The sequence below is a fragment of the Streptomyces sp. NPDC050617 genome (genome assembly GCF_040654795.1).
Lineage (GTDB): Bacteria > Actinomycetota > Actinomycetes > Streptomycetales > Streptomycetaceae > Streptomyces.
On the sequence record NZ_JBFAIS010000002.1, the window covers coordinates 1 to 114,359 of the forward strand.

General features: G+C 72.3%; 95 protein-coding genes, 1 tRNA gene and 3 pseudogenes (1 of these 99 running past the window's edge). 58 read left to right on the forward strand and 41 right to left on the reverse strand.

Annotated features, from left to right (window positions below; all coding sequences use genetic code 11):
- Positions 1-91: 91 nt before the first annotated feature.
- Positions 92-3,446: pseudogene (locus AB0I49_RS02675) on the reverse strand (hypothetical protein).
- A gap of 298 nt (positions 3,447-3,744) precedes the next feature.
- On the opposite strand from AB0I49_RS02675, the gene AB0I49_RS02680 reads away from it, so the two are divergent.
- The 7 genes and pseudogenes from AB0I49_RS02680 to AB0I49_RS02710 all read left to right on the forward strand — a co-directional run bounded on the left by AB0I49_RS02680 (position 3,745) and on the right by AB0I49_RS02710 (position 10,176).
- Entirely contained in the window at positions 3,745-4,446 is a 702-nt protein-coding gene (locus AB0I49_RS02680; protein ID WP_363224973.1) for a glycosyltransferase family 39 protein, read from the forward strand.
- A gap of 75 nt (positions 4,447-4,521) precedes the next feature.
- A complete protein-coding gene (locus AB0I49_RS02685; protein ID WP_363224974.1) occupies positions 4,522-5,124 on the forward strand; it encodes a hypothetical protein in 603 nt (200 codons plus the stop codon).
- A 200-nt stretch (positions 5,125-5,324) separates the two neighbouring features.
- Positions 5,325-6,284, forward strand: a complete 960-nt coding sequence (locus AB0I49_RS02690; RefSeq protein WP_363224975.1) for a hypothetical protein — start codon at positions 5,325-5,327, stop codon at positions 6,282-6,284.
- Positions 6,285-6,476: 192 nt separating this feature from the next.
- Positions 6,477-6,692 (forward strand): type II toxin-antitoxin system VapB family antitoxin, encoded by a 216-nt coding sequence (locus AB0I49_RS02695; protein ID WP_363224976.1) that lies wholly within the window; start codon positions 6,477-6,479, stop codon positions 6,690-6,692.
- Positions 6,689-7,111 (forward strand): annotated as a pseudogene (locus tag AB0I49_RS02700) (PIN domain nuclease). Before AB0I49_RS02695 ends, AB0I49_RS02700 begins: the two are co-directional and overlap by 4 nt.
- A gap of 91 nt (positions 7,112-7,202) precedes the next feature.
- Positions 7,203-7,520, forward strand: coding sequence for a hypothetical protein (locus AB0I49_RS02705; protein ID WP_363224977.1), 318 nt, complete (start codon positions 7,203-7,205; stop codon positions 7,518-7,520).
- Between the two features lie 232 nt (positions 7,521-7,752).
- Positions 7,753-10,176 (forward strand): helicase-associated domain-containing protein, encoded by a 2,424-nt coding sequence (locus tag AB0I49_RS02710; RefSeq protein ID WP_363224979.1) that lies wholly within the window; start codon positions 7,753-7,755, stop codon positions 10,174-10,176.
- Positions 10,177-10,224: 48 nt separating this feature from the next.
- Here AB0I49_RS02710 and AB0I49_RS02715 read toward each other — a convergent pair whose 3' ends face one another.
- Positions 10,225-11,271 carry a cytochrome P450 gene (locus tag AB0I49_RS02715; RefSeq protein ID WP_363224980.1) on the reverse strand — a complete coding sequence of 349 codons (1,047 nt, stop codon included), beginning with the start codon at positions 11,269-11,271 and terminating at the stop codon, positions 10,225-10,227.
- 76 nt (positions 11,272-11,347) lie between these two features.
- Complete coding sequence (locus AB0I49_RS02720; RefSeq protein ID WP_363224981.1) at positions 11,348-11,440, reverse strand: tryptorubin family RiPP precursor; 93 nt, start codon at positions 11,438-11,440, stop codon at positions 11,348-11,350.
- A 425-nt stretch (positions 11,441-11,865) separates the two neighbouring features.
- Between AB0I49_RS02720 and AB0I49_RS02725 the strand changes: the two genes are divergently transcribed.
- Entirely contained in the window at positions 11,866-12,810 is a 945-nt protein-coding gene (locus AB0I49_RS02725) for a phosphorothioated DNA-binding restriction endonuclease (protein ID WP_363224982.1), read from the forward strand.
- A gap of 111 nt (positions 12,811-12,921) precedes the next feature.
- Here the strand turns inward: AB0I49_RS02725 and AB0I49_RS02730 are convergent, their stop codons facing one another.
- The 7 genes from AB0I49_RS02730 to AB0I49_RS02760 form a co-directional block, all read right to left on the reverse strand.
- Entirely contained in the window at positions 12,922-13,944 is a 1,023-nt protein-coding gene (locus AB0I49_RS02730) for a hypothetical protein (protein ID WP_363224983.1), read from the reverse strand.
- A gap of 221 nt (positions 13,945-14,165) precedes the next feature.
- Positions 14,166-16,499: a LuxR C-terminal-related transcriptional regulator gene (locus AB0I49_RS02735; RefSeq protein WP_363224984.1), complete on the reverse strand. Its 2,334-nt coding sequence runs from the start codon at positions 16,497-16,499 to the stop codon at positions 14,166-14,168.
- 225 nt (positions 16,500-16,724) lie between these two features.
- Positions 16,725-17,000: a helix-turn-helix domain-containing protein gene (locus AB0I49_RS02740; protein ID WP_363224985.1), complete on the reverse strand. Its 276-nt coding sequence runs from the start codon at positions 16,998-17,000 to the stop codon at positions 16,725-16,727.
- A gap of 755 nt (positions 17,001-17,755) precedes the next feature.
- On the reverse strand, positions 17,756-18,769 hold the full coding sequence (locus AB0I49_RS02745; RefSeq protein WP_363224986.1) for a hypothetical protein: 1,014 nt from the start codon (positions 18,767-18,769) through the stop codon (positions 17,756-17,758).
- Positions 18,769-21,237: a hypothetical protein gene (locus AB0I49_RS02750; protein ID WP_363224987.1), complete on the reverse strand. Its 2,469-nt coding sequence runs from the start codon at positions 21,235-21,237 to the stop codon at positions 18,769-18,771. The genes AB0I49_RS02745 and AB0I49_RS02750 overlap by 1 nt, the downstream gene beginning before the upstream one ends.
- Positions 21,234-22,184 (reverse strand): hypothetical protein, encoded by a 951-nt coding sequence (locus AB0I49_RS02755; RefSeq protein WP_363224988.1) that lies wholly within the window; start codon positions 22,182-22,184, stop codon positions 21,234-21,236. The genes AB0I49_RS02750 and AB0I49_RS02755 overlap by 4 nt, the downstream gene beginning before the upstream one ends.
- Positions 22,185-22,434: 250 nt before the next feature.
- Positions 22,435-23,136, reverse strand: a complete 702-nt coding sequence (locus AB0I49_RS02760) for a Crp/Fnr family transcriptional regulator (RefSeq protein ID WP_363224989.1) — start codon at positions 23,134-23,136, stop codon at positions 22,435-22,437.
- Between the two features lie 237 nt (positions 23,137-23,373).
- Here AB0I49_RS02760 and AB0I49_RS02765 point away from each other — a divergent pair, with 237 nt between their 5' ends.
- A complete protein-coding gene (locus AB0I49_RS02765) occupies positions 23,374-25,641 on the forward strand; it encodes a UvrD-helicase domain-containing protein (protein WP_363224990.1) in 2,268 nt (755 codons plus the stop codon).
- Between the two features lie 194 nt (positions 25,642-25,835).
- Positions 25,836-26,567 (forward strand): sensor domain-containing protein, encoded by a 732-nt coding sequence (locus tag AB0I49_RS02770; protein ID WP_363224991.1) that lies wholly within the window; start codon positions 25,836-25,838, stop codon positions 26,565-26,567.
- A 50-nt stretch (positions 26,568-26,617) separates the two neighbouring features.
- Here AB0I49_RS02770 and AB0I49_RS02775 read toward each other — a convergent pair whose 3' ends face one another.
- Complete coding sequence (locus AB0I49_RS02775) at positions 26,618-27,502, reverse strand: LysR family transcriptional regulator (RefSeq protein ID WP_363224992.1); 885 nt, start codon at positions 27,500-27,502, stop codon at positions 26,618-26,620.
- A gap of 188 nt (positions 27,503-27,690) precedes the next feature.
- On the opposite strand from AB0I49_RS02775, the gene AB0I49_RS02780 reads away from it, so the two are divergent.
- Positions 27,691-28,584, forward strand: coding sequence for an NAD(P)H-binding protein (locus AB0I49_RS02780; protein ID WP_363224993.1), 894 nt, complete (start codon positions 27,691-27,693; stop codon positions 28,582-28,584).
- Positions 28,585-28,760: 176 nt separating this feature from the next.
- Here AB0I49_RS02780 and AB0I49_RS02785 read toward each other — a convergent pair whose 3' ends face one another.
- Together AB0I49_RS02785 and AB0I49_RS02790 are read right to left on the reverse strand one after the other, a co-directional pair.
- Entirely contained in the window at positions 28,761-29,660 is a 900-nt protein-coding gene (locus AB0I49_RS02785; RefSeq protein WP_363224994.1) for a phosphoenolpyruvate hydrolase family protein, read from the reverse strand.
- 138 nt (positions 29,661-29,798) lie between these two features.
- Positions 29,799-31,064, reverse strand: coding sequence for a Tm-1-like ATP-binding domain-containing protein (locus AB0I49_RS02790; protein WP_363224995.1), 1,266 nt, complete (start codon positions 31,062-31,064; stop codon positions 29,799-29,801).
- A gap of 144 nt (positions 31,065-31,208) precedes the next feature.
- Between AB0I49_RS02790 and AB0I49_RS02795 the strand changes: the two genes are divergently transcribed.
- Entirely contained in the window at positions 31,209-32,612 is a 1,404-nt protein-coding gene (locus AB0I49_RS02795; RefSeq protein WP_363224996.1) for a PLP-dependent aminotransferase family protein, read from the forward strand.
- A gap of 19 nt (positions 32,613-32,631) precedes the next feature.
- Here the strand turns inward: AB0I49_RS02795 and helR are convergent, their stop codons facing one another.
- Positions 32,632-34,992, reverse strand: a complete 2,361-nt coding sequence (gene helR, locus AB0I49_RS02800; RefSeq protein WP_363224997.1) for an RNA polymerase recycling motor ATPase HelR — start codon at positions 34,990-34,992, stop codon at positions 32,632-32,634.
- 312 nt (positions 34,993-35,304) lie between these two features.
- On the opposite strand from helR, the gene AB0I49_RS02805 reads away from it, so the two are divergent.
- From AB0I49_RS02805 to AB0I49_RS02825, 5 genes are all read left to right on the forward strand, one after another.
- Complete coding sequence (locus tag AB0I49_RS02805) at positions 35,305-35,688, forward strand: type II toxin-antitoxin system RelE/ParE family toxin (protein ID WP_363224998.1); 384 nt, start codon at positions 35,305-35,307, stop codon at positions 35,686-35,688.
- A complete protein-coding gene (locus tag AB0I49_RS02810) occupies positions 35,688-36,020 on the forward strand; it encodes a helix-turn-helix transcriptional regulator (protein ID WP_363224999.1) in 333 nt (110 codons plus the stop codon). Before AB0I49_RS02805 ends, AB0I49_RS02810 begins: the two co-directional genes overlap by 1 nt.
- Positions 36,021-36,142: 122 nt before the next feature.
- Positions 36,143-36,766, forward strand: a complete 624-nt coding sequence (locus AB0I49_RS02815) for a cyclodeaminase/cyclohydrolase family protein (protein ID WP_363225000.1) — start codon at positions 36,143-36,145, stop codon at positions 36,764-36,766.
- On the forward strand, positions 36,763-37,608 hold the full coding sequence (locus AB0I49_RS02820) for a bifunctional 5,10-methylenetetrahydrofolate dehydrogenase/5,10-methenyltetrahydrofolate cyclohydrolase (RefSeq protein ID WP_363225001.1): 846 nt from the start codon (positions 36,763-36,765) through the stop codon (positions 37,606-37,608). Before AB0I49_RS02815 ends, AB0I49_RS02820 begins: the two co-directional genes overlap by 4 nt.
- 76 nt (positions 37,609-37,684) lie before the next feature.
- The gene (locus AB0I49_RS02825; protein ID WP_363225002.1) at positions 37,685-38,458 is read left to right on the forward strand and encodes a class I SAM-dependent methyltransferase; all 774 of its coding nucleotides are present in this window, start codon (positions 37,685-37,687) and stop codon (positions 38,456-38,458) included.
- Between the two features lie 37 nt (positions 38,459-38,495).
- On the opposite strand, the gene AB0I49_RS02830 is transcribed toward AB0I49_RS02825, so the two are convergent.
- Positions 38,496-40,097, reverse strand: coding sequence for an ABC-F family ATP-binding cassette domain-containing protein (locus AB0I49_RS02830; RefSeq protein ID WP_363225003.1), 1,602 nt, complete (start codon positions 40,095-40,097; stop codon positions 38,496-38,498).
- Positions 40,098-40,396: 299 nt separating this feature from the next.
- Positions 40,397-41,845 carry a DHA2 family efflux MFS transporter permease subunit gene (locus AB0I49_RS02835; RefSeq protein ID WP_363225004.1) on the reverse strand — a complete coding sequence of 483 codons (1,449 nt, stop codon included), beginning with the start codon at positions 41,843-41,845 and terminating at the stop codon, positions 40,397-40,399.
- Between the two features lie 144 nt (positions 41,846-41,989).
- On the opposite strand from AB0I49_RS02835, the gene AB0I49_RS02840 reads away from it, so the two are divergent.
- The 6 genes from AB0I49_RS02840 (at position 41,990) to AB0I49_RS02865 (ending at position 48,259) form a co-directional block, all read left to right on the forward strand.
- A complete protein-coding gene (locus tag AB0I49_RS02840; RefSeq protein WP_363225006.1) occupies positions 41,990-43,003 on the forward strand; it encodes a LysR family transcriptional regulator in 1,014 nt (337 codons plus the stop codon).
- A gap of 160 nt (positions 43,004-43,163) precedes the next feature.
- Complete coding sequence (locus AB0I49_RS02845) at positions 43,164-44,621, forward strand: hypothetical protein (RefSeq protein ID WP_363225008.1); 1,458 nt, start codon at positions 43,164-43,166, stop codon at positions 44,619-44,621.
- Positions 44,622-44,732: 111 nt separating this feature from the next.
- Entirely contained in the window at positions 44,733-46,265 is a 1,533-nt protein-coding gene (locus AB0I49_RS02850; RefSeq protein WP_363225010.1) for a glycosyltransferase family 39 protein, read from the forward strand.
- An 84-nt stretch (positions 46,266-46,349) separates the two neighbouring features.
- The gene (locus AB0I49_RS02855; RefSeq protein WP_363225011.1) at positions 46,350-46,952 is read left to right on the forward strand and encodes an HhH-GPD-type base excision DNA repair protein; all 603 of its coding nucleotides are present in this window, start codon (positions 46,350-46,352) and stop codon (positions 46,950-46,952) included.
- A gap of 260 nt (positions 46,953-47,212) precedes the next feature.
- Entirely contained in the window at positions 47,213-47,509 is a 297-nt protein-coding gene (locus AB0I49_RS02860; RefSeq protein WP_003999914.1) for a type II toxin-antitoxin system VapB family antitoxin, read from the forward strand.
- Between the two features lie 96 nt (positions 47,510-47,605).
- The gene (locus tag AB0I49_RS02865) at positions 47,606-48,259 is read left to right on the forward strand and encodes a LytR C-terminal domain-containing protein (RefSeq protein WP_363225012.1); all 654 of its coding nucleotides are present in this window, start codon (positions 47,606-47,608) and stop codon (positions 48,257-48,259) included.
- A 59-nt stretch (positions 48,260-48,318) separates the two neighbouring features.
- Here the strand turns inward: AB0I49_RS02865 and AB0I49_RS02870 are convergent, their stop codons facing one another.
- Together AB0I49_RS02870 and upp are read right to left on the reverse strand one after the other, a co-directional pair.
- Complete coding sequence (locus tag AB0I49_RS02870; RefSeq protein WP_363225013.1) at positions 48,319-49,581, reverse strand: glycosyltransferase; 1,263 nt, start codon at positions 49,579-49,581, stop codon at positions 48,319-48,321.
- A gap of 149 nt (positions 49,582-49,730) precedes the next feature.
- Positions 49,731-50,366, reverse strand: coding sequence for a uracil phosphoribosyltransferase (upp, locus tag AB0I49_RS02875; protein WP_030886410.1), 636 nt, complete (start codon positions 50,364-50,366; stop codon positions 49,731-49,733).
- A 697-nt stretch (positions 50,367-51,063) separates the two neighbouring features.
- On the opposite strand from upp, the gene AB0I49_RS02880 reads away from it, so the two are divergent.
- The 4 genes from AB0I49_RS02880 (at position 51,064) to AB0I49_RS02895 (ending at position 52,727) form a co-directional block, all read left to right on the forward strand.
- Positions 51,064-51,258, forward strand: a complete 195-nt coding sequence (locus tag AB0I49_RS02880) for a hypothetical protein (RefSeq protein ID WP_363225014.1) — start codon at positions 51,064-51,066, stop codon at positions 51,256-51,258.
- 189 nt (positions 51,259-51,447) lie between these two features.
- Positions 51,448-51,975: a hypothetical protein gene (locus AB0I49_RS02885; protein WP_363225015.1), complete on the forward strand. Its 528-nt coding sequence runs from the start codon at positions 51,448-51,450 to the stop codon at positions 51,973-51,975.
- A gap of 34 nt (positions 51,976-52,009) precedes the next feature.
- Positions 52,010-52,561 carry a tRNA adenosine(34) deaminase TadA gene (gene tadA, locus AB0I49_RS02890; protein ID WP_363225016.1) on the forward strand — a complete coding sequence of 184 codons (552 nt, stop codon included), beginning with the start codon at positions 52,010-52,012 and terminating at the stop codon, positions 52,559-52,561.
- A gap of 79 nt (positions 52,562-52,640) precedes the next feature.
- Positions 52,641-52,727: transfer RNA gene (locus AB0I49_RS02895), tRNA-Ser, on the forward strand.
- Between the two features lie 152 nt (positions 52,728-52,879).
- Here AB0I49_RS02895 and AB0I49_RS02900 read toward each other — a convergent pair.
- The 4 genes from AB0I49_RS02900 to AB0I49_RS02915 are packed head-to-tail and all read right to left on the reverse strand — an operon-like array spanning position 52,880 to position 56,826.
- Positions 52,880-54,097 carry an ABC transporter permease gene (locus tag AB0I49_RS02900; protein WP_363225017.1) on the reverse strand — a complete coding sequence of 406 codons (1,218 nt, stop codon included), beginning with the start codon at positions 54,095-54,097 and terminating at the stop codon, positions 52,880-52,882.
- On the reverse strand, positions 54,094-54,957 hold the full coding sequence (locus AB0I49_RS02905) for an ABC transporter ATP-binding protein (protein WP_363225018.1): 864 nt from the start codon (positions 54,955-54,957) through the stop codon (positions 54,094-54,096). Before AB0I49_RS02905 ends, AB0I49_RS02900 begins: the two co-directional genes overlap by 4 nt.
- A complete protein-coding gene (locus AB0I49_RS02910; protein ID WP_363225019.1) occupies positions 54,954-56,147 on the reverse strand; it encodes a peptidoglycan-binding protein in 1,194 nt (397 codons plus the stop codon). The genes AB0I49_RS02905 and AB0I49_RS02910 overlap by 4 nt, the downstream gene beginning before the upstream one ends.
- Positions 56,134-56,826: a hypothetical protein gene (locus AB0I49_RS02915; protein ID WP_363225020.1), complete on the reverse strand. Its 693-nt coding sequence runs from the start codon at positions 56,824-56,826 to the stop codon at positions 56,134-56,136. Before AB0I49_RS02915 ends, AB0I49_RS02910 begins: the two co-directional genes overlap by 14 nt.
- A gap of 128 nt (positions 56,827-56,954) precedes the next feature.
- Here AB0I49_RS02915 and AB0I49_RS02920 point away from each other — a divergent pair, with 128 nt between their 5' ends.
- From AB0I49_RS02920 to AB0I49_RS02930, 3 genes are read left to right on the forward strand one after another with little or no spacing between them, the layout of a single operon-like run.
- On the forward strand, positions 56,955-57,653 hold the full coding sequence (locus AB0I49_RS02920) for a response regulator transcription factor (RefSeq protein WP_363225427.1): 699 nt from the start codon (positions 56,955-56,957) through the stop codon (positions 57,651-57,653).
- Complete coding sequence (locus AB0I49_RS02925; protein ID WP_363225021.1) at positions 57,646-59,499, forward strand: HAMP domain-containing sensor histidine kinase; 1,854 nt, start codon at positions 57,646-57,648, stop codon at positions 59,497-59,499. Before AB0I49_RS02920 ends, AB0I49_RS02925 begins: the two co-directional genes overlap by 8 nt.
- 22 nt (positions 59,500-59,521) lie before the next feature.
- Complete coding sequence (locus tag AB0I49_RS02930; protein WP_363225022.1) at positions 59,522-59,707, forward strand: hypothetical protein; 186 nt, start codon at positions 59,522-59,524, stop codon at positions 59,705-59,707.
- On the opposite strand, the pseudogene AB0I49_RS02935 reads toward AB0I49_RS02930, so the two are convergent.
- A pseudogene (locus tag AB0I49_RS02935) lies at positions 59,679-60,041 on the reverse strand (aldehyde dehydrogenase family protein); the annotation flags it as partial. The gene AB0I49_RS02930 and the pseudogene AB0I49_RS02935 overlap by 29 nt on opposite strands.
- 488 nt (positions 60,042-60,529) lie before the next feature.
- On the opposite strand from AB0I49_RS02935, the gene AB0I49_RS02940 reads away from it, so the two are divergent.
- From AB0I49_RS02940 to AB0I49_RS02965, 6 genes are all read left to right on the forward strand, one after another.
- Positions 60,530-60,883, forward strand: a complete 354-nt coding sequence (locus tag AB0I49_RS02940) for a hypothetical protein (protein ID WP_363225024.1) — start codon at positions 60,530-60,532, stop codon at positions 60,881-60,883.
- Positions 60,884-61,028: 145 nt separating this feature from the next.
- On the forward strand, positions 61,029-61,727 hold the full coding sequence (locus AB0I49_RS02945; RefSeq protein ID WP_363225025.1) for an ABC transporter ATP-binding protein: 699 nt from the start codon (positions 61,029-61,031) through the stop codon (positions 61,725-61,727).
- A 227-nt stretch (positions 61,728-61,954) separates the two neighbouring features.
- Positions 61,955-63,949: a hypothetical protein gene (locus tag AB0I49_RS02950; protein ID WP_363225026.1), complete on the forward strand. Its 1,995-nt coding sequence runs from the start codon at positions 61,955-61,957 to the stop codon at positions 63,947-63,949.
- 313 nt (positions 63,950-64,262) lie between these two features.
- Positions 64,263-65,171 (forward strand): NAD(P)H-binding protein, encoded by a 909-nt coding sequence (locus AB0I49_RS02955; protein ID WP_363225027.1) that lies wholly within the window; start codon positions 64,263-64,265, stop codon positions 65,169-65,171.
- Between the two features lie 43 nt (positions 65,172-65,214).
- Entirely contained in the window at positions 65,215-66,237 is a 1,023-nt protein-coding gene (locus AB0I49_RS02960) for an AraC family transcriptional regulator (RefSeq protein ID WP_363225028.1), read from the forward strand.
- 373 nt (positions 66,238-66,610) lie between these two features.
- On the forward strand, positions 66,611-67,147 hold the full coding sequence (locus AB0I49_RS02965) for a hypothetical protein (RefSeq protein ID WP_363225428.1): 537 nt from the start codon (positions 66,611-66,613) through the stop codon (positions 67,145-67,147).
- Here the strand turns inward: AB0I49_RS02965 and AB0I49_RS02970 are convergent.
- A complete protein-coding gene (locus AB0I49_RS02970; RefSeq protein ID WP_363225029.1) occupies positions 67,095-67,889 on the reverse strand; it encodes an IS5 family transposase in 795 nt (264 codons plus the stop codon). The genes AB0I49_RS02965 and AB0I49_RS02970 overlap by 53 nt on opposite strands.
- Before the next feature lie 2,757 nt (positions 67,890-70,646).
- Between AB0I49_RS02970 and AB0I49_RS02975 the strand changes: the two genes are divergently transcribed.
- The 4 genes from AB0I49_RS02975 to AB0I49_RS02990 all read left to right on the forward strand — a co-directional run bounded on the left by AB0I49_RS02975 (position 70,647) and on the right by AB0I49_RS02990 (position 74,085).
- Positions 70,647-71,216: a DUF1453 domain-containing protein gene (locus AB0I49_RS02975; protein WP_363225030.1), complete on the forward strand. Its 570-nt coding sequence runs from the start codon at positions 70,647-70,649 to the stop codon at positions 71,214-71,216.
- Between the two features lie 17 nt (positions 71,217-71,233).
- Complete coding sequence (locus AB0I49_RS02980; protein WP_363225031.1) at positions 71,234-72,514, forward strand: histidine kinase; 1,281 nt, start codon at positions 71,234-71,236, stop codon at positions 72,512-72,514.
- Positions 72,511-73,176, forward strand: coding sequence for a response regulator transcription factor (locus tag AB0I49_RS02985; protein WP_363225032.1), 666 nt, complete (start codon positions 72,511-72,513; stop codon positions 73,174-73,176). The genes AB0I49_RS02980 and AB0I49_RS02985 overlap by 4 nt, the downstream gene beginning before the upstream one ends.
- A 285-nt stretch (positions 73,177-73,461) precedes the next feature.
- A complete protein-coding gene (locus AB0I49_RS02990) occupies positions 73,462-74,085 on the forward strand; it encodes a hypothetical protein (protein WP_363225033.1) in 624 nt (207 codons plus the stop codon).
- 31 nt (positions 74,086-74,116) lie between these two features.
- Here AB0I49_RS02990 and AB0I49_RS02995 read toward each other — a convergent pair whose 3' ends face one another.
- The 3 genes from AB0I49_RS02995 to AB0I49_RS03005 all read right to left on the reverse strand — a co-directional run bounded on the left by AB0I49_RS02995 (position 74,117) and on the right by AB0I49_RS03005 (position 82,043).
- On the reverse strand, positions 74,117-79,006 hold the full coding sequence (locus AB0I49_RS02995; RefSeq protein WP_363225429.1) for a DNA repair ATPase: 4,890 nt from the start codon (positions 79,004-79,006) through the stop codon (positions 74,117-74,119).
- Positions 79,007-79,216: 210 nt separating this feature from the next.
- Complete coding sequence (locus AB0I49_RS03000; protein WP_363225034.1) at positions 79,217-81,286, reverse strand: flotillin family protein; 2,070 nt, start codon at positions 81,284-81,286, stop codon at positions 79,217-79,219.
- 73 nt (positions 81,287-81,359) lie between these two features.
- Complete coding sequence (locus AB0I49_RS03005) at positions 81,360-82,043, reverse strand: hypothetical protein (RefSeq protein ID WP_363225035.1); 684 nt, start codon at positions 82,041-82,043, stop codon at positions 81,360-81,362.
- 306 nt (positions 82,044-82,349) lie between these two features.
- Between AB0I49_RS03005 and AB0I49_RS03010 the strand changes: the two genes are divergently transcribed.
- Complete coding sequence (locus tag AB0I49_RS03010) at positions 82,350-83,444, forward strand: helix-turn-helix domain-containing protein (protein ID WP_363225036.1); 1,095 nt, start codon at positions 82,350-82,352, stop codon at positions 83,442-83,444.
- Positions 83,445-83,532: 88 nt separating this feature from the next.
- Here the strand turns inward: AB0I49_RS03010 and AB0I49_RS03015 are convergent, their stop codons facing one another.
- From AB0I49_RS03015 to AB0I49_RS03040, 6 genes are all read right to left on the reverse strand, one after another.
- Positions 83,533-84,354, reverse strand: coding sequence for an SAM-dependent methyltransferase (locus AB0I49_RS03015; protein WP_363225037.1), 822 nt, complete (start codon positions 84,352-84,354; stop codon positions 83,533-83,535).
- A gap of 71 nt (positions 84,355-84,425) precedes the next feature.
- Positions 84,426-84,875, reverse strand: coding sequence for a MaoC family dehydratase (locus AB0I49_RS03020; RefSeq protein WP_363225038.1), 450 nt, complete (start codon positions 84,873-84,875; stop codon positions 84,426-84,428).
- Positions 84,876-84,891: 16 nt separating this feature from the next.
- A complete protein-coding gene (locus AB0I49_RS03025; RefSeq protein ID WP_363225039.1) occupies positions 84,892-85,134 on the reverse strand; it encodes an acyl carrier protein in 243 nt (80 codons plus the stop codon).
- Between the two features lie 62 nt (positions 85,135-85,196).
- Positions 85,197-85,697 (reverse strand): holo-ACP synthase, encoded by a 501-nt coding sequence (gene acpS, locus AB0I49_RS03030; protein WP_363225040.1) that lies wholly within the window; start codon positions 85,695-85,697, stop codon positions 85,197-85,199.
- Positions 85,679-86,533, reverse strand: a complete 855-nt coding sequence (locus AB0I49_RS03035; protein WP_363225041.1) for a hypothetical protein — start codon at positions 86,531-86,533, stop codon at positions 85,679-85,681. The genes acpS and AB0I49_RS03035 overlap by 19 nt, the downstream gene beginning before the upstream one ends.
- Positions 86,534-86,714: 181 nt before the next feature.
- Entirely contained in the window at positions 86,715-87,617 is a 903-nt protein-coding gene (locus tag AB0I49_RS03040) for a diiron oxygenase (RefSeq protein WP_363225042.1), read from the reverse strand.
- A gap of 312 nt (positions 87,618-87,929) precedes the next feature.
- On the opposite strand from AB0I49_RS03040, the gene AB0I49_RS03045 reads away from it, so the two are divergent.
- The gene (locus tag AB0I49_RS03045) at positions 87,930-89,009 is read left to right on the forward strand and encodes a LysR family transcriptional regulator (protein WP_363225043.1); all 1,080 of its coding nucleotides are present in this window, start codon (positions 87,930-87,932) and stop codon (positions 89,007-89,009) included.
- Here AB0I49_RS03045 and AB0I49_RS03050 read toward each other — a convergent pair.
- Positions 88,951-90,000 carry a pyridoxamine 5'-phosphate oxidase family protein gene (locus AB0I49_RS03050; protein WP_363225044.1) on the reverse strand — a complete coding sequence of 350 codons (1,050 nt, stop codon included), beginning with the start codon at positions 89,998-90,000 and terminating at the stop codon, positions 88,951-88,953. The genes AB0I49_RS03045 and AB0I49_RS03050 overlap by 59 nt on opposite strands.
- The gene (locus AB0I49_RS03055; RefSeq protein WP_363225046.1) at positions 89,997-91,283 is read right to left on the reverse strand and encodes an MFS transporter; all 1,287 of its coding nucleotides are present in this window, start codon (positions 91,281-91,283) and stop codon (positions 89,997-89,999) included. Before AB0I49_RS03055 ends, AB0I49_RS03050 begins: the two co-directional genes overlap by 4 nt.
- Before the next feature lie 106 nt (positions 91,284-91,389).
- Here AB0I49_RS03055 and AB0I49_RS03060 point away from each other — a divergent pair, with 106 nt between their 5' ends.
- Together AB0I49_RS03060 and AB0I49_RS03065 are read left to right on the forward strand one after the other, a co-directional pair.
- Positions 91,390-91,986 (forward strand): TetR/AcrR family transcriptional regulator, encoded by a 597-nt coding sequence (locus tag AB0I49_RS03060; protein WP_363225047.1) that lies wholly within the window; start codon positions 91,390-91,392, stop codon positions 91,984-91,986.
- 125 nt (positions 91,987-92,111) lie between these two features.
- Complete coding sequence (locus tag AB0I49_RS03065) at positions 92,112-92,618, forward strand: hypothetical protein (protein WP_363225048.1); 507 nt, start codon at positions 92,112-92,114, stop codon at positions 92,616-92,618.
- 88 nt (positions 92,619-92,706) lie between these two features.
- Here AB0I49_RS03065 and AB0I49_RS03070 read toward each other — a convergent pair whose 3' ends face one another.
- Complete coding sequence (locus tag AB0I49_RS03070) at positions 92,707-93,180, reverse strand: DUF1707 domain-containing protein (RefSeq protein WP_363225049.1); 474 nt, start codon at positions 93,178-93,180, stop codon at positions 92,707-92,709.
- A 206-nt stretch (positions 93,181-93,386) separates the two neighbouring features.
- Between AB0I49_RS03070 and AB0I49_RS03075 the strand changes: the two genes are divergently transcribed.
- Positions 93,387-93,701: a hypothetical protein gene (locus AB0I49_RS03075; RefSeq protein WP_363225050.1), complete on the forward strand. Its 315-nt coding sequence runs from the start codon at positions 93,387-93,389 to the stop codon at positions 93,699-93,701.
- A gap of 148 nt (positions 93,702-93,849) precedes the next feature.
- On the opposite strand, the gene AB0I49_RS03080 is transcribed toward AB0I49_RS03075, so the two are convergent.
- On the reverse strand, positions 93,850-94,113 hold the full coding sequence (locus AB0I49_RS03080) for a hypothetical protein (protein WP_363225051.1): 264 nt from the start codon (positions 94,111-94,113) through the stop codon (positions 93,850-93,852).
- A 183-nt stretch (positions 94,114-94,296) separates the two neighbouring features.
- Entirely contained in the window at positions 94,297-94,737 is a 441-nt protein-coding gene (locus AB0I49_RS03085) for a hypothetical protein (RefSeq protein ID WP_363225052.1), read from the reverse strand.
- A 298-nt stretch (positions 94,738-95,035) separates the two neighbouring features.
- On the opposite strand from AB0I49_RS03085, the gene AB0I49_RS03090 reads away from it, so the two are divergent.
- The gene (locus AB0I49_RS03090; RefSeq protein WP_363225053.1) at positions 95,036-96,430 is read left to right on the forward strand and encodes a selenium-binding protein SBP56-related protein; all 1,395 of its coding nucleotides are present in this window, start codon (positions 95,036-95,038) and stop codon (positions 96,428-96,430) included.
- Here AB0I49_RS03090 and AB0I49_RS03095 read toward each other — a convergent pair.
- Positions 96,421-97,989 (reverse strand): tryptophan halogenase family protein, encoded by a 1,569-nt coding sequence (locus AB0I49_RS03095; protein ID WP_363225054.1) that lies wholly within the window; start codon positions 97,987-97,989, stop codon positions 96,421-96,423. The genes AB0I49_RS03090 and AB0I49_RS03095 overlap by 10 nt on opposite strands.
- A gap of 101 nt (positions 97,990-98,090) precedes the next feature.
- On the reverse strand, positions 98,091-98,699 hold the full coding sequence (locus tag AB0I49_RS03100; RefSeq protein ID WP_363225055.1) for a flavin reductase family protein: 609 nt from the start codon (positions 98,697-98,699) through the stop codon (positions 98,091-98,093).
- Positions 98,700-98,861: 162 nt separating this feature from the next.
- Here AB0I49_RS03100 and AB0I49_RS03105 point away from each other — a divergent pair, with 162 nt between their 5' ends.
- The 7 genes from AB0I49_RS03105 (at position 98,862) to AB0I49_RS03135 (ending at position 105,405) form a co-directional block, all read left to right on the forward strand.
- On the forward strand, positions 98,862-99,131 hold the full coding sequence (locus AB0I49_RS03105) for an acyl carrier protein (RefSeq protein ID WP_363225056.1): 270 nt from the start codon (positions 98,862-98,864) through the stop codon (positions 99,129-99,131).
- 95 nt (positions 99,132-99,226) lie between these two features.
- Positions 99,227-100,501: a beta-ketoacyl-[acyl-carrier-protein] synthase family protein gene (locus tag AB0I49_RS03110; RefSeq protein ID WP_363225430.1), complete on the forward strand. Its 1,275-nt coding sequence runs from the start codon at positions 99,227-99,229 to the stop codon at positions 100,499-100,501.
- 57 nt (positions 100,502-100,558) lie between these two features.
- Positions 100,559-101,653 carry a beta-ketoacyl synthase N-terminal-like domain-containing protein gene (locus tag AB0I49_RS03115; protein ID WP_363225057.1) on the forward strand — a complete coding sequence of 365 codons (1,095 nt, stop codon included), beginning with the start codon at positions 100,559-100,561 and terminating at the stop codon, positions 101,651-101,653.
- A gap of 56 nt (positions 101,654-101,709) precedes the next feature.
- A complete protein-coding gene (fabG, locus tag AB0I49_RS03120) occupies positions 101,710-102,471 on the forward strand; it encodes a 3-oxoacyl-[acyl-carrier-protein] reductase (RefSeq protein ID WP_363225059.1) in 762 nt (253 codons plus the stop codon).
- 50 nt (positions 102,472-102,521) lie between these two features.
- Positions 102,522-103,232 (forward strand): DsbA family protein, encoded by a 711-nt coding sequence (locus AB0I49_RS03125; protein ID WP_363225060.1) that lies wholly within the window; start codon positions 102,522-102,524, stop codon positions 103,230-103,232.
- Complete coding sequence (locus AB0I49_RS03130; RefSeq protein WP_363225061.1) at positions 103,229-104,656, forward strand: condensation domain-containing protein; 1,428 nt, start codon at positions 103,229-103,231, stop codon at positions 104,654-104,656. Before AB0I49_RS03125 ends, AB0I49_RS03130 begins: the two co-directional genes overlap by 4 nt.
- Positions 104,657-104,751: 95 nt before the next feature.
- A complete protein-coding gene (locus AB0I49_RS03135) occupies positions 104,752-105,405 on the forward strand; it encodes a response regulator transcription factor (protein ID WP_363225062.1) in 654 nt (217 codons plus the stop codon).
- A gap of 29 nt (positions 105,406-105,434) precedes the next feature.
- On the opposite strand, the gene AB0I49_RS03140 is transcribed toward AB0I49_RS03135, so the two are convergent.
- On the reverse strand, positions 105,435-105,881 hold the full coding sequence (locus AB0I49_RS03140) for a hypothetical protein (protein WP_363225064.1): 447 nt from the start codon (positions 105,879-105,881) through the stop codon (positions 105,435-105,437).
- A gap of 159 nt (positions 105,882-106,040) precedes the next feature.
- On the opposite strand from AB0I49_RS03140, the gene AB0I49_RS03145 reads away from it, so the two are divergent.
- From AB0I49_RS03145 to AB0I49_RS03165, 5 genes are all read left to right on the forward strand, one after another.
- Positions 106,041-107,099 carry an LLM class flavin-dependent oxidoreductase gene (locus AB0I49_RS03145; protein ID WP_363225066.1) on the forward strand — a complete coding sequence of 353 codons (1,059 nt, stop codon included), beginning with the start codon at positions 106,041-106,043 and terminating at the stop codon, positions 107,097-107,099.
- Between the two features lie 123 nt (positions 107,100-107,222).
- On the forward strand, positions 107,223-108,233 hold the full coding sequence (gene sbnA / locus AB0I49_RS03150; protein WP_363225068.1) for a 2,3-diaminopropionate biosynthesis protein SbnA: 1,011 nt from the start codon (positions 107,223-107,225) through the stop codon (positions 108,231-108,233).
- Positions 108,227-109,240: a 2,3-diaminopropionate biosynthesis protein SbnB gene (gene sbnB / locus AB0I49_RS03155; RefSeq protein WP_363225069.1), complete on the forward strand. Its 1,014-nt coding sequence runs from the start codon at positions 108,227-108,229 to the stop codon at positions 109,238-109,240. Before sbnA ends, sbnB begins: the two co-directional genes overlap by 7 nt.
- Positions 109,241-109,303: 63 nt before the next feature.
- Complete coding sequence (locus AB0I49_RS03160) at positions 109,304-109,525, forward strand: MbtH family NRPS accessory protein (protein WP_363225071.1); 222 nt, start codon at positions 109,304-109,306, stop codon at positions 109,523-109,525.
- A gap of 162 nt (positions 109,526-109,687) precedes the next feature.
- Positions 109,688-114,359, forward strand: the 5' portion of a protein-coding gene (locus AB0I49_RS03165; protein ID WP_363225072.1) for an amino acid adenylation domain-containing protein. It continues 434 nt past the right edge of the window; the window shows 4,672 of its 5,106 coding nt (coding positions 1-4,672); it begins with the start codon at positions 109,688-109,690; its stop codon lies beyond the right edge, outside the window.

The window sequence follows — 114,359 nt, forward strand, 5'->3', positions numbered from 1 at the left end:
GGCTCAAGCCGGGCCCACTGCCCGTTCGTCAGATCCCCACGTCCCACAGAACATGATCATCAACGAACAAGATCCACTTTCGCAACACACCCTAGGCGGTCCCATAACGTGACCCGGCCCTCCAGGGTGCTGAAGGCGAGGTGGTTTCCGTCTCGGCTGAACCATGCGGACTGGAGCGTGTCCTCGCCGTACAGACTGGTGGATTTACGGCCGATGTCCAGCTCGTATCGGTCGCCGTTCGACGTGAGCAGAGCGGTCGCGTCCGGTTCCAGGAGGTCGTCTCCGCCTGCTTGCGCAGGAGACGGTGCCGGGTCTGCCCGGAGGCCCGCCACACTTCGACGGTGCTCGGGGCGTCGTTCTGCCCGCCGACCTGCCGGGCGGTGGCGAAGAGCAGGGACGCGCCGTCCGCGTCCACGGCGATGGTCTGGATCAGTTCCGGCACCTTGATTCGCGCGGTTTCGCGCCGGTGCACCACGTTCCACAGGCGGACTTCGGAGGCTCCGTATGCGACGGTCCGGCCGTCCGGCGAGAAGGCGATGTGAGGTGCTGTGTCTCCACCTGCCCGGCCCGGCAGGGTGATCGTCCTGCCGTCTCGTTCGTGCAGCTGGAACTGCCAATCCTGGCCCTGCCGCTGTGTCGTCACGGCAGTGTGTCCGTCCGGGCTGAACTCGGCCTGTTGGTAGGACTGCTCGTGCCGCCTCGGTCCGATGGCCTGCAGTACGGCACGGACGTCGAGCGTCTTCACGGTGTTCGTGCCGCCGACGACGAACCGCAGCACTCCGTCATCCGGATTGATCCGCGGCTCGACGGCGTAGGACGCTTCCGGTGTGTAGGTGGTCAGCGGGTGGTCCTGGCGCGCGGTGTGCCACAGGGCGATGCCGCTTTGGAGGGTGACGGCGTACGCCCCGTCGGCGCTGAACGACACATCCGGCCGGTCCTTTCCACCGGTCCTGATCCTGGGGCGTTCCCGGCCGTCCCGCACATCCCAGGTGCGGACTCCGCCTTCCACCGCGACGGCGATGGCGCGGCTGTCGGGCAAGAACGTGAATCGGGCGCCCTCGTCACATAGTTCGCGGTCCGCCTCGCGGGCCCAGGACGCGGGCAGCCGGCGCTTCGACTTGATGTCCCAGACCGACAGTCGGGCAGTGCCGTACGAGCAGGCGGCCAAGAGCTGGCCGTCGAGGCCCAGTTGGGTGACCGGTCCGTCACCCTGTCGCGCCCCGGCCGTGAATACGACCCGGCCCGTCTCCACGTCCCACACCTGAACCCTGGCTTCACTGTCCTGCTTGTCCTCGTCTTCGTCCTCGGTGATGAGCAGCCGCCCATTCGGGCCGAACTCGGCTTCTGGATACTTCCCATGAAGGCCGCCGAGGCTCCGCGACCGCTGCCCGTCGCGCAGGTCCCGCACAACGACGGCGCCCCGGCTGTCGAGGTACGCGACCTGCCCGGCGTCGCCGCTGACGGTGAGGACCGATGCGAAGGCGTCGCCTGGGATCTTGACCGCGCCGAGCGAGCGGCCCGTGCGTGCATCCCACTGATACACGCGGTCCCTGCCGACCTTCGTCAGGATCCGGCCGTCCGAACTGAGCCGGCCCTGCGATTGCAGATCGCCCGTGCCGTCGCGCGGTGTGAACGACGCCTGCTCGCACTGGGCGGCGGCACCCCGTACCGCCTCACGCGTTTCCGGCACGTCGGCGATCCGCCAGGAGGCCACGCTCAATCGCATGGCCAGGCGCGGGTCAGATGCGCGCAGGGCTGTGGCGACACCGGCGATGCGGCGGGCCTCGGCCTCGTCGCGGCGACGGTCGCTGATGCGGCTCTGCTGCCAGGCCGCCGTGCCCGCTACGGCTGCCAGCCAGATCAGCAGGGCAAGGGCCGCGGTCAGAGTGCGGCGTCGGCGGGCACCACGCGTTCGTGTCCGAACCGCCTGCTCGTGGGCGGCCAGGCTCGCGCGGTGAAAGTCGCCTTCCAGGGCCGTCAGCTCATCGGCTGCGCTCTTGTCCCCGAAAGCCTCTCCGCCCGGATCACCGAACGCCTCACGGGCCGCCGAGAGTCGTACCCCCCGAAACAGCGCCCCGGGGTCCCGATCCAGCGCCTCCCACGCCCGGGCCGCCTCCGTCAGCGCCCGATGCAGGCGCAGCCGTTCTCGGTCGGCCTCGATCCAGCCGCGCAGTCGCGGCCAGGCGGTGAGCAGGGCTTCGTGGGCGAGGTCGACCGTGGCGCCGTCGATGGTGAGCAATCGGGCCCGCACCAGTTCCTCCAGGACTGCCGACTCTGGGATCTCCGGTGAGAGTTCGGAACGTTCAACGGGCCGGCGGGTGTCCTGTGTGCCATCCCCCGGAGAGACCATGCGCAGCAGCAGCCGGTGGGCGACCGCAGCCTGCTCGTCGGTGAAGCGGACGTACACCGCCTCGGCGGTGTGGGCGATGGCGCCGCGCACTCCGCCGATAGCGTCGTACGCCTGCTCGGTGAGCGTCTTGCCGCGGCGCCGGCGCCAGACTTTCGAGGAGGGCGTGCGCCATCAGCGGCAGACCGCCCGGCTGCCTTTCCACGTCGGCGACGATGCGGGCGGTCAACGCCCTCTCAACGATGAGGTAGTCGCGCTGCGCCGGCCCGATGACGGCCGCCCTGAGCTGGGCGGACGTCATCGGGCCGACAAGGAGCGTGGCAGATCGCAAGGCGTCGGCGAGCGGGCCGTGCTCGGCGCAGCGGCCGTAGAAGTCGGCGCGTACGGAGATGACGACACGCAGTCGGCTCTCAGGCGAGCGGGCTGCGAGCAGCGCGTCGACGAATCGGACGCGGGCGGAGTCGTCGCGGCAGAGCGTGAACAACTCCTCGAACTGGTCGATCAGGACGATCGTGTCGCCCTGTTGGGCAGTGGCCGGTGCGAGCAGGGAGGGATCGGGGCGGTCCGACGGGGTGATGACGCGGACGACGGCCGGCCTGCGCCGCGGATCCTCTTCGTCGCGCAGGGTTGGGACGAGCCCCGCGCGCAGCAGGGACGACTTGCCGCTTCCAGAGCCGCCCACCAGAGCGACGATGCGGTGGCGGGCGACGGAGGCAGCGAGTTCCGCAACAAGTTCGCCGCGCCCGAAATAGGTATCCCGATCGTCGGGCTCGAACCGGGCCAGGCCCTTGTAGGGGGAGGCCTCCGCCTCCTCCACGGCCTCGGCTTCCGCGGCAGCGTCCGCGGTCGCCTCGCGCCAACGCCGCCCCCAGTCCGCCGCGTCGCCACCGCAGGCACGCACATAAGCGAGCAGGACGGGCAGAGTCGGCACTCGCTCACCGGAGGCGGCGGCGGACAGGGTCGGGGCCGAGAATCCGACGCGCTCGGCCATCGCCCGATAGGTAGGTCCGCCCGCTTCCGCACGCAACTTCCGCAGCTCGTGAGCGAGGCGTGGAGCGGCGCCCGCGGCCGGGTCGAGCGGCTTCTCCCGGCGCCCCATCGGTGGCTCCCCCCGTCGCGCGATGCGCGCCCCGCGACCACGGGCCGCGCCCCCTGTCAGCCCCACGGCCCTATCCGGCCGGCGTTACTGCTGTTCGGCGTCCTGCCGGGAATTGATTGGGCCCCGGAACGGGGCCTGCGCATCAATTCCCCGGCGGCTGGACTCGACCTGTCCCAGCCGTCGAGCCCTGCCGGAGCCGGCCATCGCCACCGTTCACCCCCGCACGCTCCTCGCCCGGTCTCGCACCACGTCCGCCGTCCGTGCGGCAGCGCCCCTCGGCCGGTGGCGCGTCGTTGCCGTGCCGACGCTGCTCGCTCTCGTGCTGGGCCTATGGGGCCTGCGGCGCGATGGCGCCGTTTGGCATGACGAGGCCGTGACGATCGGGCTGGCGAGTCGCGATCTCCCGGATCTGTGGCAGACGTTGGGTCACGTCGACGCGGTGCACGGTCTCTACTACCTGCTGATGCACGGTCTGTTCGGCGTCTTCGGTACGGGCATGCTCGTCCTGCGGCTGCCCTCGGTGCTCGCCGCGACGGCGGCCGCGGGAGGTGTCGCGATGATCGGCCTTCGCCTGGCGGGGCCACGTGCCGGACTGTGCGCGGGCATCGTGTTCGTCGTTCTGCCCGGGATGCAGCGGTACGCGCAGGAGGGCCGCTCGTACGCGCTGGTGTGCGCCCTTGTCGTCCGGGCGACCTACGCCCTGGTGCGAGCGGTCGAGCGCGATCGGCGGAGGGTGTGGGCGGCGTACACGGCGCTGCTGCTCACGGCCTGCTGGGTACACGAGTTCGCGATTCTCGCATTGGCCGCGCATGCCCTGGTGGTACCGCGCGCGATGCGCCGGACCTTCGTGGCGGCGGCCGTACGTGTCGTGGTGGGGCTCGCCGCGCTCGGGCTGGTGAGTATGCGGCAGTCCACCCAGGTGGGCTGGCTGGACGCCACGAAACCTGACGAGTACGCCCACTTCTCACTCATGGCCGGCGTGGCCCTGGGCGCGGTATGACTCGCCGTGGCGGGCCGGCGGCCCCGCACCGCGTGCGAGCGCCGCCTGGTTGTCCTCGGTCTCGGTCTGTTCCTCGTGCCGACCGGGCTCCTGATGCTCCTGGCCCTGGCCAAGCCGCTGTACCTGGAGCGGTACGTGCTCTACGGCGTCGCGGGCCTCGCGCTGCTCCTCGGCGCCGCCTTTGACCAAGTGCTGCGGCGCGGGCGCGGGACCCGCGCGGGCGTGGTTGCCGCGGCCGTCGTCGCCTGCGCGGCACTGGCGCCGACCGCTCTGGATCTGCGCACTCCCGCGAGCCGCTCGGACGACATGACCGCACTCGCCGCCGTGCTGCGCGAGACCGTTCGGCCCGACGACGGCCTGGTGTACCTGTCCGTGAAGCGCAGGGTCTGGGAACTTGCCGAGCCCGGGCCCGCCCCGGGGGTGGACCTGGCAAGGGCACGCGGCCCGCTCCCTTCGCACAGCCTGTACGGCACCGAGGTGGGCCCCGACGAACTGCGCGCTCGGATGCTCGCTCGCCACCGGATCGTCGCCGTCGCCTCGCCACCCGGCGTGACGGTGGAGGACAGTGCCATGGCCCGGGTGAAACGGGACACCCTCGCTGACCGCTTCGAGGCGTGCGGCAAGCGAACGGTCGACGGTTCAGTGATCACGGTGTACGCGCTCCCCGGCCGCTGCTGAGTGCCGTCGCCGGTGTCCAGCGGCCACCGTCTGCCGGCGATAGCGATGGACCCTCCGGTGGGAACCAGCCGAGCGAAGCTGTTGGGCTGGACACAATGGGGGGCGCCCCGCCCTGTAGCCGGTCTCGTGACACATCACACGCACCACGTCATTGGTACATCGCGGAGATCAACTGTCCTCCCCTCCACCAAAGGTCGCGAATGACGCAGAACTCAGCCGCCCGAGCCGGACGCTTCCACATGGGGCGTTTATCCGAGGGGCGGCCCCAGTCCCTGGATGCCTGGCGTGTCACCACCGACGATGCCGATGTCGCCGCCGGTGTCGCCGGCCTCCTGGGTGGCGAACCGCGACCGCAGAAAGGGGAAGGAGGTGGTCTTGCCTACGAAGTGCTGACGAACCACGAGAGTGTGCGCGTGCTCCTGGATGGGCCCGACGCGGTGGCGGCCCATATGATCCTTCGGGGCAGTCAAGGCATCATCCACGAGTGCGACGGCGTGGAGTTCCTGTCACCAGAGCAAAAGAAGGGCCAGCCCTGCGGCTGCCCTCCTCTGCTTGAGGACAGGAAACGGGCAGCCAGGGACGGCCACGGCCCGATGCCTTCCGCCGAGGTCACCTTCCAGATCGCGGCGGCACCCAAGCTCGGCACGTTCCACTTCATGACAGGTTCGTGGCAGATGGCCGCGCAGCTCTCCGACCTGGTGGATGCCCTGGAACGTGTCGGCGGTTCGGCCGTATGCGACCTCACCATGGAGCTCGTCGCCTTCACGACCAAGGCAGGTATAGACGTCTGTTATCGAAAGCCGGTGGTCACGGTGCTCGGCAGCCCCGACAGCGTTGCGGCCGAACCTCCGTCGCCGGCCGAACCCACGCCTGCCCCGGCACCTTCCGCACGCCGCCGCAAGGCCAGGGTGGCCCCTGAGCCCTCCACCCCGCCCAAGCCGGAGTCGAGCATCCCCGTCAGCGTGGATGCCGCTCTGCTCGGCCGTGCCGCCCAACTCCTGGGCACCAGCGACCACCAGGAAACCGTCATCGCCGCCCTGTCCGAGATCGTGGCAGGTAGGCAGAAAGCCGCAGAGCTTGCCCGGCTGCGAGAGCAGGTCGGACGTATCGCCGCCATCGCAGAGCAAGCGCTCCAAGGTCAGGATTCCTCACTCACCTGACCGGCTCCGGCCGTCTCGCAGCGATCACTGGCAGCCGGAGCAGGCTGGTCTTGACCCTGGCCTCGTGCACCTCAGTCCAAGATTCCCGTCGAAGAGCCGCATATGAAGTACGGAGGTCGATGCGCCCTCAGGTCCGGCGACATCTATCGCGATATACTTGCAGTCATTTTTTATATATTGGGAGGTATCTGAATGAGTCGAACAGTCATCGACCTGGACGACGACCTCCTCGCCGACGTGGCTCAGGCCCTGGGGACCGGCACCAAGAAGGAGACGGTCAACACCGCTCTGCGCGAGGTGCTGGAGAACCGGCGGCGAGCTCTCGCTCTCACCCGGCTGCGGGCCGCGGGAGAGGAAGGCGGCTTCGATCTGGATCTCTTCGAGGGCAAGAGGGACTACCGACGGTGAGCGCGGCGCAGTTCCTGATCGACACCAGTGCGCTCGCCCGGTTCCTCCGCGGCGACGCCGAACAGTACGGATAGGACCAGGCCGCCGCGGCCGGCCTCATCGCGACCTGTCCCGTCACCGATCTGGAGTTCTTCTACAGTGCTCGCTCCGCCGCGGACCGTGCGCGCGGTGTCGAGGACATGCGACTGCTCTTCGGCTCGGCGCCCATCGACGACCGCTCGTACGACCGCGCCTGGCAGGTCCAGGAGTTGCTGACCCGGCGCGGGCAGCACCGCAGTGCGGGAGCCGTGGATCTGGTCGTCGCCGCCACCGCGGGGCTCCAGGGTCTGACTCTCCTGCACCGCGACCACGACTTCGAGTGCATCGCCGCCGTCACCGGACAAGCCATGCAGTGGTACGGCCCGGCGACAGGTAAGTGAGCGCCAACCGACCCCAGTTCCTGACCCAGTTCCCCGTCGCGCTGTCGTGCGGAATGTAGCGCGTCGGGCGAGCGGAGAGAGGCGGGGCGAAATGCCAGGGCGTTGGCCGGTACCACTGGGTGTGAACCTGCTGCTCGGGGTTCTCGGTGTGGTGCCGATCTGGTTGCTGTGGTACTTCGCGTCGAACTGGCCGCTGGCCGCTCTCGGGCTGACTCAGCGGGAGCCGACGGAGAACGACGGCGTGCTGCCATGGCTGCTGATCGGCATTCCCGTCGTCGGGCTCTACGGGTTGCTCTGGTGGTCGGCAAACCGGCCCCTTCGCCGCGGAACCACGCTGACTCCGCGCACGTACTGGCTGCTCAGTACCGCCGCGACACTCCTGCCGACGGTTGTCCTCATCGCCCTCTGAGCGAGGGGTTGTGTCCATGGGCTCCTACGAGGAGCCGCCCCCAGCCCACCCCACGTTCACACGGAAGCGGGTTTCCGGCGGAGCGGGACGCGGCGGGGCATGGGTATGCGGCAGTCTGGAGCCCTCTACGGGTACGGGGCCGGTGGTTTCGGTCCGGGAGTGAAGAGTTGTCGTTGTCGTGAGGTGCCCCATCAGCGAGAGCAATGGAACCAGTGAGCCCGGTGGGTCGACGTTGGCCGCGTGGTTGAGCGGGCTCGACGGCGAGCGGCTGGAGCGGGTTCTCGTCGCGCGGCCGGACGGTGTGGCGGCGCCGGAGCCGCAGTCTCTGGGGGAGGTGGCGGATCGGCTGCGGCGTCAGGCGTCGGTGGCGCGGGTGCTGCCGAGGCTGACGTTGCCGTGTCTGCAGGCGACCGAGGCGCTGGCGGCGCTGGGGACGGCTTCGCGTGCGGAGTTGGCGTATTTGCTGGGCGTGTCCGGGGCGGACGGTGTTCGTGGGCTGGATGAGGCGCTCGGGGGGCTGGCCGAGCTGGCGCTGGTGTGGCCCGACGGTGACGGGCAGTTGTGCATGGCCGAGCCGTTGCGGCTGGCGTGGCGCACGCCGCTGGGGCTGGACGCGCCGCTCGTCGAGCTGCTGGCGGACACAGCCTCCGAGGAACTGCGCCGCATGCTGGTGGCATTGGGCGTCAAGTCGCCCGGCACCACCAGGCGGCAGCGGCTCTCCGCCCTCGCGGGGCATCACAGCGATCCGGAGCAGGTCACCGCGCTGGTGGCGGGGGCGCCTGCGGCCACCCGGAAACTGCTTGTGCGGCTGGCCGGACGAGGGAGTGAACGGGCCGCGCAGGGCGACGAGTTCGGGGAGATTTACGCGGGCTCCCCTCCCGGTGCTCGCTGGGCGTTGGAACGGGGGCTGCTCGTACAGGACCGGTACGGGTACGAGCCCGCCCGGATGCCCGCCGAGGTGGCGTTCGCGCTGCGCGGGGACGCCTGGCACGCGCCGTTCGACCCGGCTCCGCCGTCGGTGAGTTCGGCGCCCGTCACCTCGGAGGACGTGGACCGGGAGGCGTCCGCGGCGGCCACGGCGTTCGCCGCCGACGCCGCGTCCGTCCTGGCGGTGTGCTCCGCCTCGCCTCCGGCCGTGTTGAAGTCCGGCGGGGTCGGCGCGCGTGAGCTGGCCCGGATCGGCAAGACGGCGCGGTGCGACGACGGCGTCGTACGCCTCGTACTGGAGACGGCGCACGCCGCCGGGCTGCTGGCCGCGGACGGCGACCGGGTCGCGGCGACGGACGGCTACGACGCGTGGGCGGAACGAGAGCCGGCGGAGCGGTTCGCCGTGCTGCTCCAGACGTGGCGTGAGCTGCCGTTCGCCCCGTCCCGGGCCCGCGGCGAGGACGGCAAGGCGCTGCCCGTACTCGCCGGAACACCTCCCTGTGTCGCCTGTGCACAGGCCCGGGACGGGCTCCTCATCGCCGCGGCGATCCTCCCGGCGGGCCAAGGAGCGGAGAACGCCGCGGATCTGGGGCCGCTGATCGCCTGGCACCGTCCGCTCGCGGAGGAACTGCACCGCGACGCCGTGCCGTTCTCGACGCACGTCCGCGAGGCCGAACTGCTCGGGGTCATCGCGCGCGGCGCTCTGTCCCGCATCGGCGCCGCCGCGCGGGAGCATGACGCCAAGGCACTCGCCGCGGCCTGCCGGCGGCTGCTGCCCGCGGCCGCTAAGACGGCCCGCTTCGGCACCGACCTCACCGCCGTCGTCACCGGCACCCCGTCCGCTCCCCTCGCCGCGCTCCTGGACGCCACCGCGGACCGGGAGGCCGGCGGCACGGCATCGGTGTGGCGGTTCGGACCGGGTACCGTCCGCCGCGCCCTGGACTCGGGACGTACGCCCGAGGCGATCGTGGCCGACCTGTCCGCCGTCGCCGTCGGCGCGCTCCCGCAGCCGTTGTCGTACCTGGTCCACGACACCGCGCGTGGCCACGGCCGTATGCGCGTCACCACCGCGGCCTGCGTCATCCACGGCGAGGAGCCCGCCCTGCTCGCCGAACTCGCCGCCCACCGGCAGCTCACCGGCCTCGGCCTGCGGCAATTGGCCCCGACGGTACTGGTCGGCCGGAGCCCGCTCGACGACACCCTCGCCGCGCTGCGGGCCGCCGGGTACGCGCCCGTCGCCGAGGCCGCCGACGGGACCGTACGCGTCGAGAAGCCTCAGCACCGCCGGGCCGCCTCCCCGGTGCCGCGCCCGCGGCAGCCCGACCGCGCGTCGGGCGGCCGGGCCACGAACGCACGTAAGAAGAAGAAGAAGTCCCGGGCCGTCGCCGACGCCCCCGACGTGGGCGCGCTGGCCGCCAAGCTGCTGGCCGCCCCGCCCATCGCGCCGGAGCCCGACCCCGAGAACGGCATCCCATACAACACCGACGTCGAGGAGATCACCGCCTATTACGCGCGCCTGCTGCCCCTCGCCGACATACGTCAACTGGCCCACGCCATCTCGAAGCGGCAGGCCATCACCATCGAATACGTCGACGCCTCCGGGAACCACACCGTGCGCACCATCAGCGAGATCGACCTCGACGCGCCCTATATCTACGCCTGGTGCCATCTGCGCGACGACGACCGCGTCTTCACCCTCTCCCGCGTCCACGGCGTCATGCCCGCGTAGTTCTTCTTACGGGCGCGCCCTCACCGTCGCGTCCTCACCGTCACACCGTCACGGCCGCACCATCCGGACCTCCGTCAGTTCCAGCAGTCCGCCCAGTTCGATTTTGACCTTGGTCTGGTCGGGGCTTACGGATAGGCCGTCGCGGCGTACGAGGTCGAGGAGGCGTTCGGCCAGGGGGAAGACCATGTGGCGGGCCCAGCAGCGTTCGCTGGCGGGGCCGAAGGGGAGGTAGCCGGGGTGGGTGTCGCTGTCGAGGTCGTCCCAGCGTTCGGGGATGAACTCTTCGGGGTCGTCCCAGAGCTTGGGGTTGCGGTGGCTCAGCAGAGGGAAAAGGAGGATGTCGTCCCCGGGGCCGATGCGTTCGTCCACGGCGAGGAATTCCGGGGATGCCACCCGCAGGATGTTCCATGACGGGGGAAGCAAACGGAGAGCTTCCAGGAGGATGTTCCGATTCGAGGTTTCCTCGCGGAACGGGGCGCCCAGCCAGAGGGCGCTGGTGACGAGCGCCGCCACCGTGAAGCACATCGGCGCGCCCATTCGCCGGTAGAGGAACATGGCGTGGCGGCGGTCGCGGTAGTTCTGGGAATCGAGTACCAGGGAAGCCAGTTTCGACAGCGGCTGGTCGCCTTTCGGCTTGCCCAGTACCGCGGCGCCGGAGGCCACGGCCGCCCAGGTCAATTTCGGGGTGAGCTCCAGCCTGCGGTCCACCAGAACGCGGAAGCGGAGGTGCTCCCGGTCGAAAAGCAGGTTGCGCAGATAAACATGTCCGGCGTGCGGCCAGGGGCCCGTCAGGTCGACCGATTCGGGTACGGGGCGCTGCATCGCCGCCCGTACGTCGGCGCCGAGCGCCTGCATGAAGGCCGAGGCCTCGGCGCGGGTGACCGACCTGCCCTGTACGGGCTTGAAGGTGGGGCGCTCGTGCTCGTTGGCCGGCCTGCCGCTCAGCACGGCGTTCATCAGGTCGGGGTCGGCTATACCGATGGTGTCCGGCTCCAGACGGAACAGCGACGCATCGCCATAGCGACTGAGCAGTTCTTGGATTCGCGGCGCGAACTCTACGACCCGAGTGCTCCCGCCGGTGCGATGCATGGGCATGGGTGAACTCCGTTGCTGGGCTGCCCGGACCGACCAGGATCGCTGGTCGGTCCGGGGCCGGTGAAAAACTACCTGATTAGAGCCACTGGTACCAGGAGTACGCCTTCAGGCTCTTCTCCGAACGGAACTTATTGACCAGGTGAACCAGCTTCATAATTCCTCCATTCATACGTACCAGTTGACAGACCGACTCGGCGAACAGCTGTAATCCGAAAGAAGCGGAACCCTTCGGAATGCATTCCGGCCACCGCGGAAGAGTGAAGACCCACCCACCAAAAGTGTCAAGTGACTCACATCACAGCAGCGAATTCATCTATTTACGTTTTAGGGCGGCTGCACATTCCCATCACGGCAAATCGGCCAGAAATCCCCCATCCCTGTCCATAAAGGAAGGAATAGCGGGGGATTTGGGCGGCTTATCGCGGTTCGAAACGGCAAATCTGGCATGCGCATGATCTGGTATCGGCGCCCCCGACGATTCAGGGCCGTCTCCGAATGCCCCCCAACCATCGGGCAATGTTTTACTCTCCGCTCTCCGCTCTCCGCTCCCTGCTCCCCGCCCCTCCCCCTACCGCCCGCCTATGATCGACCGCCATGGACTGGCTGGAGCGCACCGCGAAGCTGAGGCAGTGGACGGGAAACGGCGTGCGAGCGCCCCACAAGCCGCTGCTGCTGCTCTACGCCCTCGGCCGCTTCCAGGAGGACGCCGACGGCGAACTCCGCTACAGCGCGGTCGAAGAGGACCTCAAACAGCTCCTGATCGAGTACGGACCCGCCAACAAGACCACCCCCGCCTACCCCTTCCACCACCTCGTCAGCGACGGCGTGTGGGAGGTGCGTACGGACCGCGGCCCCGGCAGCCCCGGCACCGGCGTCCTGGAGCTGCGCGCGTCGGGCGCCGCCGGCCGGCTCGTACCCGAACTGCGCTCCGCCCTGCGGCGCGAGCCCTCACTCCTCGGCCGGATGGCCCGCGTCCTGCTCGACCTGCACTTCCCGCCGTCCCTCCACCCCGACCTGTGCGAAGCGGTCGGCCTGGAGCTGGAGGCCGCGGAGACCGACCCGCTCCTGACCGGGGGCGCGCGGCAGCGGCGCGACCGGCGCATGCGGGAGTTGGTGCTGACCGCCTACGAGTACCAGTGCGCCTTCTGCGGCTACGACGGGCGCATCGGCGCCACCCCGGTCGGACTGGAGGCCGCGCACGTGCGCTGGTGGGCCTTCGACGGCCCGGACGTCGTCGACAACGGGCTGTGCCTCTGCGCCCTGCACCACAAGCTCTTCGACAAGGGCGTCCTCGGAGTGGGGGAAGGAGCAGGGGTGGAGGAAGGGGCCTTTGACAGTTCGGGGGCACGTCACGTCGTCCTCGTCTCCCAGCACTTCGTCGGGCAGAGCGCCGCCGCCCGCGACCACGTCACCGCCCTCGCCGGCCGCCCGCTCATCGGCCCCCAGCCGGGCGCCGCCCCCATAGCGCCGAGCCACCGCGCCTGGCACACCCGCCAGGTCTTCCGCGGCGCCCCGCGCCCGGCCGCCGCCGCCCGCTGACGGACACCGGTACGAACACCGGTACAGACACCGGTACGGACACCGCCCAGCCAGAGCTCATACGTACTGAAGACCCCCCGCACCATACGCACGTACTCCCCCTCCACCCCCTCAGCAACTGTTGACGCACCACGCCCCGCACCGCCGCTCGAACTCGTCCTCCTCGCCGAGCAGTTCCAGACGCTGCCGCCCGTACGCCCGCGTCACCCGCGGCATCCGGAACGAGGCCGTGTGCGGCGGCGGTTCCGGGGTGAGTACGGACTGGGCGGCCAGGCCGGCGAAGGCCGTGACCAGGGGGCCCGCGGCGAGCCATTCGTCCGAGCAGACCGCGAGCGCGTCCCGCAGCGTGAACGGGTCGGTGAAGACGCTGCACCGCGCCCACAGCAGCCGCTCGTCCGGCGTGCACAGCCGGTGGCTCCAGCTCAGCGAGGCGCGCAGGGTGCGCTGGCGGCTGGGGAGGGCCGTCACGGGCGAGGTCAGGTCCAGTACGTGCCGGAGCCGGGAGACGAAGGGCAGCAGTTCGTCGGGCGTACGGTGCGCCAGTCCGCCCGCCGCGAGCTGTACGGCCAGCGGCAGGCCGTCGAGGGAGATGCAGATCCTGCGGGCCAGTTCGCTCTCCGGCGTGACGCTCGCGCCGAACCGCCGCGCCGTCCGCGAGAACAGCGTGGCGGCGGCCTCCGGGTCGAGCGGCCGCAGCGGATAGCTCGCCGGCGTCCGCAGCGGCACCCGGCTCGTAAGCAGGACGTGCATGCCGGCGCACGCGTTCACCAGCCGTACGAGCACGTCGGCGCACTCCTCCGCCAGATGCTCGCAGGTGTCCACGACCAGCAGCGTCGGGCGCTCCCCCACCGCCTCGGCCAGCCGGGGCCGGCCCCGGAGCCGCAGCGCGCAGGCCATCCAGTGGGACACCTGGCCGGGGGTCTCCAGCCCGGCCAGGTCGGTGGCGGCCACCGCCGCCCAGGGGCCGGGGAGCATCCGCCGCGCCACGTCCGCCGCCAGCGCGCTCTTGCCCACCCCGCCGGGGCCGACCACCGCGACCAGCCGGTGCTCTCTCAGCAGCCCTTCGACCTCGATCGCCTCGGCGTCACGGCCGACCAGCGCGGCGGCGTCCAGGCCGACGAGCGGATCCGGCATCTCTCCTACCTCCAGGGTTCGTGTCCTCAGAAGGCAGTCAGCTTGGCCGGGGCGGCTCGGCGGGGCATCGGTGAACGGCCCGTATCCGTATACCTAGGTCGGATAGCCGCAGGTCAGCGCCGTCACACGGATGGGTATACGCACCCTCGCCCGCTCTCCGGCACCCCTCACCCGCCCTTCTACAACCCTCACCAGCCCCGCGGCGCCCCTCACCCGCCCCCCTACCCGCCCTTCAGCAGCTCCGTGACCTGCGCCCGCGACGAGTACCCGAGCTTGGCGAGGATGTGCTCCACGTGCGCGTCGACGGTGCGCCGCGAGATCACGAGGCGTTCGGCGATCTCCCGGTTGGTCAGTCCCTCCGCCACGAGCCCGGCCACCTCCCGCTCGCGCCGCGTCAGCGCGCTCGGCACGGGCCGCGGCCGGGCCGTGATCGCCTGCTGCCGGGGCACGCCCGGCGGCGCGTCCTTGTCCTCCGCCGCCATCAGCACGCCCGCGCTCAGGGAGAGCGCCGCGCCCTTGGCGTGCAGGGCGGTGTACCGGCCGGCGCCCAGTTCGTCGCGGGCGCGCTGCTCGTACTTGTCGTGCAGGGCCTGCATCTGCGCGTTCCCGACCAGGGGCTGCGGCCCGATCTTCCGCCACTGCGCGGCGCACGCCCCGAACAGGCAGGCCGCCCTGCGCATCCGCCCCTCGCCGACCGCGATCCAGGCCAGCAGGTCCATGGCCGCCGCCACGCCCAGCGTGTCGTCCAGCGCGCCCTTCAGCCGTACGCCCGTCCGCAGCGAGCGGGCCGCTTCGGCCGGCTCGCCGAGCATCATGTGCGCCAGGCCCTTGGTGATGCACTGCGAGCCCCGGACGTAGCACTCCTGGCTGTCCGGGCCGAGGAGTTCGAGCGTGGTGCGGGCGGCCTCGATGGCCGCGGCGGGCTGCCCGGCCAGCAGGTGGGCGACGCTGACGTGCATCCGCGTCAGCCGTTCGCCGTGCACGTCCGCGGCCTCCCGCATCAGCCTCACGGTCGCGGCCGCCGCGATCAGCCCTCGCTCGTGGGCGTCCTGGTGGTCCTGGTGGTCCTGGTGATAGAGCGCGCTCGACTCGGCGAAGGCGGCCCAGGCCGAGGACCGGGCGTCGTCGAGCGACCGCGCGCAGGCGAGCGCGGTGCCGGCGATGGCGAGGGCCGCCGCCTGGTCGCCCTCCCTGCCGACGAACATCGAGTACCAGGCGAGGGTCATCAACCGCTGCGGGGACGGCTCGTCGCCGCGGGTGCGGTCCAGGGCCCTCCCCGTCCAGTACGCGCCTTCGGCGGGCCGGCCGGAACAGAGCCAGTACGTCCACATGACGGCGGTCACGCCGAGGAGTTCGGGGCCGTCCGCCGCGTACCGCAGGGCAGCCCGCAGATTGTCGCGCTCGCCCACGAGACCTTGGTAGAGCGGGAGTTGGGAGGAGCTGACGAACTGGTCCTCGAAGCGGCCCAGCATGGCGCGGAAGCAGGCGACGTGGCGGCGGCGGAGCGCGCCGGTCCCGCCGAGCTCTTCGAGGCGTTCGGCGCCGTACTCGCGCAGGGTGTCCAGCAGCCGGTAACGGTCGCCGTCCTCGCCCAGCCGCACCACCACCGACTTCTCGACGAGCCCGACCAGGTGGTTCAGGACGGTCTCGGCCGGCAGCTCGTCGTCCGCGGCGACTTCGGCGACGGCGTCCAGGCCGAACGACCCGGCGAAGACGGAGAGCCGCGCCCACAGCAACCGCTCGGCGGGCGTGCACAGGTCGTGGCTCCAGTCCATGGTCGCGCGCAGCGTCTGGTGGCGCGCCAGTGTCGTCATGCGGCCGTGGTCGAGCAGCGCGAACGTGTCGCTGAGCCGCGCCACGAGCTGGTCGAGCGGCAGGGCCCGCAGCCGGACGGCGGCGAGTTCGATGGCCAGCGGTATGCCGCCCAGGCGGTGGCAGAGCGCGACGGCGTGCCGCCGGTTCGCGCCGGTCAGCTCGAAGCCCGGCAGCACGGCGGCGGCCCGCTCGGCGAGCAGGACCAGCGCCTCGCTGTCGCCGTCGTCGCCCGGCCGGGGCAGCGGCAGCGCGGGTACGGGCAGCAGGTGCTCGCCGGGCGCGGCCAGCGGCTGCCGGCTGGTCGCCAGGATCGTCAGCCGGGGCGCCCGGGGAAGCAGCAGGTCGGCGAGGTCCGCGCAGGCGTCGAGTACGTGCTCGCAGGTGTCCAGTACGAGCAGCAGTTCGCGCTCCGCCACGTACTCGGTCAACGCGTCCGCCTGCGGCCTCGACGTCTGCTGCGGCAGCCCCAGCGCCTCGGACACGGCCTGCGGCAGCAGCTCGGCGTCCTTGAGCCCCGACAGCTCGACGAAGCGCGCGCCGTCGCCGTACGCCCCGGCCGCCCGCGCGGCGACGCGCACGGCGATCCGCGTCTTGCCCACGCCGCCGGGCCCGACGAGCGTCACCAGCCGGGTACGCGCCAGCAGCTCCCGCGCCCGCTCCAGTTCACGGGCCCGTCCCACGAAACTCGTCATCTCGGCGGGCACCCGCCCGTCGCACCACCGGGCCGAGCCGAACGCCATGCACCTCACCGTCCTCCGTCGCCCCCCCCGCGAAGAGCTGCCGAGCCACGGAGGAACCAAACTAACGACGGCGGGGCGGGCGGGTGCCGGGGGCGATCGGTATCGGCGGCTGCCGGCCTCTGTCGGCCGGTCTCTGGCGGGTACGTGACCAGATGCTTGCGGTTACGGGCTTATCGGGTGGGCTGTTGATCGATGCAGGGTCTCGCAAGAGGCGAAGGACGCGGTTCAATCGAGTTCGGCGGCGAAGGCCGCCCCCGCCTCCAGGTCTTCTGCGTAGACCGGCCGCTCCTCGATGCCCAGAGCCCGCAGCACGGACGCAGTCGAGATCCGGTGCTGCCGTCCGCACCTGACAGCCTCGCAGGGGAAGCCTCCATGCTTGATCAGCTTGTAGGCCGTACCGGGGCTGACGCCGAAAGCACGTGCCGCCGTGCGCACATCCAGGACGACCGGAAGTGCGAAGATCTCCGTGAAGGTGAGGGCGGAACCCTTGCGCTCCGTCATCGTCGGTCACCAGGCCGTTCGATCGGGAGCAGTGCGACCAGCGGGCCTCTCCCCGCCCGCCGCGCGGCGGGCGAGATATCGCCCAACCGTAGTCGGTGAGCGATTGAGCCGAGGCGTTCCCCTTCACGTTGGCACTCGGGAGCCGCGCTCCCTGTCGGGAGAATCGGCTTGATGAGGGAGGCACCGGTCGCCTCATCACGCACCCTCGCTTGAAACCTTGTGGTGAGGTCGACGTCCTCCATAGGCATCTCGTTGCCGGTGCGCCGGGCCGTCCGCCAGCCGTGGCGCCGCGCCGCCCGCAAGAGCTCCAGGCCAGGGCCCGGAGCGCCTGCATCGATGGCGTGCAACCGTTCGAGCAACGCGAGAACCATCTCGGCCTCGACGTCGTCTTGAGCTACTCGGAAGCGCCTGGACACTCGATACACGGTCCGCCGCAGGCCGGGGAGTGCCAACCACACCGCATAGAGCTGCCACTGCTGTCCGGGCTTCTCCCGCTGTGCCAAGCCAACCGCTTCTCGCCAGATCGCCTCACGCAACGGTTCGTCAACCGGCTGCTCGTAGAGCTCCTGTCGTGCCTGATGCGGAGTCAGCCACAACGTCTCCGGAGCGCCTGGAGCTGAGATGTGGAGCTGCGGGACAGGCCGCAGACCCCGGATATGCTCCTCGATCGAATCGAACAGGCTGGTCCTCTGTAACAGGGCCACGGTCCACTCCCTCGACATGAGTTTCCAACTCGGCGCTTCCTCGGTCTCGCCTCAGGCCAGCCGTTCCGCCATGCCGTCGGCGCCCCAGCCGCCCGCTGCCCCCGGACGGCCGCCCGGCCCGGGCGGCGCGATGCCGCCATCCGCCTTGGCCGCCCGCTGCCCGGGAACCTGCCGCCCCAGCGCGACGAGCCGGTCACGCAGCAGTTCCGAGAGTTCCTGCTGCTCCTGCGGCGTCAGCTTGCCGAGCATCTGAGCCATCTCGTCCTGCCAGCCGACCTCGCCCCGGAGGGCGGCCTGGTGGCTCACCGTCCAGTCCAGCACCTGACTGACCTGGTCCGGGTGCCTGAGCAGCCAAAGCGCCGCCAGCGAGACAGGGCCGCCGCGCAGCGCCTGAAGGCAGAACTCGTACTCTTCCCTGTGATTGGCGGTCCAGGAGTACGGGAGCCCGGCGTCCCCGGCCTGCCCCAGCCGCAGTTCCCCGGCCGATTCCCGCGCGAAGACGTCGGTCACGCGATAGGTGAGCCCCGAAGCCTCCAACCGCTGCGGCGGGGACAGAGACCGCAGCATCTCGGCCGCGGCGATGCCGTATCCCTCGGCGGTCTGCCCCGCCTCCAAGTGGTGCAAGGCCCGGTCGAGGCCGTTGCGGACCACGTCCCATCCGTGCGTCGTCCCACTGCGCACGGCCTGAACCGGGTCGTGCACCCACCACAGCACCCGTACGTCCACCGATTCGGTACCGAACGCGGTCGGCAGGCCGACTCCCCTCGTCTGCGAACGCTCACCGAGATGCACATGGAACGCGGCGTCGTAGCCGCCGAGCAGCCGTGGCCGGGACATCGCCTCCATCGGCTCCGCGCCCGGCTCTTCGATCCCGCGCAAGAGCATGCCGAGCGGCGATCCGGTCCGAGCGCCGTGCCTGTTCCGGCGTCCCAGTACGTGGTGGGCTCCGCCCTTGTCCCTCAGCACCAGGGCCCGGTCCAGCCGGCCCGACCAGCGCTGCCGGAGAATCTCACGCCAAGGCGCATGTACGGCGAGGATGTAGACCGGCTGGTCGATCTCGCTCATCAGTATGTCCTCCTGTCCGCACGTACGTCGGTACCGTCGTAATCGGAGCCGCCATGCGCGAAGTCGCCGTACGCGGAGCCATCAGCCGCGGGGCCGACGTCCGCGGTCCGTGCCGTCGGCTCACCCCTGCGCCAGGCGCTCAACGCGGCACGAGCGATCTCACGCCCGGCCATTTCCGTGTCTTCGTGCCGGTCGATCTCGACGAACAGGCCCAGAACGCCGTGCTGCATGTTCCGCGCGAGGTCGGTGAACAGCAGTTCCACGGCCTCTTGCAGCTGATCGCTCCAGACGGCCATCCGGCTCCAGCCGACCAGTGCGCGGCGCGTCGCTTCGGAATTGTCGTTTCCGCTGAGCGTCCGCCGAATGAGAGCGATGATCTGTTCCGCGAACTCGCCGTCTTCCAGCAGCTCTCCTTGAAACCAGAGAGGGCTACGGAGCAACTGCGGGAACGCCCCCAAGGCGAGTTCGGCGTCGGGCCCCTCGTGGCCGGCCCATTCGGTCAGGTTCCGGAAGACCACCGCCTGATTGCCCGACTCGAAGAGACGGACCAAAGCCCTCCCCACCTCCGTACGGAGGGTGTATTCATGGGTGTCGTCCAGGCCGTAGGACAGGCTTCGCAGCAGGCGCAGCGCGAGGTCCGGCCGGGACGCCCCGAAGTCGGTGCCGCAGGCGTGCGCGACGGTGCACCGCAGTTGCGTGCCCCGCGCGTGGCTCCAGGCGGAAAGCCGGTGCTTGACCTCCGTCGCCAGCACGGGATCCTCGGCCGCCACGCCCAGCGCGTAGGCGGCGATGTCCCGGCTGCTCCTGCGGTCGGACTTGGCGAGTGCGGCGATGTGCCGTAGCGCTTGGCGGCCGCCGCCCCAGCCGGCCGCCATGCCCATGACTCTGCCCACCGGCTGTGTCAGGTCGTTCTCGTTCCTGACCTGGTCCATCCAGGACGCGAGCACTTCGGACAGCTGCCCGTACTCCCGCCACACGTATTTCAGTACGGCTTCCGCCTGCCGGTGCCGGGTGAAGTACACGGGCTCCACCGAGTAGGCGAACGCGGGGCCGGACCGGACCTCCTTGGGCGCGCACTGTGCGCGTACGGTCCACAGCAGGTGCTCCAGGGAGCGCCGGAAGACGAATTGCGGGTTGGGGCGCGACGGCTCCGGGCCGTTCCGGCCGGCCCGGCCTTCCCCGTCGTCGCCGCCCTCGCCACGGTCGTCGGTCCGCGGCAGTACGGAGTTCAACCGGCCTTCCGCCAGTTTGAGGAGCCGCTCCGCCTCCTCTCGGACGATCCGGTGGTCCAGCCCTTCGAAGACGCAGGTCGCCAGCAGGAAAGCCAGCCCGTCCGCGTCGTCGCACAGGCTCCTGATGAGGTCCGGCGCCTCACCCTCGGCGAGGAAGCTCAGCCGGTTCCGGATGTCGGACCGCTCCGCCCCGCCTTCCCCGGAAGCGACCACGGCGGCGACCAGTTCGGCGACTTCCGCGGGGACGAGTTCGGGCACCAGAAGCTCGTCCAGCAACCCCTTCTCCAGGCCGCCGAGCAGTCGCTCGCGCTCCGCCGGATCCGGTACCGCCGCCTGGAACCGCTCCTCGAACACCGCCCGCGGCGCGGGCGGCCGGTACCGCACCGGACTGACGTGAAGGTCCCGCTCCAGGCTCCGTACCAGGCCGGGGTCGTACGGAAGCACCACCACCATGCGCGCGTGCGCCTCGGTCAGCAGGCGCCGCAGGTTGCCGACCACCGCGGGTTTCAACGGTTGTTTGAGCAGTAGGCCGTCCACCAGGTATCCGCGCGCCTCGGTGTGGGTGGGCCGCCAGGAGGAGAGGTCGGTGTCATTGTCGACCGCGCGCAGCGCCATGCTCTCGCCGCTGTGGTGGTACAGGAGGTTGAGAGCCGCGGTCCGCCGTCCGGTTCCGGGTTCGCCGGTGAGGAAGAGGACTCGGGTGTCGAGCTTCTCCAGGGCCGCGGGGAACCAGTCCGGCTTCGCGAAGCCCAGCCGCGCCTCCAGGATCTCGGCTTCGGATACGGGCCCCTCGTACGCCTCGGCTCGTCGGCCGCCTGGGCCGGCCGCCCACTCCTGGTTCTTCACATGCTGACCGCCGTGCACGGAACCCGCGTTGACGTTCGCGCCCGGCGCGAAGATGAAGGACTGCTGCCGGTCCGCGTCCACGTACGGGCCGAAGACCGCGTCGGCGTGCTGGTATCCGTACGCGTTCTCGTCGCCGTAGCCGTCGAAGTCGTCATAGTCGTCGTCGGGTCCGTCGGACTCGTCCTCGCCGAGTCGGCTCCCCGGACTCTTCGGCGTCTCGCCCGGCCTCTCGTTCGCCGTACCGTCCTGTGCACCAGGCGCGGCACTGGCCGACCCGCCGGTCAGCTCGCCGATCGGCGCCCTGTGCGGCGCCCCGGGCCACTGCTCCGCCGTCTTCCCCGAGCGGTCCGGGCCGCCGTCGGGCCCCGCCCGCCCGTCCCCCGGGCTCACTGGTGCCTCGACTTCTTGTCGCCCCGAACCGTGTCGCCCTGGTTGCCGTGGACGGTCCCCGCCTTGTTGCCGCCGAAGTGGTCGCCGCCCACATCCGTGTTGCTGATGCTCTGACCGCCGTGCACCGTGCCGGTGTTCAGGTTTCCCTTGTCCGCCCTGTTCGTCACCGTCCGGCGCGAACCGCCGCCTTTGCGCCGTCGCGGCTCGGGCTCCGCGTCCGCGCGCCGGGTCTCCTGGTCCTCGATCACCTGGTCGCCCAGGATGTGACGGTCGTAGAGATTCCCGGACGGGACAGGGACGTACAGCCAGGCCCGCTGAGCGAATGTCTTGTCCTCGACCGCCGCCGGCACCTCGATGAAGTAGTCGAGATGACGGCCGGTGTAGCCGCTCACCACCGCGTCCTGGAAACAGCGGTCGGAGAGGATGGCTGCCACCTGCGTGACGTTCTCGCTGGAAGCGGCCAGCATCGCCTTGACCGGACGGGAGTCGAGCAGGCGGTGCGTGTCGTTGCGGGGCGTGCCCTTGCCGTCGTACTTCTCCCCCGAGTCGGTCACGGGCCCAATGTTCAGGCTGACCCGGAGCCGGATGCGAACGGCCCCCACCGAGTGCACATTGAACTCGGTGAGCACGTCCTGGAGCGTGCTGAGCCAGGGGTGGATGACGAAGGGCATCGCCCCCGGGTCGAAGCCGAATACGTAACCGTCCCCTTTGGCGTCGGGAAACCTCCTCTCCTCCCAGACCTCCGGGATGCCCGCGCGCTCGAAGGACTGCTGGAGAAGCTGCGGAATGGCATTGCTGATGACGATGTGCTCACTGGCCGGGTATCCGGTGAAGTCCTTGGCGTCGACGGCCACGATTCCCCGGTACGGCGGGAGTCGCCGGCTCCGGAGGTTGGGGCCGTTGATCGCTTCGGGCTGTTCGGAGGAGCGCGGGAAGGACGGGTTCATGGCGGTTTCCTCTCGGAGACGGACTCTCGAAGTCGCTCCGGACCGGGTGCGGTCCGGGCACCCGCGGCGGTGAAGACGGTCCGGCCGCCGCCGATGCCCTTCGAGGTTCGCGAACGCGCGTGATCCGTTCCGCTGCCTCAGTGCGGATGGCAAGTGATGCACGTCACATTCACGGCTGCCCGAAGAAGCGCCGCCCGAGAGTCGCCTCCCGAGGCCGCACCCGCCCCCGCGGGCGACAGCCGCGACAGCGTCAGCCGCCGAGAGACTCCACGGCCCGACGCAGCGCGGGCAGGTCGTCGATCACGATGCGCATGCGCCGAGTGCGCACCCGGCACGGCTCCAGCTTGCGCAGCAGGTCGGTGACGGTGTTGCGGTGGATACGCAGATGCTGAGCCAACTCCTCGTGCGTGAGGGCGAGTTCCAGGGACCGTTCGGCGCAGGGGCCGGGCCAGTTCGAGATGTCGGCGATCCGCACCAGGGCCGCGGCCAACCGGGGCAGGACGTCTCCGCCACCGCGAGCCTGCGTCGATTCCCGCAGCCGGGTGAGGGCATAGCGCACCAGGACCGGTGAGAGGTCGCGCGCGGCGACGAACCGAATGAACTCCTCCCTGCCCATGACCGCGACCTCGCACCGGAGCAGCGTCTCCACGCTCGCCAGCCGGCCTCCCCCGCCGAGCACGGCCACCTCGCCCAGCAGGTCCCCGGGCCCGCGGAAGGCCAGCAGAGTGAGCGCCCCGTTCCGCTCGGTCCGCACGACCTTCAGGACACCGCTGAGTACGGCCAGCACATGGGTGCCGGGCTCTTCCTGTCTCAGCAGCAACTCGCCGGGCGGGTGCCAACGCCGGCGCGACCGCCGCACGAGATCCGCCCAGACCCCCTCACCGGCGAGATCCCGTAACGTCCGGCCACCAGAATCCGCCGCCTCCCCTGAGGAGCACGCGTAGTCACTCATGGGACGACCCTAGGAAGACACCATTCCGCCGCGCAGGCGAACGGACGGTTCCGCCACGTACGCCCCGCCGGGGCTCACCACGCCCGACCCGCGAATAAAAAAGCCCCGGTCCGTATTGACGGCCGGGGTATTTCTCTGCGTATATTGGGGGTTTCCATGTCTACCTTGAATATTAGACATAGCCCATCCCTCACTTTCACAAGGTATCCGAGCGGAGCTGAATTGTCAAATACGGAATTGCGAGACGAGCAGGAATTCATCGATCTGCTCCACGAGCGGCTGGCCGAGCTGCGGGACGGGGCCGAGGAGGCGGTGCGGGAGGTGCTGCCGGTCGAGGGGAACAGCCATCAGGCGCGGCTGGAGCGCGAGGTGCTGGTGGCCGAGCGGTCCGGGCTGCTGGCGGCGTTCAACGCCGGGGAGAGCGGGCTCTGCTTCGGGCGGCTGGCGTTCCGGGACGGGCGCGACCACCACATCGGGCGGATCGGGATGCGGCGCGACGACGCGGACCGGACGCCGCTGGTCGTCGACTGGCGGGCCGACATCGCGCGGCCGTTCTACCTCGCGACCGGGCACACCCCGATGGGGCTCCGCCGGCGGCGGCACATCACCACCGCGGGGCGGCAGGTCACCGCGCTCCACGACGAGCTGATGGACCTCACCGACACCGTCCGCACCGGGCACGAGGGCTCCGACGCCGACGCCGTGCTGCTGGCCTCGCTGGACGCGGCGCGCACCGGCCGGATGCACGACATCGTGCAGACGATCCAGGCCGAACAGGACCGGATCATCCGCGCCCCGCACCGCGGCATCCTCGTCGTGGAGGGCGGGCCCGGCACCGGGAAGACCGTGGTGGCGCTGCACCGGGCCGCGTACCTCCTCTACGCGCACCGGGAGCTGCTCGCCCGCCGGGCCGTCCTGATCGTCGGGCCGAACCCGGCGTTCCTCGGCTACATCGCGGAGGTGCTGCCCTCGCTCGGCGAGACCGGCGTGCTGCTCGCCACGCCCGGCGACCTCTTCCCCGGCGTGACCGCGACCGGCGCCGACACCGCGCGCGCCGCCGAGGTCAAGGGCGGTGCGGCGATGGCCGACGCGCTGGCCCGGTTCGTACGGGACCGGCAGGCGGTGCCGCCGCGCGGCGAGCCCATCGTGATCGACCACGAGGACGGCGAACTGCTGCTGGACGAGGACATCGCGTGCGACGCGCGGCACGCGGCGCGCGCGACCGCGTTGCCGCACAACCTCGCGCGGCCGCACTTCGCGTTCCACGTCATCGACGCGCTCACCGCGCAGCTCACGGACCGGATCGGCGCGGACCCGTACGGCGGGCCCAACCTCCTCGGGCCGGACGACACCGCCATGCTCGGCAAGGCGATCGCGGCCAGCGCCGACGTGCACGCCGCCATCGCGGAGCTGTGGCCGTCCCTCACGCCGGAGGAGCTGGTCGCCGACTTCCTCGCCGAGCCCGTGCACCTGGACGAGCGGGACGCCGAGGCGATCCGGCGCCCCGGCGGCGGTGGGCAGGACTGGACGCCCGCCGACGTCCCGCTGCTCGACGAGGCCGCCGAACTGCTCGGCGACGACGACTCCGCGGCGCGCGCCGCCGCCGAGGCCGAGCAGCAGGAGCGGATCGCGTACGCGCAGGGGGTGCTCGACCTGTCCCACGGTTCGCGTACGTACGAGTTCGAGGACCTCGACGAGGAGGACTCCGAGGTGCTGGCCGCGCACGACCTGGTCGACGCGGAACGGCTCGCCGAACGCCAGGAGGAGGCCGACCACCGCAACGCCGCCGAACGGGCCGCGGCCGACCGTACCTGGGCCTTCGGCCACATCATCGTGGACGAGGCGCAGGAGCTGTCCGCGATGATGTGGCGGCTGCTGATGCGCCGCTGCCCGACGCGTTCGATGACGCTGGTCGGCGACCCGGCGCAGGCGGCGGAGCCGGGGGGCTGCGGTTCGTGGGAGGCGATCCTGGCGCCGCACGTCGGGGACCGCTGGAAGCGCGTACGGCTCGGGGTCAACTACCGGACGCCCACCGAGATCATGGAGATCGCGGCGGCGGTGCCGCGCGCCGCGGACCCGTCCTTCGAGCCGCCGCGCTCGATCCGCTCCACGGGCGTACGGCCATGGGCGCGACGCACCGGGGACCTGGCCCGGGCGGTGGCGGAGGCCGTGCAGCGGGACAGGGAAGAAGTACGAGGGGAGGATCGCGATGCTTCCGGGCATCTCGCGGTGATCGCTCCGCTCGGCCTGCACGGCGAACTCGCCGCCGCGCTGCCGCAGGCGTCCGCCGGCCGTTCCCCGGATCTGACCAGGCCGGTGGTGCTGCTCGACCCCCGGCAGGCCAAGGGGCTGGAGTTCGACGCGGTCATCGTCGCGGAGCCGGAGGAGTTCGGGGCGAGCGATCTGTACGTGGCGCTGACCCGGGCTACGCAGCGGCTGGGGGTGATATACACGGGCGCGCTGCCGCTGGGGCTGGAGTTTCCCGTGATGACGGCGACGGAGTGACGGCGGCCGGACCCGGTGGCGGGGCCGGACCCGGGGGCGGGGCTGGACCCGGGGGCGGGGGTGGACCTAGCACCACCCCGAAGAGGCCACGTCACCGTATGCCGCCGGGCCCGCGGATTCGGGATCGTAATCGTAGAGGAGCTTCACCGCCCACTCGCTCTCACACGCATACGCATACGAATCCGGGGACCGTCATGAGCCTGAGCACCAGTGCCCTGTCTTACGCTGCGGCGTCCGAGCCTCACGCCGGTCCGGCGGACGCCCCGGCGGAGGCTCCTGCGAAAAGGCTCGGCTTCTGGCGCGCGCCGTTCTCGGCCGTCACGTACCGGGAGTTCGGCCACATCCTCGCCTCGCTGCCGATCGCCGTCGTCGGTTTCGCCTTCGCCCTGACGATGTTCTCGGTCGGCGCGGTCCTCGCCGTCACGGTGCTCGGGCTGCCCGTACTGGCCGGGATGCTGGCCGGTGCGCGCGGGCTGGGGGCGGCGGAGCGCCGGCGGGCGGCGGACAAGCTCGGCCTCCAGGTCGCCGCGCCCGCGCCCGTATCGGCGCCGCGCGCGCCGGGTTTCTGGTCCGGGCAGCGGGCGCGGCTGGGGGACGCGGCGGGGTGGCGCGCGTTCCTCTTCCAGCTGGTCATGTTCCCGTGGCGGATGGTGAGCTTCGTCCTGTCGACGACCGTGCTGCTGGTCGGCTGGGCGGTCGCGCTGCTCCCCGCGTACAACTGGGTCTTCCCGCACTACGTCGGCTGGCCCGGCTACCGCCTGTTCGACTTCACCTCGAACGGCGTGCACCACCAGTACTACCTCACCTCGCCCTTCCAGCTCGCCGGGGTCTCCCTCGTCGGCCTGGTCATCGTCTTCCTCACCCCGAAGCTGATCCGCGCCCTGACGAACGTCGACCGGGCGGCGGTTCGCGGGATGCTCGGGTAGGCGGGCAGGCGGGCAGGCGGAGAGGCGGGGAACCGGGCGGGCGGGGCGGTCTATCCCCGCACCGCCGCCGCCACATGGTCCCGGAACCAGCGGTGGCCCGGGTCGGCCGCGTTGCGGGGGTGCCAGGCCATGCCCAGGTTCAGGGGGGCCAGGTCCAGGGGGATGGGGAAAGTGCGCAGGCCCATGGCCGTCGTCGTGTCAGGGAGCCAGTCGGTCAGGGTGAGGGCCACCAGGTCCGTGGTGCGGGCCAGCATCATCGCGCTCGTATGGCTGGGCACGACCACCGCCGTGCGGCGGCGCAGGCCGAGTTCGGCCAGGGCGCTGTCGATGGGGCCGAAGCGCTTGCCCTGGCGGGAGATGCCGATGTGGTCGGCGGCGGCGAAGCGGCGCGCGTCGATGCGACCCTCGAAGAGCGGGTGGCCGCTGCGGGCGATGCCCACCAGGGGCAGTCGGGCGAGCTGCCGGGTCCGGATCTCCGGGTCCAAGTCGCCCAGTACGCCCAGTTCGACGTCCACCCAGCCCTGCCGCAGCGCGGGACCGCCCTCCACCGCCTCCGGCAGGAACACGACGTCGACGTGCGGGGCCTCCTCGTGGATGCGCTCGGTCAGCGTTCCGGCCAGCCCCACCAGCAGCAGGTCGGTGGTCTGTACGGTGAACGTCCGCTGAAGGTGCACGGCGTCGAAACCCGCTCCGGGCCGTAGGACGTTGTCGCAGCCGCGCAGCAACTCCCGTACTTCCTCCCGGAGTTCCAGGGCGCGCGGGGTCGGGACCATGCCCTGGCCGGCCCGGACCAGCAGCGGGTCGCCGACGGTCCGGCGCAGCCGGGCCAGCGTGCGGCTGGCCGCCGCGGGCGAGGTGCCGAGCCGTTCGGCGGCTCGGGTCACACTGTTCTCCTGGAGCAGGGCGTCGAGTGCCCGTAGCAGATTGAGATCCATACCCGCACCCTTATGAGCTGCATTTTTACTTCCGCGACAAAGATTAGCTGCTGATCTTTGCATTGTCGGACAGCCCCCTCCGCCGCGACAGTGGACATGTCCGCAGGCCCCGATACGGACACTCCCGGTCGACAAGGACTCGGGGTCTCCGCCAAGAACCACGAAGTACACGAAGGAACAGCACACTCATGATCGTCATCACCGCACCCACCAGCACCATCGGCCGCGTCCTCGTCGGCGACCTGCTCGCCCGCGGCGCTCGGCTGCGGCTCGTCGCTCGCGACCCCTCGCGGCTCGCCCCCGAGGTCCGCGAACGGGCCGAGGTCGAGGTGGTCACGGGCTCGCACGGCGACCCCGCCGTCATCGACCAGGCGTGCGCCGGGGCCGAGGCCGTCTTCTGGCTCGCCCCAGACGACGGGTCCGCGCCGAGCACCGAGGCCGCCTACGTCGACTTCACCCGCCCCGCGTGCGACGCGTTCGCGCGGCACGGCGTCAAGCGCGTCGTGGGCATCTCCGCCCTCGGCCGCGGCACGGCGCTGGCCGACCGCGCCGGGCTGGTGACCTCGTCGCTCGCGATGGGCGACCTGATCGCCGCCTCGGGCGTCGCCTACCGGGCCGTGACCTGCCCGTCGTTCATGCACAACCTGCTCAACCACGCCCGGGCGATCAAGGAGAAGGGCATGTTCTTCATGATGGCCGACCCCGACCTGAAGAGCCCCACCGTCGCCACCCGCGACATCGCCGCCACCGCCGCCCGGCTGCTGCTCGACGACGCGTGGACCGGCGCCGGGGAGGTTCCCTGCCTCGGCCCCGAGGACCTCTCGCCCAACGAGATGGCGCGGATCATCTCCGAGGTCCTCGGCACGGACGTCGGCTACCAGCAGATCCCGGGCGCGGCCCTCAAGGACCGGCTCACCGGTTTCGGGATGACCGACGCGATGGCCCAGGGGATGGTCGACATGTTCGACGCCAAGAACCAGGGACTGGACCTCGCCCAGCCGCGTACGGCCGAGTCGACGACCCCGACGACGTTCCGGCAGTGGTGCGAGGAGGTCCTCAAGCCGGCCGTCGCAGCCGCCTGAGCTGTCCGCCTGAGGGTGCCGGCCGGGCTACGGGTGGTGGTGGTACAGGCGATCCGCCCGTACGGCCTGTATCGCCTATATCACCTCTGCGGCCCGTACCGCTGGCGCCCGCACCCGCGCCGATTGCCCCTCCCCCGGAGGACGCCCTTCGGGAAGCACGCCCTCCGGTAAGTCGGTTACAGCGCCAGCGACTTGAAGGCCCGTGCCTGGTCCGTGATGGCGCGCTCCGTGGGCAGTCGCTCCATGGACGACGCGCCGAAGAAGCCCGCGATCCCCTCGGTGTGGTCCAGGACGTACCGCGCGTCCTCGGGCTCCGCGATCGGGCCGCCGTGGCAGAGCACGATGATGTCGGGGTTGACCCGCTTCGCGGCGTCGTGCATCTCCTGTACTGCTGCCGCCGCCTGATCGAGCGTCAGGGCCGTGGCCGCCCCGATGGAGCCCTTGGTCGTGAGCCCCACATGCGGTACGAGGACGTCCGCGCCCGCCCGCGCCATCTCGGCCGCCTGGTCGGCGTCGAAGACGTAGGGGGCGGTGAGCAGTTCGCGTTCGTGCGCCTGGCGGATCATGTCGATCTCCAGGCCGAAGCCCATCCCCGTCTCCTCCAGGTTCTCGCGGAACTTGCCGTCGTAGAGGCCGACGGTCGGAAAGTTCTGTACGCCCGTGAAGCCGACGGCCTTCAGCTGGTCCAGGAAGTTGCCCATGATGCGGAAGGGGTCGGTGCCGCAGACCCCGGCGAGTACGGGTACGTCCCGTACGACCGGCAGCACCTCGCCCGCCATGTCCAGCACGATGGCGTTGGCGTCCCCGTACGGCAGCAGGCCCGCGAGGGAGCCGCGGCCGGCCATCCGGTAGCGGCCGGAGTTGTAGATGATCAGCAGGTCGACGCCGCCGGCCTCGGCGCACTTCGCGGACAGGCCGGTGCCCGCGCCCGCGCCGATGACGGCGCGGCCGGCGCTCACCTGCCCGGTCAGACGTGCCAGGGCTGTTGTGCGGTCCATGCGGCCCATGCGGTCCATGCGGTCCATGCGGTCCATGCGGTCCATGCGGTCCATGCGGTCCATGGTGAGGTCCTCCATCGGTGCTGCGTCGTGCTGGGTTGTGCTGTACGGGGCTGGGTTGTGCTGTACGGGGCCGGGTGAGGCTGCGTCGTGCCGGTCGTAACAGAGCTGCGCGGTATCAAGGCAGCGCCGTGTCGAAGCTGCGTCGCATCAAGATCAAAGCTGCGCCGTATCGTCCTCCCCCGCCTCCCGCCGCCCCCCGATCATCCGGTCCAGCAGTTCCGCCGCCGCCACCGCGAACGAGGCGTCGTTGAGGTGCGCGTCCACCTCCCGCAGTTCCACCGCGCTCCCCCCGATGGCCCCGCGCAGCGCTGCCAGCCCCGCCGCGTCGGCGGCCGGGTCGTGGAACGGGCCGCCCTCGGCGTCCACCGCCGAGACGCCGCCCAGCGGCCACATGACCGCCGCCGGCCCGTGCGCCGCGGCCAGCTTGCGGCCGATGACGTCGCCCAGCGCGGCCATCTCCTCGGACGTGGTGCGCATGAGGGTGACGGTGGGGTTGTGGACCAGGAAGCGGCGGTCGGCGAAGCGCGGCGGAACGGTGTCCGCGGGGCCGAAGTTGACCGCGTCCAGCGCGCCGGGCGCGACCACCTGCGGTATGCCCGCGCGCCCGGCCGCGGTGAGGCGGTCGGGGCCGGCGCTGAGGACGCCGCCGACCAGTTCGTCGGCGAGTTCGGTGGTGGTCAGGTCGAGGACCCCGGCGAGGAACCCGCCCGCCGCCAGTTTCTCCAGCGCCCGGCCGCCCGAACCGGTGGCGTGGAAGACCAGCACCTCGTAGCCGAGCTCCTCCAGGCGGGCGCGGGCGGCGTCGACGGCGGGCGTGGTGATGCCGAACATGCTGGCGCCGATCAGTTCGCGCTCCCGTGCGGGCGCGGCGCTCAGGCTCCGCTCGTACCGGGCGGCCATCCCGGCGGCGGCCGCCACCGCGTTGCCCATGACGAGCCGGGAGACGGAGTTGATGCCCGCGACGTCGACCACGCTGTACATCAGGGTGATGTCGCTGCTGCCGACGTACGGGCCGACGTCCCCCGCGGCCATCGTGGAGACCAGCAGCTTCGGCACGCCGATCGGCAGCGACTGCATCGCCCGCGCCGCGATGGACGAACCGCCGCTGCCCGCCACCGCCAGCACCGCGTGCAGCCGGCCCTGCCGGTGCAGTTTGGCGATCACCCGGTCGGCGCCCTCGGCCATGGCCTGCACCGCCGCGCCGCGGTCCGCGCCCGCACGCAGCGCCGTCACGTCGTGCCCGGCGGCGCTCGCGACGGTGGCGGCGTCCACGTCGCCGGGGAACGCGCCCTCGGGCAGCGGCATCACCCCGGCGTCGACGACCACGACCTCGCAGCCGGTCTCGCGGAGCCGCTCCGCCAGCCACGCGTACTCCGCGCCCTTGGTGTCCAGCGTCCCGAGCAGCACCACGCTCGCCATGTCCTTCTCCTTTGAACGGACGGTCGGTGCTCCGATCATCGACCGGTCGCCGACCCCCGCCAAAGACCACTTCGGGCGAATTGGCCTGGAGCGCGTAGATGGAGATGCAATGCGGGGGCGGCGGGGGCAGCGATGATGTCGGGCATGGACCGTATCCCTCCCACCCGGCTGTCGCGCCTGCTCACCGGCTGGACCAAAGGCGGCACGGAGGCGCTGCCCCGCCTCCTCGCGGACGCGCTGCGCGAACTGGCCGAGCGCGGCGACGTGCCGGCCGGCACCGTGCTGCCCGCGCAGCGCGTACTGGCGGCGGCGCTGGGCGTCAGCCGCTCCACGGTGACGGCCGCGTACGGGCAGCTGGAGGCCGAAGGGTGGCTGGAGAGCCGGCAGGGCAGCGGGTCGCGGCTGCGCGGCGCGGGCGCGGCCGACGCGCCCGCGAGCGAGGGGCGGCTCGCCGGGTTCGGGGCCCGCGACGGCGGCATCGACCTGTCCAGCGGGGCACTGGACGGCCTGCCCTCGGTCGCCGACGCGGTACGCGACCTGCCGGCCCGCGATCTCGCGGCGGCGCTGCTGGACGACGGCTACCAGCCGTACGGGCTGCCGGCGCTGCGCGAGGCGATCGCCGGGTACCACCGGGCTGCGGGGCTGCCGACCGCGGCCGACCAGATCCTCGTCACGGCCGGGTCCCAGCAGGCCGTATGGCTGATCACGCAGGGGCTGGTGCAGCCCGGCGACAGCGTGATCGTGGAGGACCCGACGTACCGCGGGGCGCTGGAGGCGCTGCGGGCGCGCGGGGCGCGGCTCGTCCCGCTGGCGGCGGACACCGGGCCCGCCGCCCTCGGCCGCCTCGTCGGCCACATCCGGCCCCGGCTGTTCTACGTGCAGCCGGCCGTCCACAACCCCACCGGCCGGGCGCTGGACGCGCGTACCCGGCAGGCGTGGACGGGTGTGCTGGCCGAGCACGGCCTGTACACCGTCGAGGACAACTCCTACGCGGAACTCGCCCTGCGCGACGACTCCGCGCCCGAATCCCTCGCCGCGCGGCTGCCGCCCGCCTCCACCGCGACCGTCGGCACGATGTCCAAGCTGTTCTGGGGCGGCCTCCGGCTGGGCTGGGTACGCGCCTCCCCCACCGTCATCGCCCGGCTCGCCGAGATCAAGAAGTCCGTGGACCTGGCCTGCCCGGTCGTGGAGCAGCTGGTGGCCGTGCGGCTCCTCCAGCGGCTGCCGGAGGCCCGCGCGCTGCGCCGCGCCCGGCTGCGCGACCGGCTGGCGGAGACCGAGCGGCTGCTACGGGCACGGGTCCCCCACTGGCGCTGGGAACGGCCGGCCGGGGGCTCCGCCCTGTGGGTGGAGATCCCCGGCGCAGATACCGAGGCCACGGCTCAACTCGCCCGGCGGGCCGGGGTGTTCGTCGTGCCGGGTCCCGCCTTCTCCGCCGTGGACGGCTTCCGCCACCATCTGCGGCTGCCGTTCGCCGACGCGGACGGGAGGCTGGAGAAGGCGCTGCCGGTGCTGGAGGAGTGCGCGGCGCAGAGCCGGGCGCGGTGACCGTACGGGCGTACCGCCGTCAGTCGCTGGTGAGGATGGCCAGCTGCTGGGTCGCGCGGGTCATGGCGACGTAGCGGTCGACGGCGCCTTCGATGCCGTCGCCGAAGCCGTCCGGGTCGATGAGGACGACGAGATCGAATTCCAGCCCCTTCGAGAGCTCGGGGGTGAGGGACCGAATGCGGGACGACGACCGTGTGCGGGACGACGATCGTGTGCGGGACGACGATCGTGTGCGGGACGACGACTGTGTGCGGGACGACGATCGTGTGCGGGACGACGACTGTGTGCGGGACGACGCCTGGAATTGGAAGGGGACCGTCCGGTCCGGCGGGCTGTCGATGACGCAGGCGATCCCCTCGCCGTCGGCGTGTTCGGCGAGCCAGGCTCCGAGCACCTCGTCCAGGTCCGCGACGGAACCGTGGGTGACGGGGATGCCGCTGCTGCGGATGGAGGCGGGCACGTTGGCGTCCGGGAGGACGGCGCGGATGGCCGGTTCGGCTTCCGTCATGACCTCTTCCGGGGTGCGGTAGTTGATGCCCAGGGTGGCCACGGTGACGCGGTCGATCCCGGCCCGTTCCAGCCGCTCCCGCCAGGTCTCCGTGAAGCCGTGCCGGGCCTGGGCGCGGTCGCCGACGATGGTGAAGCTGCGGGAGGGGCAGCGCTGGAGCAGCATCTGCCATTCGGCGTCGGTCAGTTCCTGCGCCTCGTCGACGATGATGTGCGCGAACGGGCCGGCGAGCAGGTCGGGTTCGGGCCCGGTCAGCGCGTCCTCGTCGATGAGGGAGTCCTGGAGGTCCCGTCCGCGCAGCATCCCGACCGCGCCCTGGCTCTCGTCGATCTCGCTGTTCTCCAGGATGTCGGCGATGACGTCGGCCCGGCGGGCGCGTTCGGCGGCGACGGCGGCCTCGCGGCGGCGCTTGCGCGCGGAGGCCGCCGGGTCGCCGAGCCGCTGCCGGGCGGCGTCGAGGAGCGGCAGGTCGGAGACGGTCCACGCCTTGGCGTCGGCGCGCTGGAGCCTGCGGATGTCCTCGGGGGCGAGCCAGGGGGCGCATGTGCGCAGGTAGGCGGGGACGGTCCAGAGGTCGCCGACGAGATCGTCCGCGTCGATCATCGGCCAGGCGCGGTGGAGGGCCCGGAGCAGGTCGCGGTCCTGGCGGAGGGAGCGCCGGAGCATGTCGGGGGTGGGCGCCCCGCTGTCGCCTTCCCCGCCTTCCCCGCCTTCTCCGTCCTCACCGGCCTCTCCGTCCTCGCGGGGGTCGAAGCCGCCGTCCTTGTCGACCAGGATCGTGAGCAGTTCCTCCAGGATCTGGTCGCGGGCCTCGTTGTGCGGGGTGCCGGGTTCGACGGCGTCGAAGGCGGCGGCCCAGTCGGCGGGGCTCAGCCAGATGTCGGACCAGTGGCTGGAGACGGTCATCCCCTCGGCGGGCGGCTCCTCGTAGATGCCGACGGCGGGCTCGACCGCCTTGACCAGGTCGGCGGATGCCTTCAGGGCGGCGACCCGCGGATCGTCCTCGACGGCGGCGCCGGCGCCCTCGGCGACGAGGTCGCGCAGGACGCAGGTCTGCACGCCCTCTTCGCCGAGGCTGGGCAGGACGTCGGAGACGTAGGCGAGGTAGGGGCGGCTGGGGCCGACGAACAGGACGCCGCCGCGGCGGTGGCCGAGGCGGGGGTCGGAGTAGAGGAGGTGCGCGGCGCGGTGCAGGGCGACGACGGTCTTGCCGGTGCCGGGGCCGCCGTCGACGACGAGGGCGCCGCGGGAGCCCGCCCGGATGACGGCGTCCTGGTCGGCCTGGATGGTGGCGAGGACGTCGCGCATCCGGTCCGAACGGCTGCCGCCGAGACTGGCGATGAACGCGGACTGGTCGTCGAGCGCGGCGTGCCCCTGGAGCCCGTCGGCGGTGAAGACCTCGTCCCAGTAGTCGCTGATACGGCCGCGGGTCCAGCGGTACCGGCGGCGGCTGGCGAGGCCGAGCGGGTTGGCGTGGGTGGCGGCGAAGAACGGCTCGGCCGCCGGTGAACGCCAGTCCAGCAGGAGCCTGCGGCCCGTACTGTCGGTGAGCCCGAGGCGTCCTATGTACACGGGCTCGGGGCTGTCCTCGGGGACGATGCGCCCCAGGCACAGGTCCAGCCCGAAACGGCGCAGGGCGCGCAGCCGCCCCGTCAGCCGGTGGACCTCCGCGTCCCGGTCCATCGCCGCCCGCCCGATGCCGCCGGGCGCTTTACGGGCCTCGGCGAGCCGGTCGGAGAGTTCGGCGATCGTCTGCTCCAGGCTCTCCGCCAGCGCCGCGAAGTGCCGCTCGTCACCGCCGATCAGCGCCGGGTCCGCCTTGGCGGAGAGGTGGTCGGGAAGGTCGAATGCACTGGTGGCCAGAGAACTCATGCCGACACCTCCACGACATCACCGCACGCCCCATAAACCGACAACAAAATACGCACTTCTCGAATCCCCCATTTAGCGAAGTTCCGCCCTCGGCCCGCAGATTCTGCCCCACCAACGGGGCCTTGCCGCAAGCCCCCCAGTGCGCTATATGTTGAGAGTGGCAAGGGGTGGGTTTTCCTCCTTGCCTTTCTTGTTGCTTTCACCGCCGCCGACTCTTGTTCAGCGGCGGGCCCCGCCCCCGATCACCTTGGTTCGAGAGCGACGCCCGCCCGCGTCTCGCTTAGATACTCGGCTATCTATACACTCAGATGTATGGACACGCCCTGGGTGATCGAGGTCGAACCGGAGGTCCGGCATTGGCTGGACAACCTGCCCGATCGCGACTACCTCCAAGCAGAGCATGCAGCCGAACGCTTGCTGGACTCGCCGACCACCTTGGCCGAGCCGTTCGGCCGCCACCTGGGCGATGGCCTGCGCGAATTGCGGTTCACACTTGGCCACGACGGCAACGCCATTCGCCTGACCTACTGGCTGGCGCCCGGACGCCGGATCGTTCTCCTGACGGTCTTCCGCAAGACGAGGATGCGGGAGGAAGCCGAGGTCGATCGGGCCAGACAGGTTCGCAAGTCCTGCGAGGCCGAACACGAAGCCGCGCATGAGGTGTTCACCCGTGACGTCACGAAGGGAGACAGCTGATGAGCCACGCCCAGTGGAAGCTGGCGCGGGAGCGCAAGATCGCCGAGGGGTACGTGGAATCGCCCGAGGTCGAAGCCGCGCGGACGGAGATCCGCCTGGCATTCGACCTCGGTCAGGCCGTCCACGACCGGCGCGCCCAACTGGGCATCTCCCAGGCTGAACTGGCGGAGCGGGCCCACATGACCCAGCCCCAGATCTCCAAGCTCGAACTCGGCGGCACCGTCCCGACACTCCCCTTGCTGGCACGGCTCGCGAAGGCACTGGACGCCTCGCTGAACATCGCCCTCGACGGCGACACCTCCACCGTCGCCTTCACTCCGCACGCCGCATAGGCACCGCCGGACGCACCTGGGCAACCGTCAGCGGCCGGCACGTGCGTGGCGTGGGACGATTTTGGGGCGGGTTGTGGGATTGCCGTACCGAAGTGACCGCCCCTACCGAAGGACGAGCGTTCATGCGCGACGAGACGATCAGTGGGTTTCTGGAGCGGCTCGCGGGGCGGGTGCCCGCGCCTGGGGGTGGTGCGGTGGCGGCGTTGCACGCGGCGCAAGGGGCGGCGTTGCTGGGGATGGTGGCGCGGTACAGCACCGGGGAGAAGTACGCCGCGCACGCGGACGTCATCGGGCGGATCACCGCTGAGAGCGACGCGCTGCGCGAGGCGGCGCTGCGGCTGGCGGAGGAGGACGCCGCGGCGTTCACCTCGGTGACCGAGGCGTACAAGCTGCCCAGGGGCGATGACGCGGCCAAGGCCGCGCGGTCCGCCGCCATCGCCGAGGCGCTGATCGGCGCGGGGCGGGCGCCGGCCGCGGTGATCGCCGTCGCCGCGTCCGTCGTCGCGTTGGCCGAGGAGCTGCTGCCGGTCGGCAACCGCAACGTCGTCACCGATGTCGCGGCCGCCGCCGAAGCCGCCCGCGCCGCCGCGGCCACCGCCCGCGTGAACGTCGAGATCAACCTCGGCGGCATCAAGGACGAGCGGGTCCGCGCCGAACTGACCGCCGAGGCCGCCCGCGCCGACGGCCTCGCGGCCCGCGCCGAGCAGATCACGGCCGCCGTACGCAAGGAGATCGGACAACAGTGAGCGCAACTCCCCTGAACGGCAAGGAACTCGCCGCCTCCCTCCGCGCCTCCACCGCCGCCGAGGCCGCCCGCCTCACCGCCGCCGGCTCCCCGCCCCGGCTCGCCGTCGTCGTCGCGACGGCCGACGAGTCCAGCGCCTGGTACGTACGCTCCATCGCCAAGGCCGCCGCCAAGGCCGGCATCGGCTGCGACGTCGTCGATCTCGGCGAGCACGCCGCCCCCGACGCCATCCGGGCGAAGCTGGCCGAGCTGTCGGCCGATCCCGGCGTGCACGGCGTCATCCTTCAGACGCCGCTGCCGGAGGGGGCTTCGCTGGAGGAGCTGGCCGGGGCCATCGCGTTCGAGAAGGACGTGGACGGCGCCAATCCGCTCTCCCTGGGGCGGCTGGCCGCCGGGCTCCCCGCGTTCGCCCCGGCCACCGCCGAGGCCGTCGTACGGATTCTGGAGCACCACCGCGTCGAGCTGACCGGCCGGCACGTCGCGGTCGTCGGGCGCTCGAACGTCGTCGGCAAACCCGCCGCGCACCTGCTCCTCGACAAGAACGCCACCGTCACGGTCTGCCATTCGCGCACCAAGGACCTCGCGGCCGTCACCTCCGCCGCCGACGTCGTGGTGGCCGCCGTGGGCCGGGCCGGGCTGATCGGGGCCGAGCACGTACGGGCCGGGGCCGTGGTCGTGGACGTCGGCACCAACCCCACCGAGGACGGCGGGCTGACCGGCGATGTGGACGCCGCCTCCGTCGCCGAGCGCGCGGGCGCCCTCACGCCCGTACCCGGCGGCGTGGGGCCGGTGACCACCGCGCTGCTGTTGCAGCACACCGTACGGGCGGCGGCCCGGCGCTGACCTCCCCTCCTTCCCGCCGTGCGGGGCCCCGGAGAATTCATTGGCATTTCTCCCCATTTGTTGTGATGCTCGGTCCATGCCCACGCCCACGCCCCGCACCTTCGAAGAACTCGTCGCCGAAGCCGACTCCGTATCCGTCGACGGCTGGGACTTCTCCTGGCTCGACGGCCGCGCCACCGAGCAGCGCCCCTCCTGGGGGTACCAGCGCGCGATGGGCGAGCGGCTGGCGCGGGCGAGCGCCGCGCTCGACATCCAGACGGGCGGCGGCGAGGTGCTCGCCGGGGCGCCGGAGCTGCCCGCCCTGATGGTGGCCACGGAGTCCTGGCCGCCGAACGTCGCCAAGGCGACCGCCCTCCTCCACCCGCGCGGCGCGGCCGTCGTCGCGGACGAGGACGAGCCGCCGCTGCCGTTCGCCGACGAAGCCTTCGACCTCGTCGTCAGCCGCCACCCCGTCACCGTGTGGTGGGCGGAGATCGCCCGCGTGCTGCGGCCCGGCGGCACGTACTTCTCCCAGCAGGTCGGCCCCGCCAGCGTCTTCGAGCTCGTCGAGTACTTCCTCGGGCCGCAGCCCGAGCACATCCGCCGCACCCGCCACCCCGACGACGCCCGCCAGGCGGCCGAGGCCGCCGGGCTGGACGTCGTCGATCTGCGCGGCGAGTCCCTGCGGACCGAGTTCCACGACATCGGCGCGGTGATCTACTTCCTGCGCAAGGTGGTCTGGATGGTCCCCGGCTTCACCGTCGGGAAGTACCGCGACCGGCTGCTCGAACTGCACCGGCTGATCCAGGACGACGGCCCCTTCGTCGCGTACACCACGCGCTTTCTCATCGAGGCCCGCAAGCGTTCGTGAGACCGGCGCCCCACAGCCCCGGCACCCCACAGCCCCCTCACTCCAGCGACACCAGTTCCGCGTACTCCTCGCCCCACAGGTCCTCCGTGCCGTCCGGCAGCAGCAGCACCCGGTCCGGGCGCAGCGCCTCGATCGCGCCCTCGTCGTGCGTGACCATCACGATCGCGCCCGGGTACGAGCCGACCGCCGCCAGCACCTCACCGCGCGAGGCCGGGTCGAGGTTGTTCGTGGGCTCGTCGAGGAGCAGCACGTTCGCGCCGGAGTGCACGAGCCCCGCCAGCGCCAGCCGGGTCTTCTCGCCGCCGGAGAGCACCCGCGCCGGCTTGTCCGCGTCGTCCCCGGAGAAGAGGAACGAGCCGAGTACGTGCCGGGCCTCGCCGTCGCTCAGGTGCGGCGCGGCGTCGGCGAGGTTCTCGCGGACCGTACGGGCCGGGTCGAGCGTGTCGTGCTCCTGCGCGAAGTAGCCCAGCCGCAGGCCGTGTCCGGGCACGACGCGTCCCGAGTCGGGCTCCTCGCGCCCGGCCAGCAGCCGCAGCAGGGTGGTCTTCCCCGCGCCGTTGAACCCGAGGACGACGAGCCGGCTGCCCCGGTCGAGCGCCAGGTCCACGCCGGTGAGCACCCGCTGGTCGCCGTACGCCTTGGCCAGGCTGATCGCGGCGAGCGGCAGCCGGCCGCACGGCGCGGGCTCGGGCAGCCGGATGCGGGCGGTCTTCTCGGTCCGGCGGGCTGGTTCGAGGCCGGCGAGCATCCGGTCGGCGCGGCGCGCCATGTTCTTCGCCGCGACCGCCGTCGACACGTGCGAACGCATCTTGTCGGCCTGCGTGTGCAGCGCCGCCGCCTTGCGTTCGGCGTTCGCGCGCTCGCGGGTGCGGCGCCGCTCGTCGGCGTCGCGCTGGGCGAGATAGCCGCTCCAGCCGGTGTTGTGCACGTCGAGCGCGGCGCGCGCCGGATCGACGTGGAAGACCCGGTTGACGGTGTCGGCCAGCAGCCCCTCGTCGTGGCTGATCACGACGAACCCGCCCCGGTGGCCCGTCAGGAACGTGCGGAGCCAGCCGACGGAGTCGGCGTCGAGGTGGTTGGTGGGCTCGTCGAGGAGCAGCGTGTCGTGGTCGGCGAAGAGGATGCGGGCCAGTTCGACGCGGCGGCGCTGGCCGCCGGAGAGGTCGCCGACCGGCCGGTGCATGACGCGGTTCGGCAGCCCCACACCGGCGGCGATGCGCGCCGCCTCGGCCTCGGCCGCGTACCCGCCGCGCGCCGTGAACTCGGCCTCGGCACGGGCGTACGCGCTCATCGCCCGTTCCACCGCGCCCGGTTCGGCCGCCGCGCCCATCTCCGACTCGGCGGCCCGCAGCGCCCGTACCGCGCGGTCCAGGCCGCGCGCGGACAGGATGCGGTCGGTGACGGAGACGGCGGGGTCGGCCGCGCGGGAGTCCTGCGGCAGATAGCCCAGGTGGCCGAGGCTGGTCACGGTCCCGGCGGCGGGCCGGACGCGCCCGGCCAGGGTCTCCAGCAGGGTGGTCTTGCCCGCGCCGTTGCGGCCGACCAGGCCGATGCGGTCGCCGGGGGCGATGTGGAAGGACACGTCGGACAGCAGGAGGCGGGCGCCGACGCGTACGTCGACACCGCGGACGGTGATCATGGGATTACGCTCCGAAGAAGCTCAAGGACACACGGGTGGCGGGGAAGCGTGTGTCCTGAGCTAGGAAATGCGGGGCGTAGACATGTCATCCACTGTAGGCGGGGGTCTGTGCTCGTGCCACGTGTTTCCGCGCTGCGCGGTTCTCGGGCGGTTGCGCTGCGCGGTTCTCGGGCGGTTGCGCGGTACGGGCGGGCACTCCTCCGGCCGGGGCGGCTGCGCTGTACGGGCGGGCACTCCTCCGGCCGGGGTGGCTGCGCTGTACGGGCGTACGCCCCGCACACCGTGAGGGGAAGCCCCGTCTACCCCGCCGTCCGGGACGCCCGCCCAGGCCGGGGAGCCGGCGCCGGGCCCCGTACCGCGTCGCCCGCCGTCGGGTGCAGCCGCAGCGCCCCCGCCACCGTGCCCACGCACACCAGCGCCAGCAGGCAGAAGGCCACGCCGTACGCGGTGGTCGCCGTCGTGCGGCCGGGGAGCCAGTCGCCGATGGGGCCGCCGGCCCGCAGCGCGACCGTGGCGGCGGCCACGCCGAGGCCCGCCCCCATCTGCTGGGCGGTCGCCAGCAGCGTATTGGCGTGCCGGAGGCGCCCCGGCGGTATGTCGCTGAAGGCGATGGTGGAGTACCCGGTCAGCCCCAGCGACCGGGCCACGCCGCTGATCAGGGCGATGGCGGCGATCACCGCGATCGGCATCGCGCCGGTGATGAACGCGGACGCCACCATCGCGGCCCCGAGCCCGAGCCCGGCGGCCAGCAGCAGCGGGCGGAAGCCGTACCGCTTGAGGAGCGGCGTCGTCGCGGGCTTGATCCCGATGTTGCCGATGAACACGAACAGCACCACCACGCCGGACTTCACCGCGCTCCAGCCCAGCGCCTCCTGGAACAGCAGCGGCAGCAGGAACGGCACCGCGCCCACGGCGATCCAGAACGTCGAGCCGCCCGACACCGCGGCCCGGAACGTCTTCACCTTCAGCGTGCTCAGGTCCACCAGCGGGTTGTCGGTCCGCAGCAGATGCCACACGGCCGCGCCGAGCAGCAGCACCGCGAGCGCGCCGGTGACGAGCACCGAGCCGGCGCCGGCGGAGGTCTCGGACAGCAGGTGGGCGGTCCAGGTCAGCGCGCCGAGCCCGGTCGAGGTCAGGGCGACGCCCAGCCAGTCCAGGCGCGGCGGGGCGGCCCCGGCGGGCATGGCGGGCGCGGCCTCGATCAGCCGCCGGGCGACGACGAAGGCGACGACGCCGAGGGGGATGTTGATGAGGAACATCCAGCGCCAGTTCGCGTAGGTGGTGATCAGCCCGCCGATCAGCGGCGCGATGACGGGCGCGATCAGGCCGGGCCAGGTGATGTACGCCATCACGCGCGGCAGGTCCGGCTTCTCGGCCTTGGCGACCACCATCAGCCGGCCGACCGGCACCATCATCGCGCCGCCGGCGCCCTGGAGCACCCGCATGGCGACCAGCACGCCGAGGTTGGTGGCGACGGCGCAGGCGAGGGAGGCGAGGGTGAAGACGGTGATGGCCGTCAGGAAGACGCGCCGCGCACCGAACCGCGCGGTCAGCCACCCGCTGAGCGGTATCAGCACGGCCAGCGTCAGCAGGTAGGCGGTGATGACCAGGCTGATCGCCGTCGGCGCGACGCCGAGCGAGGCCCCCATCCGGGGGGCGGCGGTCGACACGATGGTGCCGTCCAGGTTCTCCATGAAGAAGCAGCCCGCCACCAGGAGAGCGGTGTTGCGATGCTGTGCGTGAATCATCAGGTTCCGTCTCTTTCGTGAATTCCTTTCATCGTCGAAGCCGAGACCTTGAACCACAAGGTCCGAGTCGGCAAGCCAGCATTGCGCGCCATGCATCAATAAGTGCGCTGGTCAGGGACGTACGGCTGCCTACCATTGCTTCCCATGCAACTACCCGACATGAATCTCTTGCCGGCCCTGGACGCCCTGCTCCGCGAGAGCAGCGTGACCGGGGCCGCCGCGGAGATGAACGTCTCGGCCTCCGCGATGAGCCGCACCCTGGGCCGGCTGCGCCGCGTGGTGGGCGACCCGCTGCTCGTACCGTCCGGGCGCAGCCTCGTCCTCACCCCGCGCGCCCGCGCGCTCCAGCCGCAGGTCGAGGCGGCGCTGGGACAGGCGCTGGCCGCGCTGCGGCCGCCGCGGCCGGTGGACATCGCCACCATGCGGCGGGAGTTCACCATCCGCACCAACGACGGGCTGGCCGTCGTACTCGGCTCCGCGCTGACCTCGCACGTCGTGCGCGAGGCCCCCGGCGTACGGCTGCGCGTCCTCCCCGAGGGCGACGAGGACCCCGCCGACCTGCGCGACCGCGTCGACCTCGACATCGGCTCGATGCACGAACTGCCGCACGACGTCCGCAGCGAGTTCGTCCTCCACCACCACTACGTCGCCGCGGCCCGCGCCGACGCGCCGTACGCGCGCGAGCCGCTGACCGTGGACCGGTTCGCCGCCGTCCCGCACATCACGGTCTCCCGCCGCGGCCGGACCCAGAGCGTCGTGGACGACCGGCTGCGCGAACTCGGCCTGCGCCGCGACGTCCTGGCGACCGTGCCCACCCACAGCGCGGCCTGCTTCCTCGCCCTGGAGACCGACGCCCTGGCCCTGGTCCCCTCGGCCTTCGCCGCCCGCGCCGCCCGGTTCATGCCCCTGGTCGTCTGGAACATCCCGCTGTCCCTGCCCCCGATCACCATCGAAATGGCCTGGCACCTGCGCGTCGACGCCGACCCGGCCCACCAGTGGCTGCGCACCGCACTCGCCGGGCTCGCGGCCGGCGCGGTAAGCGCGGCCGGAGCGGCCGGAGCGGTCAGTGCGGCCAGTGCGGCCAGTGCGGTCAGCGGCGGTTCGGCGGAGTCGGACAAGGCGGGCGCGTCGGGCGGGGCGGGCGGGACAGGCGGTTGAGCTGGTACGGACGTGTCCTCGGGGGCGTACGGTCCTGCCGGCCGAGCCGCCGCGAACCCGGCGACCGCGCCCGTACGCCCCGGAATCCGGTGGTCCGCGCCCCGCAAACCATTACCCACGTCCTACCCGAGGACCGGGGTCGAACGGATACGGTGCTCGCATGGTGAACGACCGGGCCGGGAGCGAAGAGCACGGGTACGGGCTGCTGATGGCCGCGGTGCCGCCCTCGAAGCAACCCATGGACGCCACCGGCGCGCTGCACCAACTCGCGGCCGTACCGCCCACCGTGCTGCTCGGCACGCCCTTCGCGTCCGTCGTCCAGCTCGTCGGCCCCGACGCCCCGAACACCGTCCTCACCCACCTGCGGACGGCCGCCGCCGCGCCCGGCCCGCTGCTGCTCTACCTGGCGGGCCACCTCCAGCTCGACCGCAAACAGCAACTGCCGCACCTCGCGTTGGCCCGTACGACCGCGAGCACCGTGCGCTACACCGCGCTGCCCTGGCACTGGCTCGCGGCCGAACTGCGCGAACGGCCGCCGGGCAGCACCACCGTCCTGGCGGACCTGGTCGCCGACGAGGCCGTCTGGCAGCGGCTGAACGCCGAACCGGGCTTCCTGTCCGGCCCGTACGCGCTGTACGGCACGGTCGCCCCGCCGCCCGCCCGCCGCCGCGACCGCCCGGCGCCGGTCTACAGCCAGGCCCTCGCCACGCTGCTGCGTACGAGACCCGAGCGCCCGCCCCTGGAGCAGCTGCACCACGAGGCGGCGAACCAGGCCGGGCTCGCCGCAGGCCAGGTGTACCTCCTCGCCAGCGCCGCGCACGCGCACGCGGTACCGGAACCCGCCGGGCGCGGGTCGGAGTCCGAGCCCATACCGCGGCATCCGGAGCCGGAGCCCGAGCCCGAGCGGGAGCCGGCGCCGGACCCCGCTGAGCGACTCGACATCCCGGTCCCGGCCCCGGCCTCGGAGTCGGAATCCGCTCCTCGTTCGCATCCGGATCCGGGTGCGGGTGGGAATGCGGGTCCAGGTCCGGAGCCGCGCCTGGAGACGCGTTCGGAACCGTCACCCGAGCCGTCCTCCGAGCCGGTCTCCGGGGCGTTCTCCGGCGCGCCCTCCAAGCCGGCCCCCGACCCGGTCCCCCGGCCGCGCCCCGAGCCGCGGTCCCAGCAGTCCCATCCCGCGCCCCACCCCGACCCGCATCCCGCCATACTCGAAGCCGCCCACGCCGGCCGGCACAGCGAGGCCGCCGCGATGGCCGCCGCGTGGGAGCAGGAAGCCTGGCGGGCCCACGGCCCCGGCTCGCTCGACGTCATCCACTGGACCGAGGTACGGGCCGACCTCGCGCGCCTGGCCGGGGAGCCCGCCAAGGCGTGCGGGCTGTGGATGCACGCGGCCGTGCAGCGCATGAACGCCGGCCAGCCGGAGACCCATCCGGAGGTCCAGGCCGCCGCCGACCGCGCCCACCACTGCTGGCAGCAGGTCGACGACCCGAGGGCCATACGGGCGCTGGGCCCCGAACTGATCGACCTGCGCACCCGCGTGCCCGGCAGCAAGGAGGGCGCGCTGCGGGCCGTACGGCAGCGCATCGCGAACCTCGACGACACCGCTTCGGCGGTCTGAGGGGCGCGGCGGTTCCCCCGCGCCGGAGTTTCGGTACGGCGTCCCGTACGTACATCCATCACACACCCGCCACACATGCGTGCGTATACGCGCTGCGTATAGTCCTCTCCCATGCCCTCTCCCGACGCACCGGCACGCACTGCTGCCATCGACCGTCACGCGCCCGCGACGACGAGCTCCAGCGCCCCCGCCGGCCCCGTCGCGCGGCTGCTCGTACCCGCCGTGCCCGCGCTGCTGTCGCTCGCGCTCGGGCTGTGGGGGGTCGGCCGGGGGCACAGCATGTGGCGCGACGAGGCGGCGACCTGGCAGGTCGCCCACCGTTCCGCCGCCGACATAGTGCGGCTGCTCAGCACGACGGACGTCGTGCACGGCCTGTACTACCTGTTCATGCACGCCCTCTTCGAGATATTCGGCGACAGCATGCTGACCCTGCGGCTGCCGTCGGTGCTGGGCGTGGCCGCGGCCGCCGGGCTCACCGCGGCGACCGGCCGCCGCCTCGCCGGGAGCTGGGCGGGGGCCGCGGCGGGGATCGCGTTCGCCGTGCTGCCCGTGGTCCAGCGGTACCAGCAGGAGGGACGCTCGTACGCGCTGGTCGCGGCGTGCGTCGCGGGGGCGACGTGGATGCTGGTCACCGCGGTTCAGCGCGGGTGCCGCCGGCACTGGTGGGGCTGTGCGGGGCTGCTGCTGGTGGCGGCGCAGCTGAACTGGTTCTCGCTGCTCGCGCTGCCGGCCTTCGCCGTGACCGTGGCGATCGCGGCGCGGCGGGGCGGGCGCCGCACCGTACGCGCCTTCGCGCTGCCGGCCGCGGTCGTCGTGCTCGGGTCGCTGCCGCTGATCCTGGCCAGCCGCTCCCAGGCCGACCAGGTCTCCTGGATAAAACCGCCCACCCCCGCGACGCTGATCGGCCTGCTCGCCATGGCGGTGGTCGCCGTGGGCGCCGCCTTCGTGCCGCATCCGCGCTCCGGCCCGGCGACGACGGCCACGGTGGCCCTGCCGCTGCTGCTCGTACCGCAGTCGGCGCTGGTGCTGATCTCGCTGGTCAAGCCGGTGTACGTGGACCGTTATGTGGTCTTCGCGCAGACCGGGGCGGCCCTGATGATCGGCCTGCTCCTGGGGGTCGGCGCGACGGCGGCGCACGCGCGGTGGCCGAGCGTACGGCCCTGGGTGCCGATCGCCGCCGTGAGCGGGGTCGCGGTGCTCGCGCTGCTGCCCGTGGAGACGGGGCTGCGCGCGTCGACGAGCCGCGTGGACGACGTGTTCGCGCCGGCGGAGGCGGTCTCGGCGGTGGCCCGGCCGGGCGACGGCGTCCTGTTCATACCGGCGGCCCGCCGCGACACGGCACTGGTCTCCCCCGAACGCTTCCACGGCCTCAAGGACCTCGCCCTCACCGAGACCCCGCTCCAGTCGCGCACCCTCAAGGGCGAGGAGGGCAGCCCCGCGCACATACGGACGGCCATCCTGAAGTCGTCCCGGATAGTGCTGATCACCGACGCCAAGCCGTCCTCCGGCGCCGCCCGCCGCGACGTCGCCAAGCGCGGCACGCTCGCCGACCACTTCGTACGACTCAGCGACACGGTCACAGGGGGGCGGCGGGTGGAGGTGTACGAGAAGAAACAGGCCGACGGGCGTCCGACCGCCAAATGAGTCTTCGTGCAAACTGGGGCAAAGCAGCCGAAAGGAGGCAGGGCGGCGATTCCGATCCCCGGATGCGCGGCCCTGGCCATTCCCATGGACATCACCCTTCGGATCGCCCAGCACCCCGAGGCCGACGAACTGCTCGGCCGCAGCCCGCTGGCGGCCCTGGTCGGGATGCTGCTCGACCAGCAGGTCCCGATGGAATGGGCCTTCTCCGGGCCGCTGACCATCGCGCAGCGGATGGGCGGCGACGACCTGGACGCCCACGAGATCGCCGCGTACGACCCGGACGCGTTCGCCGAACTGCTGAAGGCCAAGCCCGCCGTGCACCGCTACCCCGGCTCCATGGCCAAGCGCGTGCAGCAGCTCTGCCAGTACCTGGTCGACCACTACGACGGCGACGCGGCGGCGGTGTGGCGCGGGGTCGACAGCGGCGAGGAGGTGCTCAAGCGGCTGAACGAGCTGCCCGGCTTCGGCAAGCAGAAGGCGCAGATCTTCCTGGCCCTGCTGGGCAAGCGGCTCGGCGTACGGCCGCGGGGCTGGCGGGCGGCGGCGGGCCCGTACGGCGAGGAGGGCGCGTACCGCTCGGCCGCCGACATCACCGGGCCCGAGACGCTGAGCAAGGTCCGCGCCCATAAGCAGGCCCTCAAGCAGGAGGCGAAGCGAGCGGCGGCGGCTGCCGCCGACAAGACGTGAGCGGAGAAGCGATGATGCGCGCCTCCCCGCCGTCCACAGCCTGTGTATAACGCTCGTGTGGCGGGGAGGAGAGCGTCCGCCGGGGCACCGTTCGCGGGCGCGGGGGCACCATTGGCGGACGCCGGTCCCCCGGCGGCGGGCCGAGCGCCCTCAGTCACGCCCCCTGCCCCAGGTATCGCTCCTGGTATGCGGCTGATTGTCGCCTTCGCACTCTTGCGCCATGGCTGCGCCGGGAGCCGCTCGCCCGGTAGGCTTTCCGTGTGATCTTCAAGCGCATCGGAAACGGGCGGCCGTACCCCGACCACGGCCGGGAGAGCACCCGCCAGTGGGCGGATGTCGCTCCTCGCCCGGTACGCCTCGACCAGCTCGTGACCACCAAGGGCCAGCTGGATCTGGAAACGCTCCTCGCGGAGGACTCGACGTTCTACGGCGACCTGTTCGCTCACGTCGTGAAGTGGCAGGGCGACCTGTATCTGGAGGACGGGCTGCACCGCGCGGTGCGCGCCGCGCTCCAGCAGCGCCAGGTGCTGCACGCGCGCGTGCTGGAACTCGACTGAGCGCATCAGGCCGGTATTGACCCTTTCGGGTTGGGCTGTACGCAACCCGTTGATCATTTAGTAGGCATTGGTATCGGGCCGCACTACGCTGCGGCCATGAGCATGCTCACCCCTCCCGGCATGGGCGGAAAGTACCGCATCACGGGCAATCGCTACCCGCATATGCGCCGCCCACGAAACCGCCGCAGGATCGCTCTCGCCGTGGTGGGCGCCGTCGCCGCGCTCGGCCTCGTCGGGTGGGGGACGGTGCAGCTCATCGGCGTCTTCACCGGCGGGAGCAGCACGGCGCAGGCGGCGCAGGACAAGCAGGGCGGCAGCGACGACTGCGCGAAGGGCGGCGACCGCCCCCGCGCCCGCCCGGTCACGCTGCCCGAGCCCGGCGCGATCACCGTCAACGTCTACAACGCGACACCGCGCGGCGGCCTCGCCAAGACGACCGCCGACGAACTGAAGAGCCGCGGGTTCAAGGTCGGGAAGGTGGGCAACGCCACCGCCGAGTACGACAAGAAGGTCAAGAGCAGCGGCCTGCTCCTCGGGGCGCCCGCGGCCGCCGAGGGACCGCTGAAGGTGCTGGGCACCCAGCTGGCGGGCGCGCAGGTCAAGAGCGACGGCCGCAAGGGCGGGGACGTCGACCTGATCATCGGCTCGGAGTTCAAGAACCTGACCCCGAAGAAGGACGCCGCACAGGGCCTGGCCGCGCTGTCCAAGTCGCAGCCCCAGCCGACGCCTTCGGGAGCGAAGAAGTGCTGATGGGGCGCTGATGCTGATGCGGACGCACGGGCGTACAGACACAGGCGGGGGGGCGGGCGTCAGGCGGTGGCTGCTGCCAGGCTCTCGACCCGCCGCAGTACCCGCCCCGCGCCGTCGTCCATGCCGATGCGGTGCGCCAGTTCGGCGGCGCGGCGGCGGTAGCCCCGCTCCTCGACGGCGGTCCGGATCGCCTCGCCCAGGCGCTCGGCGCTCAGTTCGCCGAAGGGTACGGGGGCGGGGCCGGCCCCCAGTTCGTACACGCGTGAGGCCCAGAACGGCTGGTCGGCCATGACCGGGACGGCGACGGTCGGCGCCCCGGCCCGTAGCCCCGCCGCCGTGGTACCGGCGCCCGCGTGGTGGACCACGGCCGCCATCCGGGGGAAGAGCCAGTCGTGCGGCACGTCCCCGATGGTGAGCACCTGGTCCCCGGCCACGTCCAGACCGGCCCAGCCGGCCTGGACGACCGCGCGCGTACCCGACCGGCGCACGGCGTCCACGATCAGGGGGCCGAGCCGTTCGCCGAGGCCGGGGGCCATGCTGCCGAAGCCGAGGAAGACGGGCGGCGGGCCGGCCGCCAGGAAGGAGCGCAGTTCCTCGGGGGGCTGCCAGGAGGAGGTGAGAGCGGAGCCCGGCTCGGTCTCGGTCTCGGGCCACCAGTAACCGGCCATGTCGACCTCCGGCGGCCAGTCGGCGGGCCGCGGCAGAACGGCCGGGCTCACGCCGTGGCTGATGGGCCACCCTTCCTTGCCCTGCCAGCGCCGCCACGCGGCGCCGACCGCGGCCTCGGGCAGCCCGAGCCGACGGGCCAGGCGCGGCAGGACCTCGGCGTAGAGGGCGTGGGCCCGGTCGAGCGTGCGCTCGCCCGCGGCCCGGTTGCTCAGCGGGGTGCCACGGCCGTCGGGGTCGGAGCCCGGCAGGGCGAAGGCGTCGTTCGGTACGGCCGGCGCGAGGTAGACCCCCATGCTGGGCAGGCCCAGCCCCTCGGCCACCAGACAGCTCAGGGGCGCCTGGCCGAGGCTCGAAAGGATCACGTCGGTGCCCTGTTCGGCCGCCTCGGCGACCCCTTCGCCGAGATTGCTCAGGAATTCGGCGGTGACCCGCTGCTTCTCCGCCTCCGACCGGCCCTCCGTACGGGCCCGGATCAGCTCCTGCGGGTCACCGGGCAGCGTACGCACGTCGAATCCGCCCGCGCGCACCATGTCCGCGAACGTGTGATGCGTGGCGAAGGCCACGTGGTGGCCCGCCTCGCTCAGCCGCCTGGCGAGCCCGGTATAGGGGGCGACGTCGCCCCTCGATCCGGCTGTCACGACCATGATCCGCATGCGGGGGAGCGTACTCGCGGACCGTATGGGCCGGGGGGCGGGGGCCGGGATCGAGGTCGGGATCGGGATTGAGGTACGGCAGAGGGCCGCTCACCGATGTCCGGCGAACGGCCCTGTCACCTCGTGCCCTGCTGCGGGTCGATGCAGCTCTAGCCGGCGGTCCCGTACATCCGGTCGCCCGCGTCGCCCAGGCCGGGGACGATGTAGCCGGAGTCGTCGAGGCGCTGGTCCACGGAGGCGGTGACGACGGTGACCGGGGTGCCCGCGAGCTCCCGCTCCATGACCTCGACGCCCTCGGGCGCGGCCAGCAGGCAGATGGCGGTGACGTCGTCCGCGCCGCGCGAGATCAGCTCCTTGATCGCCGCGACGAGCGTGCCGCCGGTGGCGAGCATGGGGTCGAGTACGTACACCTGCCGACCGGAGAGGTCGTCGGGCATCCGGGTGGCGTACGTGGACGCCTGGAGCGTCTCCTCGTTGCGGATCATGCCCAGGAAGCCGACCTCGGCGGTGGGCAGCAGCCGGACCATCCCGTCGAGCATGCCGAGCCCGGCGCGCAGGATCGGCACCACGAGGGGCTTCGGGCTGGAGAGCTTGACGCCGGTGGTGGCGATCACCGGGGACTCGATGTCGACCTGTTCGGTGCGCACGTCACGGGTCGCCTCGTAGGCGAGCAGCGTGACCAGCTCGTCGGCGAGGCGCCGGAAGGTGGGGGAATCGGTGCGCTTGTCGCGCAGCGTGGTGAGTTTGTGCGCGACCAGGGGGTGGTCGACGACGTGAATCCGCATGACATCGACAGTAACCGAGGCCGGAGGGGGCGTCGCTCCCTGGTTCCCGGGTCTGGGGCCGATGGTCGGGGGCGGGGTGGCGGCGGGGGTGGCCGCGATTCTGCTGCGCTGGCATCAACCCGCTGAATGGGGGAAAAATTGCGAGAGGAAACGAGAGAAAAGGCGAGGGGGAGGCGGGAAAGGGGAGGGGAAAGGGAGCGGGAAAGGCGAAAGTGGCCACGTAGGCCCGGTTGGTCGCACCGGGCGGGAACCTCGGCCCGAGGTGGTGTGTCCCATGGCTGACCGAGACGAACGGCCGGATGGACGGCTGGATGGACGGCTGGATGGACGGCCGGATGGACGGCCGGATGGACGACGCCGAGACGATCGGCGGGACGGACTCCGGAATGAACGGCGGGGCGGCAGGCGCCGAGGAAACGGGGCCGGGGCCGGGGCCGGGGCCGGAAACGGAATCGGGACCGGAAACGGGAACGGAAACGGGAACGGCGTGGAGGGAGGCGGGGCCGGGTCGTGGGAGGTCCGGGGGTGGACGGCCGAGGGGGAAGAGGCGCCCGCTCCGACAGCGCACCGTCGCGATTCCCCAGAGAACCCCGAGGCCCCCGAGGCCCCCGAGAACCCCGAGAACCCCGAGAACCCTGAAAACGCCGCGAACCCCGGAAATGCCGCGAACTCCCCGGATTTCCCGCCGGAAGCTCGCGTGCCGGAATCCCCCGGGTCCCCCGCCGCCGCTCCCGAGTCGGAGTCGGAGTCGGACGCGGACCGACGGCGCAGACGGGCGCAGTTTCTCCGTGAGCTGAACGAGGCGAAGGAGTTGCGGGACCGGGTGCAGCCGCGCCGGGCGCGGGCGGCGCGAATGCGCCAGCAGATGCGGATGCGTACGTTCCGTTGGTGAGCGGAAAGGGCCCCGGAAGGAGCGGCCCACAGGTCCGTACGGGCGGAGCGTGAGCGACATCTCTTCGGACTACTGCACGACGCAGCGCGGAAGACCTCTCGCAACGCGTCGCTTTCTGCCACGATTCCGAGTGGGCGGGGTGCGTTTCCCGCCCGGCCGGCACCGCCTATGACCAGTGGGAGAGTCACGGTGTACTTCGCCGCACTGCTCGCGCGCACCGAAGACGGGTGGCAAGCGAGCGACACAGAACTCGACAACGTGGAGACGCTGTCCGATCTGGCCGACCTGGCCCGTGAGTCGGCAGTGGACGATGACACGGTCCTCGTGTTCATCGAACAGGAGGACGCGTGGTTCGCCGTCGTGCGGGTGGACGGCGAGGAGGACCCGCGCGTGTACCTCTCGGACGCCGCCGCGGCGACCCGCAGCTCGTACGGCGCGATGCTCGCCGACGAGCTGCTCGGCCGCGACGACGAAGTGGACGACCTCGACAGCCTGGTGGACCTGGACGGCACGGAGGACGGGGAGCCTGAGACGGACGACGACGAGGACGACACCGCGGCCGCCGACGAGCCGGTGCCGGCGGGCCCGCTCGGCGAGGGCGAGATCCTCGCGGACCTCGGAATGCCGGAGCGGCGGCTGAAGTCCCTCAACGACGACGCGCTCGGCGAGATCGCGGACATGCTGGGCTGCACGGAGGTGCTGGAGGCGGTGCGCTGACGGCCGTAGGGCGAATGTCGCCCACACTGGTGGCATGACCGCCGCACCCGACCACCGCCCGTCCCCCGCCGAACCTTCCGCCGAGCCCTCCGCCGAACCCTTCGAAGCCGACCGCGCCCCGGACCACGACCCGGTCCGGGCGCCTTGGCATGCCGCGATGCGGCTGGCCCTGGCGGAGGCGGTACGGGCGCCGGAGACGGGCGACGTACCGGTGGGGGCGGTCGTGCTGGGCCCGGACGGCGCGGTGCTCGGCCGCGGCCGCAACGAACGCGAGGCGACGGGCGACCCGACGGCGCACGCGGAGGTCCTGGCGGTACGGGAGGCGGCGCGGGCGGTGGGCGAGTGGCGGCTGACGGGCTGCACGCTGGTGGTGACGCTGGAACCGTGCACGATGTGCGCGGGCGCGATCGTCCTGTCCCGCGTGGACCGCGTGGTCTACGGCGCTCTGGACGAGAAGGCGGGCGCGGCCGGCTCCCTCTGGGACGTCGTACGCGATCGCCGCCTCAACCATCGCCCCGAGGTCGTCCCCGGCGTCCTCGCCCCCGACTGCGCCGCCCTCCTCACCACCTTCTTCCGCACCCCCTGACCGCCGCCGACCGCTTCCCGGTACCCCCACCCGGTAACCGATTTCGGCCCACGGCCCACCGTCCGCTAAGCTTCATCTCGGTAGCGTGTCCGAGCGGCCGAAGGAGCGCGCCTCGAAAGCGCGTGAGGGGGCAACTCCTCCGTGGGTTCAAATCCCACCGCTACCGCTCAAGGGAACCGCCCCCGACCTGCGAAAACAGGTCGGGGGCGGTTTTTCGTTGCTGTTGCGTGCAGCAGTTGTGCCGCACGGCTCGCCCCTCATGCGTCGGCCGTCGGCCGGGGTGGAGTGGTTCGCCGTACGGAGCCGGCAACGAGGGGATCACTGTGTGGCCAGGGCCTCGGTCGGGGCGAGGCGGGCCGCGCGTACCGAGGGGTAGACGCCCGCGATCACGCCGACCAGGACCGCGCCGCCGAATCCCGCGGCCACCGCGCCGGGCGGGATCACCGGTGGCCAGTCGCGCCAGGCCGCGTAGCCGAGGGTCGCCGCGGCCCCGATGACGGTGCCCGCCACTCCCCCGAGGCCGCTCAGGACCACCGACTCGGTGAGGAACTGGCCCCTGATCTGGCCCCGGTTGGCGCCGAGCGCCCGGCGCAGACCGATCTCCCGGCGGCGTTCGAGGACCGAGATCACCATGGTGTTGGCGACGCCGACGCCGCCGACGAGCAGCGCCACCGCGCCGAGGCCGAGGAAGAGCGCGGAGAACGTGTTCTCGGTGGCCCGCTTGGCGGCCAGCGCGTCCGAGGGGCGGCTGACGTCCACCAGGCCGGGCGACTGCGGGTACACCGTCGCCGCGAGGACGTCGCGTACCTGCTCGATGGCGTCCTCGCGCGCCTTCACGTAGACGACCGTCGGATGGCCGTCGAAGGCCAGGCGCTCGCGGGCGGCATCCCAGCCGACCAGGACCGAACTGTCCAGCTCCGAGGCGAGCGGCACCGGCGCGAGGATGCCGACGACGGTGAACATGTCCTTGCCGACGGCTATTTGGGGCGCCTGACCGCCGCCCAGCTTGGTCCGGTCGACGCCGAGCCGGGTCGCCGCTTCGTGGCCGAGTACGACGGTCGGGAAGTGGGAGCCGGCCGCGTCGAGGAAGTGACCTGTCTGCATATGGGCGTTGACCGACGGCAGCAGGTCGGTGCGCGCCGCGAGCGCCGCGATCCCGGCGCCGTCGCTCTCCGGCACCTTGTCCGAACGGCGCACCTTCGCATGCGTGTTGCCGACCGCACTCGCCCCGGTCACCGGCCCCACCCGGCGCGCGGAGCCGACCGCGCTCTCGGGCAGCAGTACGGGCGGCTTGTGGTCGGGCGCCGGCTCGGCGCGCAGCATGTTCGTGCCGAGCGCCGACAGCTCGTTCATCAGCGCCTTGTGGCTGGAGGCCGGGATGCCGATGACCAGGATCAGGGTCGCGATGCCGATGGAGATGCCGAGCGCGGAGAGCGCCGCGCGCAGCTTGCGGGTCCGTACCCCGAGCAGGCCGAGCCGCAGGATGTCGCCGGGAGAGAGCCGTACGGGGCGCACGGATTCCGACGCCGCCCTCACGAGGACGTCCCGGACGCCGTGTCGGCGACCACGCGGCCGTCGAGGAGCTCCACGCGGCGCGGCAGCTGAGCCGCGATGTCCCGGTCGTGGGTGATGACGGCGATGGTGGTGCCCTCCGCGTTGAGTTGGGTCAACAGGTCGAGTACGGCACGGCCGTTGGCAGTGTCCAGAGCGCCCGTCGGCTCGTCCGCGAGGACCAGCGAGGGCCCGTTGACCAGGGCGCGGGCGATGGCCACCCGCTGGCGCTCGCCGCCCGACAGCTCGTGCGGGCGGTGCCCGGCGCGGTGCGCGAGGCCGACGCGGGCCAGCGCCTCCAGGGCCAGCGGCCGTCTCCTGCGGCGGGCGACTCCCGCGTACAGCAGGCCCGTCGCGACGTTCTCGGCGGCGCTCAGGCCCTCCGTCAGGTGGAACTGCTGGAAGACGAAGCCGAGCCGCCCGCCGCGCAGCGCGGACAGCTGCCGGTCGGTGAGGGCCTCCACGTCCTGCCCGTCGATCTCCACGCTGCCCTCGGTCGGCCGGTCCAGGGTGCCCATCAGGTTGAGCAGCGTGGACTTGCCGGAGCCGGACGGGCCGAGGATCGCGAGCAGTTCGCCGCGTTCGACGGTGAGCGAGACCCGGTCGAGGGCCGTGACGCCGCCCGCGTAGCGGCGGGAGGCCGCGCGGACGGCGAGGACGGGCGGGACGGCGAGGACGGGCGGGACGGCCTCGTGCCTGCCGTGCGGTGGTGCGTTCTCGTTCTCGTACGCGCCGCCGTGCGGTGGCACGTTCTCGTACGCGTCGTGCGGTGGTGCGTACGCCGGTTCCGGGGTTGTGCCGTACGCCGCGCCCGAGGCTGTGCCATACGCCGGTTCCGGGGTCACGAGGCCACCACGACCTTGGTGCCCTCGGTCAGGCCCTTGCCCGTCACCTCGACCATGCCGCGCGAGAACATCCCGGTCTCCACGGCGATCAGGCCGCCGCCCGGCCGCTGCACCGCGTAGCCCCCCTCGCTGAGGGCGAGGAGCGCGCCGACCGGGACGGTCAGTACGCCGTGCCGGGTCTGCGAGGTGAACTTCACGCGGACCGACGCCGCGTCGAATTTCCCCGGGGCGGAGTCGGTGAGGTGCACGGTGACGTCCGACTTGGCGGGACCGCCCGAACCGGAATCCGCGTCCGCGCCGCCGCCCGACGAGACCCGGCTGATGTTGCTGACCTCGCCCGGCGTCTCCTTGCCGTCCGGCAGCATGACGGAGACCTTCGCGCCCTTCTTGATGGAGCCGACGTCGGCCGAGTCCACCGATACGGTCACCGCCTTCGCGGTCGGTGTGAGGGTCAGCAGCTCCCCGGCAGCCTCGTCGCCGAGCTGTGCCTTGACCACGCCGACCCGGACCTCGCCGGGCGCCACCACCACGTCGCCGACGTCGAGGGAGCCGGTCGGCGCCATGCCGACGTGCTTCTGCCAGCGCTTGATCGCGGCGCTCAGCGAGGCCGTGAACCGCCCATGGTCCGCGCCGGCGCCGGCCGTCCCGTTCCGGTCGGCGCCGCCGGAGCCGCCGGGCACCCCGTCGAAGTCGTATCCGAGCGCCCGCAGATTGTCCGCGACGACCTTCACGTCGGGGCCCTCCGCGCCCGGCTTGTCCAGCTTTCGGTAGAGCGGGGTCGCGCCGTAGAAGACGGGCACCGGCCGGTCGTCCACCTTGTACAGGGGCTTGCCGCGGGTCACGGTGGCGCCGCTGGCCGGCAACCAGGTCACCACGCCCTTCTTGGCGCCCTTGACCGGCTTCTCGGTCCCGTAGCCGAGCGTGCCGCCCAGTTCCTGCGTGTCGGAGAGGTCCGCGCGCTTCACGGCGGCCGTCTCGACGGCCGCCTTGCCGGTGGCGGCCGTCGACTTCGAACCGCCGTCGCCGAGGACCAGCACGGCGCCGCCGGCGATGGCGGTCACCACCAGGATGCCGACGGCCAGGAGAACGGCACGGCGTCGCCGGGGGCGGGGCCCGGGGGCGTCTGCGTATGCCTCTGCGTACACCGCCTCGCCGTCGGCCGTCGGCGCCTCGTACTCAGTGCTTGCCACCGAAGGCCTCCAGCTCGCAATCCTTCTCGATCTTGTCCTTCTCGGCAGTGCTGAGGCCCGTCGTCTGCCCCGTGTAGCTCCAGTCCGTGCCGTGTTCGCCGCCGAGGGCGACCTTCAAGCCCTTGTTCTGCATGCACTTCACATCGGCCGCGAGCATCTGGTCGAACTTCGGGTTCTTCTTGCGGTCCAGTACGTCGGGCCCCTGCGGCATCTTGTTCTGGCACTTCGTGTACGCGGCCTTCGGCTCCTCCTTGCCCCCCGGGGGGAGGACCTTGCCGTCGGGACCCGCCGGAAGGTCATGGCCCCGCTCGCTGTTCATGCGGACGCCGTTCTCCTTGAGGCAGCCGTAGTAGCGGTCCCAGATAGCGGCGATCTCCTCGTCGGACGAGTCGAGGCGCCACCGGGGACGGCCGCTGTCGGACGAGGCCTTGCCGGAACCGCTCTTGGCGCCCGCTCCGGGCTTGCCCGTCTCGATGGACGCGACACCATCGGCCCCGCCGGCCCCGCCGGCCTTGTCGCCCTTCGCCTCGTCGCCGCCCCCGCCGCAGGCGGTGAGCAGAGCGGTCAGGGCAAGGGCACAGGCGGCGGACGTAAAGGCGGTCCGTGCGGAGCGGTTCCGTGCGGAGCGGTTCCGTGCGGAGCGGTGAGGAGTGGAGCGGTGAGGAGTGGAAATCGGCATGCCACGAGCGTGTCGGCCGGATGTGAAGAACTTGTCAGACCAGTGTCGCCATGCGGTCAGCCCGCTCTCCCCGGACCGGCCGCCCCCGCGCGGGCGTCCTAGGCTCGGGCCTCGTGAACGCGTACGTGATGGTCGCCGAGGACGACGAGAAACAGGCCGAGCTGGCCCGCCGCTACCTGGAGCGCGAGGGCCACACCGTGGTCGTCGTACGCGACGGGCGCGAGGCGCTCGACCACCTCCACCGGGCCGCGCCCGACCTGCTCGTGCTCGACGTGATGATGCCGCGCCTCGACGGCCTCGACGTCGTACGCTCCCTGCGCGCCGAAGGACACGAACTGCCCGTCCTGATGCTCACCGCGCGCTCCACCGAGGACGACCTGCTGCTCGGCCTCGACCTGGGCGCCGACGACTACCTCACCAAGCCCTACAGCCCGCGCGAACTCGTCGCCCGGGTCCGTACCCTGCTGCGCCGCGCCGCGCGCACCGCCCCCGGCCGCGCCCCCGCGCCCGACCCGGTGCTGCGTGTCGGCGCCCTCACCGTGGACCCGGACCGCCACCTGGTCACCGTCGACGGCGCCGAAGTCGTCTGCACACCGGGCGAGTTCCGCATCCTCGCCGCGCTCGCCGCGCAGCCCGGCCGGGTCTTCAGCCGCCAGCTGCTCCTGGCGGAACTGCACGGCTTCGACCGCTTCATATCGGCGCGCACCGTCGACGTCCACATCCTGAACCTGCGCAAGAAGATCGAGGCCGACCCGCGCGCGCCCGCCCGGCTGCTCACCGTCTACGGCGTCGGCTACAAACTCACCGCGGGCGCCGTCCGTGGGTAGCCGCCAGGGCACGCGGCGCGACCGGCTGCCACTGCGCCGGTCGCTCCTCGGCCGCCTGCTGTTCGTCTCCGCGCTCGTCGCGCTCTGCTCCGTCGCCGCCACCGCCTGGCTCGCCGTGCAGACGACGTCCGGCGCGATCAAGCAGCAGCAGGGCCGGCTCCTCGCCGACGACACCAAGATCCTCGACTCCCTGACCGGGTACGCGGCCACGCACACCTCCTGGCACGGCGTCGCCGGGACCCTGCGCGACCTCGCGCGCCGCACCGACCGACGGATCGCCCTCACCGCCGAGGACGGCGCGCCGATCGCGGACAGCGCCCCGTCGGCCGGGGAGCTGCCGCGCCGGGCCTCGGCGCTCGTCGATCCGCTGGCCGGCACCGGCGACACCCCCATCGACCCGCGCGCCGTCGGCCCCTTCCGGCTCCCGGCCGCCGAACGGCCCCCGCTCAAGGCGCTGGCCGAACGCCGCGCCAAGTGCCTGAACGACCGCGGCGTCGACGCCGCCGTGGCCCTCACACCGAGCGGCCGGGCCGTCGTCCGCACCATCGGGGACCCGGCGGACAGCCGCACCCGCGACTGCCTGCCCGAGCCGCTGAACGCCCCGACGCCGACCGAGGCCAAGGCCCTCAAGACCCTCGACCACCTGCTCGCCGACTGCCTGGGCACCGGGCCCGGCACGAGCGTGCACGTCAACCCGGACTTCACCTGGCGCGTGCCGCGCCTGCCGCGCGCGGCGGGCGCCGACCTGGAGGCGCGCGTCCCGGCCTGCCTGACCAAGGCCCGGCAGCAGCAGCTACGGGCGTACGTCGCCCCGCCCGCCCGGCTCATCCTCGCCTCGCCCCGGTCGGAGGGAACCGCCGCGCAGGGCTTCACCCTCTCTCCGGGCAACACCGCGCGGATCGCGGGCGTCGCCGCCCTCGTCCTCGCGCTCACCGTCGGCGCCTCCGTGCTCGCCGCGACCCGGCTGGTACGGCCCCTGCGCGCGCTCACCGGCGCCGTTCAGCGGATGCGCGACGGGGACGACGACGCGCGGGCCGCAGTGCGGATACGCGGCGACGACGAGATCGGGCGGCTCGCCGCCGCCTTCGACGAGATGTCCGAGCAACGCGCCCGCCTCGCCGAACAGCGCCGCGCGATGGTCGGGGACGTCGCCCACGAACTGCGCACCCCGCTGTCCAACATCCGCGGCTGGCTGGAGGCCGCGCAGGACGGGGTGGCCGCGCCCGACGACGAATTCATCGCCTCCCTGCACGAGGAGGCCGTCCTGCTCCAGCACGTCATCGACGACCTCCAGGACCTGGCCGCCGCCGACGCCGGGGAACTGCGCGTGCACCCCGAACCGGTCGGGACGGCCGAACTCCTCGGCCAGGTCGCCGCCGCCCACCGGGCGCGCGCGGAGGCCGCGGGCGTCACCGTCACCACGGACGTGCCGCCCGATCACCGCCTCACCGCCGACCCGGTCCGGCTGCGCCAGGCCGTCGGCAACCTGGTGTCCAACGCGGTACGGCACACCCCGCCGGGCGGTTCCGTACGCGTCACCTGCCGCCCCGGCCCCGCCGGGGACACCGTCATCGAGGTCGCCGACTCCGGCACGGGCATCCCCGCCGACGACCTGCCGCACGTCTTCGACCGCTTCTGGCGCGCGGAGAAGTCCCGCTCCCGCCGCACCGGAGGCAGCGGCCTCGGCCTCCCCATCGTTCGCAAACTCGCGGAAGCGCACGGCGGCACGGTGGACGTCCGCAGCACCGTGGGCCGGGGGTCCGTCTTCACGTTGCGGCTGCCGCAGGAGCCCCTGGGCGAGGACGGGGAGACCGTCGGAAGCGGTGCGCGAGGCGGGCGGCCCTAGCCGGTGCCCCCAGAAGGCCCCCATGACCGACGCGCGCCCCGCCGGAGCCCGTTCCGGGGCGCTGCTCGCCCCCGCCGCACACGTCCGCGCCCACGCCGACGGGGAGAGCCGCCGGGGCGCCGGACGCGGGCTCGTCGTCCGGCACACCCTCGCGTCGCCGATCGCCGGAGAGGACCGCGTCAGCGGTAGGCCGTGCGCACGGTCGTAGCCGAGGCCGTGGTTGTCCATGGCGTACGGGGCGGCCAGTACCCGCCCGAAGTCGGCGACGAGCAGCCCGGACAGCGCTCCTCGGTCCGGCGTCGTCCCTGACCCCGTCCGGCCGAGGGCCGTACGTAGACCGTCCTGGTCCGGGTGAAGAACTCGCGTGCCGCGCGATCCTGTTCCTTGGGGCCGTACGCGCTCCGCTTCGCACCGCCGAACGGAACGTGCGGATCGGCCCCTGCCGTCTCGGAGTTGATGTGGAGCACGCCCACGTCCACCTGCTCCGCGGCCACCGCCACGGACCGCAGATCGTCGGTGAAGACGGACGCGGAGAGCCCGAACTCGCTGTCGTCGGTCGCTACGGCCGGAGCACCCGCATCTTCGGGTCACGCACTCCGTCATCAAGCCGGAACAAGCCAACCTGACGCGCTTACATATACGCGTTCACCCTCGAAACGCCCACTTGTGCAGACGCGTCACACTTGGGCGTTCCGGTTCCGCTCCGCCCCGTCTCCCGCTGCGCTGCATGATCTTCGTCCGCTCAGCGATCGCTCCGCTTACCGAGGTCGGGCGAGGGCAACACCAAGGTGAGGCGTTATGTCGGCTTGCGATCACATTCAGCCCCTCCAGTCGAAGATCTTGTGAACTTTTGTTGCTTCTGTGAAACATGTAGTCAGAAGGTAACGGCACATCGGAACAGGTGAAGCGTCCTGACGTCCGTGCCCGACCTCAGTCCCGCAGTAGGGACGTCGTCGCGCCTTCAGGCTTGGTGTGCACCTCGCAGGCTGAGCATCCAGAGTGCCTCGTAAGAGGCAAGGAGGGGATGAAGATGAAGCGGACAGTGGCCAAGAGAGCCGCCGGATTCGTTATCGCGGGAGCGGCGCTGCTGGGGGCTTCGCCGGCGTTCGCGTCAGATATGGGCGCCTACTCTCCCGGCAACAAGGCCTACACCTACTCGTACGGGACCAACACCAAGGTCGCTCAGAACCAGAAGGCCAACGGCAGGTCCCACGCGGACTACAAGCGCGCCGCCGGCGGCGGCGACACGTATCACCTGTGGAACGCGAGCGGCCCGGGTACGACCCAGTACAGCGGCGTGGGAAGCACCGTCACCCAGCTCCGGTCCTGCAACTGGGTTCCGGACAACGATGACAAGTGCGGCAGCTGGGCCTACCGGCAGTAGAGCGTCATCTGGCGGCTTGAAATCCCTGCCGCCGGATTGATTCAACTGAGAATCAGAACGGTGGAGGGGCGGTGGCGCAGCTGCCGCCCCTCCACTCACGTTTCGGGCCGGATGAACAAGCGGGGAAGGTGCGGTGGGCCAGGGGATGAGCAAGATGTCAGGGGACAGACCGGCGTTGGCGATTCATGGCCTCGGATATGAGGTCGCTGACCGGGTGCTGTTGGAGGGTGTGAACCTTCAGGTTTCTGCCGGCGAGTCCGTGGCTGTAGTGGGGCCGAGCGGTAGCGGCAAGAGCACCCTGCTCAGTTGCGCTTTGGGGCTCATTCGCCCGTCCGCCGGGTCGGTGGAAGTGGCCGGCGCCAATCTGTCCCGAATGAGGCAACGGCGGCTGGAGCGGCATCGGAGCAGTCACATCGGAGTGGTTTTCCAGTTCGGGGAACTACTGCCGGAGCTGACCCCTGTAGAGAACGTCGCATTGGCGGCACTGCTTGCCGGGACCGACGCACAGCAAGCTTACGCACGCTCCGAAGCTTTGCTGGAGGAACTTGGAGTGCCGTATCAGGGGGTACCGACCGGGCGCCTTTCCGGCGGCGAACGCCAGCGCGCAGCCGTCGCACGAGCGCTGGTCAATGAGCCGACCGTGCTCCTGGCCGACGAGCCGACTGGGGCGCTCGACTCGGTTACCCGGGACAGCGTTACGGGACTGCTCTTCTCTGTACCGAAGCGCTGGGGGTGCGCGCTGGTAGTCGTCACACATGACGCGATGGTCGCTGATCGGGCAGATCAGTGCTGGGAGCTCGTGGGCGCCACACTCGTGCAGCGCGGCGTGGGGGCTCAGGCATGAGCAGAGCCAGCCTTCGGCGACAGCTTTGGCGAATGGGCCGGGCGTCGGCTCGGCGAGTCGGCGGCGGTCAAATTCGCACGGTGGCGTTACTTTTGGCGGCAGCGGCCCTGGCTCTGGGCCTTTCATCCGTTGCAGCGGTCTACGCTGCCTACGACGGCATCCACTCGCGGTCGGAGGCCCGGGGCCTTCAGTACCAGGAGGCATTCCCCGGCCGTAAACCGGTTGCCTTGGCCATCAATGGCTTCGACGTAGTAGACGACCTTCAGCACAGCGTCGTCTACCTCCGTCCGCTGTCGAACAAGGCGCCGTTGCCTCCGGGGATCGACCGTTGGCCCGCTCCGGGCGAGGCTGTGCTATCGCCTGCGTTGTTACGCACTCTCAAGGCCGAGGGGGCGGCGGACCGTTTCGGCCGAGTGGTCGGCTCGATCCGCGATGAGGGGCTGGCCAGTCCAGGGGAGCGCTACGCCTACGTCAACCCTCGCGACGGGCAACTGAACAAGAAGTCGGCGCTGCCGGTTGTCGGCTTCGGCGGACCGAAGTCGGCTCCCTCCGGTGATCTGCTGTTCATCAAGGACCGCGGACGCCTCCTTCCCGCGCTATATCTGATCTTGCTACCGGCCGGCGTACTATCCCTGGTTGCCGTGCGGATGGGGTCGACCGGCAGGGACAAACGCACGGCCTTGGTCAGTGCTCTCGGCGGCGGCTGGGGCGCCCGAGCATGGCTGAACATCGGCGAATCGGCAATTCCGGCATGCGCTGGTGCAGTTCTAGGAACGCTCCCTGGTCTCCTGGTGGCGTTCACCGGGAATGTCCGACTTCCTTGGATCGACTACTGGATTTCCTCGGCGGACCTGCAACGCTGGTGGTGGGCGCTGGTGCTCGCCGGAGTCACGGCAGCCGTTGCCCTCCTGTTGCTCGTATGCCTGCTGCACCGCACAGGCAGAGGGCGGAAGACGAGATCCACCCGACTGGCTGCCCGCAGCAGTAAAGCCATCCGCTGGGCGGCCCTTGCCTCCCCATTGCTGGTATTCGCGACCGTTTGGGGCCCGGCTCAACTGGATCCCGCTCAGCATTCCGACCTCAGGATGAAGCTCTACAACACAGGTGTGGTCGCAGTGCTGGTAACGCTGCCGTGCGCCGTAGCCGTCGCCACAGCCGCCATTGGGGGGCGACTCGCACAGTCGACAAGGCGCACAGGCAGTGTCGGAACACTCGTTGCAGGCCGGCACGCTGCGGCGCACCCAGGCGTCACAGCTCGCCTGGTCGCGGGTGTAGGGATAGCCATGGTGGTAGTGAGCCAATTACAGCTGACCTCACTGCAGTTCGGCGAGACCGCCCGGGCCGCCCAGGCCACGGCGAATCGAGTCGGCACCACCGTGCTGATATTGGATACGCGTCCGGACCGGTTGACTCGGAATCAGGTGTCGACCGTGCTCGACCGCCTTCCCCCGATCGCCGTAACGCTTTCCTTGCAGCAACCGAGAGACCCGCGCTCCAACGATCCAGTCCTGCTGCAAGGCCCGTGTCACGCCTTGCAGGCGGTCAAACTGCCTTGTGCCTCGGGCACCACCAGAGCGACGTCGAACGGCGCAGACAAGCGGATAGCAGAAGCCGTTCGCTGGACCAGCCCCGTCGCAGGCCGCTTCGACGTACGGCAGGGTGCGGTGCTCTCGGACAAGACGGCCGGCAAGGAGGGCACTTTCCTTCTGCTTTCCGCTGACGGCAAGAGCTTGCCCGTAGACCAAATCAAGCAATTGCTTCGGAACGAGTTGCCGGCTGCTACAGCCAGCGTCGACCCGCCCGGGGCAAGCTGGCTCGTCGGCGCCAACCTCTCCGCAGCTCACGGCAGATGGGTGATCTTCCTCGGCGTTCCGGGTGTACTGATCCTCGCTGTGGCTGTCGCACTCGCCAATCTCGCCGAGTTTCTCCGGTTCAGCCGTATGGTTGCACCGCTGAGTGTGCTCACCGGGAAACGGAAGATCTACTACTCGACAGCGGCCTGGGGGTTGCTCGCCCCATTGATGGCAGCGATCGTCACCAGCGTCATCGCCGCAGTATGGCTGGCAGTACCACAGGAGAAGCCAGCTGATGGAATTGAACTGTCCAGCGGCATGCTCACCGGCACCGCGGCAGCTCTGGGTATTCTAGCCATTCTCACGTGGTGGTGGGGGTCCCGCGCGGCAATTCGCCAGTCAATCCAGTGGCAGCCTCACGGCGAATAGGGAAGTCGCCCGCCTATCAGCAGTACACAGAGGGTACCTGGCGGAGCACCAATGCATGACAGTGAGGTACGGGGCTCAAAGCTCGCTGCCTGGCCACGGAAGGTCATCAGGACAGCGTCGGCGCCGGACGGTTCCCGATCACGGGCCCGCGCCGCCGGCGCCGTCGCGGCGTGGATGGGTGCACGCAGGTTGACAGGTGCCGAGCAAGTTCCTGGACGCTACGCCCGGCCCTCGGCGGCGTTCTGGACGAGCGCGTAGAGGTCCGCAGGGACACACGTGTAGACGCGTGCGTATGGGATTGAGCTTTACAGCCATGTTCCAGCTCCGCGGAGCGGAATTGACTGTGGTCATGACTCAGAACGCGGAGAAGACACTCGTCATCGGCGGTACCGGCAAGACCGGGCGGCGGGTCGCGGAGCGGCTTGTCGCCCGGGGGCGGGGTGTGCGGGTCGGCAGCCGGAAGGCGGAGCGGCCCTTTGTGTGGGAGGACAAGTCCTCTTGGAACGGCGCGCTTGACGGGGTGCGGAGCGTCTACGTGACGTACTTTCCGGATCTCGGCTTCCCAGGGGCGGCCGAGGTCGTCGGGGAGTTCTCGCGGTTCGCGGTGGAGCGGGGGGCGCGTCGGTTGGTCCTGCTTTCCGGGCGGGGTGAGGAAGGGGCTCGGGCGAGTGAGGAGAAGCTGAAGGAATCCGGGGCGGACTGGACGGTCGTACGAGCCGGGTGGTTCAACCAGAACTTCGACGACGGCTTCTTTCTGGAACAGGTGCTCGCCGGCGAACTCGCGCTGCCGGCCGGGGAAGCCGTCGAACCGTTTGTGGACGCCGATGACATCGCCGACGTCGTGGTGGCCGCGCTCACCGATACCGGGCGGCACATCGGCAGGACGTATGAGTTGTCCGGGCCGCGGCTGCTGAGTTTCCGTGATGTGGCCGCCGAACTGTCGAAGGCCAGTGGACGGCGGATCGATTACGTTCCCTTGGCGCTCGACGAGTACCGCGCGGCGCTGAAGGAGAACGGGGCGCCGGTCGAGTTCGCCGACCTGTTCCGTCTGATTACCGACGGCCGTAACGCTCATCTCGCGCACGGCGTCGAGGAGGTTCTGGGCCGCCCGCCCCGCGACTTCTCCGATTACGCGCGCGAGGCGGCGGCTGCCGGGGCCTGGGCCTGGACCTCGACCTCGACCTCGACCGCGGAGTCGGCCTCGGCCTCGGCCTGCTCCTGAGATTCGCTGCTTACTGTGTGGGTTTCCTGTCTAGGGTGACTTCGTGGACACAATGGCCGGCCTGCTCGACGGCCCCAAAGCCCGTGGCGCGTTCATGATGAAGACGGTTCTCAATCCGCCGTGGTCCGTGCGGATCGAGGACCGTGCTCCGGTCTCCTTGGTGACCATGGTGCACGGCGACGCGTGGGTGGCCCCGGATCACGCCCGGCCGTACCTGCTGCGCCCCGGCGATGTCGCGCTGCTTCGAGGGCCCGACGCGTACACGATTTCCGATCGGGCGGGGACGCCCGTACAGATCCTCGTCGGGCCTGATCAGCGGTGCAGCACCGTGGCGGATGGCAAGGACATCACGGAGAGCACGGCTCTCGGCGTGCGTACCTGGGGAGAGGCGGGGCGGGCGGGGGCGGCGGTGATGCTCAGTGGGACGTATCAGGCGCCCGGCGAAATCGGGCGGCGGTTGCTGGCGGCCCTGCCGGTGCTGCTCGTACGGCCGGCTGGGGCTGGGGCCGGGGCCGGCGCCGGGGACAATCCGCTGGTGCGGATGCTCGCCGACGAGATCGGCAAGGACGAAGTCGGGCAGGGGGTGGTGCTCGACCGGCTGCTGGACCTCCTGCTCGTCGATGTGCTCCGCGCCTGGCTCGCCGCGCCGGGGGCAGGGGCGCCGGGGTGGTGTGGTGCGCAGGCCGACCCCGTGGTGGGGCCGGCGCTGCGGCTGCTGCATGAACAGCCCGCGGCTGCTTGGACAGTCGCCTCGCTCGCGGGGTCGGTCGGCGTGTCGCGTGCCGGACTGGCGCGGCGATTCCGTCAGGTGGTCGGCGAGCCGCCTATGGCTTATCTCGCCGGCTGGCGTGTTTCCCTTGCCGCGGATTTGCTGCGCGAGCCGGATACGACGGTGGAGACGGCGGCCCGGCGGGTCGGCTACAGCGGTGCCTTCGCGCTCAGTGCGGCCTTCAAGCGGATTCGAGGGGTGAGCCCGCAGCGCTTTCGGAAGGGGGGCGGGGAGGGTTCTGGGGGTGAGCCCGTAGCGGACTCGGGAGAGGGCGAGACCGTGGTTCTTGGTGGGTGATCGGGGTTTGTTGTGGGTTGTTTCGGCTTCTGCGGTGTTCAGGCCGGGCTCGGTTCGCTGGGTGCGGGTGGGTTTGTGGCTGGGGTCAGAGAGGCTCGCTACGCATAGCGCTGGCCGCTGCCGCGAAGTGGTCGTGATGGGGGCTTCGGGTGCGGATGCGGGTGGCCTCGGGCCTGTGATTCACGGGATCAGCGGCGGTGGAGCGGGGGTTAGTTCGCTATGTGCTGCCCGGTGCGGGGGTTGGGGTCAGAAGCTGTATCTCAACCGGACGTGGTCGTTTGGTTTTGGCTGGTCAGGCGTGGTTTCGGTCGGGGTGAGGGAGAGTTTCGGCGTTCTGTTCCGTTTGATCGGTGAGGGGTGTGCGGTGGCGTCGATGCTGGGGTTGCTGGAGGCGCGGGAAGTGGCTGCCCGCGTGCGGGTAGAGGATCTGCGGGAGGCGGCGGCCCGGGCGGCCGCGGTGCTGGAGGCGGCCGAGATCGAGCTGGACCGCCGGGTGATCGCGCGGGAGGAACTCGTCGAGGCCCTGGCCGTGTCCGCTGCCGAGACCACCGCCGTGACCGAGCTGGAGGCGGATACGGATGCGGAAACGGATGCGGATTCGGTGCCGGCTTCCGTGCCGTTGCCCGGAGCGGCGGTGCCGTCCTGGCGGGAGGGACTGCCCGTGACGGCTCTCGCGCCGGACTATCAGCGGATCCTGGGCATGCTGGCGGACCGGCTGGGCCAGGAGGCGGTGCGGGCCAGGGAGATCGCGGTGGTGCTGGGGCTGGAACCGACGCCGGCGAAGGTGGAGGGCGTGCGGGCGAAGGCAAGGCGGCTGGCGGAGCGCGGGTGGCTCGTCCAGGAGGCGTCGGGGAGGTTCAGTGCCGGCCGTGGGCGCGTGGCCGGGCCAGGCGACGGCTCATCCGCGTGATCACCGACCACTGGACCATCGCCTCGCTGGTGCCGGTCAGGGTTTCGTAGTCGCGGGCCAGACGGCGCGAATGCATCAGCCACGCGAACGTGCGCTCCACCACCCAACGGCGGGGCAGCACCACGAACCCTTCCATGGCGTCGGTGCGCTTGACGGCCTGAAGGGTGAGGGCGAGTTTGTGGCGGCACCAGCCGACGAGGACGCCGGTGTAGCCGCCGTCGGCCCAGACCAGGGTGATGTCCCGGTGCAGCGACCGCAGCCGCCGCAGCAGGGGCACGGCCGCGTCCCGGTCGCCCATGTTCGCGGCCGTCACCGCGATGACCAGCAGCAGACCGAGCGTGTCGGTCACCATGTGCCTCTTTCGGCCCGGCACTTTCTTCCCGCCGTCATACCCGCTGGAGGCTGAGGGCACTGAGGCGGCGGCCCGCACCGACTGCGCATCGATGATCCCCGCCGAAGGCTCCGTCTCCCGGCCCTCGCGCTCACGGACCTTCCCGCGCAGCCGGTCATGGAACTCCGCGACCAGCCCGTGCTCCCGCCACCGGCGGAAGAAGGCATAGACCCGGCCCCAGGCGGGAAAGTCCGCGGGCATCGCCCGCCAGGAAATCCCGCCCGCGACCAGGTAACGGATCGCGTCCAGCATCGAGCGGTGACAATAGCCCTCCGGCTGCCCGCCCCTGCCCTCCATCCAGGCCGGTACCGGCAGCAACGGGCGCACCACCGCCCACTCCGCGTCCGTCATGTCCGAGGGATACCGACGCACCCGACCCGGACGGTCAGCCGCGTTCCCGTACACGTGCGCGAGACAATCACACGATCGGGCAGCCGAGTTGAACGATGCAGGCACAAGCGCATAGAACTGCGGCAACAGGGTCTCCTGGGCAGATCGGCAGGCTTCAACACCCCCGAACTACCAAGAGACCCTGTCCTCATGCACCGACCTCCCACAAATAACACGAACCAGACCCCCGTTCGATCCGCAAGCTCGATGAACGATATGAATACGGCTTCTCAGGGACGGCTGCCGCGTGGGGCGGCATTGCGCTCGGTTGGGTGCGGGCATCGTCTCGGACCCTGCGGGTCCAGAGCGCCAGCAGCGGCAGGGAAGGGGGCGGCCGGGCTCGGTTCACTGCCTGCGGCGGGGGTCGGGGCTGAGGTGAGAGAGGCTCGCTGCGCATAGCGCTGGCCGCTGCCGCGAAGCGGCCGCGGTGAGTTGGCGGAGTGCAGGGGCGGGGGTGGCACGGGTCTGTGATCCACGGGATCAGCGGCGGTGGGGTTCGGGTCGGTTCGCTATGTGCTGCCCGGTGTGGGTTGAGGTCACGGGCGGCTGCCGCGTGGGACGGCATGGCGCTCGGGCGAGTGCGGGCATCGTCTCGGACCCTGCGGGTCCAGAGCGCCAGCAGCGGCAGGGAAGGGGGCGGCCGGGCTCGGTTCGCTGCCTGCGGGTGCGTTCGCCGCTGGGGTCAGGGAGGCTCGCTGCGCATAGCGCTGGCCGCTGCCGCGAAGCAGTTGCGGTGGGGACTTCGAGTGCGGGCTGGGGGTGGGCTCGGGCCCGTGATCACAAGCAGGGCAGCGGGGCGCGGTGCGCTGCGCGTGGGGCAGGGCTGGGGCCCGGGGGTACTTTCCACCCTCCGGACGGGGCCTTGAGGTGGGGAAACCCTCACCTGGCGGTCAGCGTGACCGATATGCCCAGCCTGTGAAGTTGACGGGGCAACGGGGTAGGGTTACCGCCCACTTCGGTGTCCGGTAAAGCACTTTTGTCGGGCGGTAACTCCACCCTACCTGCGAGTACCCCTGCGGAACGCGGCGCAGCTTCTTGCAGCCCGGCCTCGGGCCCGGCGACGGACACCGAACGGCCCCCAGGCCCCCTCCCCGCCGCTCTTGGATCACGGCACCGCAGCCACCCCCGCCCCCGCACCCCACCAACTCACTACAACCACTTCGCGGCAGCGGCCAGCGGCGGGGTGAGAGAAGGCTCGCTTCGCTCTGCCGCTGGCGGGCTGTTACTCATAGGTAGGGTGGAGTTGCCGCCCGGCAAAAGCGCCATACCGGCCCCGGAACCGGGCGGTAGGCGCACTCTGTTGAACGGCGGGCCTGGCGTATCGGGCATACGGGGCGCGCTGGCTGTCAGAGCGGCGTTCCCCCGGCCTCGGGCAGCTCTTCTACGGGCGGGAACCCTCCCCGGCCAGTACTCCCGAGTGCAGCACCGCCGCCCGCTGCCGCCTGCCGTTGGATCACAGGCCCGAGCCCCACCCCGCCCGCACTCGAAGCTCCCACCACGACCACTTCGCGGCAGCGGCCAGCCGCTATGCGCAGCGAGCCTCTCTAACCCCAGCCACGACCCCCGCCGCAGGCAGAGAACCGGCCCCAGGCCACCCCCCTCCCCTGCCGCTGCTGGCGCTCTGGACCCGCAGGGTCCGAGACGATGTCCGCACTCGACCGGGCGCAATGCCGCCCCACGCGGCAGCCATCCGTGACCCCAACCCCACACCGGCCGTCAGGTAGCCAACCAACTCCCGCGCCACAGCCGCTGGTCCCGTAGATCACAGGCCCGCGCCGCTCCCGCCCCCGCGCTCGACGACACCACCGCAACCACTTCGCGGCAGCGGCCAGCGCTATGCGCAGCGAGCCTCCCTGACCCCGGCCACAAATCCACCCGCAGGCAGCGAACCGTCCCCAGGCCACCCCCTCCCCTGCCGCTGCCGGCGCTCTGGACCCGCAGGGTCCGAGACGATGCCCGCACTCGACCGAGCGCAATGCCGCCCCACGCGGCAGCCACGCTGGTGCCCCAACTCCGCACCGGGCAGCACATAGCGAACCGACCCGAACCCCACCGCCGCTGATCCCTTGAATCACAGGCCCGCGCCACTCCCGCCCCCGCGCTCGACGACACCACCGCAACCACCTCGCGGCAGCGGCCAGCCGCTATGCGTAGCGAGCCTCTCTAGCCTCAGCCGCGAACCCACCCGCAGGCAGTGAACCGGCCCCGGCCGCCCCCCTTCCCTGCCGCTGCCAGCGCCTTGGACCCGCAGGGTCCGAGACGAGAGCCGCACCCGACCCACCCCCAATGCCGCCCCACGCGGCAGCCGTCCCTGACCCCAACCCCCACACCGGCAGCACATGGCCACCCGGCCCCCGCCCCACCGCCGCTGATCCCTTGCATCACAGGCCCGCGCCATCCCCGCCCCCGCACTAGAAGCCCCCACCACAACCACCTCGCGGCAGCGGCCAGCCGCAAAGCGCAGCGAGCCTCCCTAACCCCCGCCCCGAACCCACCCACACCCAGCGAACCGAGCCCAGGCCACCCCCCTCCCTCACCCCGGGTGGAGAGATTTCTCCACCCGGACTTACGGCGGCTGCCGCATGTGATTGGAGGGGATGAAATCTAGTTTTGAGGGGTCGCTGACGGAGATTGATCGTGCTGGGAGGAAATGCTGTGAGTGGGCCCGTTGAGGTAGTTCTGATTATTGCCGCTGTGTGTTACGTGATGGTTCGCCGGATGATCGGGGAGCCTGCGGAAGCCAAGCGGATGTTGATTCTTCCGGCGGTGCTTTCGCTGGTCGGGGTGTCCAATCTTTCGGGAGGGCATCTTGACGCGGGCGCTGTCGTGTTTCTGGTGGCCACCGGCGGGCTCAGTGTTCTTCTCGGGGTGCTGCGCGGCGTGAGTATTCGGCTGTCCAATCGGGACGGGCTGGTGTTCATGCGCTATACCTGGGTGACCGTGGCTCTGTGGGTGCTGAACATCGTGGCGAAGATCGGGGCGAATCTTCTGCTGGGCGCCGTCGACCCGCATATGTCGGGGGTCACCAGTGACAGCCTGCTGCTGACCATCGGCATAGGCATGCTCGCCGAGGGGCTCATGGTGCTGGGGCGGGCCGTGCGTACCGACAGCCGTGTCGTCTGGACCGCCGGCAAGGACGGGCAGCCGCATACCTCGTCCGCCCTCATCGACAGCCTCCAGGAGCGTTTCGCCGGCGCCTCGGCCTCCGGCCGTCCCCGTGCCGAGCGCCCCTCTATGCTTGACGCGCTTCGGGATGCCGACTCCCGCCAAGACCGCCGTCACCGCTGAGGTCGGGAGCCCCCCTCATGTCGTCCACCGGATCCCAGTCCCCGGCCGGATCGGAGTCCCCGGCGGAACCCGAGACCTCCCGCTACAGCTCCGTCACCGGCGACGACCTCGCCCAGCCCTTCATCGCCGTCACCGCCACCGTCCTGACCGCGATGCAGCTGCCCCGCGCCCACCTCGTCGCCCCGTTCCTCGCCGTCCCGCTCTTCGTCGTCGTCGCGGCGTGCTCCTTCGCCGCGATCCTCTCCTGGTCCCGGCTGTCGCACCGCACGCAGATCGCGATCGCGGGCGGCTACGCCGTCCTGGCAGCCGTGCTCCTCCCCCTCGCGCACAACACCGTGGCCCCCTTCTTCGCCTACTCCGCCGCCGCCACCGCCGGCGCGAAGCTCGCCACCCGACGCGCCGCCGTCGGGGTCGCGGTGGCCGGGGCGGTCAGCGCTGCCACGACCGTCTGGATCGCCGAGCGGCTCTCCCCGTCGCCCGACTACTGGCCCTGGTGGCTGGCCCTCACCGTAGGGATGCCCGTCTATATGGGCATCTCGAAACGGGACCGGCGCGAGGCGCTCGCCAGCGCCCGGCGCGCCGCCGCCGAGGCGCAGCGGGCCACCGAGTCCGAGGCCCGTACGGCCGCGCTCATGGAGCGGGGGCGTATCGCCCGCGAGATCCACGACGTGCTCGGCCACTCCCTCTCCGGCATCGCGCTCCAGCTCGACATGGCCGACGCGCTCAGCCAGAAGGACCGCGGCGAGGAGGCGCTCGCGGCTGTGCGCCGGGCCAGGGCGCTGGCCGTCGACAGCATCGCCGAGACCCGGCACGCCGTGCACGCCCTGCGCGAGGACACCCTCCCCCTTCAGGAGACGCTGCGGCTCATGGCCGAGAGCGAGGAGGTCGCCTTCGACGTTCTCGGCGAACCCGCGCCCGTATCCGTCGAAACCGCGCAGACCGCCCTGCGCGTGGCGCAGGAGGCCCTGACCAACGCCATGAAGTACGCGCCCGGCGCCGCCCGCGCGATGACGCTCGAATTCACCGCCGATGCCGTCTCCCTGACCGTCGCCAACGGGCCCTCGCGCTCCCCCGGTCCGCGCCCCGGCGCCGAAGGCACCGGCATGGGGCTGGTCGGCATGCGCGAACGCGCCGCCCTCGTGGGCGGTACCCTCCGCGCCGGACCCGATCTCGACAACACCGCGCTCGGCAACGCCGCACTCGGCGACACCGCACCCGGCAACGCCGGGTCCGACAACATCGCACTCAAGGACACCGCACAGGGCGGCTGGACCGTAAAGCTGGAGGTGCCCAGGTGAGCAGCAGCATCAAGTTGGTGGTCGTCGACGACCAGACGGCCGTCCGTGAGGCACTGGCCGTCATGCTCGACCTCAACGACGACGTCGACGTCGTGGCGACGGCCACCAACGGCGAGGAAGCCGTCGCCGCCGTCGCCGAGCACCAGCCCGACGTCGTCCTCATGGACCTGAACATGCCGGTCATGGACGGCGTCGAGGCCACCGGGCGCATCCGCGCCGCCAACCCCCATTCGACCGTGGTCGTCCTGACCACCTTCGAGGACGACGAGTCGATCCTGGCCGCCCTCCAGGCCGGCGCCGGCGGCTATCTGACCAAGGACGCGGGCCGCGACACCATCCTTCAGTCCGTACGCAGCGCCAGCCACGGCCAGGCCGTGCTCGCGCCAGAGGTGCAGCGCCGGCTGCTCACCCTCGCCACCCGACGGCCCAAGCCCGCCGCCGAGCAGGCCGCCATGCTCACCGCGCGCGAGCGGGAGGTGCTGCGTCTGATCGGCGACGGGCTGCGCAACCCCGAGATCGCCGCGCGCCTCGTCATCAGCGAGGCCACCGTCAAGACGCACATCAACAACCTCTTCGCCAAGGCCGACCTGCACTCCCGCGCCGAAGCCGTGCGCTACGCGCTGAGCGTTCTGCCGCCGGAAGGGCCCGCGCCGCAAGGCTGACGCGCCCCACCCCGTCGGCGCCGCCCCGCCGCCGAGCCGATCGCCCTCCTGGCGGTGCGGCTCTCTTCGCATGCCCCGGGCCCTGCCCCCGGCCCCCCGCCCCACCCCCGGTGTACCTCGGGTGGAGACCCGTCTCCACCCGCAAGATACGGCGCTGACCCCACGACACCTCGCCCCCTCCCCCGTAATTTTGAGATTGCCGCCGGGAGCAATCGGAGCAGTCGGATCAGGAACATCGACGAAAACTCCCCCGGAATCCGCCGAGTGAGAGGAATACCCGTTCCCATGAACTACCTCCGCAATTTCGCCCCGTGGTTCGTCTATGCCGGCGTCTCTCTCATCGGATGGCAATGGGGCGCCCTCGCCGCTTTGATCTGCGCCGTATTTCTGCTGATTCAGGACCGCCGGGCCGGCGTGCAAGCCAATGCCCAGATTCTCGATTTCGGAACGATCGTCTTCGCACTGGGCATGACCGTCGTCGCGTTCGCCGACCCGCACTCCTCCCTCCACGACCACGACAGCGCGATCTCCTCGGCCTGGCTGGCGCTCATCGGCTGGGCGAGCCTGGCCCTGCGGAGCCCCTTCACGCAGGGGGTCGCCCGCCGCAGCGCCCCCAAGGAGGTCTGGAACTCCCCGCACTTCATTCGCATCAACACCGTCATCACCACGGTGTGGACGGTCAGCTTCACCCTCTCCGCCGCCGCCGAGTTCACCTGCTCCGCCCTCGGCGCCGGTGCCGCCCTCCAGCTCTGCTGCAAGGCCGCCGGGTTCGTCGTCCCCGCCGTCTTCACGGGCCGCTACGTCAAGAAGATCCGGGCCCGCGTCGCCGACAAGATGGCCGCCATGGAGACCGCCGCCCCCGCGCCCGCCGCGGAGGCCGGCCGGCCCGTCACCTACGCCCAGCTGTGACGAGCAGTCGGAAAGCCCCCTACGCGCCCCGCTACCCCCGCTGCCCCCGCTCCCCCCGGTGCCTCGCCGCCGGGGGTTCGGCCGCGCGTACGATCGCGGACTCCACCGCCGCGATGCGGTCGGCGAGCAGCCCCAGCGCCGCGAGGGTACGGACCCGCGGGTCCTCGTCGGAGCCGCCGAGGGCCTGCGTGCGGACGTACGAGGTCTTGATCTCCGTCCAGCGCGCGGCCTGCTCGGGTGTGAGGGTGCCGCGCAGTTCGGCGAGTTTCAGGAGGTTCGCCTCGGCGCCCGTGGTCAGGGTCTGGGCCTCGCCCGCGTAGTGGTCGTCGATGACGGCGGTCAGCTCGGCGTCGTTCATGACGGGCGCGATCCGCTCCACGATCTTGTTCATGTTGCGGTACGAGCCCTGGAGCTGGAACGGCGGCTCGGTGCGGCTGGCGTCCGTGCGGGCCGCCGACGCGATGTAGGCGGTGTTGACGGCGAGGACCGTGCGCCGGGCCGTGAGTAGGTGGCGCAGTACGGCCAGTACGCGGTCCAGTTCGGCCGGCGCGTACGGGTGGGACAGCCGGTCGGACCGTACCCCCGCCTCGCCCTGGGCCAGCCGGATCAGCAGGTCGAGGTCGGACCGCTCGCGGGCCGCGAGGGGGGCCAGGACCGGGTTGGAGGTCAGGGCGTTCTCGACGAAGCTGAGGGCGAAGACGTCGTCCTTGCCGGAGAGCACGTCGCCCAGGTTCCACACGTCGGCGCGGTTGGCGAGCATGTCGGGGATGCGGAAGAGCCCGCCGGACTCGGTGTACGGGTTGCCCGCCATGCACACCGCGAACCGCTTGCCGCGCAGGTCGTAGGTGCGCGTACGGCCGTTCCAGACGCCCTCGATACGGCGCTGGGCGTCGCACAGCGAGATGAACTTCTGGAGCAGTTCGGGCGAGGTGTGCTGGATGTCGTCCAGGTAGAGGAGGGTGTTGCTGCCCGCCTCCAGCGCGAAGTTGATCTTCTCGACCTCCTGCCGCGCGGTCGCGTCGGGCGCCTGCGCCGGGTCCAGCGAGGTGACGGAGTGCCCCAGGGCGGGGCCGTTGACCTTGACGAGGGCCAGGCCGAGGCGGTCGGCGACGTACTCCATGAGCGTCGTCTTGCCGTATCCCGGCGGGGAGATGAGCAGCAGCAGGCCGCTGTTGTCGGTGCGCTTCGCGTCGCCCGCCGCGCCGAGCTGCTTGGCGAGGTTCCCGCCGATCAGCGGCAGGTACACCTCGTCCAGGAGGCGGTTGCGGACGAAGGCGCTCATCACCTTGGGCCGGAACTCGTCCACCCGCAGCCGTGACCGCTCGGCCTCCACGAGCCGGTTGCGCCGCTGCTGGTACGCGCGGAAGCCCGGCACCCGCTCCTCGCGGAACACGCGGGTACGGGCGAGGAGTTCGTCCAGCCGGATGGTCATATGGCGGCCGGTGATCCTGGGGTGGGCGCCCAGCAGGCCCTCCACCCGCGTCGTGAGCCTCGCCTCGGAGTCGTAGCGCGCCGCGTCGGGGCACAGCTCGATGGCCACGGCCTCCGCCACGACGCCGGGGTCGGCCTCCTCGCCGCTCCCGGCCAGGTACGAGCCGAGCCACGCCGCCGCCAGGTGGCGGCGCGCGGCGAGCGGCATCCCGCCGAGGGCCGCCAGCTCCTCCTCGTACGCCGGGCCGTCGATCGCCCCGCGGAACTTCCCGATCAGCGACCGCGCCTCGGCTCCCGCCGCGAACCCTTCGGGTCCGGCCGCCAGCTCCTCGAAGAGGTATTCGGCGGCGAGCGGGCCGGAGGCGGGCGCCTCTCCGAACGCCTCTCCGAACGCCGCGAGCTGCGCCGCCAGTTCGTCCGTCAGGTCCGCGATCGCCGGGGCCAGCCCGAACGTCTCCCGCGCCCGCGCCAGCGACCGTACGCGCAACGCCCAGTGCTCGCGCGCCGCGCCGTCGAGGCCGTGCGTCCAGAAGACCTGGGCCGCGGCGCGGTCGGCCGCCGGGTAACGGAGCAGCCCCGCCTCCGCGTGCAGGGCGAGCAGCGCGCCGAGGATCGCGGTCGCGTCATGGTCGTGGACGCCGCGCTCGTACCCCTCGTCGTACGCGGCGTCGGCGGCGGTCCGCACCAGGGCGGCCAGCTCGTCGGGGCCCGCGTCGTACAGCGCGGCCGGGTCGTGGTCGGCGAGGATCTTCGCGGCGAGGTGCTCGGCGCGGTAGACGTCGGCGGACTCCGAGGGCAGCAGCTGGTCCCAGTACGGGCGGGTGTCCGCGAACTCGGGGTCGGTGACGGGCGCGCGGTAGTCGGTGCCGGTCAGCGCGAAGGCGAGGGTGTCGCCGTGCGGTACGAGCGTCAGGTCGAGTGCCTGGGTGTTGACGGCGAAGCGGTGGCGGCCCAGCCGGATCGCCTCGCCGCCGTCCAGATACAGGTCGGCGCGGTCGCGCAGGGCGCGCCCGGCCTCCTGGCGGGCGGCCTTCAGCCGGCCGTCGAGCTCGTCGGCCCGTACGCCGTCGCCGAGTTCGCGCAGTTCGTCGGCGGTGCGGCGGACCTTGGCGACCATGGGGTCGGACGCGAAGTAGGTGTTGACCGCGTCGAGGTCGGCGAGGGTCGCGGCGCGCCGCTGGATGGTCTCCAGGACCCGGTTCGCGGAGTCGGCGAGGCGTTCGGCGTGCCGGGCGCGGGCGTCCTGGAGGGTCTGCTTGCGGGAGGAGAACGCCTCGTAGACGTCGGTGCGCTTGGCGGACAGCTCGGTGAGGAAGTCGTCGGACTCCGCGAACCGCGCCTCCAGGTTCTCCAACTGGAGCAGCAGACGCGCCAGTTGCTCCTCGCACGCCTCGGGCGTGTCGGCGGCGGCGAGCGCGCCCGTGACGGCCTGCCCGAGCAGCGCGAACTCGGCGGCGAACTCGGCGCGCCCCTCGTGGTCGAGGAGTTCGCGGCGGCGCGCGGCGAGGGTGGCGCGGGCGCGGTTGACGCCGCCGAGCACCTCGGCGATCCGCTCCAGGATGGAGGTGCGTACGGTCGCGTCGCCGATGTCGAGGCCCGCGACGACCTCGGTGAGGATCTGGAGGCCCTCGGTCCGCTCGTCGAGGTGCTCGCCGACGGGGGCGGCCCCGGCGACGGTGGTGATGGCCTCGGCGTCGGCGGTCAGCCGCTCGACGTCCTCCTCGTACCCGGCGAACGCGTCGTCCCGCCGGAGGAAGTCCACGGCGCGCCGCGCGGTCGCGCCGATGTCGTCCGCCACCTCCGCCGCCAGCGCGTCGATCCGCTCGCCGTCCACGTACCGCAGCTCGCGCAGGGTCTCCAGGCGGCCCTGGGAGTGGCGGAGTTCGGTGAGCTGCGCGACCCAGGCGTCGGCGCTGCGCGGCGCCTCGCCGCGGACGCGCCGCACCAGCGAGGCGATGTCGGACGCGGCCTCGCCGAGCGCGTCGGCGGCCTGTCGGGTGAGGTTCTGTACGGTCTCGAACTCCGCCAGCACCTGTTCCGCGGTGCCCCGCACCAGCGCCAGGGGCTGCTGGAGGCCGCCGAGCGCGTCGTCCGCGAGCCAGTGGAAGCGGTCGGTGAGCCGGGAGCAGGCGTCGGTGATCGCCTCGAAGCCGGCGCGGGTGCCGGCGGGCTCGGCGGCGGTCCGGGCCACGGTCAGCAGCTCGGAGATGCCGCGCACCAGGTCGGCGTTGCCCACCCGCTCCAGCGGCCCGGTGCCCGCGGCCCCGGCGGCGTACGTCTCGGAGACGTACGGGCTCTGCCAGGTCTGCACGGCGTGCACGCGGGACGGCTCGTCGGCCCCGGCGCGCAGGGCGATGAGCGTGCCGTCGTCGAAGAGCGCGTAGCCCTGGCACAGCAGCGGGGTGGCGACCTCCTTGCGGATGAGGTTGTAGGACAGCAGCAGGGTGCGGCCGTCGGCGGGGTCGCGGAAGGCGTAGAGGACGTCCTCGCCGTTGGGCGAGGGGGTGGCGCCCGCGTAGCCGAGGCCGTCGGTGTCGAGGGCGTCGAAGGTGCGGGCGGCGCCGGTGGCGAGGCAGTAGCCGCCGGGGAAGATGACGCCCTGGTCGTCGGGGAGGCGCAGGCACGCCTGGCCGATGCCGTCGAGCCGCACGACGGTGCGGGTGGTGGCGTTGTAGACGAGGTGGCGCCGGACGCTCTCGTTGTACGGGCGTACGCGCAGCAGCACGAGCGGGCCGATGCGGGCGTGCTCGATGTCCGCGTCGGCCAGCGACTGGAGCGGCTCCTCGACGGGCTCGCTGTAGACGCCCGTACCGGACTCGGTGGTGTTCTCGGTCTTGACGGTGAGGGCGCCGCCGACGGTGGAGACGTAGATCCCGCCGCCGATCGCGACGTGCGGGTGGCGGCCGAGCACATGGTCGTCGCGGGTGGCGGCGGTCCACTCGATCTCCTGCGACGGCGGGTCGGTGTGGTCGCGCTCGCCGCGCGCGTCGAGGTAGCGGGGCGTGCCGTCGGCGGCGAGCTGCCAGCGCAGGACGCGCAGGTCGCCGTCGTTGGGGCCGGTGCGGAAGACGGCGAGGAGCTTGCCGTCGACGCGCCGCAGGCGGCGCAGGGCGGCGGCGCGGTAGTAGCGGTGCAGCTCGCCGAACTCGCGCTGGAAGGCGGAGTCGTGGAGCAGCTCGGGGAGGTCCTGCTCGTCGGCCTCTTCGAGGGCGACGCCCTCGCCGTCGTCCGCGCGGCGCAGGGTGTGCAGCGCGAAGACGTCCCCGACGGCGGTCTCGGTGCCCGCACTGTCCGGGGTGGTGTAGCCGAGGAGGAGGCGCCCGCCGACGGCGGCGACGTCGCGCGGCACGCACCGCTGCTCGGTGCGGATCTGCTCGGTGCCGAGGAGGCGCAGCTCGGTGGAGCCGAAGGTCTCCACGCGCCGCGCGTTCAGCGCCTCGGCGCCGCGGGCCAGCTCGGAGGCCTGGGCGGCGAGCCGGTCGCGCAGCACCTCGTACGTACCGGCGTCGAGCCCGCCGGCCGCCCCCGCGCTCTCCTCACGCTCCGCGCGCCCGTCCCGGCCCTCGGTGTTCACGTCCACCCCAACTCCCTGGTACTTCCGCTGTGCGCGGCGGGCCTGGGCCCGTCGTTACGTTCCGCCTCGGCCACGCGCAGGCCGGGCCCCCGCCCCTGGGGGCGCGGCCCGGCCTGCGCTCGGGGGCTACTTCGCCCCGGCCGCCGCGCCGTTGAGCTGCGCGCCGCCCGGCTGTCCGCCGTTGAGCCGCGCCGGACCCGCCAGGTCCGTGAGCTTCACATCGGCGAGCCCGCCCGCCTTCGCGGACTCCAGCAGGCCCTTGAGGGCGCCCGCCTGCGGGCCGCCGCCCGCGATGAGCTTGGTCAGCGCCCCGGCGATCGTCAGATCGCGCACGCCGTCCGCGCCCAGGCCGCTCAGCATCGCGCCGAGGTCCTGCGTGAAGGTCGAGCCGTCCTTGTCCAGCCACGGGCCGGCCATGGTCCGCACCGACTCGGAGTTGCCGACGAAGGCGTCCACGCCCTTGCCCAGCGCGATGGAGTTCACGAGGCGGTCGAAGAAGACGCTCTCCCCGCCGACGATGTCGATCTTCGCGTTCTCCAGGCCGGTGGCGAGCACCGTGGCCTGCGCCTCGGCGACCTGCCGGTGCACGTCGATGCCGGCCAGCCGGACGTCCTTCTCGGCCTCCAGGCGGAGCCGGAACTCCTCGTGACCGCGGCTCGCCGCGTCCAGCGCGGCCATCGCCGCCGCCTTCTCCGTGAGCCCCTCGGCCTCGGCCTTCAGCTTCTGCTTCAGCCCCTCGGCACCCGCGAACGCCTTCTCCTTGGCGACCTCCGCCTCGGCGCGGCCGACCTTCGCGATGGCCTCGGCGTTGCGCTCGCGCACCTCCGCCTCGGCGAGCCCGACGGCCGCGGCGTCCGCGCGCTTGCCCTCGGCCAGCTGTACGGCGGCCTGCGCGTCGAGGTCGGCGGCCTTGCGCCGGGCCTCGGCCATGGCCAGCGTCTCGGCGGCCCGGTGGCCGGCCGCCTGCTCGGCGGCCTCCGCCGCCTTGATGTCCTTGACCAGCCGCTCCTGCGCCTCGGCCTCGGCCCGGATGATCAGCGCCTGGCGCTCCCGCTCGGCCTCCTCGACCGTACGGAGCTTCTTGATCTCCTCCTCCTGGGCGGCGACGGTCTTCTCGACCGCGATGCGCTCCCGGACGACGTCCGCGATCTCCCGCTTCTCGGCCTCGACCTCCTTGTCGGCGGCGATGCGCCGCAGCTGCGTCTCCCGCTCGCGGGCGATGACCTCCAGCAGCCGGTCCTTCTCGATGCGCTCGTTCTCGATGGCGATGACGCGCTCACGGTTCTTCTGCGCCACGGCGACCTCGCGGTCGCGGTTCTCGCCCTGGATGCCGAGCGCTTCCTCGGTCTTGATGTGCGCGCTGTGCGACCGCAGCCGCTCCTCGGCCTGCACCCGCGCCGTCTCGGCCTCTTCCTTGGCCCGTACGGTCTCGATCTCGCGGGTCTGCTTGACCTCGGCCTCCGCCTGGCGGCGCTCCAGCTCCAGGACCGCCTCGCGCGCCTCGACGTTCTGCCGGGTGATCTCCTTCTCCTCCGTGCGCTGGTACTCGTTGGTGCGCACGTGCTCGATCGCCGTCAGCTCGGTGATCTTGCGGATGCCCTGGGCGTCCAGGATGTTCGCGGAGTCGAGCTGCGCCATCGGCGTCTGCTCAAGGAAGTCGATCGCGGCGTCTTCGAGGTGGTAGCCGTTGAGGTCGGTGCCGATGACCGCGATGATGCGGTCCCGGAACTCCTCGCGCTTGGTGTAGAGGTCGACGAAGTCCAGCTGCTTGCCGACCGTCTTGAGCGCCTCGGAGAACTTCGCCGCGAAGAACTCCTGGAGCGTGCGCGGGTCGCTGGCGCGCTGGGTGCCGATGGCCTGGGCCACCTTCACGACGTCCTCGACGGTCTTGTTGACGCGCACGAAGAAATTGATGTGGATGTCGGCGCGGATGTTGTCCTGGCAGATCAGGCCCTCGCGGCCGGTGCGCCGGATCTCGATGGTCTTCACCGAGATGTCCATGTACTCGGCCTTGTGCAGCACCGGCAGCACCACGGCGCCGGTGAAGGTGACATCGACCCGTTTCGTCTTGGAGATGATCAGCGCCCTGCCCTGCTCGACCTTGCGGAACAGTCGGCTGACGGTGAACAGCACCCCGAGGGCGACGAGCAGCAGGACGGCGACGAGCACGCCGATCCCGATGGCGGTGGTATCCATGGCGGAACCTCTGTCGAATCAGTTGCGGTAAAGGGAAGTCCGTATAAACCCGTATAAAAGGGGGCCCGGCCGGTCAGTACGCCGGACTGCCGGGGTCGAGCGCCGTGCCGAACGGCGCTTCGAAGGCCCCGACGCGGAAGAACTCGCCGTCGGCGTCGTAGTCGAAGATCAGCGCCGTCGCGCCCGCGGCGAGCCCCGTCTCGTCCGTACGCACCTGGATGATCGCCGTGGAGCCGTCCTCGGCGGCCACCTCGGCCTGCCCGAACCGGCTGTCCACCCGGCCGGTGCGCACCACGCAGATCCGGCCGACGAAGTCCAGCCGCGAGGGCGGCCGTTCGTCGGGGAAGAGGCGGCGCAGCGGCCGTACGAGCACCCAGGTGACGGCCCAGGAGCCCACGACGGCGCCCGCCAGGACGCCCGCGCCGAGGAGCGTACGCGTCAGCCCCTGGGCGTCGATTTTCTCCAGCAGGACCGTTCCGGCGAGGGCGAGGAACCAGGCGAGGGCGGTCAGCAGCGACAGGACGACGGTGATCGGCACGCCGCCGAGGCCGACGGCTGCGACGAGGCCGGTGACCCCGCCGGGGCCGTCGGAGGCATGTCCGTCCGAGGAGTGTCCGTCGGAGAGGTCGTGGTGGCCGTGGCCGTCGGAGTCGATGCCGCCGACGAGGACGAGCAGCCAGTACGCGACGACGACCACCAGCGCGAAGCTGAACACGACGGCCGGGAAGCCGAGCGCGGCTGCGAGGAAGTCGTCCACAGACCCCGTCCCTTCGTCCTCTTGCTCGCGAACCCCCCATGGGGTCCGGCGATTGCGCGGGGACGGCGCCGTGGGCGGGCCTCGGCGCCGGTTCCGTTTCCGGAACCTGGCACCGAGGCCGTCCCCCGTGTCCCCCGTTGTTCCCCCATGTACATATTGGCAGGTGGGAACAGGCGTGCGCATTGCCGGATCCCGGCAATCTTTATGCTTCCCTGATGCCGGGTGCTGCCCCCTTCGGGCGTCTGCCACCCTGGAGACCGCGCGTTAAGAACCCGTCAAAGGCGCGTCAAGAGGTGGAGAGAGCACGTGACAAAGCCGGAGCCGACCGAGGACTACCTGGCCGGCTACGCCGAGCTGCTCACCGAGGTGTCGGCGACCGGCCGGCGGCTCAACCGCGCCGAACTGGAGTCGCGCCGCACCCTCGGCGAACGCGCCGGGGAGAGCGGCCACGGCCTGCGCACGCTCGTCGTCTCCCACCTCGCCGCCACCCGGGCCCTGTGGTCCGAGCTGCCCGCGCCGTCCGGCCCGGCCGCGGCGCGCGGCCTGCGCGCCACCGCCGAGTCCGTCCTTGCCGTGACCGAGCAGGCCATCGACGCCTTCGCCGAGGGGTACGAGCACGCGCAGCGGCTGGCCGTGCGGCAGGAGGAGGCCGCGCGCCGCGAGTTCATCGACGACCTGCTGTACGGGCGCAGCGACCTGGGCCGCCTCGCCGGGCGCGCCGAGCGGTTCGGGCTGCGGCTCGCCCACGCGCACGCCGTGGCCGTCGCCACGGGCCCGGAGCCGTACGACGACGCGCACCCGGCGATGCGCCGGGTGGAGACGGCGCTCAACGGCCGGTTCAGCGAGCGCCGCATCCTGCTGACCACCAAGGACGGCCGGCTGATCTGCGTGGCGCCGGCCGACGAGGACGACGTGCTGCGCTACTTCACCAAGCAGGCGCACGCCGCCACCGACGGCGGGCAGGTGGCCGTGGGCCGCCCGCACGAGGGCGCGGGCGGCGTCGTGCACTCCTACGAGGAGGCGCTGGGCGCGCTGGACCTCGCCGCGAAGATGGCCCTCGACGCGCCGGTGCTGCGCGCCGCCGACCTCCTCGTCTTCCCGGTCCTGACCCGCGACCGGCAGGCCCTGACCGATCTGGTGCGCTCCACGCTGGCCCCGCTGCGGGAGGCGCGCGGCGGCCCGGAGCCGCTGCTGGCGACGCTCGACGCGTACTTCGACTCCGGCTGCGTCGCCGCGGAGGCCGCCCGCCGTCTCGCCCTGAGCGTCCGGGCCTTCACCTACCGCCTCAAGCGCATCCACGAGCTGACGGGCTCCGACCCCGCCGACCCGATGCACCGCTACACCTTGCAGACCGCGGTGATCGGGGCCCGGCTGCTGGACTGGCCGCGGAAGGAGCTGTAGGCGCGGGGGCCGTGAGGCGTGCGGACGTGCCGGGGCCGGCCGTGGCGACGGGGGAAGGGGCGTGCCACGGCCGGCCTCGGGGGGCTGCTCAGCCCTGGTACTCGGCGTGCAGCAGCCAGTTGCGCGGGATGTTGGGGACATCCCGCGGGAACACCTCGTACGGCCAGCGGCCCTTGCCGATGCCCTCCTCGCCGGGCTCGTTCAGCCGGTTCACCTGCCAGCCGGACAGCGCGAAATAGCCCTCGGGGTCATCGGTGCCGAACAGCCACGGAATGCCGTCCGCCTTCAGGGCGCTCAGGAAGATCTGGGTGCCGATATTCTTCAGCAGCGATTCGCTCAATACGTCCAGCGCCACGTGGCTGCCCGGCGCGGAGCCCTCCGCGAGCAGGTCGAGCAGGGAGCGCACCTGGTCGTCGGTGAGGAAGAACAGCAGCGCCTCGGCCACCCACAGCGTCGGCTTCTCGGGGTCGAACCCGGCCTCGTACAGGGACGACAGCCACGGCTTGGTGAGGTCCGCGCCCACCACCCGCCGGTCCACGGACGGCTTGGCGTCCACCTCGGCCAGCCGCCGCTCCTTGACCTCGAAGAGCGCCGAGTGGTCCACCTCGTAGACGACGGCGTCGGTGGGCCAGGTGAGCCGGAAGGCCCGCGCGTCCATGCCGGCGGCGATGAGGACGACCTGGCGGATGCCGCCGTCGCGCACATGGGCGGCGATGGCGTCGTCCAGGTACTTGGTGCGGATGGACACGAAGTCCGCGAGCCCGCCGCCGCCGTACTTCTTCAGCAGCTCGAACCCGGTCTCCGAGGCGAGCGGGCGGGCCAGGTCGTCGCGGAAGAGCGCGTCGTCCCGTTCGGTCTCCAGGGCGCGGGCGGCCGCGGTCCACTGCGAGGTGTGCGAAACAGCTTCCATCTCTCGTCTTCCTCCGTACTCCGGTGTCACGGGCGTGGGCTGGGCGAAGGGAGCGGCCGGGGGCGGCGGGCTCACTCGCGCGGCCGGCGCCGGAACATGCTGTAGAGGGTCAGCCGCATGACCGGAAGGCCCTCGGCGTCGGTGAGTTCGCCCCGCTTGTGCAGGGTCGCGCAGTCCGGGCGGGTCATCGACGGGGTGATGCCGGTGACGGTGAGCCGCCCGGTGAGGATGTCGCCGGGGCGGGTCGGCCGCAGCCAGCGCAGCTCGTCGACGCCCGGCGAGCCCTCGACCGCCGCGCCGGGCAGCAGCGCGTCCACGTAGAGCCGCATGAACATGGCGCAGGTGTGCCAGCCGCTGGCCACCAGGCCGTGGAAGAGCGACTCCTCCCCCAACTCCGCGTCCACGTGGTACGGCTGGGGGTCGAACTTCCGGCCGAACTCGATGATCTCCTGCTCGGTGACCTTGTACGTACCGAGCTCGTACGTCCGGCCCTCTTCGTAGTCCTCGACGTAGCGCAGCATCTCTTCTCGTCTCCGCTCAGCCGACCGTGGCGCCCAGGTACTTCGCCTCGATCCGGTCCAGCGTGCGGAAGTCGTCGACGGCGAGGCTGTCGCGGTCGATGGGCTGCCCGCCGACCTCCTCCAGGAGGAAGAGGAACTCGGCGAAGGCGAGGGAGTCGATCAGCCGGTTGTCGATGAGGTCGAGGTCGGAGGCGATGTCACCGCGCTCCGGGTGGCGCTTGAGAATCCATGCCTTGACCTGGTCAATGGGGCGGGCCATGTCGGGGTGTCCTTCCGTGGGTTCGCTTCGGTATCGGTGCTGTTCGCTTCGGTACGTGAGCGTCAGCGGCGTACGGTCGCCACCGCGACGGCGAAGGCGAATCCGCCGTCGTGGCTGATGCTCAGGCTCAGGTCCGCGAGGCCGGCCGCGTCGGCGAGCCGCCGCGCCGCGCCGTGCAGCACGGCCTCGGGCCAGCCGCCGGGGGCCTTGCGGATCTCGATGGAGAGCCAGGGGAGGCTGCTCAGCGGCGTGTGGAACGTCTTGAAGACGGCTTCCTTGGCGGCGAGCCGGCCGGCCACGGCGGGCAGGAACGTGCCGTTGTCGGTGGCGCAGGCGCTCAGCTCGCCGGGGGTGAGGAGGGTGGCGAGGAAGCGCTCCCCGGAGCCGCGCACCATGCCCTCGACGCGGCTGACGGGGAGGATGTCCGCGCCGGTGCGCAGGGCGAGCCCGGAGAGCACTCCGGCGGCCGGCGGCGGGGAGGGGGCCGCCGCCGGGGAGGCGGCGACCGACGCCGAGGGGGCCGCCGGCGCGGCGGGGGCGGTCGTCACGTGACGGCCGCGCACGCGTCCTCGACGGCCGAGAACGCCTTGTCCCAGTCGCCGTCGTAGCGGTGCTCCAGGGCGAAGATCCAGCGCTCCAGGCCGAAGGCCACACAGCTGGTGAACACCGGCTCGTCCGTCGCCTCGATCCGGATGCCGCACCGCTCCCCGAAGAAGTTGCGGTGCACGTTGACCGAGGCGATGGCGGTCTCCGCGTAGACGAACTCGTGCTTCACAGGCGCGAGTTGCTGGAGCACGGCGCGGGAGCCGCCCTTGTCGTAGAAGGGGTCGGAGGCGACCTCCTTCTCCACCGGGAGCCCGGCGGCCTCGGCGAAGCCCCGCACCTGCTGCCCGTAGACGGCCAGGTGGTGCTGGGTGTGCTCGTACGTGCCGAGGGCCACGATCTCCCGCATATGGAAGCCCAGCAGGCGGCGCAGCCCCTCGTACCGGTCCTCGTTGCGGTAGCAGCGGCCGAGCACCGTCACCGTCCGCGCGCCGTCGACCGACTGCCCGGCGTGGTGCAGGAAGACGCCGTAGCAGGCCGCCGACGGCAGGGCGAGGGCGGCGGGTCCGAGGCTGTCGGGGGCGAAGGAGCCCGTACGGGCCTCGGCGGCGCGACCGGCTGTGTCGGCGACGTCCAGGGTGGAGGCGACGACGGCGAGTTGCGGAAAGTTCTCGTAAAAGTCGAGGGCGGCCAGGTCGGCGACCGGTAGCAGCGGCGGCATCGTCAGCGGCAGCGCGCCGCGCCGCTCACCCCACCCCCGAAAGGTCTCGTCCAGGAGGTTCAGGAGCTGGGTGGCCTCGGGGCCGAGCGCTGCGAGGCCGGGGGACGGCCGGTGCGCCGGGGCGGTCGAGGACATGAGATCACCTCTTTCCTTGTCGCGGACGTACTGTGCACGGACTCTTCGGCGCGGACTCTTCTGCGCGGGCTCTTCGGCGCAAGCTCTTCGGCGCGGGCTCGCTGCTCGCGGGAGCTCGCGTCGGCTCGCCAATGCCTCGCCGGAAGCGGAACTCTGTTTATCGGGTGGGCGTCCGGCCCCGTCAGGCGACGAGCGGCAGTTCCTCGTCCTCGAATATCCCGGCCTTCGCGAAGAAGCCCATCGGCTTGCGCACGGCCTTCCGCTCATGGGCCCGGCGCGCGGGGTCCTCCAGGACCCGCCTGCGGAATCCCAGCGGGTCGCTGATGCCCGCGTCCTTGTACACCTGCGGGTTGTAGAAGGACTGCAGGCTGTAGGCGATGTAGCGCTTGAGATAATCGGCGACCTCGCGGCGCTGTTCCGCGTCGAGGCGTTCGCGCAGCGGTTCGTAGAGGAGCGAGACGAGTTCGCGGCCGAATGCGATGTGCCGGGATTCGTCGCGGTGGTGTATCCGGTTGACCTGGCGAATCGTGTCGTGGAGGTGTTCGTCGTCCGCCATGGTCAGGTTGTAATGGTCGACGATCTCCTCGAAGAGGAGAATGCGCGAGAACACCAGGAAGTGCTCCACGTCCACATCGGCGTCGCCGGAGCCGGCCGCCTTGAACGGAACGGCCGTCGGGTAGAGCTTTCCGCCGTAGCGCAGGCAGAATTCGGCGAAGAACCACATGTGTTCGTTCTCTTCGCCGATGAAGTGGTGGAAGAAGTCCGAGGGCACCTCGAAGCCGGGCATATGGATGCGGTTGACCACCTCGGTGAGCAGCTCGCGAATGCCGTGGACATTCAGGCTGTAGAAGTTCACGCTCTCCCAGCGGCTCAACTCCGTCAACTGGGCCGCGGTGAGCTCCTCCCCCGCCGCCGTGCCGTGCGTGCTGGTCAGCTCGCGCGTCATCCAGGGCACATCGGTGGGCAGCGCGTCCGGCCAGGCGAACGTCTTGTAAGGGTTGTAATAATCCTGGATGGCCTTTTCCTGGAGCCTGGCCAGGATTTTTCCGAACCTCTCCGTGGCCAGGGTGTCGACGGCGGCCATACACTCTCTCCTTTGCTGTGCCACTCGGCGGTAAACGCCGGAACGGAAACGCATGCCGACGGCCGGACATGGGCATGCGTCCGGGCGGCCGGATTGCCTTTTACGCGATCTTCGCAGTCCGGACATACATGTGTGGTGGCGGCACTTACCTTTGGGGAGTACCTTGCTGGCGTGGTCTGGGGGGCCCGTTCTCTTGGCATCCCGGCCATGCGCCACACACTAGACACGACGAGTCGGACCCGGGAAGTGCCAAGATCGCAAGGGTGATGCGCGAGACGCATCGGCCCAGGTGAAAGACGGGGGAGACGATAGATGGCGAAGCTCAGCGGAAGTTCTGATCTTGAACTCAGGCACTTACGATCTTTTCTCACGCTGGTCGAGCACCGCAGTTTCCGGGGAGCCGCCGAGGCGCTCTGGGCCTCTCAGTCGGCGCTCAGCCGGACTATTGCGCAAATGGAACACATCGTCGGTCAAAAACTGATCGAACGCGGACATAATGGCGTGTCGTTATCGGCGGCGGGAGAGCGGTTTCTGCCCTACGCGGCACGCGCCGTGGCCGCCGCCGACGACGCCGTCAAGGCCACCGCCTCCCGATGCTCGACACTGCGCGTCGGCTTCTCCTGGAACGCGCTGGGCCGGGACACCGCCCCGCTCATCAAGGAGTTCGAGGAACAGAATCCGGGCGCGCGGGTGGAGTTGCGGCGCATCGACGACGTGCCGTACGCGGGCCTGGAGGACGGCCGCAGCCACGCCGCCATCCTGCGGGGCACGCTGACGGACCCGGCCATCAAGCATGTGCGGCTGTACGAGGAGTCACGCGTCGCCGCCCTGCCCAAAGGGCACCCGGCGGCGGTGCTGCGCGAGGTGACGCTGGACGACATCCGGCACGACCCGCTCGTACTCAACCTCATCTCGGGCACCACGATGCGCACCATCTGGAAGGACGGCGGGAGCACGGACCGGCCGGTGATCGGCGTGCACAATCTGGAGGAGTGGCTGGAGGCCATCGCCGCCGGGCGCGGGATAGGGCTGTCCAGCGCGCTGACGCCGTGTCTGCACCCGCACCCCTGGGTGGTGTACCGGCCGGTCGTGGACGCGCCGCCGCTGCCGGTCCTGCTCTGCTGGGACGCGGTGCGCCCGCATCCCCTCACCCCGCGGTTCGTGGCCCTGGCCCGCTCCCGGACGAAGGGCGGGCCCGTCTGCGACCCGCTGCACCCGACCACGCTGGACGCCGCCGCGGCCGGCGCCGCCCCGCCGGACGCCACCGCGCGCACGGATACCGCCGTGCGCACGGGCGCCGCGCGCGAGGCCGGGCCGCCGGCCGGCTCCACGTTCACCACGGTGCGCTGGAAGCCCGTGCGCTCCGGGTCCGTACCACCCGATCGACGGTGATGTCGACGACCCGCTCGACCTCCAACCCCCAAACCGTGCGCGGTGGTTCGTGCTCGATGGCCGCGCGGCCGGTGAGCTGGACCGTGTCGCCGGTGGCGAAGTCGCGGAGGACGAGGCCGACGCGGGGGTCGCTCCACAGGTTCCCGAGCGTGTTGAACATGGCGTTGCCCGCGTAGTCCGGGAGCTGCACGCGGTTCGGCCCGGCGACCCGTAGGAAGCCGGCCGGGCCGCCCCGGTGCGAGACGTCGGCCCCCGCCTCCGGGTGCTTCGTCGCGATGAACAGGGTGTCCGCGCGGCTGATCAACTCCGTGTCCCAGTAGCCCAGTTCACGGTGGGACGTGGTGCGCCTGCCGTGCGCGAGGAGGCCGGTGTCGAGCGGGCGTCGGTGGATGAAGCGGGGGCAGTTCCCGTACGCCTCGTCCACGCCCAGCTCGATCAGCCGGGGGCCCCAGGAGCGGACGCGGCCGTTGACGCGCAGCCGGCGTCTTCGGGTGAAGTCCATGGCGATGAGGCCCACGGGGTCGCCGGGCTCGCGGGGGCCGATGGGGTCGTCGGGGCTCAGGTCGCTGGTGGGGAGTTCGGCTTCCCCCGAGGAGTCAGGGGCGTCGGGGGCCGCCGAGGCGTCGGGAATTGCCGAGGCTTCGGGAGTTGGCGGGGCGTCGGGGGTTGCCGGGGCGTCGGGTGCGTTCGCCTCCGGCCGCCCGAGGACGCGCACCGAGCCCGGTGAGGCCCGTACGAACCCCGCCTCGCCGAGCAGCACCGACGCCCACATCCGGCCCTCCGCGTCGGCCGCGCCCAGCGCGACGCAGGACACGGACGACAGGAACGCCTGGGCCGTCAGCTCGACGCGCGTGCCGTGGATGACGGAGACCCGGTCGGCCTCCGCCTCGACCCCGGCGGCCCGCTGAACGGCCCGTTCGCCCTCGTGGTAGATGGCGTCGGGCGATACGGCCTCGCGGGGGGCCGTACGGCCCCGGGGCGCGGGACTCACGCCGGCCCCCGGCCCGGCGTCGGCGCGGGGGCCTCGTCCGCGGCCGTCGCACCGCCGGTCGGACGGCCGTTCGCCGCGGACCGCTCGGCCGCCGCCGGGCGGCCGTCCGGCTTCGGCGCCGCGTCGCGCACCGGCGTCGCCGCCGGGTCGCGCAGGGCGGTCACGACCACCAGCAGGCTGAGTACGGTCGTGCCGGCGGCGACGGCGAAGGACGTCGGGTACCCGGCATGACCGGCGATCAGCCCGCCGAGGGGGCCCGCGGCCATGATGCCGAGGTCCCAGTACGAGGTCATGACGCCGACGGAGGTGCCCGGCCGCAGGGCGCCCGTGCGGTGCAGGGTCATGGCGACCGTGGCCGGGTACATGAGGGCGACGCCCGCGCCGGCGAGGACGGTGCCGGCCAGCGCGAGCACCTCGTTCCCCGTACCCGCGATCAGCAGCAGGCCGACGGCCTCCACGACGAGGGAGCCGAGCGCGACCCGCACCCCGCCCTTGCGGTCGACCAGCGGAGAGCCGAGGGCGCGGGCGAGCAGGAAGCCCGCGGCGAACACGGCGAGGGCCGCGCTCTCGCCGCCGATCCCGTCGTGGTGCAAGTGCAGGACGAGCAGGGCGTTGACGGTGCCGTACCCGTAGCTGGAGAGGCCGAAGGCCAGGCCCGGCAGCGACGCGCCCACGGGCACGATCTCGCGGAAGCCCTTCGGCAGCGGGGAGAGCCCGTCGTCGTTGCGGTTGTCGCCGGAGGTGGTGAGCACGAGGACGGCGGAGGCGATGCCGAGCACGATCACGCCCCACCACACGCCGTCGTATCCGCTCAGCCGGTTGAGGCCGACGGCGACGACGGGGCCGAGCGCCAGCCCGCCCCACATCGACAGGCCGAACCAGCCCGCCACCCGGCCCCGGCGCTGCGGCGGCGTGTCCGCGAGCACCCAGGGAATGGCGCCCGAGAACAGCGCGGCCTCGCCGACGCCCATGATCAGCCGGGCCGCCATCAAGGTGCCCGGATTGGGCGCGACGAGGTGCCCCGCGCCGCCGATCGCGCCGAGCACGCCGCCGGTCGCCACGACCGGGCGGGCGAACCCGGCGTCGGCGAGCCGGCCGGCGAAGGGCCGCGCGCAGGCGGTGGCCAGGAAGGCGATGCCCACGACCGTGCCGGCGATCAGCGGGCCGCCGTGGAAGTGCTGGACGACATAGGACGGCAGCGACTGGAGGGTGGCGCCCAGCGCCATGTACCCGCAGAGCACCGCTGCCCACAGCCGCCGGACGGGGACCGGTGGGCGAGCCATCACAGGCGTCACTGGCGTCATACGGGAGAAGATACCGTACGGGACCATCTCTGGGAAGTGAGACGGTACGTTACCTTCTTGCCCGGCCCTCGCCTAGAATGTCCGTATGCCAGTCAAGGCGGGAACCACGATCGACCCGCGCGCCACCCGCGCCCGCGTGCTGGCCAGCGCTGTCCAGCTGTTCTACGAGCGGGGCGTGCACGACGTCGGCGTCGACGAGATCGCCCAGCACGCGGGCGCGTCGAAGCTGACGATCTACCGCAACTTCGGCTCCAAGGACGGCCTGGTCGAAGCGGTCCTCCAGGACCGCAGCGACCGCATCCACCTCTGGCTCACGGGCCAGTTGGCGGCGACGGAGGCCGGGCGGGAGCGGGTGCTGGCCCTGTTCGACCTGCTCACCGTCTGGTACGCCAGGGACGGCTACCGGGGCTGCGCCGTCGTCAACACCGCCGTGGAGACCCGGCACCAGGACGGCCCCGTGCGGCAGCTCCCCCGGCTCCATCTCGCCCGCTACCGCGAGCTCCTGGAGCGCCTGCTCACCGAGGCGGGCATCGACCGGCCGGCCGGTCTCGCCCGGCAGCTGCTGATCCTCATCGAGGGCGCCACCACGATCACCGCCATCGACGGCGAACCGAGCGCGGGCGAGGACGCGCGGGCCACGGCGGAACTGCTGCTCGACGCGGCTACGGCCGGGGGCCGCTGAGGGATGCCGGCGCTGCGGCCGGGGCCGCTGAAGGGTCCCGGCGCCGCGGCTCAACCCCCGCCCGTTAGCGATCTGTTAGTGGATCACCAATGGCGCGCGGCAGGCTGGTGGGAGATCGACCGATCATGACCCCGAGCCAGCTCAAGGGGGAACCCCTCATGTCCTTCACCAGCTCCTACGGACGCCACCAGGTCCGCCGCGCCGTCGTCGCCTCCGTGATCGCCGCCGCGGCCATCGGCCTGACGGCGACCGTCAGCGACGCCGCGCCCGCGCACGGCAGCACCGCGACGGCCGAAGCCCACCACGCCTCCACCGCCGACGCCGGCGCCAAGGGCGTGAACGGCACGTGGCGCGGCACCCTGAAGTACCTCGCGCCCGGCAAGGTGACCGTGGCCCCCAAGTCCGGCGGGATGGAGCAGGCCTTCTACGTCGGCCCGCACACCAAGGTCCTCGGCGCGGCCGCGATCTGCGGCGGCGCCGACGGCACGGTCACCATCGACAGCAAGGGCTACGGCACCAAGCCGTGCACCCTCAAGCAGCTGACGAAGGCCGCGAAGACGAACGCCGTCGAGGTCCGCGCCACCGTAAAGAACGGCGCGGCGACCACGATCGCCGAGCACTACCACCCGTAGGCGGCGGCTCGCCGCAGAAGCGGACCGGCGGACAGCGGCGCGGCGGCGCCGCCGTCCGCCGGCTTCAGTTGCGGGGGCAGTTGCGGGGTCAGTCCCGCCGTCGCCGCTTCTTGACCGCCTGGCGCGCCCCGTACGCCACCGGGGGCACGATGAGCAGCCAGTACCAGGCCCCGGTGAGGACCATCAGCACCACCGCGATGACACCGGCCGCCGGGAACATCCCGTAGACGGCCGCGGCGGCGGCGCCGCTCAGCCTGGCCGGGGCCGAACCCTCCGGCCGCGTCGCCGGGGCACCGTCGCCGGACCGCGTCGCCGGGGCCGGCGACTGCCCGGCCGCCGGGACCGGAAGGCCCGGCTCCGCCGCGTCGAACACCGGGTGCGGCTGCGGCAGATCGTCGAAGAGCCGCAGCAGTTCGTCGCGCGAGGCGGCGGCCCGCGCGCTGTCCGACCGGTTCTCGAACTCCGCGTCCGTCAGCCGCCCTTGCACCACATGCTCGGTCAATGCCTCGACTGCCTGGTCCCGCTCCCGCGTACTGGCCCGTACGCCCGGCAGACTCCCCACTGGAGCATTCCCCCTCGACTCGCTCTGCCTGCGGAAACCGCCTCCCGGCGATCTCCTCGGCCGTCCAGCGTACGCGGGCTGCGGCGAGGCGCCAGGGGTGCGCCGCGCCCGTCCTGAGATGCCGATCACAATAGGGCGGGGGGGCAGTCGACGCACGTGCCGTCCCCCGCGACCACCAGGTACGACACCCCACGGAGGAGACAGCCATGGCCGAACGCCCGACCGACGAGGAGATCCTGCGGGCCGTCCGCAGGATCCACGCGCTCGAAGAGCGCCACGACCGGCTGGCGGCCCGCGTGACCGAGCTCCGGGTACCGGCCGACGAGGCGGAACTGGCCGAGCGGAACCGGGCGGGCGACCAGATGGCCAAGGCCGCCGAGACGCTCGTCATCGAGTCGATCCAGGTGCTGGAGGAGATCGGCATGGTGATGGCGGCCCAGGCCGTCGAGGCCATGGCCGCCGCCGAGGGCATCCCCATGGACTCCGGCCTGCCGCAGCACGAGGAGCCCCCGCTGTTCTGACGGCGTACGGGCGCCCCCGGGGGTGGGGCGCCCGTACGCGCGCGGTTCCGGGCCGCGGGCCAGCGTCATCCGGCCCGCGGCCCGGCGGAAGGGGCGGCACGGGGGACCGCCCCGGCTCGGAAGCGCCGGGCTCGGGGGATCGCCCGGCTCAGGGGCTCGCCGGGTCGAAGCCGTAGTGCGGGAAGCCGTCGCCGCCGCGGTGGTCGCGGCGGTAGACGTAGAGGGCCTGCACGCGCCACGCGTCCGGCGCGTCGCCGTCCTGCTCGGCCGGGCACTGCCGGACCACCTGGACGACGCTCGGCCGCCCGGCGACCTGGATGCGGGTGCCGTCGGCCGGGCCGCCCCGCAGCACGGCCGTCTCCCAGGCCGACGCGTCGGCCGGCCCGTCCAGCACCGCCGTCTCCCACACCATCGTGATCTCCCACCCGTCGTTTACGGCTGCTACGGCTCGGCTCCCGCGGACCGCGCACTGCGAAGCCTACGCTTCAATAATTGCGCAAGTGAGAAACTAGGCTGAATTTCTTCCGCCGGACCGTCTGCCCGGACTCCCCGCCCCTTGCCCGGACCGTCCGCCCGGACCGCCTGCCGGCCCCGGTCAGTCGCGCCGACGGCTGAACATCCGCCGCACCGCGCGCACGATCAGCCAGATCACCAGCACCACCACGAGGATGATGACGATCACCAGCACCAGCAGGAAGATGCCGAGCTTCTTGAAGAACCCGGCCTTCTTCTTCTTGGGCTTCTCCGCCGAGGCCAGCGCCTGCTGACCCTCCGACGCCGCCACGCGAGCCGCGGGAGCGGCGGCGGCGACCGGGGCCGACGCGGCGCCCGCGCCGTCGGCGGCCACCGCCTGCCGGGCGGATACGGCCAGGACCTGATCGACCGGCGCGGCCGAGGCCGCAGCGGGGGCGCCCGCCACGAGCGCGCCGATCAGCAACGCCAGCACCGCGACCGCCCGGCCCCGCCGCCCGGCGGGCGCCGCAGCCGGTATGCGGGCCTCGTTCCGGCCCTCATCGCACCGTCGTACCGTGTTCACTGGCGTCCTCACATCTCATTCGTGGTGTCGGGCTCCGCGGTCCGCACCGCACTGCCGGTGCTCGGAGCGCGTCCATTATGAGCGCGGAAGGCGCCCCTCCCGCCCGTGGCGACCCCCGTGACCCGGCCGAATCAGCCGCTCCCCACCCGCCGTTCGCCCGTGGCCGGAGCGCCCGCCGCCCACTTGGCAGCCGATACCCCGTGTGCGACGCTCCGTCCTGAAACACGGCACGGCACGCCCCTTCTCGAACGGACCGACCGCGTACGGACCGCCCCTGTACGGACCGAGGAGACCCGGCATGACCACCGACCGCACCCTCTACCGGACCCCGGCGGACGCCGTGGCCGGGCCGCCCGAAAAGCTCGCCTACGTCGTCGGGTTCGACCGCTCGGCCCGCCGACCGGACGCGCTGTTCGTCCTGGACACCGACCCCGGTTCGGCCTCGTACGGCCGGGTCACGCACATGACCGAGGTGCCCGGACTCGGCGACGAGCTGCACCACTTCGGCTGGAACGCCTGCTCCAGCGCGCTCGCCCACGAGGGCCACCACTCCCCCGAGCGCCGCTACTTGCTCGCGCCCGGCCTGCGCTCCTCACGGCTGCACGTCTTCGACACCCACCCGGACCCGGCCCGGCCCCGCCTGGTGAAGGTCGTCGAGGCCGAGGAACTCGCGGCCAAGGCGGGCTATTCGCGACCGCACACGCTGCACTGCGGCCCCGACGGCGTCTTCCTCTCCTGCCTGGGCGGCGCCGACGGCGCGGACGGGCCGGGCGGCGTGGCGCTGCTGGACCACGAGACGTTCGCGGTGCGGCGCGCCTGGGAGAGCGACCGCGGCCCGCAGCGCCTCGCGTACGACGTGTGGTGGCACCTGGCCCACAACACCGCCGTGACCAGCGAGTGGGGCACCCCCTCGATGATCGAGGACGGCGTGGACCCGGACCTGCTGCTCGGCCGCGGCTACGGACACGCCCTGCACTTCTGGGACCTGGACACCGGCCGCCACCGCCGCCGGGTGGACCTGGGCGACGAGCACCAGATGGTGCTGGAGCTGCGCCCCGCCCACGACCCGCGCGCCACCTGGGGGTTCGCGGGCGTCGTCGTGAGCGTCGCGGACCTGTCCGCCTCCGTGTGGCTGTGGCACCGCGACGGCGGGGAGTACACCGCCACCAAGGTCGTCACCCTGCCCGCCGAGCCCGCCAAGACCGAGGACCTGCCCCCGGCCCTCAAGCCGTTCGGCGCGGTGCCGCCGCTCATCACCGACATCAACCTGTCGGTCGACGACCGCTGGCTGTACGTATCGGCGTGGGGCACCGGCGAGCTCCTCCAGTACGACGTCGGCGACCCCTTCCGCCCCCGCCGCACCGCGTCCGTGCGCCTCGGCGGCATCACCGGCCGCCGCCCGCACCCCGCCGCGCCCGACGTCCCGCTCACCGGCGGCCCCCAGATGGTCGAGCTCAGCCGCGACGGCCGCCGGGTGTACCTGACGAACTCCCTCTACGGTTCCTGGGACGACCAGTTCTACCCGGACGGCATCGACCCCTGGCTCGTCAAGCTCGACGCGGACACCGAGCGCGGCGGCCTCCGCGTCGACGAACGGTTCTTCCCGCACGGCGAGGAGTTCCGCGGCCTGCGCGTCCACCAGACCCACCTGGAGGGCGGCGACGCGTCGTCGGACTCGTACTGCTATCCCTGACCGGCGTGCATCCGGGACAGGTACGCGTACTGGCTGGGCAGCCGGGACACGAGGTCGCGGGCCTGGTCCCGCAGCAGCTGGAACTCCTTCCTCGCGCGGGCCCCGTCCATCAGTCCCAGCACGGGCGCGGACCGCAGCGGCACGCCGCCGAGGCCGATCAGCATCGACAGGTAGGAGTAGCACTCGAAGCCGTGGTAGCGCGGGAAGACGGTCTCCGGCGTCGGCAGCTTCGACTGCCACCCCTCCAGCCGCTCGGCGAGCCCGTCCGGCACCGGCCGGGTCTTGGCGTCCCGCCAGTACGCGTTGTCGGCGCGGGCCGCGGCCCGGTAGTGCAGCGCCAGGAACTCCCGTACGCCGTCCTTGGAGTCGGCGACGACCCGGTTGTAGGAGTCCCGCAGCCCGGGGTCCCAGCGGGCGTCCGGGAAGTGCTTGACCAGCTCCTCGACGCCCTGCTGGATGAAGAAGATCCCGGTCGATTCGAGGGGCTCGACGAAACCGCTGGAGAGCCCGATGGCCACGCAGTTGTTGACCCACGAGTCGCGGCTGCGGCCGACGCGCATCCGGATGTGGTTGGCCTCCAGCTCGGCGGCCTCGGGCCCGGCGAACTCCCGCAGGGTGCGCTCGGCCTCCTCCGGCGAGCAGTAGTCGGAGGCGTAGACGTAGCCGGTGCCGATCCGCCCGTACAGCGGGATCGTCCAGATCCACCCGGCGTCCTGCGCGGTCGCGGTGGTGCAGGGCCGCAGCCCGCGCCGCTCCATGTCGACGGGGACGCGCAGCGCCACCGCGCGGTCGTTGGGCAGGGTGTCCTGGTAGGAGATGAAGGGCTCGCCCAGCGCCTCGTTCAGCAGCATCCCGCGGAAGCCGGTGCAGTCGACGAAGAGGTCGCCGGCTATCTCCCCGTGCTCCTGCGTGGTGATGTGGCTGATCCAGCCCCGGTCGTCCCGTACGACCTCCAGGACGTCGTCCACGACGTGCCGGGCGCCGCGCGCGGTGGCGTACTCGGCGAGGAAGTCGGCCAGCAGCGACGCGTCGAACTGGTACGCATAGGGGAATTGGGTGTCCTGCTCGGAGAGGCTGGTGCGCTCCGGAACCGCTCCGTCGCCCGCCGTCTTCTCCACGTAATCCTGCTCGAAGAGTCTTCCGTTCAGATAGCGCGGTGATCTCTCGGCGTCGCAGATCGCGGACATCAGGAACACGTCCTGGTCGAACCGGTCGCCGGGCCCCGAATGCAGCCACCAGTCCGTCAGCGGGAATCCGTCGACCACCCTCAGCCGCTCGAAGGGGTGGTAGAAGTAATGCCCCTCGGCCCGCCAGTTCTCGAACCGGATGCCCAGCTTGTACGTGGCGTTGCAGCGCGGCATCCACTCGTTCTCGGTGAGGCCGAGGTAGTCGAAGTAGTGCCGGACGGTGCTGAACGTGGCCTCGCCGACGCCGATCGTCTTGATCCGGTCGGATTCGACGAGGGTCACCGAGATATTGCCGCCGAGCGCGGCCCGCAGATACGCGGCCGTCATCCAGCCGGACGTGCCGCCGCCGACGATGACTACGCTGGATAGCATGTGATTCCTCCGCTACGAGTGGGATTCTCGTACTCTGCGGGCAGTTCCTATATTTCTTCGGTATTCAAGGGAATTCGCCGTTACGCATGCGGCGGCGGCCCTCACACCCCGGCGGCGGTGCCGGTGGCCGCGCGCGGCGCGCCGGCCGCCGCCGTCCAGTCCGCGAACTGCCGCAGCCCGTACAGCAGGGGCCGCGGCGGCGCGTACCGCGTGATCCGGGTGACGCGGGCGAACACCGCCAGGTGGTCGCCGAAGGCCGCGGTCTCCTGGAGCCGGCAGTCGGCGCCGGCGTGCGCGGCCTCGTACAGATGCGGGCCGAGGCCGCCGGGCGGCACCCGCCACGCGGTCCGCGCGAAGCGGTCGGGGGCGCCCGAGGCGAACAGCCCGGCAGTGTCCCGCGCCTCCTCCTGAAGCAGGTTGACGGTGAAACCCCCGGTGGCGAGCAGCGCCCGCAGGGTGTGCCGGCCGCGGCCGACGCACACCAGCAGCGTCGCCGGGTCGAGGGCGACGCTGCACAGGGACGTACAGGTCATGCCGTACGGGGCGGCCGCGGCGTCCAGCGCGGTGACGACGCCGACGCCGGTCGGGAAGCCGGCCATGAAGGGGCGCAGATCCACCCTCTCCGGGCCGTCCGGGGCGGTCGCGGGGGCCGTCGGGTCCATCGGGTCCATCGGGTCCATCGGGTCCATCGGGTCCATCGGGTCCATCATGCGGGGCTCCTGTCCGGTAGGCGTCACAGGGTGCGGAGCCCGCCCATACCGCCGCTATACGGCCGCCGCCGGGTGCGCGTATAGGCAATGCATAGCCCGCGCCGGAACGATCCGGCAGCGTGCCCGCGGCCACCGGGCGCCCGCCACACCCAGGAGGCAGCCATGACCACCGAAACCCCCGCCGCCGGTCTCGGCGACACCGACAAGGAGCGGATCAAGGAGATGGTCTGCGATGTGCTCGAACTCGAAGTGGACGAGGTCAGCGACGTCAGCCTGTTCAAGGAGGAGCACGAGGCGGACTCGCTGGGCGCCATCGAGATCCTCGCCAAGCTGGAGCGCACGTACAACATCACCCTGGAGCAGTCCGAGTTGAGCCGCATGGTCAATCTCTCGGGCGTGTACGCCGTGGTGGCGGAGGCGCGGAGCCGGTGAACGGGGCGCGTGGGGACGGTCCGCGTACGGACGGGACTCGTACGGGCAGGTCGCGTACGGGCAGGTCGCGTACGGGCAGGTCGCGTGCGGACGGGCTGCGGGCAGACGGCACGCGGCGGGTGGTGATCACCGGGCTCGGCGTGGTCAGCAGCATCGGCACCGGCGTCGAGGAGTTCGCGGCCGGGCTGCGCGCGGGCCGCAGCGCCGTCAAACCGATCACGGCGTTCGACACCGCGGGCTTCGACTACGCCAACGCCTGCGAGATCACCGGCTTCGACCCGGAGCGCTGGCTGCGCGCGGCGCGCCCCGAGGAGCTGGGCCGGGCCGCGCAGTTCTCGGTGGCCGCCGCCCACATGGCGGTGGCCGGCGCGGGGCTGCTCGCTGAGGACCTGCGCCACCGGCGCGTACTGGTGTCGGTCGGCACCACCGACGGGGAGTCGCGGGACCTGGACCATCTCACCGCGCTCCAGGTCGAGTCGGGCGACGAGCACGGCGACCCGGTGGTCGCCCGGCGGGTCGGCTCCGCCCGGCTGTCCTCGGCCATCGTGCGCGACCTCGGCCTGGAGGACGTCGAGGCGGTGACCGTGCCCACGGCGTGCGCGGCCGGCAACTACGCCGTCGGCTACGGCTTCGACGCGATCAGCGGCGGCGACGTGGAGGCGGCGCTGTGCGGGGGCGCGGACGCGCTGTGCCGCAAGACGTTCACCGGCTTCTACCGGCTGGGCACCATCGCGCCCGAGGTCTGCCGCCCCTTCGACGTCGACCGGGAGGGCATCCTGACCGGCGAGGGCGCGGGCATCCTGCTGATGGAGAGCCTGGACTCGGCGGTGGCGCGCGGCGCCCGGATCTACGCCGAGGTGCTGGGCTACGGCCTCAGCTGCGACGCGCACCACCCGGTCGCGCCCGACCGGGACAGCATCGCGCGGTGCGTCGCCGCCGCGCACCGCGACGCGGGCATCCGCCCCGAGGACGTGGACTTCATCTCCGCGCACGGCACCGGCACCAGGGCCAACGACGTCACCGAGGCGGGCGCGATCCGCCAGGTGTTCGGCACGGACCTGCCGCGCACCATCTCCATCAAGTCCATGATCGGCCACACCATGGGGGCCGCGAGCGCCCTGGCGGCGGCGGCCTGCGCACTGGCCCTGACCGAGGGGTTCGTGCCGCCGACCATCAACCACGGGCGGACCGACCCCGAGTGCGGGGTGGACTGCGTGCCGAACACGGCCGTGGCCGCCGATCTGCGGGTGGTGCAGAACAACGCGCTGGCCTTCGGCGGCAACAACGCCGTGCTGATCCTCGGCCGCGCCCCGACGGCCACTCCGCAGACGACCGCCGGCCCGCTGCGACACCGGCCGCCTGACACCTGACACCCGGAGATCCGACCTTCCCGCCTACCCCGCCGCAATGAAGAGTTGAGGAGCCATATGGCCACCGAGGAGAGCCGCGCCCTGGTGATTTCGGGGTGGTCGGCCGCGTCGCCCTACGGGCTGGGGCGCGAGGCGTTCGGCGCGGGGCTGCGCTCCGGCCGCACCGCGCTCGCCCCGCTGGACCGGCGGGCGTGGCCGGGCCCGTACGACACTGCCGGGCTGATCCCGGACTTCGACGTCCGCGCCGTGCTCGGCAAGAAGGGCACCCGCGCCATGGACCGGGTGACGGGCATCGCCGTCGTCACCCTCGGCATGCTGCTGGAGCGGTACGAGCCGGGGCTGGGCGAGGACCCCGAGCGGGTGGGGCTGGTGCTCGGCTCCTCCGGCAGCGTGCAGAGCATCATGGACTTCACGCGCGACGCGCTCACCGGCGAGAAGCCGTACCACGTCGACCCCGCCCTGTTCCCCAACACCGTGCTCAACCGCCCGGCCGGGCAGAGCGCCATCCGGTACGGGCTCAAGGGCCCCAACACCACCCTGTCCGGCGGCGCGCCCACCGGCCTGCTGGCCCTCAACTACGCGTCCCGGCTGCTGCGCCGGGGCCACGCCGCCCTGCTGCTGTGCGGCGCGGTGGAGGAGTACTCGCCGCAGCGCGCCCGGCTGGCGTGGGCCGCGAGCCGGGAGGCGACGCCGGAGCCGCTGGGCGAGGGCGGCGCGCTGTTCGTGCTGGAGCGCGCGGCGGGCGCGCGGGCGGCCGGCCGTCCGGTGCTGGCCCGCGTCGCCGCGTCCCGCTTCCGGGCGTTCACCGCCCCGGACCGGGCCGGGGCGGCCCTCGCGCACTGCGTCGAGGACGTGCTCCGCGAAACCGGCACGGCGCCCGGCGACGTCACCCTCGTCGCGCCGTCCCAGCCCCCCGGCCCGCTCGGCAAGCAGGAGGCGGCGGCGCTCACCGAGACCGTCGGCGACCGGGCCGAACGGCTCTGCACCCGCCCGCTGTTGGGCGACGCCTACGCCGCCGCCGCGGCCTTCCAGACCGCCGCGGTGCTCTCGGCCGCCGAGGACCGCGCCGCCCCGGCCGCGCTGATCACCTCCGTGGACCCGGACAGCGGCGTGGGCTGCACGCTGCTGACCGGCGTCGGCGGACGCCCGTGACCGCCCCCGACCGCGACCCGGCGCCCCGGCGCGCGCGGGTCGGGAGGAACCCCATCGTGACCCAGCCCGAAGCGTCCGCGCCCGCCCGGCCCGTGGCCCTGGTCAGCGGCGGCTCGCGCGGCATCGGCCGGGCCGTCGTCGAGCGCCTCGCCCGCGACGGCCACGACGTGGCCTTCTGCTACCGCAGCGACGAGCAGGCCGCCGCGACCGCCGCCGGCCTGGCCCGCGCCCACGGCGCGCGCGTCCTGGCCCGCCGCGTCGACGTCACCGACCGGGCGGGCGTACGGGCCTTCGTCAAGGAGGCGGAGGCGGCGCTGGGCCCCGTGGACGCGCTGGTCACGGCCGCCGGGATCGTCCGGGACAACCCGCTGGTGCTGATGGACGACGCGGAGTGGGACGCGGTGCTGCGCACCAACCTCGACGGCACGTACGCCCTGTGCCACGCCGTCGCGTTCTCCATGATGAAGCGCCGCACCGGCGCCGTCGTCACGCTGTCCTCGGTGGCGGGCACGTACGGGCAGGCGTCGCAGACGAACTACTCGGCGGCCAAGGCCGGGATCATCGGCTTCACCAAGGCGCTGGCCAAGGAGCAGGGCCGGTCCGGGCTGCGCGCCAACGTCGTCGCGCCCGGCTTCATCGACACCGACATGACCGCGTCGCTGGACGCCAAGGTGGCCAGGGAGATGCTCGGGCGGATACCGCTGCGCCGGTTCGGTCGGCCCGAGGAGGTCGCCGCGCTCGTCGCGTTCCTGCTCTCCCCGCATGCCTCGTACGTGACCGGCCAGGTCTTCCAGGTCGACGGCGGCATCGCGCTGTGACCGCCCGTACGTACCGGCCCGCCCCGCCCGCCGAAGCCAGGAGAACCCCCATGCCTACAGCCTTGCCCACGACCGGCCGGCGACCGGCCCGCTTCTACTTCAGCCTGCGCAGCCCGTACTCCTGGCTCGCCCTCCACGACCTGCTGCGCGACCGCCCGGACGCCGCCGACCGCCTGGAGTGGCGGCCGTTCTGGGAGCCGGACGCGCTCAGCGGGAAGCTGCTCGCCGAGGCGGGCGGCGCCTTCCCGTACACCCCGATGTCGCGCGCCAAGCAGTTCTACATCCTGCGCGACGTGCGGCGGCTGACCGCCGAGCGGGGGCTCGCGGTGACCTGGCCGGTGGACGGATCGCCCTGGTGGGAGGTGCCGCACCTGGCGTGGTTCGTCGCCGAGCGGCACGGTCTGGGGCGGGCCTGGATCGAGCGGGTCTCGCGGGCCCGCTGGCAGGAGGGCCGCGACATCTGCGACCCGGCGGTTGTCGGCGAGCTCGCCGGGGAGCTGGGCATCGACCCCGGGGAGGCCAGGGGCGCCGTCGACGACCCGGACGTGCGGGACATGGGCGTACGGGCACTGCTGGACGTCGACGCGGACGGGGTCTTCGGCGTCCCGTTCTTCACCCGCGGCCGGGACGCCTACTGGGGGCTCGACCGGCTCCCGGCCTTCCTCGCCGCGCTCCCCGTGCCCGAACCGGACGGCGCGGCGGAGCTCGTCGCGGCGGGCCTGGGCGCGGTGGACGCGGGACACGCGGGAGGCTGCGGATGACCGGCGGGGGCGAGCGCGCGGGCCGTCCGCTCAGCGCCGTGCAGCGCTCGATGTGGACGGCCTACCGGGTGGCGCCCGGCTCCAGCGCGTACAACATCGTGATGCCGCTGCGCGTCCGCGGGCCCCTGTCCGTACCGGCCCTGGAGCAGGCGGTGGCCGATCTGGGGGCGCGGCAGGCGCAGTTGCGGTCGTCATTCACCGAGGCCGACGGGGAACCGGTGCGGCTGGAGCGGCCCGAGCCGTTCGTGCGGCTGGAGGTGCGGGACGTGCCGGGCATCGGCCTGCCGGAGCTGTACGGGGCCGTGCGGCGGGCGGGCGAGGAGCCGTTCGACCTGGAGGGCGGCGGGCCGTTCCGGGTGGTGCTGCTGCGCCGCGCCGACGACGACTTCGCGCTCGTCACCTCCGCCCACCACATCGTCGGCGACTTCACCTCCCGCTGGCTGCTCGTACGCGATCTGCTGCACGCCTACCGGGGCCGGGCCGCCGGCACCGACCCCGGCCTGCCCGCGCTGCGCGGGAGCTACGAGGACCACGTACGGGAGGAGGCGGAGTTCCTGGGCTCGCCCGCCGGGCGGCGCGCCGCCGCCTACTGGCGGGACGCGGTGGCCGGTACGAGCGCGGCGGAACTGCCGCTGGACCGGCCGCGCCCGGCGCTGCCCTCCCACCGCGGCGACACCGTCCGCCTGCATCTGCCCCTCCCCTTATCCGACGAACTGATGTCGAGCGCAAAGGAGTTGGGCACCACCCCGTACGCGCTGCTGCTGGCCGCCTTCCAGGCGCTCGTGCACCGCTGGACCGGCCGCACGGACTTCCTGCTGGGCGCCCCCGCCACCAACCGCATCGGCAAGGAGCGCCGGAACGTCGTCGGCTGCTTCCTCAACACCCTCCCGGTACGGGCCCGCACCGCACCCTCGGACTCGCTGCGCACGCTCGCGGCGGCGGCCGAGCGCGAGGTGCTGGGCGGCATGCTCCAGGTCCGCCACCCCTGCACGCTGCCGCCGGCGGACGGCGCGGCGGCGGGCGCGGGCCGGGCCCCGCTCTTCCGGATGGCGGTGTTCCTGGTCCAGCTGGGCCGGATGGACCCGCCGGTCCCCAGCGTGCCGCGCGGCGCTCCCGAAGGCCCCCCGATCGGCTTCGGCGGCCTCGGCCTCGCGCTGATCGACGTGCCGCAGCAGGAGGGCCAGCTCGATCTGATGGTCCGCCTGGAGCACGGGGCGGACGGGCTCACGGCGGTGTTCAGCTACGACACGGACCTCTTCGAGCGGGCCACGGTGGAGCGGCTGGCGAGCGCGTACGAGCGGTTCGTACGGGTCGCGGCCGAGGCCCCGGACACCGCTGTCGGGGATGTGGAGCTGCTGGCCGGGGACGAGCTGGCCGCGCTGCTGGCCCTGGGCGCGGGCGACGGGGCGGGCGAGTACGGGTGAGGGGCCGCCTGTTCAAGCGCCTCGCGGCCCGTTCGGCGGGCGGTGAACTACTCTGAGGTCGCATCAGATCCGGTACTCAGCGAAGGCAGCGACACGTGACGCGATCTCTCCGGGCGGTGATCGCCGAGGACAACCCGCTGCTCCGCGAGGGGCTCACCGGGGTGCTCACGCGCTTCGGCCACCAGGTCGCCGCGGCCGTCGGCGACGCGGAATCGCTGCTGTCGGCCGTCGCCGGGACGCGCCCGGACATCGTGGTCACGGACGTCCGGATGCCGCCGACCCAGACCGACGAGGGGCTGCGGGCCGCGCTCGACCTGCGCCGGGCGACGCCGGAGCTGCCGGTGCTGGTGCTCAGCCAGTACATCCAGCGCACCTACGCGTCCGAGCTGCTGGACTCCTCGGGCGGGGTGGCCGTCGGCTATCTGCTCAAGGAGCGGATAGGCAGGCTGGAGGAGTTCATCGACGCGCTGCACCGGGTCGCGGACGGCGGCACGGTGGTCGACCCGGCCGTCGTACGGCAGTTGCTCAGCCACCGCCGCGATCCGCTGGAGCGGCTGACGGCGCGCGAGCGCGAGGTGCTCGCGCTGATCGCCGAGGGGCGGTCCAACGCGACGATCGCCCGCACCCTGGTGGTGAGCGAGGCGGCCGTCGGCAAGCACATCAGCAGCATCTTCATGAAGCTGGACCTGCCGCCGACGGCGGACGGACACCGACGCGTCCTGGCCGTACTGGCGTATCTGCGCAACTGACGGCGGCGCGCGGCCCGCCTGCGCGCGGCTCAGGGGCGCTCCGCGGCCCGCTCCTCCCCGGCCCGGCTCCGGCCCCCGGCCCGGCGCGCGGCCCGCCAGGCGGCGGCCCACAGCAGGATGCCCAGCGGCAGTTCGGCGAGCCACGCGATCAGCAGCGCCTGCGCGTAGTCGAGGCCGACCCGCGCGGTGACCGTGTCGAACCACGCGTCGACCAGGAACAGGGTGCCGGCGCCGGCCGCCGCGGCGGGGAGCATCGGGTGCTGCCGGCGGGCGAGCACCGCGGTCGCGAGCAGCCCCGCGACCTGCGCGACGTCCAGCCCGATCCACGCCAGCGACCAGCGCCGCACCACGTAGTCGCCGCTCGGCATCGTCACCGCCAGCACCACGATCCACCCCATGAGCAGCACCGCGCAGAGGGTGAGCGCTCTCGCCGTGCGCGTCCCCGCCGCCCGCGGCGTCCCCGTCCCGTTCGTCATGCGCTGGATCGTACCTCCGGCCCAAACGCGCCTGGCGGCGGCGAAATTGAACGGATAACGAGCGAAAAGCGGCCGTGCCTAGCGTGTGGCAGCGCCGCCGCCCACCGCCCGGCCCGGCAGCGGGCCGGCGCCCGACTCGGACGAGAACGAGGGAACCCCATGGACTTCAGCCTGTTCTACTTCGCCAACGACAGCGCGGAGCCGGGCGACGCCGGACGGTACGAGCTGATGATCGAGGGCGCGCGGTTCGCGGACGCCCACGGCTTCACGGCGGTGTGGACGCCCGAGCGCCACTTCCACCAGTTCGGCGGGCTCTACCCCAACCCGGCGGTGACGGGGGCCGCGCTCGCCGCCGTCACGGAGCGGGTGCGCATCAGGGCGGGCAGCGTGGTGGCGCCGCTGCACCACCCGCTGCGGATCGCCGAGGACTGGTCGGTGATCGACAACCTGTCGGGCGGCCGGGCCGGGGTCTCCTTCGCCTCCGGTTGGCACCCGGTGGACTTCGCGATCCGCCCCGAGGCGCACGCCCACCGCAAGGAGGCGCTGACGCGGACCGTGCGGGACGTGCGCAGGCTGTGGCGCGGCGAGTCGATCACCACGCCGGACGGCAACGGGGCCGACGCCGAGGTGCGGATCTTCCCGCCCGCCGTCCAGCCCGAACTGCCCTGCTGGATCACCAGCGCGGGCAGCGTCGAGACGTTCCGTACGGCGGGCGAGCTGAACGCCGGGGTGCTGACCCACCTGCTCGGCCAGGACCTCGACACGCTGACGGGGAAGATCGCCGCGTACCGGGAGTCGCTGCGCGAGCACCACGGGCCCGACGCGCCGGGCCATGTGGTGCTGATGCTGCACACGTTCCTCGGCGAGGACACCGAGGCCGTACGGGAGGCGGTGCGCGAGCCGCTGTCGGGCTACCTCAAGTCGTCGTTCGGGCTGATCTCCGGGACCATCGCGCCGCGGGCCGGGTCGTTCGACCGCGGCGGCATCGAGGACGCGGACGTGGACTACCTCGTGGACCGCGGCTTCCAGCGGTTCTTCGACCGGCAGGGGATGTTCGGGACGGTCGAGCGGGGCCTGGCCGTCGTCGAGCGGCTGGAGCGCGCGGGCATCGACGAGGTGGGCTGCCTCATCGACTTCGGGGTACACCCCAAGGCAGTGCTGGAGAGCCTCGCGTTCCTCGACGACGTGCGACGGCGCAGCGCCCCGCAGGCCGGCTGAGGCCCGTACGGAACGCATTCCGCGCCCGGGGATTCCTGTGCGGGAGTTCCCGTATGGAAGAGATATAGCGGTCCCGTACACAGTCGTTTGCGGCAGTCAGAGCCGACCGGCGAAGGGGATTTCGTGGCAGAGAAGGTCTTCAAGGGAATTCTCTCCACCATCGGCGACTCGCCACTGGTGGAGCTGGAGAAAATCATGCCAGGCTTCCCGTCGCGGGTGTTCGCCAAAATGGAACGCTTCAATCCGGGCGGCAGCATCAAGGACCGGTCCGCCGCGAGCATGCTGCTGGCCAAGATCCGCGACGGTGAGCTGACGCCCGGCCGGTCGGTGGTCGTCGAGTCGAGCTCCGGGAACCTCGCCATCGGCCTCGCGCAGATCTGCCGCTACTACGGGCTGCGCTTCGTCTGCGTCGTGGACGCCAAGACCACCGAGCACAACCTCGCGATCCTGCGCGCCTACGAGGCGACGGTGGAGGTGGTGACGGAACCCGACCCGGCGACCGGCGAGTTCCTGCCCCGGCGGCTGGCGCGGGTCCGCGAGCTGGTCGGCGCGATCCCGCACGCGTACAGCCCCGACCAGTACAGCAACCCCCTCAACCCGCTCGCCCACGAGGAGACGATGCGGGAGATCGCCGAGGCCCTCGACGGCCGGGTCGACTACGTCTTCGCGGCCACCAGCACCACCGGGACGCTGCTCGGCTGCTCCGCCTACGCGCGCGCCCACGGGTTGGGCACCACGGTGGTCGCCGTGGACGCGGCGGGCAGCGTGCTGTTCGGCCAGGAGCCCGCCCGACGGCTCATCCCCGGCCACGGCGCGTCCATCCGCCCGGCGCTCCTCGACCCCGCCGCCGCGGACCGCGTCGTGCACGTCGCCGACCAGGACTGCGTGGTCGCCTGCCGGCGGCTGACGCTGCGCGAGGCGATCCTCGCGGGCGGCTCGTCCGGCGCGACCGCCGCCGCCCTGCACCGGATCGGCGCCGACATTCCGGCCGGCTCCCATGTCGTCCTCATATTCGCCGACGGCGGCGACCGCTATACCGACACCATCTATTCCGACGCGTGGGTGCAGAAGAACTTCGGCGAGATATCCCACCTCTGGAAATCCGGACCCGAAATGGAGCCCACCGCGTGCTGATCATCCGCCATACGGATGTCGGGGACATCCTGCAAGGAGCCGAGGAGCGGATCGTCGACGCCGTCGACGCCGCGTACCGGCTGCACGACCAGGGCCGCTCCGCCCTGCCGCACTCCGTCTTCCTGCGCTTCCCCGACGCGCCGCGCGACCGCGTCATCGGGCTGCCCGGCTACCTCGGCGGCGAGCCGGCCACCGCCGGGATGAAGTGGATCGCCTCGTTCCCCGGCAACCTGGAACGGGGCCTGGAGCGGGCCAGCGCCGTCGTCGTCCTCAACGACACCCGCACCGGCCGGCCGCTGGCCCTGATCGAGGGCTCGCGGATCTCCGCGAAGCGCACCGCCGCGAGCGCCGCCCTCGCCGCGCGGCTGCTCACCGGCGAGCCCGCCCCGGCCGGCGTCACCCTCGTCGGCTGCGGCGTCATCAACCTGGAGGTGCTGCGGTTCCTGCGCGCCACCCTGCCCTCGATCACCGACGTCACCCTCTACGACCAGGACGTACGCCGCGCGGGCCGGTTCGCCGCCCAGTGCGCGACGCTCGCCCCGGACGCCGTGATCACTGTCGCCGAGGACCTCGACGCCGCGCTCGCCGCCCACCGGCTGGTGTCCCTGGCGACGACCGCCGCCGAGCCGTACACCGACCTCGCGGCCTGCGCCCCCGGCACGACCGTCCTGAACGTCTCGCTGCGCGACATCGCCCCGACCACCCTGCTGTGCGCCCGCAACGTCGTGGACGACGCCGACCACGTCTGCCGCGAGCGGACCTCCGTACACCTCGCCGAACAGGTCGCCGGGAACCGCGATTTCATCGACGCGTCGATCGGCCAACTACTCAACAAGGACGTCGAGTTGGACCGTACAACGGACGGGCTGACCGTCTTCTCGCCGTTCGGGCTCGGCATCCTCGACCTCGCGCTGGCCCGGCTGGTCCACACGGAGGCCGCCGGGCGCGGACTCGGCGTGGCCGTCGACGGCTTCCTCCCGCCGGCCAGGCCCGTGCCGAACGCCTGACCGCGCGCCTCACGCCTTTCACCTCTCACCCTTCCGCACTTTCTCACCGAGGAGCGATCACCCATGAGCGACAACCCGGCCGACGAGCGCACCTTCAAGGTCGTCCTGAACGACGAGGAGCAGTACTCGGTGTGGTGGGCGGACCGCGAACTGCCCGCCGGCTGGCGCGCGGAGGGCACCGAGGGCACCCACGAGGAGTGCCTGGAGCGCATCTCCGAGGTCTGGACCGACATGCGCCCGCTGAGCCTGCGCCGCCGCATGGAACAGGACGCCGCGGCCTCCTGAGCCTCGGAGCGCGTCCCGCGCCGCACCGCCCGCGCCGGCCCGGACCATCCGCCGGGCCGGCCTTTCACGCCCGCGCCCGCACCGCCCGGCCCCCGCCACCCCGCCGTCCCGTCGCCCAGCCGCCCAGCCGCTCACCGCAAGCTCATCGAAGGACCTGGAGAAATGACTGTGCACCCGCGTCCCGGTGGACCGACCGACGGCCGGCGCCCGACCCCCACCGGCACCCCGCCGCTCCTGGTGGAACTCGCCGCCCGCCAGGCCGCGCTGACCCCCGCCGCCACCGCCGTACTCGAAGGCCGCCGGTCCCTCGGCTACGCCGCGCTGGAGGCCCGCGCCAACCGGCTCGCGCACCGGCTGCGGGACCTGGGCGCGGGCCCCGGCACCCTCGTCGGCGTCCGGCTGCACCGCGGCATCGACCTGGTGGCGGCGCTGCTCGCGGTGTGGAAGGCGGGCGCCGGCTACGTACCGCTGGACCCGGCGCTGCCCCGCGAGCGGCTGCGGCTGATGCTGGACGACACGGCCGTGCCGCTGGTCGTCACGGCCGCCGCGCTCGACGCCCTGCCCGGCGCCGAGGCCCCCAGGGGCACGGACCCCGTGCCCGTACTCGTCGACGACGACCCGGCCCTCGGCGCCTGCCCCGACACCGACCCCGGCATACGGGCCGACCCGGACGGCGTCGCGTACGCCATCCACACCTCCGGCTCCACCGGCCGCCCCAAGTGCGTCCTCGTCACCCACCGCGGCATCGCCAACCGCGTGCTGTGGACCGTGCGCGCCCACGGGCTGTCCGCCGCGGACCGGGTGCTGCACAAGACCACCATCGGCTTCGACGCGGCCTGCTGGGAGGTGTTCGCGCCGCTGGTCAGCGGCGGCTCGGTGGCCCTGGCCCCGGTCGGGGCCGAGCTCGATCCGGCCGCCCTCGTACGGTCCGCCGCCGAGCTGCGCGCGACCGTGCTCCAGGTCGTGCCGTCCGTGCTGCGGCTCCTGGTCGCCGAACCCGGCTGGCGCGAACTCCCCCACCTGCGGCTGCTGTTCTGCGCCGGCGAAGCCCTGCACGCCGAACTCGCCCGCCGCGCCCTCGACGCGGCGGGCCGCGACTCCCTCGCCGTGTGGAACACCTACGGCCCCACCGAGTGCGCCATCGACGTCACCGCCCACCGCCACGACCCCGCGCAAACCGGCGGGCCCGTGCCGATCGGCCGCCCACTGCCCGGCCTGCGGGTGCTGCTCCTCGACGCGGCCGGCCGGCCCGTGCCGATCGGCGTCGACGGCGAACTGCACGCGGGCGGCGCGGGGGTGGCCCGCGGCTACCTCGGCCGCCCCGCCGCCACCGCCGAGCGCTTCGTGCCCGACCCGTACGGGCCGCCCGGCGCGCGCCTCTACCGCACCGGCGACCTCGCCCGCTGGCGCCCCGACGGCACGCTGGAGTACCGCGGCCGCATCGACGACCAGACCAAGGTCAACGGCGTGCGGGTCGAACCCGGCGAGATCGAGGCGGCGCTCGCCGCGCACCCCGAGGTGACCGGCGCCGCCGTCACCGCCGCCCCGGACCGGGCCGGGGCCGTCCGCCTGACCGGCTACGTCGTCACGCGGGACGGCCGAACGCCTGGGGGGCTGCGCGCGTTCCTCCGCGACCGGCTGCCCCCGGCCATGGTCCCGGCCGCGCTGATCGCCCTCGACGCGTTCCCGCTGACCCCCAACGGCAAGGTCGACCGGCGCGCGCTGCCCGCCCCCGCGGACGCCGGAGCCCGGCCCGCCCACGTCGCCCCGCGCACCCCCGCCGAGGCGGCCGTCGCCGACACCTGGCAGCGGCTCCTGGGCGCGGACCGCGTCGGCGCGCACGACGACTTCTTCCAGCTCGGCGGCGACTCCCTGATGCTGACCCGGCTCGCCGCCGGACTGCGCCGGGCGACCGGCTCCGACCTGCCGCTCGGGGCGCTGTTCACCGCCGCCACCGTCGAGGAGCAGGCCCGCCTGCTGACGGCGGCCGACCCCGCCGACACCGCCGCCGACCCCATCCGGCCCGTGCCGGACGGCGGCCCGCTGCCGCTCTCCTTCGGGCAGCAGCGGCTGCGGTTCCTGGACCGGCTCGACCCCGGCGGCCCCGAGTGGGTCTCCCCGCTGCTCCTCGCCCTCCCCGACGACACGACCCACGCGCTCGTACAGCGCTGCCTCGACGCGCTGGAGGCCCGGCACGCCGCGCTGCGCACCCGCTACCCGGCGGACGGCGCCCGGCAGACGATCGCCGCGCCCGGCCGCGTGGAGCTGGCGGAGGCCGCCGTCGCGCCGGACGGCCTGGGGGCCGCGACAGCCGCCCAGTTTGCCCGCGGCTTCGACCTGGAGAGCGGGCCGCTGTGGCGCGCCCTGCTGCTGCGCGTCACCGGCCGGACGCCCGTACTGGTCCTGACGCTCCATCACATTGCCTGCGACGGATGGTCGTCGGCGATCCTCAAACGCGAGTTCCACGAGCTGTACGCGGCGTTCGCCGAGGGCCGCGCGCCCCGCCTGGAGCGGCCCGCCGTCCGCTACGCCGACTTCGCCGCCTGGCAGCGCGCCCGCCTCACCGAACAGCGGCTCGCCCCCGACCTCGCGTTCTGGCGCGAGACGCTGGACGGCCACGTCACGCTGCCGCTGCCCACCGACCGGCCGCGCCCCGCCGAGCGCGACCACCGCGGCGCGGTCGTCCCCGTGCACGTGCCCGCGCCCCTCGCCGACGACCTCGACGCGCTCGGCAGGCGGCACGGCGCGACGCCCTTCCTGACCCTGCTCACGGGCTTCGCCGCGCTCCTCGCCCGCTACAGCGGCGAGTGGGACGTCACCGTCGGCACGCCCGTCGCCGGCCGCACCCGGCCCGAGACGGAGGGCGTCGTCGGGTTCTTCCTCAACTCCCTCCCGCTGCGGTGCGCGCTGCGCCCCGATATAACCTTCGAGGAGGCGCTGGGGCGCGTACGGGACGTGGGCACGGCCGCCTTCGCCCACCAGGACCTGCCCTTCGAGCGGCTCGTCGAGGCCGTGCAGGGCGACCGCGACCGCTCCCGCACCCCCGTCTACCAGGTCGCCTTCGACCTGCACGACGCGGCGCTGACCACCGGCGGCGCCGATCTCGACGGGCTGGACACCTTCCGCGAGGCGTGGCGGATCGCCAAGACGGACCTCACGCTCTTCCTGGGCCGGGGGCGCGGCGGCGCGCTGGAGGGCGTATTGGAGTACGCCGTCTCGCTCTTCGACGACACCACCGTCCAGCGCCTCGCGGACCACCTCGTGCGGCTGTTGGCGGCCGTCGCCGAACAGCCCGCGACCCGGCTCCGGGACATCCGACTCCTCTCCCCCAGTGAACTCCGCCGCCAGACAGCCGAGTTGAACTCGGCACCCGCCGAGGACGCCCCCGACAGCGTCCTGGAGATGTTCGAGGCGCAGGCCGCGAAGACGCCCGACGCGAGCGCCCTGCGCCACGCCGGCGGGACCACGACGTTCGCCGCGCTCGACGAGCGCGCCAACCGGCTCGCCCACCACCTGCGCGCCTCGGGCGTCGGCCCCGAATCGCCCGTCGCGGTCCTCCTCGACCGGGGCCCCGGCCTCCCCGCCGCGTTCCTCGCCGTCTGGAAGGCGGGCGGCGGATACGTACCGCTGGACCCGGCGCAGCCCGTGCCCCGGCTCGCGGCCGTCCTCGCCGAGTCCGGGGCCCGGACCCTGGTGACCACCGCCGCGCACGCCGAGCGGCTGGGCACGGCGTTCGACGGCGCGACCATCGCCCTGGACCGGGACCGGGCCGCGATCGACGCCCGGCCGGGCACCGGCGCCGGGCACCGCCCCGACGCCCGCTCCACCGCCTACACCGTCTTCACGTCCGGCTCCACCGGCCGCCCCAAAGGCGTGCGCGTCGAACACCGGGGCCTCGCCCACCACGTGGCCTGGGCCGCCCGCGCACTCGCCGGGGCGGGGTCCGGGGCTGGGGCCGGGGCAGGAACCGGGGACGGCGGCGCGCCGCTGTTCTCCTCCACCGCCTTCGACCTCGTCGTGCCCAACCTCTACGCGCCGCTCGCCGCCGGACAGCCCGTCCATCTGCTGCCCGCCGGCCTCGACCTGGCCCGGCTCGGCGCGGAACTCGCGGCCGGCGGTCCGTACAGCTTCGTCAAACTCACCCCCGGCCACCTGGAGATCCTCGCCGAGCAGCTGACCGACGCCGAGAAGCGCGCGCTGGCCGCCACCGTCCTCGTCGCGGGCGAGGCGCTGCCCGGCCCGGCCGCGAACCGCTGGCTCGCGGCGCTGGGCCCCGGCCGGCTGATCAACGAGTACGGGCCCACCGAGTGCACCGTCGGCACCTGCGTGCACCCGGTCGACGCCCCCGTGGACCGGGCCGTCGTGCCCATCGGCCGCCCGCTGCCGGGCATGGCCATGTACGTCCTGGACGAGGAGCTGCGGCCGCAGCCGACCGGCGTGCCCGGCGAGCTGTACGTCGGCGGCACGGGCGTCGCACGCGGCTACGCCGGGCAGCCGGCGGCGACGGCCCGGCAGTTCGTGCCCGACCCGTACGGGCCGCCCGGCGCCCGCCTCTACCGCACCGGCGACCTGGTGCGGCTGCTGCCCGACGGGGCCGTCGACTTCCTCGGCCGCCTCGACCACCAGGTGAAGATCCGCGGCCACCGCATCGAACCCGACGAGATCGCCACGGCGCTGTGCGCCCACCCCGACGTGCGCGAGGCCGCCGTCGTCGCCCTCGACGGCGACGGGCCGGGCGGCGCGCGACTGGCCGCGTACGTCGTCCCCACGGACCGTACGGGCGACGGCGCGCGGCCCGACGCCGGGGCGCTGGCCGGACACTGCGCCGCGCTGC

Excerpts from the sequence above, each read along its gene's own strand:
- AB0I49_RS02690 (WP_363224975.1), top strand. The coding sequence starts at position 5,325 with ATGACGCAGAACTCAGCCGCCCGAGCCGGACGCTTCCACATGGGGCGT.
- AB0I49_RS02695 (WP_363224976.1), top strand. The coding sequence starts at position 6,477 with ATGAGTCGAACAGTCATCGACCTGGACGACGACCTCCTCGCCGACGTG.
- AB0I49_RS02705 (WP_363224977.1), top strand. The coding sequence starts at position 7,203 with ATGCCAGGGCGTTGGCCGGTACCACTGGGTGTGAACCTGCTGCTCGGG.
- AB0I49_RS02715 (WP_363224980.1), bottom strand. The coding sequence starts at position 11,271 with ATGCCCATGCATCGCACCGGCGGGAGCACTCGGGTCGTAGAGTTCGCG.
- AB0I49_RS02720 (WP_363224981.1), bottom strand. The coding sequence starts at position 11,440 with ATGAATGGAGGAATTATGAAGCTGGTTCACCTGGTCAATAAGTTCCGT.
- AB0I49_RS02725 (WP_363224982.1), top strand. The coding sequence starts at position 11,866 with ATGGACTGGCTGGAGCGCACCGCGAAGCTGAGGCAGTGGACGGGAAAC.
- AB0I49_RS02730 (WP_363224983.1), bottom strand. The coding sequence starts at position 13,944 with ATGCCGGATCCGCTCGTCGGCCTGGACGCCGCCGCGCTGGTCGGCCGT.
- AB0I49_RS02735 (WP_363224984.1), bottom strand. The coding sequence starts at position 16,499 with ATGGCGTTCGGCTCGGCCCGGTGGTGCGACGGGCGGGTGCCCGCCGAG.
- AB0I49_RS02740 (WP_363224985.1), bottom strand. The coding sequence starts at position 17,000 with ATGACGGAGCGCAAGGGTTCCGCCCTCACCTTCACGGAGATCTTCGCA.
- AB0I49_RS02745 (WP_363224986.1), bottom strand. The coding sequence starts at position 18,769 with ATGAGCGAGATCGACCAGCCGGTCTACATCCTCGCCGTACATGCGCCT.
- AB0I49_RS02755 (WP_363224988.1), bottom strand. The coding sequence starts at position 22,184 with ATGAACCCGTCCTTCCCGCGCTCCTCCGAACAGCCCGAAGCGATCAAC.
- AB0I49_RS02760 (WP_363224989.1), bottom strand. The coding sequence starts at position 23,136 with ATGAGTGACTACGCGTGCTCCTCAGGGGAGGCGGCGGATTCTGGTGGC.
- AB0I49_RS02770 (WP_363224991.1), top strand. The coding sequence starts at position 25,836 with ATGAGCCTGAGCACCAGTGCCCTGTCTTACGCTGCGGCGTCCGAGCCT.
- AB0I49_RS02775 (WP_363224992.1), bottom strand. The coding sequence starts at position 27,502 with ATGGATCTCAATCTGCTACGGGCACTCGACGCCCTGCTCCAGGAGAAC.
- AB0I49_RS02780 (WP_363224993.1), top strand. The coding sequence starts at position 27,691 with ATGATCGTCATCACCGCACCCACCAGCACCATCGGCCGCGTCCTCGTC.
- AB0I49_RS02785 (WP_363224994.1), bottom strand. The coding sequence starts at position 29,660 with ATGGAGGACCTCACCATGGACCGCATGGACCGCATGGACCGCATGGAC.
- AB0I49_RS02790 (WP_363224995.1), bottom strand. The coding sequence starts at position 31,064 with ATGGCGAGCGTGGTGCTGCTCGGGACGCTGGACACCAAGGGCGCGGAG.
- AB0I49_RS02795 (WP_363224996.1), top strand. The coding sequence starts at position 31,209 with ATGGACCGTATCCCTCCCACCCGGCTGTCGCGCCTGCTCACCGGCTGG.
- helR (WP_363224997.1), bottom strand. The coding sequence starts at position 34,992 with ATGAGTTCTCTGGCCACCAGTGCATTCGACCTTCCCGACCACCTCTCC.
- AB0I49_RS02805 (WP_363224998.1), top strand. The coding sequence starts at position 35,305 with ATGGACACGCCCTGGGTGATCGAGGTCGAACCGGAGGTCCGGCATTGG.
- AB0I49_RS02810 (WP_363224999.1), top strand. The coding sequence starts at position 35,688 with ATGAGCCACGCCCAGTGGAAGCTGGCGCGGGAGCGCAAGATCGCCGAG.
- AB0I49_RS02815 (WP_363225000.1), top strand. The coding sequence starts at position 36,143 with ATGCGCGACGAGACGATCAGTGGGTTTCTGGAGCGGCTCGCGGGGCGG.
- AB0I49_RS02825 (WP_363225002.1), top strand. The coding sequence starts at position 37,685 with ATGCCCACGCCCACGCCCCGCACCTTCGAAGAACTCGTCGCCGAAGCC.
- AB0I49_RS02830 (WP_363225003.1), bottom strand. The coding sequence starts at position 40,097 with ATGATCACCGTCCGCGGTGTCGACGTACGCGTCGGCGCCCGCCTCCTG.
- AB0I49_RS02835 (WP_363225004.1), bottom strand. The coding sequence starts at position 41,845 with ATGATTCACGCACAGCATCGCAACACCGCTCTCCTGGTGGCGGGCTGC.
- AB0I49_RS02840 (WP_363225006.1), top strand. The coding sequence starts at position 41,990 with ATGCAACTACCCGACATGAATCTCTTGCCGGCCCTGGACGCCCTGCTC.
- AB0I49_RS02845 (WP_363225008.1), top strand. The coding sequence starts at position 43,164 with ATGGTGAACGACCGGGCCGGGAGCGAAGAGCACGGGTACGGGCTGCTG.
- AB0I49_RS02850 (WP_363225010.1), top strand. The coding sequence starts at position 44,733 with ATGCCCTCTCCCGACGCACCGGCACGCACTGCTGCCATCGACCGTCAC.
- AB0I49_RS02855 (WP_363225011.1), top strand. The coding sequence starts at position 46,350 with ATGGACATCACCCTTCGGATCGCCCAGCACCCCGAGGCCGACGAACTG.
- AB0I49_RS02865 (WP_363225012.1), top strand. The coding sequence starts at position 47,606 with ATGAGCATGCTCACCCCTCCCGGCATGGGCGGAAAGTACCGCATCACG.
- AB0I49_RS02870 (WP_363225013.1), bottom strand. The coding sequence starts at position 49,581 with ATGCGGATCATGGTCGTGACAGCCGGATCGAGGGGCGACGTCGCCCCC.
- upp (WP_030886410.1), bottom strand. The coding sequence starts at position 50,366 with ATGCGGATTCACGTCGTCGACCACCCCCTGGTCGCGCACAAACTCACC.
- tadA (WP_363225016.1), top strand. The coding sequence starts at position 52,010 with ATGACCGCCGCACCCGACCACCGCCCGTCCCCCGCCGAACCTTCCGCC.
- AB0I49_RS02915 (WP_363225020.1), bottom strand. The coding sequence starts at position 56,826 with ATGCCGATTTCCACTCCTCACCGCTCCACTCCTCACCGCTCCGCACGG.
- AB0I49_RS02920 (WP_363225427.1), top strand. The coding sequence starts at position 56,955 with ATGGTCGCCGAGGACGACGAGAAACAGGCCGAGCTGGCCCGCCGCTAC.
- AB0I49_RS02930 (WP_363225022.1), top strand. The coding sequence starts at position 59,522 with ATGACCGACGCGCGCCCCGCCGGAGCCCGTTCCGGGGCGCTGCTCGCC.
- AB0I49_RS02940 (WP_363225024.1), top strand. The coding sequence starts at position 60,530 with ATGAAGCGGACAGTGGCCAAGAGAGCCGCCGGATTCGTTATCGCGGGA.
- AB0I49_RS02945 (WP_363225025.1), top strand. The coding sequence starts at position 61,029 with ATGAGCAAGATGTCAGGGGACAGACCGGCGTTGGCGATTCATGGCCTC.
- AB0I49_RS02955 (WP_363225027.1), top strand. The coding sequence starts at position 64,263 with ATGTTCCAGCTCCGCGGAGCGGAATTGACTGTGGTCATGACTCAGAAC.
- AB0I49_RS02965 (WP_363225428.1), top strand. The coding sequence starts at position 66,611 with ATGCTGGGGTTGCTGGAGGCGCGGGAAGTGGCTGCCCGCGTGCGGGTA.
- AB0I49_RS02970 (WP_363225029.1), bottom strand. The coding sequence starts at position 67,889 with ATGACGGACGCGGAGTGGGCGGTGGTGCGCCCGTTGCTGCCGGTACCG.
- AB0I49_RS02975 (WP_363225030.1), top strand. The coding sequence starts at position 70,647 with ATGATCGGGGAGCCTGCGGAAGCCAAGCGGATGTTGATTCTTCCGGCG.
- AB0I49_RS02980 (WP_363225031.1), top strand. The coding sequence starts at position 71,234 with ATGTCGTCCACCGGATCCCAGTCCCCGGCCGGATCGGAGTCCCCGGCG.
- AB0I49_RS02990 (WP_363225033.1), top strand. The coding sequence starts at position 73,462 with ATGAACTACCTCCGCAATTTCGCCCCGTGGTTCGTCTATGCCGGCGTC.
- AB0I49_RS03000 (WP_363225034.1), bottom strand. The coding sequence starts at position 81,286 with ATGGATACCACCGCCATCGGGATCGGCGTGCTCGTCGCCGTCCTGCTG.
- AB0I49_RS03015 (WP_363225037.1), bottom strand. The coding sequence starts at position 84,354 with ATGGAAGCTGTTTCGCACACCTCGCAGTGGACCGCGGCCGCCCGCGCC.
- AB0I49_RS03020 (WP_363225038.1), bottom strand. The coding sequence starts at position 84,875 with ATGCTGCGCTACGTCGAGGACTACGAAGAGGGCCGGACGTACGAGCTC.
- AB0I49_RS03025 (WP_363225039.1), bottom strand. The coding sequence starts at position 85,134 with ATGGCCCGCCCCATTGACCAGGTCAAGGCATGGATTCTCAAGCGCCAC.
- AB0I49_RS03035 (WP_363225041.1), bottom strand. The coding sequence starts at position 86,533 with ATGTCCTCGACCGCCCCGGCGCACCGGCCGTCCCCCGGCCTCGCAGCG.
- AB0I49_RS03040 (WP_363225042.1), bottom strand. The coding sequence starts at position 87,617 with ATGGCCGCCGTCGACACCCTGGCCACGGAGAGGTTCGGAAAAATCCTG.
- AB0I49_RS03045 (WP_363225043.1), top strand. The coding sequence starts at position 87,930 with ATGGCGAAGCTCAGCGGAAGTTCTGATCTTGAACTCAGGCACTTACGA.
- AB0I49_RS03055 (WP_363225046.1), bottom strand. The coding sequence starts at position 91,283 with ATGGCTCGCCCACCGGTCCCCGTCCGGCGGCTGTGGGCAGCGGTGCTC.
- AB0I49_RS03060 (WP_363225047.1), top strand. The coding sequence starts at position 91,390 with ATGCCAGTCAAGGCGGGAACCACGATCGACCCGCGCGCCACCCGCGCC.
- AB0I49_RS03065 (WP_363225048.1), top strand. The coding sequence starts at position 92,112 with ATGACCCCGAGCCAGCTCAAGGGGGAACCCCTCATGTCCTTCACCAGC.
- AB0I49_RS03075 (WP_363225050.1), top strand. The coding sequence starts at position 93,387 with ATGGCCGAACGCCCGACCGACGAGGAGATCCTGCGGGCCGTCCGCAGG.
- AB0I49_RS03080 (WP_363225051.1), bottom strand. The coding sequence starts at position 94,113 with ATGGTGTGGGAGACGGCGGTGCTGGACGGGCCGGCCGACGCGTCGGCC.
- AB0I49_RS03090 (WP_363225053.1), top strand. The coding sequence starts at position 95,036 with ATGACCACCGACCGCACCCTCTACCGGACCCCGGCGGACGCCGTGGCC.
- AB0I49_RS03095 (WP_363225054.1), bottom strand. The coding sequence starts at position 97,989 with ATGCTATCCAGCGTAGTCATCGTCGGCGGCGGCACGTCCGGCTGGATG.
- AB0I49_RS03100 (WP_363225055.1), bottom strand. The coding sequence starts at position 98,699 with ATGATGGACCCGATGGACCCGATGGACCCGATGGACCCGATGGACCCG.
- AB0I49_RS03105 (WP_363225056.1), top strand. The coding sequence starts at position 98,862 with ATGACCACCGAAACCCCCGCCGCCGGTCTCGGCGACACCGACAAGGAG.
- AB0I49_RS03115 (WP_363225057.1), top strand. The coding sequence starts at position 100,559 with ATGGCCACCGAGGAGAGCCGCGCCCTGGTGATTTCGGGGTGGTCGGCC.
- AB0I49_RS03125 (WP_363225060.1), top strand. The coding sequence starts at position 102,522 with ATGCCTACAGCCTTGCCCACGACCGGCCGGCGACCGGCCCGCTTCTAC.
- AB0I49_RS03130 (WP_363225061.1), top strand. The coding sequence starts at position 103,229 with ATGACCGGCGGGGGCGAGCGCGCGGGCCGTCCGCTCAGCGCCGTGCAG.
- AB0I49_RS03140 (WP_363225064.1), bottom strand. The coding sequence starts at position 105,881 with ATGACGAACGGGACGGGGACGCCGCGGGCGGCGGGGACGCGCACGGCG.
- AB0I49_RS03145 (WP_363225066.1), top strand. The coding sequence starts at position 106,041 with ATGGACTTCAGCCTGTTCTACTTCGCCAACGACAGCGCGGAGCCGGGC.
- AB0I49_RS03160 (WP_363225071.1), top strand. The coding sequence starts at position 109,304 with ATGAGCGACAACCCGGCCGACGAGCGCACCTTCAAGGTCGTCCTGAAC.